The organism is Parachryseolinea silvisoli, assembly GCF_021190955.1.
In the GTDB taxonomy this organism is placed as follows: domain Bacteria; phylum Bacteroidota; class Bacteroidia; order Cytophagales; family Cyclobacteriaceae; genus Ohtaekwangia; species Ohtaekwangia silvisoli.
The window spans coordinates 57,672-173,014 of record NZ_JAIOAO010000002.1; the positions used below are offsets into that span (position 1 = coordinate 57,672).

96 protein-coding genes and 2 tRNA genes (2 of these 98 cut by a window edge) are annotated in these 115,343 nt (G+C 52.0%); 35 read left to right on the forward strand and 63 right to left on the reverse strand.

What is annotated here, in order from left to right; genetic code table 11:
• Nucleotides 1-216: the 5' end (the start) of a PKD domain-containing protein gene (locus K7P01_RS10000; protein ID WP_267292482.1), read on the reverse strand. The gene continues 666 nt to the left of window position 1, outside the view; only the first 216 of its 882 coding nucleotides appear in the window; the start codon lies at nt 214-216; the stop codon falls past the left edge of the window.
• Between the two features lie 175 nt (nt 217-391).
• Between K7P01_RS10000 and K7P01_RS10005 the strand changes: the two genes are divergently transcribed.
• Complete coding sequence (locus K7P01_RS10005; RefSeq protein WP_267292484.1) at nt 392-1,912, forward strand: DUF4832 domain-containing protein; 1,521 nt, start codon at nt 392-394, stop codon at nt 1,910-1,912.
• A 177-nt stretch (nt 1,913-2,089) separates the two neighbouring features.
• Here the strand turns inward: K7P01_RS10005 and K7P01_RS10010 are convergent, their stop codons facing one another.
• From K7P01_RS10010 to K7P01_RS10030, 5 genes are all read right to left on the reverse strand, one after another.
• On the reverse strand, nt 2,090-3,343 hold the full coding sequence (locus tag K7P01_RS10010; RefSeq protein WP_267292486.1) for a DEAD/DEAH box helicase: 1,254 nt from the start codon (nt 3,341-3,343) through the stop codon (nt 2,090-2,092).
• Nucleotides 3,344-3,447: 104 nt separating this feature from the next.
• Nucleotides 3,448-4,164 (reverse strand): LytR/AlgR family response regulator transcription factor, encoded by a 717-nt coding sequence (locus K7P01_RS10015; protein ID WP_317987612.1) that lies wholly within the window; start codon nt 4,162-4,164, stop codon nt 3,448-3,450.
• Nucleotides 4,139-5,323 (reverse strand): sensor histidine kinase, encoded by a 1,185-nt coding sequence (locus tag K7P01_RS10020; protein ID WP_267292488.1) that lies wholly within the window; start codon nt 5,321-5,323, stop codon nt 4,139-4,141. The genes K7P01_RS10015 and K7P01_RS10020 overlap by 26 nt, the downstream gene beginning before the upstream one ends.
• 92 nt (nt 5,324-5,415) lie before the next feature.
• Nucleotides 5,416-6,462 (reverse strand): Kelch repeat-containing protein, encoded by a 1,047-nt coding sequence (locus K7P01_RS10025; protein ID WP_267292490.1) that lies wholly within the window; start codon nt 6,460-6,462, stop codon nt 5,416-5,418.
• A gap of 4 nt (nt 6,463-6,466) precedes the next feature.
• Nucleotides 6,467-7,738 (reverse strand): DUF4270 domain-containing protein, encoded by a 1,272-nt coding sequence (locus K7P01_RS10030; protein WP_267292492.1) that lies wholly within the window; start codon nt 7,736-7,738, stop codon nt 6,467-6,469.
• A 255-nt stretch (nt 7,739-7,993) separates the two neighbouring features.
• Between K7P01_RS10030 and K7P01_RS10035 the strand changes: the two genes are divergently transcribed.
• Nucleotides 7,994-9,247, forward strand: coding sequence for a hypothetical protein (locus K7P01_RS10035; RefSeq protein WP_267292494.1), 1,254 nt, complete (start codon nt 7,994-7,996; stop codon nt 9,245-9,247).
• A 92-nt stretch (nt 9,248-9,339) separates the two neighbouring features.
• Here K7P01_RS10035 and K7P01_RS10040 read toward each other — a convergent pair whose 3' ends face one another.
• From K7P01_RS10040 to K7P01_RS10110, 15 genes are all read right to left on the reverse strand, one after another.
• Nucleotides 9,340-10,158: a CheR family methyltransferase gene (locus K7P01_RS10040; protein ID WP_267292496.1), complete on the reverse strand. Its 819-nt coding sequence runs from the start codon at nt 10,156-10,158 to the stop codon at nt 9,340-9,342.
• 11 nt (nt 10,159-10,169) lie between these two features.
• On the reverse strand, nt 10,170-11,939 hold the full coding sequence (locus tag K7P01_RS10045) for a PAS domain S-box protein (protein ID WP_267292498.1): 1,770 nt from the start codon (nt 11,937-11,939) through the stop codon (nt 10,170-10,172).
• Between the two features lie 32 nt (nt 11,940-11,971).
• On the reverse strand, nt 11,972-12,571 hold the full coding sequence (locus tag K7P01_RS10050; RefSeq protein WP_267292500.1) for a hypothetical protein: 600 nt from the start codon (nt 12,569-12,571) through the stop codon (nt 11,972-11,974).
• A gap of 10 nt (nt 12,572-12,581) precedes the next feature.
• Nucleotides 12,582-14,327, reverse strand: coding sequence for a chemotaxis protein CheA (locus tag K7P01_RS10055; protein WP_267292502.1), 1,746 nt, complete (start codon nt 14,325-14,327; stop codon nt 12,582-12,584).
• Between the two features lie 14 nt (nt 14,328-14,341).
• Complete coding sequence (cheB, locus tag K7P01_RS10060) at nt 14,342-15,379, reverse strand: chemotaxis-specific protein-glutamate methyltransferase CheB (RefSeq protein WP_267292504.1); 1,038 nt, start codon at nt 15,377-15,379, stop codon at nt 14,342-14,344.
• A 20-nt stretch (nt 15,380-15,399) separates the two neighbouring features.
• Nucleotides 15,400-15,756, reverse strand: coding sequence for a response regulator (locus K7P01_RS10065; protein WP_267292506.1), 357 nt, complete (start codon nt 15,754-15,756; stop codon nt 15,400-15,402).
• A gap of 41 nt (nt 15,757-15,797) precedes the next feature.
• Nucleotides 15,798-16,271 (reverse strand): chemotaxis protein CheD, encoded by a 474-nt coding sequence (locus K7P01_RS10070; protein ID WP_267292508.1) that lies wholly within the window; start codon nt 16,269-16,271, stop codon nt 15,798-15,800.
• Entirely contained in the window at nt 16,268-16,786 is a 519-nt protein-coding gene (locus K7P01_RS10075) for a chemotaxis protein CheW (RefSeq protein ID WP_267292510.1), read from the reverse strand. The genes K7P01_RS10070 and K7P01_RS10075 overlap by 4 nt, the downstream gene beginning before the upstream one ends.
• A gap of 26 nt (nt 16,787-16,812) precedes the next feature.
• Nucleotides 16,813-19,014: a methyl-accepting chemotaxis protein gene (locus tag K7P01_RS10080; RefSeq protein ID WP_267292512.1), complete on the reverse strand. Its 2,202-nt coding sequence runs from the start codon at nt 19,012-19,014 to the stop codon at nt 16,813-16,815.
• Nucleotides 19,015-19,100: 86 nt separating this feature from the next.
• Nucleotides 19,101-20,360, reverse strand: coding sequence for a glutamyl-tRNA reductase (locus tag K7P01_RS10085; RefSeq protein ID WP_267292514.1), 1,260 nt, complete (start codon nt 20,358-20,360; stop codon nt 19,101-19,103).
• Nucleotides 20,361-20,618: 258 nt separating this feature from the next.
• Nucleotides 20,619-21,449: a sensor histidine kinase gene (locus K7P01_RS10090; protein WP_267292516.1), complete on the reverse strand. Its 831-nt coding sequence runs from the start codon at nt 21,447-21,449 to the stop codon at nt 20,619-20,621.
• A 153-nt stretch (nt 21,450-21,602) separates the two neighbouring features.
• A complete protein-coding gene (locus K7P01_RS10095) occupies nt 21,603-22,250 on the reverse strand; it encodes a response regulator (RefSeq protein ID WP_267292518.1) in 648 nt (215 codons plus the stop codon).
• A complete protein-coding gene (locus tag K7P01_RS10100; RefSeq protein ID WP_267292520.1) occupies nt 22,237-23,673 on the reverse strand; it encodes a response regulator in 1,437 nt (478 codons plus the stop codon). The genes K7P01_RS10095 and K7P01_RS10100 overlap by 14 nt, the downstream gene beginning before the upstream one ends.
• Before the next feature lie 5 nt (nt 23,674-23,678).
• Entirely contained in the window at nt 23,679-27,044 is a 3,366-nt protein-coding gene (locus K7P01_RS10105) for a PAS domain S-box protein (protein WP_267292522.1), read from the reverse strand.
• Between the two features lie 110 nt (nt 27,045-27,154).
• Nucleotides 27,155-30,157 (reverse strand): chemotaxis protein CheB, encoded by a 3,003-nt coding sequence (locus tag K7P01_RS10110; RefSeq protein ID WP_267292524.1) that lies wholly within the window; start codon nt 30,155-30,157, stop codon nt 27,155-27,157.
• 338 nt (nt 30,158-30,495) lie between these two features.
• Between K7P01_RS10110 and K7P01_RS10115 the strand changes: the two genes are divergently transcribed.
• Nucleotides 30,496-31,863, forward strand: coding sequence for a hypothetical protein (locus tag K7P01_RS10115; RefSeq protein ID WP_267292526.1), 1,368 nt, complete (start codon nt 30,496-30,498; stop codon nt 31,861-31,863).
• 1,982 nt (nt 31,864-33,845) lie between these two features.
• Here K7P01_RS10115 and K7P01_RS10120 read toward each other — a convergent pair.
• The 9 genes from K7P01_RS10120 to K7P01_RS10160 all read right to left on the reverse strand — a co-directional run bounded on the left by K7P01_RS10120 (nt 33,846) and on the right by K7P01_RS10160 (nt 47,297).
• A complete protein-coding gene (locus tag K7P01_RS10120; protein ID WP_267292528.1) occupies nt 33,846-34,598 on the reverse strand; it encodes a type 1 glutamine amidotransferase domain-containing protein in 753 nt (250 codons plus the stop codon).
• A gap of 110 nt (nt 34,599-34,708) precedes the next feature.
• Nucleotides 34,709-35,272, reverse strand: coding sequence for a Crp/Fnr family transcriptional regulator (locus tag K7P01_RS10125; protein WP_267292530.1), 564 nt, complete (start codon nt 35,270-35,272; stop codon nt 34,709-34,711).
• Nucleotides 35,273-35,278: 6 nt separating this feature from the next.
• The gene (locus K7P01_RS10130; protein WP_267292532.1) at nt 35,279-36,457 is read right to left on the reverse strand and encodes a hypothetical protein; all 1,179 of its coding nucleotides are present in this window, start codon (nt 36,455-36,457) and stop codon (nt 35,279-35,281) included.
• A 96-nt stretch (nt 36,458-36,553) separates the two neighbouring features.
• On the reverse strand, nt 36,554-37,921 hold the full coding sequence (locus tag K7P01_RS10135; protein WP_267292534.1) for an alpha-amylase family glycosyl hydrolase: 1,368 nt from the start codon (nt 37,919-37,921) through the stop codon (nt 36,554-36,556).
• A 27-nt stretch (nt 37,922-37,948) separates the two neighbouring features.
• Nucleotides 37,949-39,601: a SusF/SusE family outer membrane protein gene (locus K7P01_RS10140; protein ID WP_267292536.1), complete on the reverse strand. Its 1,653-nt coding sequence runs from the start codon at nt 39,599-39,601 to the stop codon at nt 37,949-37,951.
• Nucleotides 39,602-39,611: 10 nt separating this feature from the next.
• A complete protein-coding gene (locus tag K7P01_RS10145; protein ID WP_267292538.1) occupies nt 39,612-41,216 on the reverse strand; it encodes a RagB/SusD family nutrient uptake outer membrane protein in 1,605 nt (534 codons plus the stop codon).
• Nucleotides 41,217-41,234: 18 nt separating this feature from the next.
• Complete coding sequence (locus K7P01_RS10150; protein ID WP_267292540.1) at nt 41,235-44,186, reverse strand: SusC/RagA family TonB-linked outer membrane protein; 2,952 nt, start codon at nt 44,184-44,186, stop codon at nt 41,235-41,237.
• A 301-nt stretch (nt 44,187-44,487) separates the two neighbouring features.
• Nucleotides 44,488-46,083 carry a DUF6377 domain-containing protein gene (locus tag K7P01_RS10155; protein WP_267292542.1) on the reverse strand — a complete coding sequence of 532 codons (1,596 nt, stop codon included), beginning with the start codon at nt 46,081-46,083 and terminating at the stop codon, nt 44,488-44,490.
• A 461-nt stretch (nt 46,084-46,544) separates the two neighbouring features.
• On the reverse strand, nt 46,545-47,297 hold the full coding sequence (locus K7P01_RS10160; protein WP_267292544.1) for a DUF899 domain-containing protein: 753 nt from the start codon (nt 47,295-47,297) through the stop codon (nt 46,545-46,547).
• A 151-nt stretch (nt 47,298-47,448) separates the two neighbouring features.
• Between K7P01_RS10160 and K7P01_RS10165 the strand changes: the two genes are divergently transcribed.
• Entirely contained in the window at nt 47,449-48,438 is a 990-nt protein-coding gene (locus K7P01_RS10165) for a GlxA family transcriptional regulator (RefSeq protein ID WP_267292546.1), read from the forward strand.
• A 9-nt stretch (nt 48,439-48,447) separates the two neighbouring features.
• Here the strand turns inward: K7P01_RS10165 and K7P01_RS10170 are convergent, their stop codons facing one another.
• Together K7P01_RS10170 and K7P01_RS10175 are read right to left on the reverse strand one after the other, a co-directional pair.
• Nucleotides 48,448-50,550, reverse strand: a complete 2,103-nt coding sequence (locus tag K7P01_RS10170) for a PAS domain-containing sensor histidine kinase (RefSeq protein ID WP_267292548.1) — start codon at nt 50,548-50,550, stop codon at nt 48,448-48,450.
• A gap of 84 nt (nt 50,551-50,634) precedes the next feature.
• Nucleotides 50,635-51,039, reverse strand: coding sequence for a response regulator (locus K7P01_RS10175; RefSeq protein WP_267292575.1), 405 nt, complete (start codon nt 51,037-51,039; stop codon nt 50,635-50,637).
• Between the two features lie 134 nt (nt 51,040-51,173).
• Here K7P01_RS10175 and K7P01_RS10180 point away from each other — a divergent pair, with 134 nt between their 5' ends.
• On the forward strand, nt 51,174-51,641 hold the full coding sequence (locus K7P01_RS10180) for a hypothetical protein (protein ID WP_267292577.1): 468 nt from the start codon (nt 51,174-51,176) through the stop codon (nt 51,639-51,641).
• An 8-nt stretch (nt 51,642-51,649) separates the two neighbouring features.
• Here K7P01_RS10180 and K7P01_RS10185 read toward each other — a convergent pair whose 3' ends face one another.
• The 9 genes from K7P01_RS10185 to K7P01_RS10225 all read right to left on the reverse strand — a co-directional run bounded on the left by K7P01_RS10185 (nt 51,650) and on the right by K7P01_RS10225 (nt 60,031).
• A complete protein-coding gene (locus K7P01_RS10185; RefSeq protein WP_267292579.1) occupies nt 51,650-53,107 on the reverse strand; it encodes a serine hydrolase domain-containing protein in 1,458 nt (485 codons plus the stop codon).
• A 96-nt stretch (nt 53,108-53,203) separates the two neighbouring features.
• Nucleotides 53,204-55,960 carry a WG repeat-containing protein gene (locus K7P01_RS10190; RefSeq protein WP_267292581.1) on the reverse strand — a complete coding sequence of 919 codons (2,757 nt, stop codon included), beginning with the start codon at nt 55,958-55,960 and terminating at the stop codon, nt 53,204-53,206.
• 155 nt (nt 55,961-56,115) lie between these two features.
• On the reverse strand, nt 56,116-56,811 hold the full coding sequence (locus K7P01_RS10195; protein ID WP_267292583.1) for a hypothetical protein: 696 nt from the start codon (nt 56,809-56,811) through the stop codon (nt 56,116-56,118).
• Nucleotides 56,808-57,902, reverse strand: a complete 1,095-nt coding sequence (locus K7P01_RS10200; RefSeq protein ID WP_267292585.1) for an ATP-grasp domain-containing protein — start codon at nt 57,900-57,902, stop codon at nt 56,808-56,810. The genes K7P01_RS10195 and K7P01_RS10200 overlap by 4 nt, the downstream gene beginning before the upstream one ends.
• Nucleotides 57,890-58,396 carry a DinB family protein gene (locus tag K7P01_RS10205; RefSeq protein WP_267292587.1) on the reverse strand — a complete coding sequence of 169 codons (507 nt, stop codon included), beginning with the start codon at nt 58,394-58,396 and terminating at the stop codon, nt 57,890-57,892. The genes K7P01_RS10200 and K7P01_RS10205 overlap by 13 nt, the downstream gene beginning before the upstream one ends.
• Nucleotides 58,389-58,802, reverse strand: coding sequence for a DoxX family protein (locus K7P01_RS10210; protein WP_267292589.1), 414 nt, complete (start codon nt 58,800-58,802; stop codon nt 58,389-58,391). The genes K7P01_RS10205 and K7P01_RS10210 overlap by 8 nt, the downstream gene beginning before the upstream one ends.
• A 33-nt stretch (nt 58,803-58,835) precedes the next feature.
• Nucleotides 58,836-59,279, reverse strand: coding sequence for a YHS domain-containing (seleno)protein (locus tag K7P01_RS10215; RefSeq protein WP_267292591.1), 444 nt, complete (start codon nt 59,277-59,279; stop codon nt 58,836-58,838).
• Between the two features lie 33 nt (nt 59,280-59,312).
• Nucleotides 59,313-59,783, reverse strand: coding sequence for a YHS domain-containing (seleno)protein (locus K7P01_RS10220; protein ID WP_267292593.1), 471 nt, complete (start codon nt 59,781-59,783; stop codon nt 59,313-59,315).
• A gap of 175 nt (nt 59,784-59,958) precedes the next feature.
• Nucleotides 59,959-60,031, reverse strand: a tRNA-Lys gene (locus tag K7P01_RS10225).
• Nucleotides 60,032-60,224: 193 nt separating this feature from the next.
• On the opposite strand from K7P01_RS10225, the gene K7P01_RS10230 reads away from it, so the two are divergent.
• Nucleotides 60,225-60,518: a hypothetical protein gene (locus K7P01_RS10230; protein ID WP_267292595.1), complete on the forward strand. Its 294-nt coding sequence runs from the start codon at nt 60,225-60,227 to the stop codon at nt 60,516-60,518.
• An 82-nt stretch (nt 60,519-60,600) separates the two neighbouring features.
• The gene (locus K7P01_RS10235; protein ID WP_267292597.1) at nt 60,601-62,859 is read left to right on the forward strand and encodes a TonB-dependent receptor; all 2,259 of its coding nucleotides are present in this window, start codon (nt 60,601-60,603) and stop codon (nt 62,857-62,859) included.
• A gap of 5 nt (nt 62,860-62,864) precedes the next feature.
• On the opposite strand, the gene K7P01_RS10240 is transcribed toward K7P01_RS10235, so the two are convergent.
• The gene (locus tag K7P01_RS10240; protein ID WP_267292599.1) at nt 62,865-64,025 is read right to left on the reverse strand and encodes a hypothetical protein; all 1,161 of its coding nucleotides are present in this window, start codon (nt 64,023-64,025) and stop codon (nt 62,865-62,867) included.
• Between the two features lie 99 nt (nt 64,026-64,124).
• Nucleotides 64,125-64,199: transfer RNA gene (locus tag K7P01_RS10245), tRNA-Val, on the reverse strand.
• Between the two features lie 200 nt (nt 64,200-64,399).
• On the opposite strand from K7P01_RS10245, the gene K7P01_RS10250 reads away from it, so the two are divergent.
• Entirely contained in the window at nt 64,400-66,181 is a 1,782-nt protein-coding gene (locus K7P01_RS10250) for a BamA/TamA family outer membrane protein (RefSeq protein ID WP_267292601.1), read from the forward strand.
• Nucleotides 66,182-66,247: 66 nt separating this feature from the next.
• Here K7P01_RS10250 and K7P01_RS10255 read toward each other — a convergent pair whose 3' ends face one another.
• The 4 genes from K7P01_RS10255 to K7P01_RS10270 all read right to left on the reverse strand — a co-directional run bounded on the left by K7P01_RS10255 (nt 66,248) and on the right by K7P01_RS10270 (nt 71,350).
• Entirely contained in the window at nt 66,248-68,650 is a 2,403-nt protein-coding gene (locus K7P01_RS10255) for an ABC transporter permease (RefSeq protein ID WP_267292603.1), read from the reverse strand.
• 154 nt (nt 68,651-68,804) lie between these two features.
• Nucleotides 68,805-69,587, reverse strand: coding sequence for a hypothetical protein (locus tag K7P01_RS10260; protein WP_267292606.1), 783 nt, complete (start codon nt 69,585-69,587; stop codon nt 68,805-68,807).
• A 7-nt stretch (nt 69,588-69,594) separates the two neighbouring features.
• The gene (locus K7P01_RS10265; RefSeq protein ID WP_267292608.1) at nt 69,595-70,455 is read right to left on the reverse strand and encodes a hypothetical protein; all 861 of its coding nucleotides are present in this window, start codon (nt 70,453-70,455) and stop codon (nt 69,595-69,597) included.
• A 73-nt stretch (nt 70,456-70,528) separates the two neighbouring features.
• Nucleotides 70,529-71,350 carry a hypothetical protein gene (locus K7P01_RS10270; protein ID WP_267292610.1) on the reverse strand — a complete coding sequence of 274 codons (822 nt, stop codon included), beginning with the start codon at nt 71,348-71,350 and terminating at the stop codon, nt 70,529-70,531.
• 264 nt (nt 71,351-71,614) lie between these two features.
• On the opposite strand from K7P01_RS10270, the gene K7P01_RS10275 reads away from it, so the two are divergent.
• The 5 genes from K7P01_RS10275 (at nt 71,615) to K7P01_RS10295 (ending at nt 74,537) form a co-directional block, all read left to right on the forward strand.
• Nucleotides 71,615-72,235, forward strand: coding sequence for a hypothetical protein (locus K7P01_RS10275; protein ID WP_267292612.1), 621 nt, complete (start codon nt 71,615-71,617; stop codon nt 72,233-72,235).
• Between the two features lie 3 nt (nt 72,236-72,238).
• Nucleotides 72,239-72,883 carry a hypothetical protein gene (locus K7P01_RS10280; protein WP_267292614.1) on the forward strand — a complete coding sequence of 215 codons (645 nt, stop codon included), beginning with the start codon at nt 72,239-72,241 and terminating at the stop codon, nt 72,881-72,883.
• Nucleotides 72,850-73,644 (forward strand): sensor histidine kinase, encoded by a 795-nt coding sequence (locus tag K7P01_RS10285; protein ID WP_267292616.1) that lies wholly within the window; start codon nt 72,850-72,852, stop codon nt 73,642-73,644. Before K7P01_RS10280 ends, K7P01_RS10285 begins: the two co-directional genes overlap by 34 nt.
• Before the next feature lies 1 nt (nt 73,645).
• On the forward strand, nt 73,646-74,260 hold the full coding sequence (locus K7P01_RS10290) for a response regulator transcription factor (RefSeq protein WP_267292619.1): 615 nt from the start codon (nt 73,646-73,648) through the stop codon (nt 74,258-74,260).
• Nucleotides 74,261-74,357: 97 nt separating this feature from the next.
• Nucleotides 74,358-74,537 carry a FeoB-associated Cys-rich membrane protein gene (locus K7P01_RS10295; RefSeq protein ID WP_267292621.1) on the forward strand — a complete coding sequence of 60 codons (180 nt, stop codon included), beginning with the start codon at nt 74,358-74,360 and terminating at the stop codon, nt 74,535-74,537.
• A 2-nt stretch (nt 74,538-74,539) separates the two neighbouring features.
• Here the strand turns inward: K7P01_RS10295 and K7P01_RS10300 are convergent, their stop codons facing one another.
• Nucleotides 74,540-75,562, reverse strand: coding sequence for an SPASM domain-containing protein (locus K7P01_RS10300; RefSeq protein WP_267295315.1), 1,023 nt, complete (start codon nt 75,560-75,562; stop codon nt 74,540-74,542).
• A gap of 88 nt (nt 75,563-75,650) precedes the next feature.
• Here K7P01_RS10300 and K7P01_RS10305 point away from each other — a divergent pair, with 88 nt between their 5' ends.
• Entirely contained in the window at nt 75,651-76,820 is a 1,170-nt protein-coding gene (locus tag K7P01_RS10305; RefSeq protein WP_267292623.1) for a DUF4105 domain-containing protein, read from the forward strand.
• Between the two features lie 83 nt (nt 76,821-76,903).
• Here K7P01_RS10305 and lpdA read toward each other — a convergent pair whose 3' ends face one another.
• From lpdA to K7P01_RS10320, 3 genes are read right to left on the reverse strand one after another with little or no spacing between them, the layout of a single operon-like run.
• A complete protein-coding gene (gene lpdA, locus K7P01_RS10310; protein ID WP_267292625.1) occupies nt 76,904-78,304 on the reverse strand; it encodes a dihydrolipoyl dehydrogenase in 1,401 nt (466 codons plus the stop codon).
• Nucleotides 78,305-78,348: 44 nt separating this feature from the next.
• Nucleotides 78,349-79,893, reverse strand: coding sequence for a 2-oxoglutarate dehydrogenase complex dihydrolipoyllysine-residue succinyltransferase (odhB, locus tag K7P01_RS10315; RefSeq protein WP_267292626.1), 1,545 nt, complete (start codon nt 79,891-79,893; stop codon nt 78,349-78,351).
• A 26-nt stretch (nt 79,894-79,919) separates the two neighbouring features.
• On the reverse strand, nt 79,920-82,676 hold the full coding sequence (locus K7P01_RS10320) for a 2-oxoglutarate dehydrogenase E1 component (protein WP_267292627.1): 2,757 nt from the start codon (nt 82,674-82,676) through the stop codon (nt 79,920-79,922).
• A 451-nt stretch (nt 82,677-83,127) separates the two neighbouring features.
• Between K7P01_RS10320 and K7P01_RS10325 the strand changes: the two genes are divergently transcribed.
• From K7P01_RS10325 to accD, 7 genes are all read left to right on the forward strand, one after another.
• Nucleotides 83,128-83,670, forward strand: a complete 543-nt coding sequence (locus tag K7P01_RS10325; RefSeq protein WP_267292628.1) for a 30S ribosomal protein S16 — start codon at nt 83,128-83,130, stop codon at nt 83,668-83,670.
• Nucleotides 83,671-83,736: 66 nt separating this feature from the next.
• Nucleotides 83,737-84,252, forward strand: a complete 516-nt coding sequence (gene rimM, locus K7P01_RS10330) for a ribosome maturation factor RimM (protein ID WP_267292629.1) — start codon at nt 83,737-83,739, stop codon at nt 84,250-84,252.
• A 1-nt stretch (nt 84,253) separates the two neighbouring features.
• Nucleotides 84,254-84,928 (forward strand): tRNA (guanosine(37)-N1)-methyltransferase TrmD, encoded by a 675-nt coding sequence (gene trmD, locus K7P01_RS10335; RefSeq protein WP_267292630.1) that lies wholly within the window; start codon nt 84,254-84,256, stop codon nt 84,926-84,928.
• Nucleotides 84,929-84,964: 36 nt separating this feature from the next.
• A complete protein-coding gene (locus tag K7P01_RS10340; protein ID WP_267292631.1) occupies nt 84,965-85,417 on the forward strand; it encodes a GNAT family N-acetyltransferase in 453 nt (150 codons plus the stop codon).
• 97 nt (nt 85,418-85,514) lie between these two features.
• Nucleotides 85,515-85,865: a 50S ribosomal protein L19 gene (gene rplS / locus K7P01_RS10345; RefSeq protein ID WP_267292632.1), complete on the forward strand. Its 351-nt coding sequence runs from the start codon at nt 85,515-85,517 to the stop codon at nt 85,863-85,865.
• Between the two features lie 203 nt (nt 85,866-86,068).
• The gene (locus K7P01_RS10350; protein WP_254085062.1) at nt 86,069-87,139 is read left to right on the forward strand and encodes a class I fructose-bisphosphate aldolase; all 1,071 of its coding nucleotides are present in this window, start codon (nt 86,069-86,071) and stop codon (nt 87,137-87,139) included.
• 66 nt (nt 87,140-87,205) lie between these two features.
• Entirely contained in the window at nt 87,206-88,045 is an 840-nt protein-coding gene (gene accD / locus K7P01_RS10355) for an acetyl-CoA carboxylase, carboxyltransferase subunit beta (RefSeq protein WP_267292633.1), read from the forward strand.
• 72 nt (nt 88,046-88,117) lie between these two features.
• Here the strand turns inward: accD and K7P01_RS10360 are convergent, their stop codons facing one another.
• Nucleotides 88,118-89,587 (reverse strand): flavin monoamine oxidase family protein, encoded by a 1,470-nt coding sequence (locus K7P01_RS10360; protein ID WP_267292634.1) that lies wholly within the window; start codon nt 89,585-89,587, stop codon nt 88,118-88,120.
• Nucleotides 89,588-89,656: 69 nt separating this feature from the next.
• On the opposite strand from K7P01_RS10360, the gene K7P01_RS10365 reads away from it, so the two are divergent.
• Together K7P01_RS10365 and K7P01_RS10370 are read left to right on the forward strand one after the other, a co-directional pair.
• The gene (locus tag K7P01_RS10365; protein WP_267292635.1) at nt 89,657-90,205 is read left to right on the forward strand and encodes an ATP-binding protein; all 549 of its coding nucleotides are present in this window, start codon (nt 89,657-89,659) and stop codon (nt 90,203-90,205) included.
• Nucleotides 90,206-90,215: 10 nt separating this feature from the next.
• A complete protein-coding gene (locus K7P01_RS10370; protein WP_267292636.1) occupies nt 90,216-90,617 on the forward strand; it encodes a DUF2721 domain-containing protein in 402 nt (133 codons plus the stop codon).
• 3 nt (nt 90,618-90,620) lie between these two features.
• Here the strand turns inward: K7P01_RS10370 and K7P01_RS10375 are convergent, their stop codons facing one another.
• Nucleotides 90,621-92,585 carry an OmpA family protein gene (locus tag K7P01_RS10375; RefSeq protein ID WP_267292637.1) on the reverse strand — a complete coding sequence of 655 codons (1,965 nt, stop codon included), beginning with the start codon at nt 92,583-92,585 and terminating at the stop codon, nt 90,621-90,623.
• Between the two features lie 152 nt (nt 92,586-92,737).
• Nucleotides 92,738-94,630 carry an acetate--CoA ligase gene (gene acs, locus K7P01_RS10380; protein WP_267292638.1) on the reverse strand — a complete coding sequence of 631 codons (1,893 nt, stop codon included), beginning with the start codon at nt 94,628-94,630 and terminating at the stop codon, nt 92,738-92,740.
• A gap of 228 nt (nt 94,631-94,858) precedes the next feature.
• Between acs and K7P01_RS10385 the strand changes: the two genes are divergently transcribed.
• A complete protein-coding gene (locus tag K7P01_RS10385) occupies nt 94,859-95,665 on the forward strand; it encodes a methyltransferase domain-containing protein (RefSeq protein WP_267292639.1) in 807 nt (268 codons plus the stop codon).
• Between the two features lie 16 nt (nt 95,666-95,681).
• Here K7P01_RS10385 and K7P01_RS10390 read toward each other — a convergent pair whose 3' ends face one another.
• Both K7P01_RS10390 and K7P01_RS10395 read right to left on the reverse strand, forming a co-directional pair.
• On the reverse strand, nt 95,682-96,455 hold the full coding sequence (locus K7P01_RS10390) for a ZIP family metal transporter (RefSeq protein ID WP_267292640.1): 774 nt from the start codon (nt 96,453-96,455) through the stop codon (nt 95,682-95,684).
• An 18-nt stretch (nt 96,456-96,473) separates the two neighbouring features.
• Nucleotides 96,474-97,472, reverse strand: a complete 999-nt coding sequence (locus K7P01_RS10395; protein ID WP_267292642.1) for an FAD:protein FMN transferase — start codon at nt 97,470-97,472, stop codon at nt 96,474-96,476.
• A 119-nt stretch (nt 97,473-97,591) separates the two neighbouring features.
• Between K7P01_RS10395 and ruvB the strand changes: the two genes are divergently transcribed.
• The 3 genes from ruvB to K7P01_RS10410 all read left to right on the forward strand — a co-directional run bounded on the left by ruvB (nt 97,592) and on the right by K7P01_RS10410 (nt 100,861).
• On the forward strand, nt 97,592-98,632 hold the full coding sequence (gene ruvB / locus K7P01_RS10400; RefSeq protein WP_267292644.1) for a Holliday junction branch migration DNA helicase RuvB: 1,041 nt from the start codon (nt 97,592-97,594) through the stop codon (nt 98,630-98,632).
• Between the two features lie 52 nt (nt 98,633-98,684).
• The gene (locus K7P01_RS10405; RefSeq protein WP_267292645.1) at nt 98,685-100,265 is read left to right on the forward strand and encodes an FMN-binding glutamate synthase family protein; all 1,581 of its coding nucleotides are present in this window, start codon (nt 98,685-98,687) and stop codon (nt 100,263-100,265) included.
• An 89-nt stretch (nt 100,266-100,354) separates the two neighbouring features.
• Complete coding sequence (locus K7P01_RS10410) at nt 100,355-100,861, forward strand: hypothetical protein (protein WP_267292647.1); 507 nt, start codon at nt 100,355-100,357, stop codon at nt 100,859-100,861.
• On the opposite strand, the gene purN is transcribed toward K7P01_RS10410, so the two are convergent.
• Nucleotides 100,858-101,451, reverse strand: a complete 594-nt coding sequence (gene purN, locus K7P01_RS10415) for a phosphoribosylglycinamide formyltransferase (protein ID WP_267292649.1) — start codon at nt 101,449-101,451, stop codon at nt 100,858-100,860. The two genes, K7P01_RS10410 and purN, sit on opposite strands and share 4 nt — an antisense overlap.
• A 72-nt stretch (nt 101,452-101,523) precedes the next feature.
• Between purN and K7P01_RS10420 the strand changes: the two genes are divergently transcribed.
• Complete coding sequence (locus K7P01_RS10420; protein ID WP_267292651.1) at nt 101,524-101,943, forward strand: hypothetical protein; 420 nt, start codon at nt 101,524-101,526, stop codon at nt 101,941-101,943.
• On the opposite strand, the gene K7P01_RS10425 is transcribed toward K7P01_RS10420, so the two are convergent.
• Complete coding sequence (locus tag K7P01_RS10425; RefSeq protein ID WP_267292653.1) at nt 101,937-102,305, reverse strand: hypothetical protein; 369 nt, start codon at nt 102,303-102,305, stop codon at nt 101,937-101,939. The genes K7P01_RS10420 and K7P01_RS10425 overlap by 7 nt on opposite strands.
• A 148-nt stretch (nt 102,306-102,453) precedes the next feature.
• Here K7P01_RS10425 and K7P01_RS10430 point away from each other — a divergent pair, with 148 nt between their 5' ends.
• The 4 genes from K7P01_RS10430 (at nt 102,454) to hemH (ending at nt 107,108) form a co-directional block, all read left to right on the forward strand.
• Nucleotides 102,454-102,867: a hypothetical protein gene (locus K7P01_RS10430; RefSeq protein WP_267292655.1), complete on the forward strand. Its 414-nt coding sequence runs from the start codon at nt 102,454-102,456 to the stop codon at nt 102,865-102,867.
• A gap of 156 nt (nt 102,868-103,023) precedes the next feature.
• Nucleotides 103,024-104,856 carry a PAS domain-containing sensor histidine kinase gene (locus K7P01_RS10435; RefSeq protein WP_267292657.1) on the forward strand — a complete coding sequence of 611 codons (1,833 nt, stop codon included), beginning with the start codon at nt 103,024-103,026 and terminating at the stop codon, nt 104,854-104,856.
• On the forward strand, nt 104,853-106,019 hold the full coding sequence (locus tag K7P01_RS10440; RefSeq protein ID WP_267292659.1) for a hypothetical protein: 1,167 nt from the start codon (nt 104,853-104,855) through the stop codon (nt 106,017-106,019). Before K7P01_RS10435 ends, K7P01_RS10440 begins: the two co-directional genes overlap by 4 nt.
• Before the next feature lie 78 nt (nt 106,020-106,097).
• Nucleotides 106,098-107,108, forward strand: a complete 1,011-nt coding sequence (hemH, locus tag K7P01_RS10445) for a ferrochelatase (protein WP_267292661.1) — start codon at nt 106,098-106,100, stop codon at nt 107,106-107,108.
• Between the two features lie 80 nt (nt 107,109-107,188).
• On the opposite strand, the gene K7P01_RS10450 is transcribed toward hemH, so the two are convergent.
• The gene (locus tag K7P01_RS10450; protein ID WP_267292663.1) at nt 107,189-109,657 is read right to left on the reverse strand and encodes a ribonucleoside-diphosphate reductase subunit alpha; all 2,469 of its coding nucleotides are present in this window, start codon (nt 109,655-109,657) and stop codon (nt 107,189-107,191) included.
• 86 nt (nt 109,658-109,743) lie between these two features.
• On the reverse strand, nt 109,744-110,736 hold the full coding sequence (locus tag K7P01_RS10455; protein ID WP_267292665.1) for a ribonucleotide-diphosphate reductase subunit beta: 993 nt from the start codon (nt 110,734-110,736) through the stop codon (nt 109,744-109,746).
• 480 nt (nt 110,737-111,216) lie between these two features.
• On the opposite strand from K7P01_RS10455, the gene rplU reads away from it, so the two are divergent.
• Nucleotides 111,217-111,525, forward strand: a complete 309-nt coding sequence (rplU, locus tag K7P01_RS10460) for a 50S ribosomal protein L21 (protein WP_254087790.1) — start codon at nt 111,217-111,219, stop codon at nt 111,523-111,525.
• A 19-nt stretch (nt 111,526-111,544) separates the two neighbouring features.
• Complete coding sequence (rpmA, locus tag K7P01_RS10465; RefSeq protein ID WP_254087791.1) at nt 111,545-111,811, forward strand: 50S ribosomal protein L27; 267 nt, start codon at nt 111,545-111,547, stop codon at nt 111,809-111,811.
• Between the two features lie 82 nt (nt 111,812-111,893).
• On the opposite strand, the gene K7P01_RS10470 is transcribed toward rpmA, so the two are convergent.
• Nucleotides 111,894-112,472, reverse strand: a complete 579-nt coding sequence (locus K7P01_RS10470) for a NifU family protein (protein ID WP_267292669.1) — start codon at nt 112,470-112,472, stop codon at nt 111,894-111,896.
• A gap of 140 nt (nt 112,473-112,612) precedes the next feature.
• On the opposite strand from K7P01_RS10470, the gene K7P01_RS10475 reads away from it, so the two are divergent.
• Entirely contained in the window at nt 112,613-114,166 is a 1,554-nt protein-coding gene (locus tag K7P01_RS10475) for a dicarboxylate/amino acid:cation symporter (protein WP_267292671.1), read from the forward strand.
• 81 nt (nt 114,167-114,247) lie between these two features.
• Here the strand turns inward: K7P01_RS10475 and K7P01_RS10480 are convergent, their stop codons facing one another.
• Nucleotides 114,248-114,460, reverse strand: a complete 213-nt coding sequence (locus K7P01_RS10480) for a hypothetical protein (RefSeq protein ID WP_267292673.1) — start codon at nt 114,458-114,460, stop codon at nt 114,248-114,250.
• Nucleotides 114,461-114,573: 113 nt separating this feature from the next.
• On the reverse strand, nt 114,574-115,343 hold the 3' portion of the coding sequence (aroC, locus tag K7P01_RS10485; RefSeq protein ID WP_267292675.1) for a chorismate synthase. It continues 307 nt past the right edge of the window; the window shows 770 of its 1,077 coding nt (coding positions 308-1,077); the start codon falls outside the window, past its right edge; it ends in the stop codon at nt 114,574-114,576.

Here is a 115,343-nt window from a genome sequence, read left to right on the forward strand (position 1 = left end):
GGTAGAAGTTTCGCCGTCGCCAAAATCCCAATGGTAAGCAGTAGCACCTTTTGATAAATTGATAAAGGTGACCGTGCGCTCGTCCGACTCATAGATAAAGTCCGACTTCGGGGCGCCTTCTTCGTCATCGCCGCACGCTCCCGCTGCCAGCACCAGGCCGGCCAGCGATAAAGCCTTGCTCCACACGGCAAAAGACTGAACAAATCGCAGTTTCATAGGTTTATTAGGGTTAGGATGGTCAATATTTACAAAAGGTTTTCTTTGTTGTTATAAAATTATTAAAACAATCAAATAAAAGAAATAATATTGTTTTTAATTTCGTTTTACGCTCAGTAAAAAAGGAAAAGAAAGATTAAACCAAATTATCCACTCCTAACCCAAAAACACTGTTATGAAAATAGACCTGCTCTTTCTGGGCCTCCTGCTAGCCGCAGCGTGCTCTTCGGATGATAAAGGCTCCCAGGGCCAGGACGAGGACGACGAGCCCACCACCGTCACCTACGTCACTAGCCAGGACGACTTCCCCAACCCCGAGCGTGGTTTCTATCACTACTCCGAAACCCGCGCCAGCGACTATACGCCCCTGGACGCCGATGAGCTCGCCACGTATCGCACAGCGCAGTCGGCCGATGGCGCCAGCTACTCGGTTGTCAGCACACTTGTATTTCGTTATTTCATTCTCGACACGTATAATGCCACGCCTTTAGGAGAATCGTTCCTCACCCAGGTAGGTGCTGACTTCGCCGCGGCCCGCGAGGCAGGCGTCAAACTGATCCCACGCTTTACCTATACCGTCACGGCCACGGCCGGCGACTGTCCCGAGTCCTTTATCTGTCCGCCGTACGGCGACGCAGCCAAAGCCACGGTCCTCGGTCACATTGGTCAGCTTAAACCCTTGTTACAAGAAAATGCCGATGCCATCGCCTGCGTACAGCTCGGCTTCTTCGGCACCTGGGGCGAAAACTATTATAGTGACTACTTCGGCGACGCCTCCGGCAACGACCAGGGCAAACTGCTCGACCAAAACTGGACCGACCGCATCGAAGTACTGCAAGCGATGCTCGACGCCACACCAAAAAACATCATGGTACAAGTGCGCTATCCGCAGTTCAAACAACGCCATAACTACGGCATCAACGCCCTTACCAACGTAGCACCGCTAACCGAAACCGAGGCGTTCAGCGAAACCGACAAAGCCCGCATCGGCTATCACAACGACTGCTTCCTGGCCAGCGACACCGACTTCGGCACGTTTGAGGACTATGGCAATTCCAGCTCACCGCGCACCAGTGCCACGTCGGTACTGCGCAAGTATTTTGCCGACGACAGCAAATATGTCGTCGTAGGCGGCGAGACGTGCAGTGACGGCTACAGCCCGCAAAACGACTGCGCCCCTGCCGGCAAAGCCGAAAAAGAAATGAGCGATCTGCATTATAGCTATCTTAATATGGACTACAACAACGACGTCAATAACGACTGGGTTACCGGCGGTTGCATGGAAAACATCAAGAAGCGATTGGGCTACCGGTTCACCCTCACGAGCGGTACATATTCCACCACCATCAGGGAAGACGACGAGATCGCCATCAAGCTCGTCCTGGAGAACAATGGTTTCACCTCTCCCTTCAAAGCCCGCCCCGTACAACTTATTTTAAAGAACACCACTACGGGTGAGGTTGTTGTCCGCACACTGGCTACCGACGTTCGTCGCTGGTTCCCCGGAACGAATACAATTGAAGAGAGCTTAGAAGGTGGTTTGGGCGCCGGGGCGTGGGCTTTGTATCTAAACCTGCCCGACGCCGGCACTGCCATCAATAAAAGGCCGGAGTATAGCATACGACTGGCGAATAACGGAACGTGGGATGGTGCAACGGGGTATAATTCGTTGAATCACACCATTACCGTGGAATAAAAATGAAATAGCCTGAAGCGGCGTAACAAATCGGACACGCGCATGCCTCGAATTGTTGCGCCCCTTCGGGGCTTGTGTATCATCTATATTGTTTATTTCCCAGGCCTGCGCTGTCGCTTCAGCCTGCGCTTTTGTATCCTGCCCTTTCAGGGCTAGCTGACGCCAAAAATTATACTACTATTTCTTCTTTTTTTTCCGCTTCTTCCCGGCGTACTCGGTGGGCTTGTTGTGATCCGCAATAAGCTTCCGCCAGTTCGTATCTGCGGGCATCTCTTCGGACGCCTCTACAATCCCCTGATAATCCGCTTTGTTGATCGCCAGCTCTTCGATGGGCTTGCCCAGATATTCCTGTATCTCTTCCAACACCGGCTTTTCCTCCGTACTGCAAAATGATATCGCCTTCCCTTTCTGCACGCCCCGCCCCGTACGGCCTACGCGGTGTACATAATTCTCCGGCTCGTCCGGCAAATCGTAATTAATGACGTAGTCAACATTCGGTATATCGATACCCCGCGCGTTCACATCGGTTGTGATCAGTATTCTTACCTGGCCTTTCTTAAACTCATCCATGACCGTAAGACGATCACCCTGTTCCTTTCCCCCGTGCATGGTTAATGTAGCGATATTCACCCGCTGCATCGCGGCCGCTACACGCTCAGCCCGCACTTTGGTACGGACAAACACCAGCATCTTGCTGCCTTCATGCTGGCGGACAAAACGTTCGAGAAAGAAGCGCTTGTCATCCATCTCGATAAAAGCGACCCCGTGGCTCACATTCTTTGAAACCGGGTCTTCCGGCGATATCTGTATCCGAATAGGATTACGTACAATCGAGTAGGCCGTTTCTTTAATCCTGGCATCTATCGTGGCCGAGAAAAACAACGTCTGGTGCCGGTGACCAATATGCTTTTGCACATCGCGTATATCTTTCAGGAAGCCCAGGTCTAACATATGATCTGCCTCGTCGAGGATCAGGGTCTTCAGCGTGGCCAGATCGATCTTTTGCTGGTTGATCAGGTCGAACATACGACCCGGTGTCGCGATCAGCACATCCACACCTTTTTCAAGCTGCCGTACCTGCTCCTCCTGCTCTACTCCGCCGAATATACCGACAATGTTAACATCCAGGTTTTTACCGATGTCATGGAACACCTCGGCGATCTGTACCGCCAGCTCGCGCGTGGGCACCATGACAAGACACTTTACCTGGTGCCTGCCAACACGGTAGTGCTTATTTTCCACCAATAGATGCAGCACGGGAATAACAAAGGCCGCCGTCTTACCGGTACCCGTCTGGGCAATGGCCAGCACATCGTCTCCATTTAAAATAGGCGGTATCGCCTTGAACTGAATGTCCGTCGGGCGTTTAAACCCAAGTTCAGCCAGCCGGCTCTTAATGGCGTCAGAGATGCGGTACTGCTCAAACTTCATTCCGCAAAGATAAAGTATTTAGCGTAGCCAGTAGTTTAAAAAAACGGGTTTGCCGACGTGTTAAACACCGGGTGTTAGCGTGGGAACGTATGGCATAGCTGCATTTAAGCCAAATTCTTCGGATCAATAAACCGATACAGGTTCTCCCGATAATGTTCACTAATCGGAATTTGCTCCTTTAATAAAGCAATTCTCCCCTTCCGAATTGACGTGATCTTACTGACCGACACAATAAAAGACTTATGCACACGCACAAACTGATCTCCCGGCAAGATCTCCTCCAACGACTTCATGCTCATCCGCGTAATCACGGGCCGTGTCGCCGACATCATGTAGATCTTCACATAATCCTTTAACCCTTCAATGTACGCCACCTCCGCAAAGTCAATGCGCACCAGGTTATACTCCGAGTTCACAAACATATATGCAGCCGAAGCTACCGGTGGCGCAGGCGTGCGACTCACCATGAACTTATCGTGTGCTTTGTTGACGGCTTTTAAGAAACGCTCGAATGAAACCGGCTTCAACAAATAGTCGATTACATCCAACGAGTAACCTTCCAACGCATACTGCTCGTACGCGGTGATGAAGATCACCAGCGGCGGCGTTTTGGAGAGCCCCTGTAAAAATTGTATACCCGTCAGACCCGGCATCTGAATGTCGAGAAACAACAGGTCTACCGGCTGCGACTGTAAAAACTCATTGGCTTCGAGTGCGTTGGAGCACTTTTTCAAAAGCTTCAGGAATGGGATCTTTTTGATGTTGTCCTCCAGCAGGTCCAACGCCAGGGGCTCATCATCGATTGCCAGGCAGGTCATCATGGTGGCTGATGGTTAGTTCTGTAATAAACCAGTTTTCCTTTGTCGCGTAAATATTCAGGGTGTAATGATCTTTGTACAAAAGATCCAACCGGCGCTTTACATTCTGCAGGCCGATGCCCGAGCTGGCATCCTTGATCTCCGAAGGCGATGTATTAAATTTGTTCCGCACGGCAAAGTGTATGTTGTCGCCGTTGGCCTTGAGCATAATGATAATGACAGGGTTGGCCATCAATCCCACGCCGTGCTTAAATGCATTCTCTACAAAGGGCACCAGCAGCATCGGTTCGATCATCACATCGCGTTGTACGATGTCCACGTGGAAATGCATCTCGACCGATGCGCCAAACCGCAGCTTCTGTAGTTCTATATAATTGTTGAGATACTCCGCCTCTTGCTCCAGCGTCACCTTTTTATCAGTGTGGTACAAGCTGTACCGCATCAGTTGCGACAGCTGAATGATCGCGTCTTCGACCCGATCTGACTTCTTCCGCGCCAGCGATGCCAGGCTGTTCAGCACGTTAAACATGAAGTGTGGACTCACCTGTGAGCGCAGGAACGAAAGCTCCGACTTCAGTTTCTCGTTCTCCTGCTCTTTGCGGCCGGTTTCAAAATCCGATCGGTCCTGCATAATGCGCAAGGCGAGGCTAAGGCCAAACACCATCAGGAAATTGGGCATCCCCATAAACACCGGTGGCCCAAACCGGCGCACAAAAATACCCTCCGGCATGAGGTTGAGCCGAATCATATATCCCACGGCGATATAGATTGAAAATGCCAGTAGCACGCACAGCATATACGCCGGCCATCCACGCCGTGTCAGCACCCTGGGCACCAGCACAAACATGTTGGTATAGAAGAAAATGGCCAGCAGGACGTTCGTCGTGATGGCTTCCACCTGGAACCACATCGGGTCGACGGCGATCGTTTGCGTATGGAAGGGACCCGTCGGGATATTACCGGGCGTGGTTATGTGCAACTCAGGAGCACCTTCACCGATAGGTGTCGCCGGCATGGCAGGGACGCTGTCGAACGCGTGATCGGTCATGCCCCGATCGTGTGCGCGGCGTATGAGCATGCGATACGGCAACATGAACAGCAGTGCCCATCCAAAGACGTGCAACGCCACCACGAGGATCTTGTTGATGAGCTTTTTGTTCACGAAGTTCTAAATATCGGTCTTTTTTAAGGCACTTCAAACAGCAACGGCCCCCGCCCGAAAGCAGAGGCCATCACTGTTGTTCCCCCTCTACACTAATACTCTTCGTCGTACTCCTTCTGCGGGAAGAATTCCCACACGTCGTCGAAGCGGCTGGAGCCGTTCAGGCCTGTGCCGACAAACAGGCGACCATCGAGTACGTAGCCAACCGCCAGGCTGCGCGCAGAACCTTCCAGCGAGGTCAGGTTGTCCCAGTTGAGGGTGGTAGCATCGAATTCATACACCGCCTTGTCCGTCGCCCCGCTCGATGCCACGCCGCCAACCAGGTAAGCTTTATTGCCCAGCGTCAACGCCACGGCATCGTACCGTGACATGGCACTTTGAAATTCATCATAGTCCGACTCGTCCGTGTCCGGTGTCCGCTTCGTCCACGTCGGTGTGCCACCGTCGGTGCCAGGGGCAAACTCCCAGAAGCCCGTGCTGAAGATGCCATTGTCACGTCCCGTGCCGATATATGCTTTATTGTTTAAGACAAAGGCCAATCCCGACTCCATCTTTTCACCCGGGTAGCTCACCACCTCTTTCCATTCACCTTCCTCCGGTGTCGCACCGGGTGTAAACTCCCAGAAATCGCTAAAGGTATTGTCGCCGTCGGACCCTGTTCCTACATATCCTTTCGAACCAATGGCGAACGACACCGCATTGTAGCGCAACCCGCCGCCAAAGTTTGCCAGCTGCGTCCACTGATCGGTCGCGGGATCGTATTGCCAGAAATCATCCCATCCATCTTCCGCATCGTCACGGTTATAGCCCAGGCCTACGTACCCAATGCCATTGATACTAAAGGACACGCTCCGCTCGCGCAGCGCGCCGGGAAACTGGGCGACAACTTCCCAATAGCCTTTGGTAACATCGAATTTATAGACATCCGACAAATAATCTTTACCATCATATCCCAGGCCGACATAGGCCGTTGTGCCAATCGTGAACGTAAAGGCGCCCGAACGTTTTACGCCCTTAAAAGGTGTAGACTTAATCCAGTCGCCAAAGGTCGTATCGTCGTCGTCAGAGGAAGAGCAAGCCGCCATGACCATGATGCCCGCGAGCACAAAGAGCCGGGCGATCCGTTGCAGGTGTTTCATCAGTTTAGTTATTTAAAGTAGCGTAATAAATTCGCACGCGGGTGTCGTAATCTCCACTGGCCGCCGCTGCGTATAAGCGATTGGCCGACACCGAAAAATTATCGGTCAGGGTAAACAGCAGCGCATTGTTGTTAAGCTCCACCGTTTCCATTTGTTGTTTCACAAAGCTGGTGACGTCCAGCACATAACGATTGTCGCGACCCAGGTCCAGGTCTTCGACCAGGACAGCGCCGGTATTAAACTGTCCAATAACAATGTTGTCCCGATCTACCGGATATACCTGCAGTTGCGATGGCAGAGCTGTATAATCACCGCCCGAACGGCGCACCGTATATATTTCGAGTGTAGCCTGCACGACATAGAAGTTCTCTATCTGTTTCAGCTCGCGCAGATAGGGTATCTCTACCCGCAGCGCCAGCCCGCCACCCGCCTGGATAAACGAGACATCATCGGTCTCCACGGAGCTTACCTTGCTGTACGTATCGGTAAGACCCGCCAGCGCGCTGGTGCCACGGTCTTTCGTAACTTTCACCGAGTGCACGCCACTGGCGGCAAAGTTGACATAGCGTTGCTTGACGGGCGTTACACTGCGGTCATTATAGTATAAACGCAATTCAGGGGTCGTGTTAAAACCAATAAGCGATGCAGACAGGGTGGAGTCCGGCAACAGCGCCAGTCCGCGAAAATACTTGAGAAAGTCCTCCGGCGAGCTCACGTCTACATCTTCCGCTTTGGCCATGGCAAAAATCTCCTGCCCCAACGCATCGGGCATACGAATTTCCAGCGAGTCGCTGCTATGCGGGCGAGGCTTGAATGTGATGCTGCCGAGCGGCTCCTCTTCAATTGTAAAACTGTCGTTATTATACAGGTAGCCGTCGTCGTTCACCGCAATCTCCTCCGTTACGCGGTGCACGTGTAACGTCATTTCCTGGGTGGTATCATAGTAGCTGTAACCGTCGTAGTGCAGGGAGAGTGCCAGGTAGTCCAACGTTACATCATCGTCTTTCAACGTTACCGCGCCGCTGGGCATGACTTGAAAATACGCCGCCGACGTCAGACGCCCCAGGCGTTCGTCGTCGTGACTGCCGATCAGCAGGCGGGCCGCGCCATCCGTGGCAAGTTTATCATAACACACGGTCGCAAGCTTAACAGACGAGGTATCCGAATAGGAATAATCCAACACGCCTTCGTTAAAAAAGCTTGTGCCCGTTTCCGTGGAGTCGACGCCGCAGGATGCTGCGACAATCAATAATATGCTAAATATCAGGTTCCGCATGGTCCAGTCTCCCAATTCCTGAGACAAAAGAACGGTGTCCCGGTGGTTTGATGAAAAGGAGTAGATAAGGTGGACGAATGTGTCTACCAGGGTTAGGGATTCAGGGATGTGCCGAATAATGTGTCATGACAAACGCTTCAGGCGGAATATATACGTGCGACGAAAAAATCCGGACAATGTCTGCTCTCGTAGTTTAATTCTCCAGGGTGGTCGCAATTTTTTGTGTGGTGGTGGGCAGCACCCGTAGTTTGTCTCATGATGGAACCTGAGAAGAAGACAAAATCCCTCCTGCTCATCGCCTTGCTGCTCACGGCCGGCACCTGGACGGCACAAGCCCAACAGGTATACAGCTCGCCATACTCTGTCTATGGATTGGGCATGATCAATCGCCGCACGGCCACGCTCAACCGCAGTATCGGCGGCACGGGCATCGGCGTTCAGGACGATTACAGCCTGAATCCTGCAAACCCCGCGTCCTACGCCTCCATCGTATCACCCGTCAGCCACATATACGAAATGGGCCTCTATATAGAGTCAAATCGCTATCAAACAAAAAACCTGACCGAGTCGAAAGGCACCGGCAGCATCACCAACCTGAACTACTGGTTCAAGTTTTCCAAGTGGTGGGCGGCGACGGCGGGCTTAACGCCCTATAGCAATGTAGGATATAAGATTTCAACCAACCGGCAGCTGGGGGCCGCCATCAACGTAGACTATACGTATGAAGGCTCCGGCAACATCAACCAATTATACCTGGGCAATGGCTTCAACATCACGCCCAACCTGTCGGCTGGATTTCACCTGGCCTACCTCTTCGGCAACATCACCAAAACCGAAACGATCGCTCCCAACGGCGAGTCCAGCGCGCTGACTTATTCCAACCAGGTCGTCGCCCGCAAGCTGGACCTCGACTTTGGCCTGCAGTATAAAATAAACTTTAAGAAACGCTCGCTCATTATCGGGGTGGTGGCCGACGACGGCATGACCCTGCACGGCAAACAGGAAGGGGCGCTGTACGATGCTGCCGCCGACACGCTCGACAGCGGCAAAGGCGACCGCCTCACCTATACCCTACCCGCCAGCATCGGTGGGGGCCTCTCCCTACGCTCCAAACGATCCACCCTCGCCACCGACCTCATCTTCGAAAATTGGAGCCAGGCCAAATACGACCAACAAGACCTCGTCTTCCAGGACACCTGGCGCTTCTCCGCCGGCTATATTTATCACGGCAACCCGAACGCCGAGAGCTACCTCGGCCTCGCCTCCCTGCGCGCGGGTTTCTATGTACAGGACTATGCGTTAAAGCTCTCCGGCAGAACGCTGCCGGCGTGGGGCATGTCCGGCGGTATATCGCTGCCCGTATTTGATGGCCGCTCCGCCGTAAATCTCACGTACAACTATGATAAATTCGGTACCACCGACCGCAGCCTGGTATTACAACGATCACAAAAGTTTATGATCGACCTGGTGATTCGCGATATGTGGGGGATAAAGAGAAAATTTGACTAACCGGCAGGCAGGAGCCTGGTAAAACGGCGTAGCTACCGCGAGCGGAGCCCATCCAGTGCTACGCCCGCTTTTACCACGCAAACAACCGTGCGCTACTTCTTCACAAAAATCTTCGCCGCCGGATCAATCAGATCAAACCGATCCTCGTCCACCATCTGTATCGGCGCATCGTAAAAACCAACAATAAAAAGCCCGCCCGGGTTGAGTGAATCATAAAACTTCGCCAGCAACTTCGCCTTCGCAACGTTGTCGAAATAGATCATCACGTTGCGACAGAGAATGATGTCGTGCGTCTTCGCCATCGGGTCCGTAATAAGGTTGTGGTAATTAAAGGACACGTGATTGATCAAACCATGATCCATCGTCACCTCTTTTTCCGCTTTCTGGTAGTATCGCTCGAAATCACCATACGGATTATACAACTTATAGTTGTTCTCGTTCTCCACCATGCGGATCTTGTGGTACGTACCGGACTTCGCCGTCTCGATAGCATCCTGGTTAATATCCGTAGCGAGGGCGGTCGCCGTCCGTGCTATCTCCTTCAGCAAAATTCCCATGCTGTATACTTCCTCTCCGGTAGAACAGCCGGCATGCCAGATGGAGATGGTATCACGGTTACCATACCGGTTCTGCAGCTGGCTGCGCATACTGCGCCACAGTACAGGGTCGCGGAACATAGAGGTCATGCCCACGCTCACGCCGTTCATAAATGTATAAATAAACGTGGGATCGCGCAGAAACCTGATCCACAGCTCGTGTACCGATGTGAGGTTGTGTAGGCTCAGAATGCGTATAATTCGCCGGCGTAACGACTTAGGCTCGTAACAGGTAAAATCAATACCGTACCGGATCAAGATACTCTGGGTGATCGATTTTACTTCTTCGTCGGTAATATCAACGGCGTCCGTCATATTTCGTTTTACTAACCAGCGGCCATTACCGGCACTTTTTCCTGTACTTCTTTTACTAAGATCATGATCAATCGGGCGATCGTGCCGTCGGAGTTCTGTGCCACTGTTACCGACACCTCAAACGTCATTGTCTGTCCCTCGCGCACCATCGGCAACAGGATCGAGGAGAAATCCTTACCGACGATCTCCGCCTTGATGTGGTCAAACATCGGGACGTAGTGCGGCGCCAGGAAGTCGTGCAGCGTTTTAGTCTTCAGGTTCATGCGCGTTACACCAAAGAGCTTCATGAACTTGTCGTTTGCCGTCTTACACTGAAAGGCTTCGTTAAACTCGACCACCGGCAACGTGGACTTGAGTGCGTTGACCATCACGCCCATGTCGTTGATCTTTTCCTTTTCTTGCGTGGTGAACTGCGCAAACATCATGATTTTATCGGGGCGGCCATTGCCTGTTACGATCGGGTTAAATGTACCCGACAGCCACAGCTCTTTGCTGTCTTTGTCGCGCAGGCGAAACTCGCCGCTAAAGAACTTACCCTCGCGCAGGTTGTCCCACATCATTCGCACGGCGGGATCGTCTTTCATAATCTTGTTGTATTGCTGGCCGGCCAGGTCGGACGTGCGATAGCCTGTTACTTTCAGGAAGATGTCGTTCGCCGACACAAAATTACCCAGCAGGTCAAACTCCGCCGAAGCAATGGTATTGTTGATCGCCGACAGGTAACTGTCCAGCTCGGCCTGCTTCCGATTCATCTGCTCCTGGATGGCGGCCATTTCCTCGATGTTCTGCTGCATCTCTTCTTCGCGCTGTTGTAGCTCGTGTGTCAACGTCTTAGACGCGTCCAGTAGCTTTTGCGTATGGCGAAAGGTTTTAATAGACGAGATCTCCGACGCAATGTTTTCCGACACCTTCTTCAGGAACTCGATCTGGTGCGGCGCTAAAACATGGAAAAGTGCCAGCTCGATGGCACCATAGAATTTTTCGTTCAGCATGAGCGGCACAACCACCAGGTTACGCGGCGTGGCGGCACCCAGCCCCGAAGTGATCTGGGTGTAGTTGGCCGGAACATCTTTCAGGAGTAAAAACTCCTTCTCGTACATCACCTGGCCCAATATACCCTGGCCCTCGCGGATCTTTTTGTCCAGGTACTTGCGTTTGTCGTATGCATAACACGCGGCCATTTCGAGGTAGCGTCCGTCGTCATCGTCGTATTCAATAAACATCGCCGCCTGGTTGGCGTCAATGTATCGCGTCAGGTTGCTGATAATCTGGTAGGCATATTCGTCAATCTCGGCTTTATTGCGCAGAATCTCGCTAAACATGGCCAACCCTTGTGTGATCCAGTTGCGTTTATTCTCCTCCTCGCGCAGGTTGTGCATGTCACTCCTGATCCGCAGCAGGGCTTCGCCGATCGTGTCATTGCGCAGCACTTCGTCGATCGTATCCAGTGATTCGGGCTGGCCCAGTTTGGAAATGTATTGAGCCGACAGGGCAAATTTCTTCTTGATGGCCTCCTGGTCGCGTTCCAGGGTATCGATGTTGTCAAACGACCAGGAGGAAATGCGTTGACCTTTTTTATTCAGCGCGTCCGACGACCGGGCTACAAGCTTCGACACATACGACAGCCATGCGCCCATCGTCGACGCCATGACCGCGGTGGCGGCAACGGCCAGGGTCAGCTCGGCGGTGCCTTTACCGGTGAAAGAAAGAAAAGACATCCCGATCAGGGTTGCCATTAATGCCGCAAAAACAATGGCCAGCGAAACGATTCTTTTTTTCATAGCACCGATTATCATATAAACACTTTTTCCTACTAGACACTCAGCTTGTCCACGGGTATAATGTCAAATACCCGCGTGCTGATCTTCCAGATAAATTGAGGGGTTATGTGTTGATGGCCGTCGAAACAAAATGTAGTCCTGGTAAAGATCACGCTCGAAGGGTGTTCGTGATCCACGTCTTTGCTCATGATATCCTGAAGCGCCGACGCCGGCAGAATTTGCAGCGAGGGCACATCGCCATATACTTCCGCCGTCAGCGAATCGGCCAGCTCGCCAATAACCGAGGCGGAAATGATGTTATCGATCTCGAGCAGCAGTGGCTCTTTCAACGAATCGCTTAGCCCCGGTTTGTTTTTACTCACGGCCTGAAACACACCCTCGCACTCTTCCTGGTTAAAGATCAGGTAGCTTTTGCCCGCAAACTCGCCAATGATCTGGGTGATCAGTACATATACATTTCCCTTCTCCTCCGACACAAACATAACGTCATCGTCGTGACGCACCAGTACAAATTGCGTATTGGTCATGGTGATCGGCACCTCGATGAACTGCGAGAACGACTGCGCGGCACGCTCGAACCCTTTATTCATGACATGTAAAATATAGTTTTCGCGGCTTTTCGTGGCGTTCATAAAACGATCGTTAATTTAAAGTTATACCTTTTGTTGACCTCCCCTGGACGTAAAGGCCAAAAATAAATTGTAAAATGAACGGTACGTTGAGCACCAGGCAAACGTTACCGCTGCCCAGGATCGTCACCCCGCCAATAAACTTCACCCGGTCCACCGGCTTCATCAGCGGCTTTTCGACAATCTCCTTCTGTTGCAGCAATTTGTCCACTACAAAACCCACGGTGCGGTTGTTAAATGTAACCACGACAATTTCAAGTTTCGCCTCGGGATGGATCTCGTCGAATGTTTTTTGGAGCAAATTTGTGCCGATGTGTTTTTCCAGATCCTGGTCAAATACGTCTTTCAAAAAGACTACCGCGATGTTCTTGCCCAGGTGGTTAGCAATCAACCCGCCACCGGCCTTGTGAATATTTGTCTTATACAGGCTGATCACCGCCTCGGTAAACGACAACGGTATAGCATATACATCCTGCTGCATCTCAAATAGCAGACACGACTTCACGGCCATCGACGACGGCAGTGTCAACCGCACCGTTGTACCCAGCCCCGGTTTGGAGTCCACCCTGATCATGGCGCCGATCGAGTCGAGTGTTTTTTTCACCACGTCCATACCCACCCCGCGGCCCGAAATAGCCGTCACCTGGTCGGCCGTCGAGAAGCCCGGCTCAAAGATCAACAGTCCGAGCTCGTCCACCGGCATACGGTCTGCTTCATCCTGCGTGATCAGGCCTTTGGACAAGGCCTTGCGTTTGATCTTCTCATAATCCAATCCCTTGCCATCGTCGGTAATTTCAATCACCACGGAATCCGTCTCACCCGTCGCGCGCAGCGTAATAACACCGGCCGCCGGCTTGCCCAGGCGCTGACGCTCTTCAGCACTTTCCACGCCGTGGCCAATCGAGTTGCGAATCAAATGAATGAGGGAGTCACTCATTACCTGTAATACGTTACGATCTATTTCCGTATCCGTGCCCTCCAGCTTCAACGTTACATTTTTATTCTCTACCACGGCGGCATCCCGCACCACGCGATGAAATTTATTGAATAGAAACCCAACCTGCACCATGCGTACATCCATGACGGAGTATTGCAAGTCAGCACTGATGCGGCTTAGCCGCGCATATTCGTTTGTGCCGCGTGTGTGGTTTCCCGCCTGCGCCAGGATCCGGTCTTTTTCAATGATCAGCTCCCCCACCAGGTTCAGCAGGTTGTCCAGCTTGCGAACCGGCACCTGCACCAGGTCGGAAAACGCTATCCTGGTTTCCTCCGTCTCCTCTGCCTCCCGCCCGTCTACCGCCAGCGTTGCTTCCGTAGCCGCCATCACTTCCGGTGCCGCCTCGCCAACAGCCGCCCGGCCTTCCTCCGACCTGGCGATGCCTTTGGTGCGGATGATGACCTCCAGTTTGGTCTTGATACCTTTATACTTCACATCGGCATTGTCACGCACGGCGTTGATGAGCGCTCCCAGCACGTCTACCCCCTTAAAAACCGGCTCGAATACCGGGCGGTCCATCACGATGTTGCCGTCGCGTACCTCGCCAAAGAGGTCTTCCAGCACGTGCGCCAGCTCGGCAATGCCCGTAAAGCCCATGCCCGCGGCGTTGCCCTTCAGCGTATGGGTAATGCGGAACAACGCGTGCAGCGTATTCTTTTCCGACGGATGTTTTTCCAGCTGCGTCAGCAACCGGTTTATTTCTTCAAAGTTTTCCAGCGACTCCGCCAGGAAGATCTCTTTGTACTCCTGATCTTTTTTCATGCTTCGTTCCGGGGTTATAAGCAACTGACAATAAAGCCGGGGATCTCGCGCAGCGGCATCGTCTGCCGCACGGCGCCAAACTCGAGAGCCGCCTTCGGCATGCCGTATACCACACACGAGTCCTCATCCTGGGCGATGGTAAACCCACCGCTTAATTTCATCCGCAATAACCCCTCCGCACCATCCCTGCCCATGCCGGTCAGAATGACGCCGATGCTCCTGGCACCGTATACCTCTGCCACCGAGGCAAATAAACAGTTAATAGAAGGATTGTTGAAGTCTGTAAACTTTCGTTGTACCGTTGCGAATGCCACGCGGTTTTCAGCCGGGAAACGGGTCAACCCGGTGTTATGATCGCCGTTGACTATATAGATCCTGCCACCCAGCAACGTATCTCCCGCACGCGCCACGGTGACCGGCAAATGCTTGTGGCTGTCGAGGCGCTCGGCAAACGACTCCAGGAAACGTGCCGGCATGTGCTGCCCGATCACCACCGGTATCTGCAGGTTGGCCGGCAGGTTAAAAATGATACTCTCCACCGCACTGGGCCCTCCCGTAGAAGCGCCAATGGCAATGATGGAGTAGTTTAGTGTACCGTCAAAGGTATGCGCTCCCGTGTTGGTCTTGCGAATCGTCTTTGATTTCAGTACGCTGATGTCGGCGCGCGCGGCTTCTTTGATCAGCCCGCGCAACGGGTAGTCGCGAATGCTGTTGGCATCGAGATCAACCGGCTTGTCTATAAAATCAAAAGCCCCCCATTGCAGGGCGTCAAAGATTCGTACGTTGGTCTTATCGAGCGAGCTGAGCAAAATAATCGGCACCGGGCGTTGGTCCATCACAGACCGTACCAGGTAGGTGCCGTCGTATTCGGGCATGACCATATCGGTCACGACCACGTCAGGCTTTAGACTGACAGCCAACGCGCTGCCTTCGCGGCCGTTCGCAGCAGTGCCTACCAGCTCGAGCTCAGCATCCGCGGTAATAATGTCGCCGATCACTTTGCGCATGAACGGTGAGTCGTCAATCAGCAACGTCCTGATCTTGTTTGCCATGAGGGTTGGTTGGCGTACAATCAGGCTTTGGAAATCGCATCGATCAATTGCTCCGATGTAAAAGGCTTAATGATATAGGCTTTCGCTCCCAGCCGCAACCCTTCGTTCACAACCGACTCCTGTCCCACGGCGCTGATCATCACCACTTTCGACTTCAGGCCTTCCTCCTGGTATACTTTCAGTATGTCGATCCCAATCATATCCGGCAGAATGTTGTCCAGCGTGATAAAGTCAGGCTGCAGCTCAAACGCCAGGTCAATGGCTTCCTCGCCGTTGGCCGCCTGGCCTATCACTTTGTAACCGCCCACTTCCAGGGCATCCTTGATCAGCGTACGCATGTACAACGAGTCGTCTACAATTAAAACATTTTTTGACATGACAGTAGGTTTAAGGTTATGGTATACTGGGTCTTGGTTTTTTAAATGATTCGCCTCCCGGGGCGCCCGGGGTTTATAATGTTCAGGTCTCCGGTATAGGTATGAAAGTTTACGGTACGGCTTTCAAAGCCGCCCACATCACTCGCGGCAATATACACGCCACGACGGGTGAGGTGATTTCGCGTCGACTCGGCGTTCAGCGCACCGACGTTATACATTGTCTGAATTACGTTGGCCCCGCCTGTAATCTTCGCACGGATGGATTTCAGGCTGCTGCCTTTGCACGCAAACTGCTTCAATAAATGGTCGATGGCCCCGGCAACATTGTAAAATTTCCCCGCGCACGCGTGCGACGAGGTCGTATCTTCGGGCAACATAATGTGCGCGCCGCCGGAAAGACCGAGCGTACGGTCCTGCATAAACAAACCAATGCACGACCCCAGTCCGAAACAGGTAAAGGTCGCTGCGCTGTCAACCGCCTGGGCATCCCCTATATTCAGTATTACCCGTTTCATGCCGCCGTATTTTTCCGAAGGGCGGCCATGACATCCTGGCCGATTACCTTAAAGATGTCAATCAGGATGATGAGGCGGCCCTGTACCTTGACGATGCCCCGCACATAGTTCGACTCGCTCGTAACATCGGTAATGATATTCATCGACTCGTCGAAATCTGCCGCGGAAATCGTCAGGGTATTCGGTACCTCACGCACCAATACACCCATTTTAAAATCTTCGCTCTCGACCACCAGCGTATAGTGATTGCCGGTATGCTGGTCGGCCGGACGTTTAATATTGAACTTCTCCTCCAGGTCCAGGATGGCAATGATGTTCCCGCGGATGTTGGCCACTCCTTTGATATACGGCAACGTCTGCGGCATCCGGGTAATAGTCGGCGTAATCACCACCTCCTTGATCTGGTCAATGCTTAGCGCATACTCTTCATTGCCTTGCTTAAAGACGATGATTTGAAACGAGCCTGCCTTCCGGCCATCGGCCACCGTTTTATTTTGCTCTGTCGCGGCTTCCATAAGGTATATGTTGGTTTGGGATGGGCTTAGCTGGCTTTGCGAAGCTTAAACTTATTGACACCGGTCTGCAACTCGGCGGCTACCCCCGACAGCTTATTGTTACCCTCTGTAATCTCACCCATGGCGATATTCATCTGCTGCGACGAGCTCGCCGCCTGCTGTGTACCCGCCGCGGTCTCTTCCGCCACGACCACAATCTGCTCCATGTTTTTCACCACGACATCGATAGACGCCTTCTGACCCGAGGTAGCTTCCTGAATCTCTTTCGAGAACGTAAAGGTCTGCTGGCTCGAATCGACAATCTCCTGAAAAATGCTCTCCGCCTCGTTGGTGGCTTTGTTACCCTCTTTCACGCTGCCTTGCATCGTGTCGATGGCCTTGCCGGCAGCCTGGGTATCTTTCTGTACGTCGCTGATAATCTTCTCGATTTCCACCGCCGACCTGCGCGAGCCTTCCGCCAGCTTGCGGATCTCTTCCGCTACCACGGCAAAACCACGTCCGGCGTCACCCGCGCGCGCGGCTTCAATGGCAGCGTTCAGTGCTAACAGGTTGGTCTGGCTGGCAATGTCGGTGATCACGTTCAGCGTGCGGCCGATCTCTTCGGCACGCAGCGTCAGGATATCGATCGACTTCGACGTCTGCTCTGCCGATTCTTTTATACCGGTCATGTTGCTGACCAGCGTCTTCATAATCTTCAAACCATTCTCGCTGCTCTTCTGGCCTTTCTCCGCCGCCTTGTTGATGCTGTTGGCGCGCTTCTCCATTTCGGAAGAAGTCACCATGACCCGATCGACCAGTTTCGACGACTCGTCTGTGCGTTGCGCCTGGTCTTGTGCGCCTTTGGCCATCTGCGAAATGGCGGTAGCCACTTCGTTGGTGTTGCGCTTCATGCCTTCCGTGCGTTGCAGCATATTCATCGACGAGCTCGCCACCACGTCGGCGTTGCGGCCGATGTTGTACAGCAGCTCGTTCAGGTTGTCAATCGCTTTGTTCAGCGACTGGCCCATGTCCCTCACATCGCCGTGGGCAGCCATGGTAAACTTGTTGGTCAGGTCGCCGTTGGCCATCTGCATGATGATCTGGTTGAACTCCAGCATCGGCTCGGCAATAGATTGCAACAAGGTATTGATGGAATCCGTCAGCTGGCGCCAGGTGCCCGCGGCGTCTTTTATGTTGAGCCGTGCCTGCAGGTTTCCCTCCTGGCCGGCCGCTTTCACGACGTCATTTACTTTCGAGACAATCTCCCGCAGCGTGTCGCGCAACGCCAGGTTGTCTTCAATCAGGCGGCCCACGTCACCCGAGGCCTGAATGTCCAGGCGCGCATCGAAATCGCCTTTGCGCAGGTGACCGGCAAAGTCGCTCACGGCCTTCAGCGCGACCGTAAACTCGGTCATGTCCGTCGCAAACTTCACTACCTTGTACGGTTTGCCTTCGGCATTCAGAATGGGGTTGTACGACGCCTGGATATATACCGGTCGCCCCGACTTGGAGACGCGCATGAAGTTGTCTACCAAAAACTCACCACGGTTCAGACGCGCCCAAAAGTCGGTATACTCACGGCTGTTGGCGTATGTGCTTTCCACAAAGATGCGATGGTGCTTGCCTTTTATTTCTTGCAGCGTATACCCTACTACGCGTAAAAAGTTGTCGTTCGCATGGCGGATGGTGCCGTCCAGGTCGAATTCAATGACGGCGTTCGAGCGGTTTACCGCGTCGAGCTGGCCTTGCGTATCAATGCTTTGAAGCTTTTGCTGTGTAATGTCAACAGCATACTTCACGATCTTCTGCGCGACGCCGTTGCGGTCAACGATCGGATTGTACGAAGCTTGCAGCCATACCTCGCGGTCGTGACGGCCGCGGCGACGGAACTCGCCCGAGATATACTCCCCGCGGTTCAACCGCGCCCAGAAGTCGTGGTATGTACTGCTGCGTGCAAACTCGGGATCGACAAAAATGCTGTGGTGTTTGCCCTGGATATCTTCGAGGGTATACCCCACGGCGTTCAGGAAATTCGGATTGGCAAACAGGATCGTACCGTCTACGGCAAATTCGATCACGGCTTGTGACCGGCCGATGGCTTCCACCTGAGATTTGATCTCCAGGTTGGTTTGTTCCAATTCGGCAATACGATTCTGGAGCACCTCCCGCTCCGCGGGGGATGCATCGTGGTTGGCACCGGCCATCGCCGCGCCATTTCCGTTCTCTTGGTGGTAGTAGTCCCTGGACATGTCTATGGTTTTGGTTTGGTTTTGGTAATTTCGGTATCTCTATTTGTCAGAGGCGGTGTTTGTACTATATCGTTGCGGGCTATTGGCTAATTAACGGATAGGTAAAACCGCAGACTTTCAAAGCTCCTGACATTGCGTACCACCTCGGCCGGGCTGGCGGCCTGTGTGTCACCCGTGACGGTATAAAGCCGCAGTTTTTGAAGCTGCTCGTCTTCCAGGCGATGTACAAAGCGGTATGTTAGCTTGCGCAAGCGTACGGTGTCGCGGTTACCCGGCTTGTTCATGCGCGAAAGAAAACCTTTCAGGCTGTTGTCTTTCGTGCTCAGGCGACTCACCCAATATGGCGCGAGGATGGGAGTGGTATAAAACTGGGCAAAGAGCGAAACAAACTCTTTTGCCTCCGCATGTACAATCTTGCGGGCCTCGTCATAACTGTTGCGGCACTGTGCGGCGGCGGGTAGTTGGCCGTAAAAGTTGTCGCGGTCAAAGAACTCGATCGAGTCGTATTGTGCCATCGCACGGTCGAAGTTCGGGGGCGCGCCGAAGTCCAGCACAAAGCGCTTCTGCAACGACGGTTGTTGCGGCTTGGCAGCGGTGGGAAATATACCCACCAGGCGATCGGTGGCGCCGACGATGATGTCGGCCTGCATAAAGTAATGCGCTACATTGCGAATGTGGCCTGCCTGCATGTGCATCCGCGCGGCCAGCATACCGGCCCGTTGTGCGTCGTGACTTACGATCGTCACGTACTTACAGCCTTCGTCATGCAAACGATCCACCACGAGGCGGGCCATCTTACCGGTGCCGATCACCAGCACCTTCTTTTCCATCAGCCCGCCCATACGCTGGCGCAGCATATCCAATCCCAGGTCAACCAGCGACACACAGTGCTGGTCAATGCCGGTCTGCGTCCGCACCTTGCGACCGATCTCCACGGCCTCGCGCAGCAGGCTGTCCAGCAACAAGCCAATGCTGCCGGTGTTCAAGCCAACCTGGTGCGCATGCTTCACTTGCGTGAGAATGTGGCGATCGCCCTTCACCTGCGAGCATAGGCCGCTGGCCGTCGCAAACAAGTGGCCAACAGCGGCCTCGGTATTTTTATAAAACTGTACGTAGTGGAAAAGGATCGGATCGCGGAAAAAGAAGTTTATCAGCGGCGTTATATTCTGACCTACCCCATAAATCACAAAGCGGCTGGACGTGGACACGATGCACACCTCATCAAGATCTTTCTTCAACTGTTGGATATACTGTTTCACACTCGCATCGTCTGTACCGAGCTTTTCACGAACGTGCAACGGTGCATTTTCGTGACTGATCTCGGCGCCGAAAATATGTTTCGCCATGGGGGGTCTTTTAGTATTACAAAAGTATTTTAAACGGTCTCCAGGCCCCATCAGCGGAACTTAGTATTTTGATTTACACTGTTCTACGTGAAAAAGTCCGTAGAAGTACGTACGGCTTTTGAAAGGCAAAACACGCTTCCACATGTAAGAAAAAATGGAAAAAAAGCGGTGTTTGATGGGCTTGGGAACAACCCGGGGCCCGGGGGGTATAGTAGGTACATTTCAGTCCTTAAAACCTGCTAAAAATCGATGCAGGGTTTATCGACCAAGTTGCATTTTTCGGCTGATCAGCCGGCCTTTGGGATCGTTCGGGAGCACTACGCGGAACAGGCTGCCAAACCCAATCTCCGACTCGACTTGCACGTGGCCTTGCAACTTGTCCACGGCTTCTTTTACGATGTACAAACCCAGTCCGGCGCCGCGTGAGCGCTCGGAGGCTTTGAAGAACATGTTGAAGATATTGTGGTGGTGCGCAGCCGCAATGCCGATGCCGTTGTCGAGTATATCCATGCGTACATGCTGCCCTTCGCCAACCATCGTGATGCGTATAAGTGAATGCGTCTTTATCGGATCGTAGAAATATATAGCGTTCGCGATGATGTTCTCCAGAATGATCTCCAACCGGTCGTAATCGGCAAAGAAAGGAAACGCGTCGTCGGCCTGTACATCGAAGCGTATGGACCGAAACGCGGGTTCTGCCTTGTGCCGGTCGATGATGTCCCACACCAGCTTCGTAAAGTCGATCTTCTTGCTGTCGAGTCGTTGATAGGAGGTGCGCGTAAAGCCCACCAGGTCGCGTACGATTTTCTCCAGGCGCGCCGTGCTGTCGTCGATCTTCTCGATATAGCTCAGCAACACCGGCTCGTGCGTCTCCATGCGCATCAGGTTCGTCAGGCCCATAATGGATGTCAGCGGCGACCGTAGGTCATGCGACGCGCTGTATAAGAACTTCTCCATGCGACGGTTCACTTTGGCAAGCTCATCGTCCCGATCCCGCAACAGTTGTTCCAACCGGCTACGGCATTCGTCTCCGTTCTCTGTGTTTTCCGTCTCAAGGGCGGCCGGCATCGGTTTGTCCTGGTTGTCCATCGCCTCGTTTCTATCGTTTAACCAAAGGTCAGCTATGCATCCGCCCTATTCAATACCGGAAAGTTTGGAGATTGGATACGTAGAAGTACGTAACACTATACTGCGCAATATTCCGTTGGAAAACGTGTCGACTTGGCGCTTCCTCCTCGCGCGTTAGATCAGCTCCAGCTGCTGTACTTTTTTGACCAGCTCAATGGCATTTTTGACACCCACCTTCTTCATGAGGTTTGCGCGGTGGGTCTCCACGGTACGGGGACTGATAAAAAGTTTGTCGGCCATCTGCTGGCTCGTCAGTCCTTCGGCAATCAACCGGATGATTTCAACCTCGCGAGGCGTGAGGCGTATCAGCTCTTCGCGCTGTTTCTTTTTTGTCACCGCATGCGAGTATTTCTTGAATATCACATCCTGTGCCTGACGACTAAAATAGTTTTTCCCTTGCAGCACCGACTTGATGGCGTACTCCAGCTCGGAGCCGCTTTCGTTTTTTACCACATAACCCTTTACGCCGATCTCTAAGCAGCGGCTCACATACTCCTCGTCGTCGTACATGGAAAGGATGATGATGCTGGCCAGCGGATTTTTGTTGAGCACTTCGCGGGCCACCTCCATACCGTTCAAATCGGGCATGGAGATGTCGAGGATCAGCAGGTCTGGCGCCAGTGTTTCAAACTGCTCGATGGCTTGCCGCCCGTTGGAGGCTTCGCCGATGACCGTATATTCTTTATTTTGTCTGATCAGGTTTTTGACGCCGTCGCGCACCATCGCGTGGTCGTCGGCAATGAGGATCTTATATCTGTGCATGCGCTAAAACGTTGTTCATGGCCGGTGCTTCCGCAATGATTAAAGTGCCCCGGTCCGTATCCGATTCAATGGTTAATTGTCCACCCATAATTTCCGCACGCTCGCGCATGTTGACCAGCCCGTGCTGGCTCGGCTTCTTCGGCGTAGCCGGTATACCCCGACCGTCATCTTCGACTGTCAGGCGTATCCTGCCTTCATCTTCGTGCAGCTGCACGCTGATAAACGAAGGCCGTGCATGCTTTACCGCATTGTTGATCGCCTCCTGTGCGATGCGATATAAATTGATCTTCTGCGCCTGGTTCAGGTCGATACGACTGCCCGACGACTCGAACGCCACCGTAATGGTCGACGAATCTTCAATCTGGTTACAGAGCGAATTGAGGCACGTGGCCAGATCAAAATCACGCAGCTTAGACGGCAGCAGGTTCTCGGAAATGCGCACAGACTCGTGAATGGCTTCATCGATCATCTTATACAGCAGCGCAGCATTTTCGTTGCCCTTTACTTCGGCGTTCACTTTCATCTTGATGGCATTCAACATCTGCCCCAGACCATCGTGCATGTCCTTGGCAATGCGGCTGCGTTCCTTCTCCTGCCCTTCCAGCAACGCCGCCATGCGGCCCTTCTCGAAATCTTTTAAGAGACGCTCGTGCTCGATGCGCTGCGAAATGTCTTTGAAGATGATGACCAATCCGGTAAACCGTCCTTTGCTGTCGATCACGGGGCTCATGCTGCCCTCGCCAATCGGCCGGTCGGTACCTTGCCGTGTGCGTAACACCAGGTTCTCGGGCATGGTGTTCACACGCCCATTGCCCAACATGCACTGAATCGGATTAACGTGCAGCTCGCCGGTCTCCGGGTTTTGTAAGTTCAATACATCGTATAATAATTTACCTTGTGCTTCCGCCAGCGGCCATCCCGAGATCGCCTCGGCGCTCGGATTCAGGTAGCTGATCGCATAGCTCTCGTCAATGACCACCACCGCGTCGCTAATAGACCGTACTGTCGAGAAATAACGCTCTTCACTCCGTTTTAGCCGCAACTCGATGTTGTGTTTATACAACGCCATCTCGATCACAGTAAAAATCTCGCGGTCTTCAAAAGGTTTAGTAAGATACCCGTATGGCTCTGTCACCTTCGCGCGCTGAATCGTTTTTTTGTCCGTCAGTGCTGTAATGTAGATCACCGGCACGTTGTATTTTAGTTTGATGATGCGGGCTGTCTCGATGCCATCGAGGTCGCCGCTTAGCATGATGTCCATCAACACCAGGTCCGGTCGCTGTGTCTCCATAAATTCCAACGCTCCCTCGCCCGACGCCTGTGTACCGAGCACAATGTATCCTTCGCTTTCCAACGTAGCCTGCAAATGGTAGGCAACGATGAACGAATCTTCTACGATCAGTATCCGCTCTTTTAGCAACATGATGGCTATACTACTCTTTGGTTGAATCGTATTAGGAATATAGTTCCTTTTTCGCGAATAATCTCCATTGCGCCACCTAATTGTTTGGCAAAAATCTGAATCAGCTGCATGCCAAAGGAACCCGCATGCCCCGGTACGATACTCTCGGCAAGTGTGATGCCATCGTCTCGTACCTGAAGAATAAATGTATTTACGTCCCTTTCCAGTAACACTAAAATCGTGCCCTCATCCCTATCTTTAAATGCGTGCTTCATAGCGTTTGTTACAAGCTCATTGACGATCAGCCCACAGTAAAGAGCTGTATCGAGATCAAACACGGTTTTGGGGATTTCTGCTTTGATGGTCAACTGCATGCTCTGGTTATCGTGAGCTGCCTGCAGGTCGTAAAGCATCTTGCCAAGATAGTCCGAGATCTCCACCTTGTCAAGATTATTGGTCTGAAGAAGTCGCTCGTGGATGAGTGCAATGGAGTGGATTTTCTTACGTGTGTTTTCCAGAAAATCGCTCACATCGGATTTCCCCAAAGCAAGTATCTTGATGTAAATGATAGAGGAAATCAATTGTAGATTATTTTTCACGCGGTGGTGAATCTCCTTGATCAGCACTTCCTTCTCCAACACCGAGGCGATCAGCTTCTTCTCGGTGATCAATTTCTGTGTAATATCGGTTGCAATCGCCACAAACGACCGCCCTTCCAACAGTTGAATGACCGTATCCACATCATAATACACACCGTTCTTGCGACTGTGTTTGATCTGCAGCTGAACCCGGTCCGTCTCACTACGCCGCAGCGGGCCCAGCAGCGCTTGCAGTGCAAATTCATCGGGATAATAGAACAAATCCGAGAATTTCATACGTGTGAGCTCCTCTATAGAGTACCCCACGTTCTTCAGCGCCGCGGTATTAGCGAACTCAAAACGAAGCGTATCGATGTTGAACAGGTATATTTCGTTGTAGCTCTCGCGTACAATTTTGTCCAATCGCGCCTGCTCCGCCTCCAGTTTTTTCCGGCTGGAAATGTCGTGACCAATGGACTGTATTTCATACACTTCTCCCTGCTCGTTCCGCAACGGCACATCCAACCACTCCTGCCATTGATGTGTGCCGTCACTTAAAATGACATCATGCTGTAGCGGCATGGGCCTGGCTGTACCCGCCACCAACCCTTCTAAAAATTCGCGGCGATCACCACGCATCCGTTCGGGTATAAAATTAAAAATGCTCTGCCCGATCAGGCGTGTGTCATCATTCGTAAACGTCCGCTCAAACGCGCGGTTCACAAACGTGATCCGCCAGTCAGGGGTAAAACGGCAGATCATTTCCTGCTGGTCGTTGACGATCGAACGGTATCGAGCCTCCGACTTCGCCAGCGAATCGGCCGTGTCGCGCAGGCGTTTTTCGCTTTCGTGGATCATAAACTCCGCGTACTTGCGATCCTGGTCCGCGCGCAACGCTTCTATAATATAGCCGATGACGATCACCAGCGGCTGCAGTTCCTGCCGGAAAGCATTGCCATACCCACCCGCTTTGTTGGCCAGCCCGATCACCCCTACCTGAATACCACTACGGAGTATGGGGATACCGATAAACGACCGCAACGGCGGGTAGCCTGGCCGGGGGTCTTTGGAGGGCTTGTTCGTGATCACCGTCTCGCCCAGGCGGATCACCCGATCCAACGGAGAGCCCAGGCTAAAAAACTCTATGCCCGCGCCGGCATCTTCATGACGTTGGCGCGGGATCTCCCCGTCCTGCATATCAATCAGCGCGAACGTACGCACATAGGGTTGCCCATCGCGCGCCAATACTTCGCCGATGAAGCCAATCTCACTCTCGGTCAGCGCCAGAATATTCTGGAGCGCCGTGTCAAAAAAGATGGTCGGCTTGATATCGCGTATAAATTGCAGCTGCGCCAGGTTGATGATCTCCAGCACCTGGTTCTGATTCTTGAGCGCCCGCCGCTTCTGGTAAAGCTCGACCTCGTTGCGTTTCCGCTCGGTGATAGACAAGGCCACACCCGCCAGCGCATATACCTCCCCATGCTCGTCGCGCAGCGGAAATTTGATGGCCAGGTATGTCTCGCTCCTGCCTTCGGTCACCACCTCCTGCTCGAACTCCTCCAACCGCCCAGTGCTCAGCACCGTCTGGTCCGACGACGTAAACACCTCGGCTTGTGAGGGCTCGAACAAATCATAGTCGGTATAGAGCCCGCCCTTTGGCAGTGGCACCTTGATAAATTTATCTTCAAAGAGCTTGTTGTAAAACATATAACGCCCCTGCAGGTCTTTCATAAAGACGATCAGCGGCGCATGGTCGGTAATCTTGCGCAGCAGCTCCTCGCTCTTCAGCATTTCGTGCACGGCCGTCTTCAAACTCGTAATGTCCGACTGAATGACCATAAATCCGCGCGGCTCCTCGTCCCCGCCTACCAGCGGAATCACCTCGACATCGACCCAATATTTCGTGCCACCCCTGGTATAATTAATGAGCTCGGTGCGAAACGTACGCCCCTGCCGCAGCATGTTCTCCATATAGGCCACCGTCTCGGGATTGGTCTCCGGCCCGTGGAGAAAGCTCGGGACACGCCCCACTACATCTTCCAGCGTATAACCCGAGATGCGCTCGAAGCCCTGGTTCGCCCAGGTGATCTGCCCCCGCGCATCGATCATCAGAATGCTGTTGCTCGTACGATTGGCAATCATGCTCAGCGTCTGCAATTCCAGGTTGCGCTGCTTGCGTCGCGTCACATCGCGAAACACGCCGATCGCGATGCCGTCGGGCAGGAAGGTTCCCATCGCCTCGATGTCTTTGATGTTGCCCGCCGCGGTGATCATCCGAAACTCAACCTGCACCCGGCTCACCGGCTGCGCCGCATCGTACAGGCCTTCTTTGATCTTGTCGTAGATCACCGACCGGTCCGGCTCCGTCACATACTTATCAATAAAGGCGGCCAGCGTCATGCGCAACGGCGCCGCTGGACTTTCTTCCAGCAATTCCAGCAGCTCGGCGCTCAACGTCAGCTCCCCGGTGCCCAGCGTCAGCTCGGCAATCGCCGTCTTCGAAAAGCGCATGACCTCTTCCAGGCGGATCGCCGCGCTGTTGCTTTGGCCCACATGGCCCGGCACCGCGGGATGCGCCGCCATCAGCCAGCAGTTTTTATCTTCATACAGCACGGCGGCGGTATGCACTTCGTAGGGAGGCTCTTGCCCGCGCAGAATATCATGCAGGCAAATGCCGAGGGACTGCTGCCGGCTATATCCAAAAGCAGCCACCGCCGCCTGGTTCACATCGAGGATGCGTGCGGTATGGGGTTCACAGATCCACGCGGGAAGAGGGTGAACGTGAAAAAGATCGGTAGGCTTGTTTTCCACCATTAGAATAGAAAAATAACGATTCTTGGCAACGGTTTCGTACGTGTAAATACGTAGGTAGGGATGCGTATCGCAAAACGATTATGAGGTGGTCAACTTGCGCAAATCCCTGTTCACATCTTACCTGGTTCAACAGGAATAAAGATGTTAAAGGTCGCTCCCTCGTTCAACTGACTGGTCACAAAGATGTGACCATTGTGAATTTCAACAACCTTTTCAACAATTGAAAGACCGACTCCCGTGCCTTCGTACCGATCCTTTCCGTGAAGTCGTTGAAACAGCTCAAATATCTTTTCTTTGTATTCAGGTTCGAAGCCGATGCCGTTGTCTCTTACACTGATATGGCAATATTCTTTACCCGGTGCCATACCTGCATTGTTTGTTTTATCGGTTATCATATTTACGCATTCGATAGTGACATGTGCAGGCACTTCAGGTTTAGAAAATTTAAGTGCGTTACCAATCAGGTTGAACATCATTTGTTGAAACTGAAATGGAATAATGTAGACAGAACAATGTGCGTTAACCTCAATTATTGCATTCTTTCCCTGAATGGTCTCACTCAGCTCTAATTTTACTTCTTCTATTATTTGGCCAAGATTTACGTTTTCAAATTTCCGCTCCCCCTTACTTATACGAGAGAAAGTAAGAAGATTTTGAATGAGCGCTTGCATACGGTGGGCAGCATTTTGTACCCTAACAAAATAGTCCTTCCCCCTATCGGATAGATTCTGATTTTCCGTTTCCAGCAAAAACCTGGCAAATATTTGTATTTTCCGTAAGGGCTCTTGCAGGTCATGGCTTGCGACGTAGGTAAACGAATTCAACTCCTTGTTCATTGATTGAAGCTCTTCATTTTTTCTTTCAAGCAATTCATTTGCTACGCTAAGCTCCCGGGTCCGTTCCTGCACTTTTTCTTCCATCAGGTTATTCAGGCTTACCATTTCCTGGTTAACTATTAGTAGCTCTTCATTGGAGCTTTGCAATTCTTCCTTGCTGGTCTCCAATTCTTCATTTAAACTTTGTAATTCCTCGCTGCTGCTTGATAATTCTTCATTGTCGCTTTGGAGCTCTTCGTTAGTAGCTTCCTGGTCATCGGTAATAGCGCGCATATCTTCATGGGTCTGCGCCAGCTCCTGCTCTAAATGATGTATCCGAATATCGCGGGCATCTAATTTTTCTTTGTTTGATAATGTTTGACCTTTGCCATTTGATCTGGTCTTCCCCACTGGAGCACGCTTTTCGGTAACAGGTTGGCTCTCTTGAAATATGACGAGATAATAAGGTTCTATTGTATTGGAAAGGGGAATCGCTTCTATTGAGATGTAGGTTACAGTCCCATTCCGTTCAAAAGGAATAGCGTTTTTTGAAGCCTGTCCATTTTGCTTCTTCACTTTATGGAGAAGGCTCCGAAGCTCAAAACCCAGACCCTGTCTGGCCATCTTAATAATGTTATGACTGGGTTTTCCAGGCAACTGTTCCAGGTATGCGCTTGTATTGCCCCGGAAGTCGACGATCTCCAATGCCTCGTTTACAATTACACCGCTTGGGTTGTACTTGCTCAACAAAACATCGTCAGCCTTTCGCTGAAAATCGTTATCCATTGTTTCAATTTTAACGCTATTACGATGGGTACCTGTACCTCGTTCGTCTTTTAAGTCGGCTCCGTGCTTATATTTTACGGGCACATTGTTGCGAGAATATAGCTTTTCATTTTTTTCAATCAACGTATAAAGCTCCTTTACACTGTTTGTGGTTTCTGTTCGACCTAAAAATAGAAACCCCTTCACATTCAATGCATAATGAAATGTAGTCAATGCTTTCTTTTGCAAATAAGGCTGCATGTAAATGAGTACGTTGCGGCAACTGATAAAATCCATTTTTCTGAAAGCGGGATCTTTCACAAAATTATGCTGCGCAAATACACACATTTTGCGTAACTGCTTGTTCACAACATAGCCATCTTTTGTGGGTGTAAAGAATTTTTTAAGCCGTGAGGCACTCACTCCAGCCAATTCACCTTTTTTATATAAACCATCACGTGCTTTTGTAATGGCAGGCTCGCTAATGTCGGTGGCAAAGATTTGCACGTCCCTTGGATTGGTTCCCAGACATTCAGCAAAGCACATCGCGATAGAGTACGCTTCTTCACCCGTGCTACAGGCAGTTACCCACACACGGATTGGCTCTTCCGCCGGCTTATCTTCTATAATTAGCGGAAACAAAAATGAACGCAAAAGATCAAAGCTTTTAGTGTCCCTGAAAAAACTTGTGACGGGAATGAGCAGATCCTGGTACAACAGATCTTGCTCGGCTTTGCTTTCTCGCAAAACATCCAAATACGTACCGGGCGAATCGGTTTTATTAAAGGCCATCCTGCGAAGTATTCTTCTGCGGATAGTGGTTTGTTTGTAGTAGGAGAAGTCTGTGCCCTTTCGAATCTGAAGCTGCAAAAGAACCTGTTTAAACACGTCTTCATCTTGCATAGGAATGGTTTCACCATTCATACTCTTCATGCTTTTGTTTGTCTCTAAAATCTTCTGTGGCATCTGACCGGGTGGGAGTATAAAATCAACGATTCCTGATTGCTCCGCACTGATGGGCATGGCTGCATACGCAGCAGATTCTTTATCCTGGGCAAAGGTAAGTCCGCCCCGGGCTTTAATGGCTTTCAGGCCTTCTGTTCCATCGGATCCTGTACCGGATAACACCACACCTATCGCATGACCTTGATGCACTTCGGCCAGCGAGGTAAAAAAAAGATCTATAGGCAAATTTCTTTCCTTTTTGTTCTTTTTGGGACGGGGGCTCAACTCTAAAACGCCATCATTGGCGATAAGCATTTTGTTGCTCGGTATAATATAGATGTGGTTGGGCTCGACTTTGATCTCGTCCGAAATTTCCAGAACGGGTATTGGTGTTACCTTTTGAAGTATGTCTGTAAGGCGGCTTTCATGATTGGGATCAAGGTGTTGCACGAGTACAAAAGCAAGCCCCGAATCCTCGGGTATTGCCTTTAGTAATTTTGTAAACGCATCAAGTCCACCTGCCGATGCTCCCACACCAACGACAGGAAAGAGATTAGATGAAAGTGTTTTTCCATCATTCGTTTTCATCTTATTAGGTGCTTATAATCCGGTTTCATCCTCTCACTATTTAAATCCAAAAAAACTGGTAACTAATTAACACGAATAGCAAGCTTCGATCGCAAGAATAAATACTTACGTGAGCGATTCTTTTATGCAAATCATTGCAGGGTTGCCGTGTGATGCCGGAACGGAATAATGATTGGAGCTCACATTCCAGAAGAATAAACCAGAAGTAGGTAATGTAACGATTAATAGGCATTAAACCTATGTTTATTTTACCCTTGTCATGGATTCAGTACTTTACCATGCGAAAGCGATAAACGACATATTCAAAAACCACTATATTTGTTACTGTACACCAACTTATGAAGACTTTATACCCCACCGTTGTAAAATTGCTGGCGATCTACCTGATCCTCTTCATACACACAACGCCCCTCTCCGCGCAAACCACCACACCGCTCGACAGCACCTACCTCGCCCACCTGGCGACCTTTTCCAAAAACGCCCATACCCTGGCGAGTGAAATCTGGCCCGGCATGAAGATCGGCCCCTTCTGCATCTTCCGGGTAAACGGCCCCGCCTATATCATGAACCACCCGGCGCCGCCCAAAGAAGCCCGCCTGCTACACGACAGCATCTCTATATTTAAGCAATCCGACTACGCCCTGGCCGGCACCACCCAAACCCCGATCAACAACCACCTCACCGCCCACAACAACTACGGCCAACCCATGTACGTCAGCGTAAACCAGTTTTACGCGGAACTGTTCCACGAGCTGCACCATGTATACCAACGTACCGCGATCAAACAGCTCAAGTTCGAAAACCTTGCCGATTTACTCACCTATCCGGAAGACCCTCACAACGACGCCCTAAGGCAATACGAAAACGAAGCGCTGCTGGAAATGCTTCTCGGACCAGCCGAGAAATTCACAGAGAACCTCAACCGGTTTTATTCATGCCGTTTACTGCGCAAGACCATCATTGGCGAAAAATACAGCAACTATGAAAAGAGTGTCGAGTCAGCGGAAGGCCCTGCGACGTACTGTGAGTATGCCTATATGAAGAAATACGCCACCACGGCGACAGAACAAGAGTTCATTCACAAGCGGTTTTATTACTCGCTGACAGAACCTACCTACGGCCGCGAGGGTTTACGCAACAAGCACCTTCTAAGCGGCATGGCCCAATGTATTATCCTAACCCGGCGATTCAAGAACTGGCAGACCGAGTATTACAACTCCGGCCTGCCGCTGAATGATTTCTTCTTCTCGAAGTTACCGGCGAAACAAGTGAAGCTACCCACACTTGCCTCTTACGAAGCCAAGGCCCAATACTTTACCACCCAGGAGAAAGAGAAACACGCCCAAAACCTGGAAGCCTTCAACAATCAACCCGGACGGAAGATTACATTGATCTTTAACACACAGCCCGAATTCCGCGGCTTTGATCCGATGCACGCAGAGGCAGTGAATGACAGCCTGATCATTCACTCGACATTGTTAAAGCTGGGCAAAGGCACCAACAGTTTTACAGCGATCAATCAGGGTACGCTTGCGCGGATTAACAAGCAGGTATGGTCTGTGAAGCAATTGACGTTCTTTGTCCCGGAAACCGCAGTCAAATTTGAGAACGGCATACTTACCTATACAGACAAGGCGCTATCTGTCCAATGGAAATACACAAAACTCGATAAAAATGGTAACGAGTATATCGTTACCAGCGAATAGTCTTCCGCCGTTAAATTTCAGGAATAATAGGCGTCTTCCCGTCTGAAAATTCCAATGGCTTTTCACTTTGAATACTACAGCAAAGCATCTACCAAGCCAGATATTTGCCGAACTCTCTCCAGAACTTCTTCTGGAGATGGTACGTTCTTTCCTTCAAATACTACCTCTGCTTGAAACACCATTGACCGTTGATTGAACCACGTCTTCATTTCTCCAGGCTCTATAAACTGTGCATCACCCGTCTCTTTCTAAAAAAAATGTTCGCAGTTCTGATAAACCTCATCAGGAACTTCCGTCTTGGTGAGCGGAAAATTAAACGTCTGTTCGAAAGAAGCCAAAACCGATCGCCTAGGTGATCCCGTTGTATAGTTTCATTTGCTATCAAATATTCCGGTTACTCGCAAGAACTTTCAAAAGTTATTTATCATTCTAGTTACTCGCCGCGGTTGAAAACAAGATCCTTCCCGCCGGCGTTTTCTTCTGTCAATGACTCGCGAGGGCAATTTTCAAATTTCTCTGTTACTTCCATGAGCAAGACCTGAAAAGTCCGGTATCATTGCGCTGAAACTCCAGAATATTGAATAGATATCCAATAGTTCATTAAGATTTAACCAATAGATATCGAATACCTATATAGCTATTGAATATCCTTTTATAAAATCTTCTTCCTTAAAATTTAATCTATCCAGTATATTGACAAGTATCGGCCATTTCGTAGATTCGACCTGGACACCGTTAAAATTTAGGCCGTTGTCTAAAACCCTCTCGTTACCCTAAAATTAATTGACTATGCCTTTTCTTGAGGGACCATTCGCGTTTACCGGCAAGCTGGACATGTTGAGCGCGTATCGCATGCGTGGCATCGACAAGATCGTTGTTCGGCGAAAAGGCGGCCCAAGCCGCGAAAAAATTAAAAGTGATCCCAGCTTCAAAAATACGCGCCACACCATGTCAGAGTTTGGCGGGTGCTCGCGGTTGGGCAGCTATGTGCGGCTGGCGATGCACCACATCAAGCAATTGTCAGACTATAATTTTGGCAGCGATATCAATAGCATCATGCGCCAGGTACAACTGCGCGACGGCACCGGCGAATGGGGCCGCCGTAGAATTATACTGTCCGACCACGCGCGTATACTCGAAGGCTTTCTGACAACCAAGAAGGCCCCCAGCTTCGACTCGATCGTGCGCACACCCGTATACTATACGATGGACCGGGCCAATCGTTCGGCACGCGTGGAAATCCCGGAGCTGCTCCGTGATATTAACTACTTTCCGCAGAATAACCACGCGATGTTTCGCCTGACGATTACGCTGGGGATTGTGCCCGACCTGAATTATGATATAGCAGCGAAAGAATATCTGCCGGCGACGTGGTATGATCCGTCGTGCTATGCGAAGCGTGTTTCGACGGATTGGAACCCGTCGTTGAAAGGAATGCGAAGCACTACGCTGGAGCTGGCCATGGAAACACTTCCGCCGGAGGATGGCTGGACGTTGATGCTGGCGATTGGAATTCAATATGGGGCGTTTCGGGAGAATGGGAAGGTTGAGGAAGTGAAGCGGTTTGGAGCGGCGAAGATTTTGGCGTTGCGTGGGAAGGATGAGGCGTCTGGGGGCAGGGTTGATGATGATGGGATTGGGGAGGATGAAGAGCTTTTGAATGAAGTGGTGACGGAGGATGCGCCTGTGGTGCAGTTCGAATGGGAGTCGGGAGGGTATCGGGGGCCGGAGGTGCGGTATGTGTATGCGATGAAGGAGATGGTAGCAGAAAAACGACAGGGTGCTGTTTATAGTTATGCTATTCCAGTGGCAGTACAGGAAGATCCAGACCATACGTTGGGTACGCCCTATATTAAGGCTTATAGGCACTATACTCAACAACAATACCACTACGCCAGTCTGAAGACTGGCGATAGTGGTGGTCACAAGTCTCCGCCCCGGGGCGGGGCTAAGACTTGCGCCAGATGCACCTGGTGTGTACGCTATCTACTTAGCTCGGCCAGGATGGCTTCGCCGACGGCTTTGGCGGATTGGGGGTTTTGGCCGGTGATGACGCGGGTGTCGACAACTACATGCGATTGCCAGATGCCGGACTTTTCGAAGCGGGCGCCGCGCTCGATCAGTTTAGTCTCTAACGCGAAGGGTACTACTTTTTCTAATTTGACAGCAGCTTCTTCTTCGTTGGTGAAGGCGTTGATCTTTTTGCCATCTACCAGGTATTTACCGTTGGGAAGCTTAATGTTTACCAGGCCGGCGGGGCCGTGACATACGGCGGCCACAATGCCGTTACTGGTATATATTTGGGCGGCGAGAGTGGATAGCGCCGTGTTGTCGGCCAGGTCCCACATGGCGCCGTGACCACCGGCGTAGAAGATGGCGGCGTAATCGCCGGCTTTTACTTCGGAGGGCTTGAGGGTGTGCTCTACTTTGTGGCGGTATTCTTTGTTTTCCCAGAAACGTTTGTTGGTGGAGTCGCCGAGGTTAAAGCCGTCGACGGGGGCTTTACCGCCCTGCGGGCTCACGAAGTCGATTTCGTAGCCGGCTTCGTGGAGCACTTCCCACGGGTGGGCTACTTCGCTGAGGTAGTAGCCGGTAGGCTCACCGGTGCTTCCTTTTTTGTCGTGGCTCGTGACCACGAATAGAATTTTCTTTTTCATGTTTGTCTTTTGTTTTGTCTTTTGTGCTGTTGCCGGGATGATCAGGGCCATCGCCAGCAGGGTCAGTAAAATTCTCATGATCCGTTTTGTTTGCGTTTAACGATACAAAAATGCCGGCTTTCGAGGGGCCGGCACAGGAAGTAGGTCACATGTTTTGTGTGATGTAGATCACACCTTGGAAAGAGGCGTCAGGAGGAAAAGCGGCTGAGCGTCTCGCGGGAAACACCCAGGTACGATGCCAGGACTGTTTTGGGCACACGCTGGATCAGCGTAGGATATTGCTGTAATAATTGATCGTAGCGCTCGCGGGCGTTGTTGTTCAGCAGCGACAGGACGCGTTGCTGCAAGGCAATGTAGCCGAAGTTGGATTTGCGCCGGAAGAAGTGCTCCACCTTGTGCAGGTCGGCGCAGAGTTTCTCGCGGTTGGGTAAGGACAGGCAGAGCAGCTCCACGTTTTCCAGGCAGTCGATGTTGAGGGTGGCGGCGGTTTCGTTAAAGTAAGCCTGGTAGTCGGAGATCCACCAGTCTTCCATGGCAAATTGAATAATGTGCTCTTTGCCGTCCTGGTCGGTGTGGTAGGCGCGTAGGAGCCCGCTGATGATGTAGTGGTCATTGCGAACCAGGTCGCCCTTCTGGATGACGAACTGATGTCTTTTGTATGTGCGCGTGGTGAAGTGAGAAAGTATATAGTCGAACTCGTCGTCGGTCAACGGGGTGATTTTTTCGATGTGACTTCTGAGCGGATGGGACATAAACCATCAATGTTCCAGGCGTTTTAACGATCCGGTTACTTTACACTCGTCGAAAGTAACGGGGAGACTGGCTTTGCCGGCGGGATCGCTCCAGGAGCCTGAGAGGTATACTATGTCAGACTGGTTGTAGTGCAGGTTATAGGCGCCCTTTTTGTACTCACGATCGATTTTTAGATCGAATTTTCCCGTAGGGCGTTTGTTTACGGTTTCGGTCAGTGTAATGGTCTGAGGGGTATAGCGGCCCGTGAGGGTTAGTGGCTGGAGCTTGTCGTCGTAGTAATAGTAGCCTGTGACTTTGTCGGAGCTTTTGTCCAGGTTGATGGCCATGGTGAAGGCATGCTGGCTGTCTACCTTTCCAAAAACGAACAGGTTGGTAGGCTGCTCGCCCTTTATTTTTTGGTTATACAAACACTTATCGATGCCGTACCGGGCGGTGTATGCATCGTCCAACAGCGCCTTCTTTCCCGTCGGACTGAGGTATTGTTTGAGCGAGTCCACGGGCATTGATCGCATGATGTCCGGAGCACAGGCTTTTGCCACGTGCGGGAAACAGTCGCTGGTAAGCGAGAAGTATAACCAGCCGTTCTTGATTTCGTACCAGTCGATATCGTAGTAGCTGCAGTATGGATCGATGTCGCCGGCGCATTCCGAGGCCTTCTGAAAAGCCCCTTTGGCACTCGTCAGCCAGTAGCGGTTTAAGAAATCGGTGTAGCCCGTCAGTGTGAACAAGGCTTCGAAGGGAATGTCTTCGTTCTGAAGGTAGTCGCCGGTGTTCAGGTCAAACAGCATTTCTTCTTCTACATTGTTTGGATAAGCACCGTAGTATTCGCCGGCAAATGCAATGAAGAGCCGGCTCTCTTTTATTTCGGATATGAAGCTCACACCGTACCACCGGAACTCGGTAAGCTCCCGCTGGTTAAAGCTGTTGATCATAAACTTTTCCAGCAGGAAAGAGTTGATCTTTTCTACCACCTTGCTGTAACGGCCCGACGTGTCGCGCACCCGGGGGAGTTGCGAGACGACGCTGTTGTCGATGGTTTCTGTCAGGGTGACCGTGTCGACAACAATCGCGTGTTGGGATTGTGCGCAAAAAGTTGCGAGTAAGAGCGTTAGAAAAAACAGGTTGCGCATGGCGATTTGGGGGCTGCGGTTGGTAAAGATACAAAAACGGCGGAGATGCAGCATAAAACAGTGTGCGTGTGAGCGCGGGAGCGAAATAGGGCAATCTGCCTTTTCTTCGCTCCCGCGCTCTCACGCACACCGTCTCCCGGGGTTATGGCTTTACTTCTTCAGGACCAGGTACTGGTACGGTGCCAGGGACGCCGTGGTACCGAGAGTAACGGGGGTGTTAGTCAATGAGTTGGTCCAGGTGGTGTTTTGGACGGTGGCGTCGAGGGTGTAGGGGATGGTGGTGTTGCGGGTGTTGACCAGGACCAGGTACTCGTGGCTGCCGTTTTTGCGTTTGAAGGCGGCAATGTCGTTGTGGGGGTAGGTGGTCAGCGTGCCGGTGGTGAAGGCCGCCGATGAATTATATACCGCAAACAGCTTTTCATATTGTTGCTGCATGGACAGGTTGGCGGACCAGTCGATGGGCGTACGTGTGAAGAAGGGCAGGTTGGCGTCCTGGCCAACTTCCTGGCTACTGTATAGTAGGGGCACGGCGCTGGTGAAGATCGTGATGACCGATGCCGAAAGAGCGCCGCCGGCACCGTTGAAGAGGCCCATGGGGGTTTCTTCGTAGGCGGACACGTCGTGGTTGGTGGTGTAGCGCAGTTTGTGCGCGCCGGCGGGGATGCTGTTGTATTCGGCCTGGTGTGTGGTGAAAATGGACGTGGCGGCTTTGCCGTCGCGGTATACCTGTTTGATGTTGGTGTAGAAGTCCCACGCGTAATTCATCTGGAACCCGGCCGTGAAGTTTTCGGCTTTGCCACCTTCGGCCAGGAGAATGAGCTTGCGGTCTTTGATGGCTTTAAGCTCGTCAAGGGCCTGTTTCCAGAAGTCCGTTGGGACGAAGTCTACCGCGTCGCAACGGAGACCGTCGACGTTGGCTTCGAGCACCCAATATTTCATGGCGGCAATCATGGCTTTGCGCATGTCGGCGTTGTCGTAGTTCAGCTCGGCTACGTCGTTCCAGTTGGTGCCGGGCGGGATGATCACTTCGCCGGCGGCATTTTGCGTGTACCACGATTTGTTTTGCATCCACGGGTTGTCCCACGCGGTGTGGTTGGCGACCCAGTCGAGAATTACCGCCATGTTGCGGTCGTGTGCTTTTTGTACCAGCTCGCGCAGTTTGTCGAGGTTGCCAAATTCGGTGTTTACTTCCAGGTAGTTCCTGACGGAATACGGTGAGCCCAGGCCCCCGGCAGAACGTACCTGCCCCACCGGGAAGATCGGCATCAGCCAGAGGGTATTGATGCCCATGGCTTTGATCTTGTCAAGCCGGTCGATCACGCCCTGGAAGTTACCGGCCTGACTAAACGCCCGCAGGTTCACTTCGTAGAGCACGACATTCTGCGGGTCGGGCACGCCGGCAAAGGGTACACCGTATTGTTTCGGGTTGTCGTTGTCCGGTTCGGGTTGCGGGGCGCTGTCTTCGCTGCCGCAGGCCAGCAACATGCAGGCCATGAAGCAGATTTTCTTCATCATCATCAAAGTCATGGTCAATTCTAAAAGGGCTTATGGATTTTTAATTACAGTATAGGTATAGCGATACGGCGCCGTGGACCGCGTAAAGTCTACGCGCACGGTATAGCTACCCGGCTCGGAAATGCTGATGGCGGCATCGGTTGAGGTCAGCGTGCCTTGCAGCTGGTCGCTGGCGGGGCCATAGTTGATGTCCCACCCATTGTTGGCGCGGAACTTCAAGGCACCGTTTACCAGGTTGACGGTCTTGCTCCAGGTTTTGCTGGTGGCATCGTACGCCATCGGCGTGGAGCTGTCCCAGCTGCCCGGCGTGGCAGTGCCGATCAGGCCCCAGCTATCGATCTTGTCCAGCCGGTACGTTAGCGCCTCGATGTTTACCTGCACGCGGTAGTAGCCTGCCAGGGGTACGTCTATACCTGCCGCGGCACCGTCGACGCTCAGTGCATTCTCGCCGGCGCTGCCGTAATTCATGTGACCCCAGTCGGGTGCCGAGGTGAACTTGATCCACGTTGGACCGGCGATGCTTACGTAGCCTTCAAAGATTTTGTCGTTGGTGCCGGGCAATGCGTAGATCGTGAGCGCGTCGGGTTGTGACGGGTCGCCGCCGGAAGCCTGGTAGCCACCGGGGATCCACAGGGTGGCGGGTGTGCCCACGTCGGCGTTTCGGATTACCTGGTAAGTATAGTGGTAAGGGGCCGCACCACGGTTGAAGTCGAGTACGATGGTATAGTTGGCGGGCGAATGGATATTGATGGCGGCATCGGTTTGCACGAGGGCGCCGGTGAGCGCGTCGCTGCTGGCGGGGCCGTAGTTGAGGTCCCATGCGTTGTTGGCGCGGAACTTCAGGGCGCCGCTGTTCAGGTCGGTGGTAACGCGCCATGTGCGGGTAGCCTCATCGTAGGTCATCTCGGTGGAGCTGTTCCAGCCACCGGCTGTGGCAGTGCCGATCAGGCCCCAATCTGTTTTAGTCAGTTGATAGGTGAGGTCGTTGATGTCTGTATTGACCTTGTAATACCCCTCTTCGGCTACTGTAATGGTTTGTGCATTTTCACCCGTGGCCAGCGTACCGGCCGATGCGCCCTGACTATAGGTTGTTTTAGGACAGGTCGGGCTTTCGGCAAAGCGAAAAGACTGGTTGCTCTGCAGGTATACATAACCTTCGTATTGATCGTCATCGGTGGCATAGATCGCCGGTGCACTTTCACCACCGGCCAGCCACAAGGCAAGGGGTTGTTCACTCCACGGTGTAATGGTGAACGTACGCACGTCGGATGTCTGCGGGAATTTGCCGTTGAGTGCCGATGTGATGCGCAGCTGGACGGTGGCCTCGCGGTGTGGGGCGAGCTTCAGGTCGCTGACAAGCTTTGCATTGAGCTCGGACAGTGTCAGAGCAAATGTATTACGTGAGGTCGAGCCCAGCGCGACAGGTTGTGTAAAGTCGCGGCAGGCGGCGTCGACCTCCAGGGTATAGGTCACTTCGGTCGTGACACCGTATGCTGCTTTTTCCCAACGGATGTCGAGCTGGTCGTCCAGGTTTTCGGCATTGATCGGCTGACTCAGCTCGGTTTCGTTGGTGGTAATTACGGCCGGAGTAGCATCGGCTGTCAGTTGCACGCGGGTCTCGTCCTTTTCACAGGCTGTCAATAAAAACAAGAGGCTATATAGAAGTATCGATAGTCGTTTCATGGCGTCGGCTTTAGTATTCAGGATTTTGGTCCAGGTTGGTGTTGATGGCACGGTCCACCAGCGGTATGGGGAAGAGGTTGAAGTGCTGGGGTGTGGCCGCGCCGGCCTTGACGTTGCCCTTCCAGTCCCACAGGTAGTCGTCGCCGGTGAAGACGCCGAAGCGGATCAGGTCGGTACGGCGTTGCGCTTCCCAGTGTAATTCGCGGCCGCGCTCGTCGAGTATGAACGGCAATGTCAGGTCGCCGTCGGCGATGTTGCCACTGTCGTCGCCATAGGCGCGGTGGCGCAGCAGGTTGATATACTGTACAGCGGTGGCACGGTCGCCGCCGGTGCCATCGCGCAGCACGGCTTCCGCATACATGAGGTATACATCGGCCAGGCGGAACAACGGGAAGTCGGTATCGACAAAGGTATCGTTCTTGCCACGTACGCCGGTGGACGTTACGTTGCGGAACTTGCGGCTGAGGTAGCCTTCGCGGAAGTTGGTGACGTTGGTGATGTCGAGCGTCTGGCCGTCGGTAAAGAACAAAGCACGACGATCGGTCTCGCCCGAAGGGTCGGCAAACTTGTGCACGAAGGTGTTGGTAAAACGGCTGCCTGCCCAGCCACCGGACGCGGCAATGCCGATGTCGTTGACAAGATCCAGATTACCGCCCGACGCGGCGTGTATGATAAACGTTACGCCTCCGTAATTGCGGCCGTTATCGCCGTCTTCGGCAATGGGAAAGATGATCTCCTCGCGAAGCCGGTCGTTGTCGGCCAGGAACAGTGCGCTGTAATCATCGACCAGCGAGAAGGCTCCCGAGCGGATGATCTCCTGGCAATACTTGATCGCCTGCGTGTAGTGGTCGGTACCGGCGTTATCCAGGTAGGCGCCGGCGTTGAGGTGCAACCTCGCCAGCAGCATCCACGCCGCAGCGCGGTCGGCACGGGCATATTCATTTGTTCCCGGCGCCGCCAGTTCCGGCAGGATGGCGGTGAGCTCCTGATCGATGTAGGCGAAGAGATCGGCCCGTTTGATTTGCCGTGGCAGGTAAGCGCCCGGCGCATCGTCCTCGGTTACAAAGGGCACGTTGCCCCAGAGGTCAAGGGCAAAGTAGTAGTAGAGCGCCCGCAGGAATTTAGCTTCGGCGATGTACTGTTTTACATCTTCGCGCAGGCCGGCTTCCAGCCCATCCACACGCGACGATGCCGCGCGGATATACTCGTTGCAATACGCAATGTTGATAAAGACACGCTGGTAAAGCAATTGCACGTAGAAGTTTTGCTCGGACCAGTTGTGTGCATGGTATTCGATCAGCGATGCATCGCCCCAGGCAGAAACACATTCATCGGTGGTGATTTCCTGAGCGCTCCAATACATGCGCATGAACGACGTGGTGCCTTCGTCGGGTGCCGACAGCTCGGGCTGCCCGTACTCACCACGCTGGCCCGTGAGGGTCATGGCGCCGTACAGTTTGGCGAGGAATTCTTTGTAGGACGCCGGATTTTTAAAGACCAGTGTGGCGGTCGACACGCGGGTGTTCAGGGGCTCGGTGTCCAGGTCGCCCACACAGGAGGCCAGCAGGACGGTGGTAAGCAGGGCTGCATAAGCCCGGAATATAGAGTGTTTCATAAGCGTGTGGTCTGGTGGTTAGAACTGGCAATTCAGGTTCAGGAAATAGGACCGGGTACGGGGAAAGAAGTTGTTATCCAATCCACCCGACACTTCGGGATCGAGGCCCGAGTAGTTGGTGATGACGAATGCGTTCTGCACCCCTACCCCGACGCGTATTTTGAGTCGTTCGCGGTACAGTTTCTCCCAGGTATAACCGAGGTTGATGTTGTCCATGCGAAAGAAGGAGGCGTTCTCGATGTAGAAGTCTGAGAAACGAGTTCTGAGACCTGTCGTAAACCGGGTCTTGTCCGCCTGGGTGCTGACGTTGGCCAGGAATTCCTGCGAATTAAACAGCGACTGGTATGTACTGTTAGCGGCGACGTTGTTATAGACATAGTTGCCCAGATTGGCGCGGCCCATGAAGGAGAAGTCCCAGTGTTTAATATTGAGCCGTGAGTTGATGCCCATGTACACAATGGGGTCGGGTTGTTTATAGCTGTACAGGTCGCTGGAGTTGACTGCGCCGTCACCGTTGCGGTCCACATAGACGTCTTCCACGGGATGGCCTTGCGCATCATATACTTGCTGGTATACATAGTAGGCCGAACGCGGATGGCTGACGCGGTGCGCCTGGATGGTACCCGAGGTAGTGGCGCCTACGCCACCCGTCGGCACAAAGTAGTCTGGGTCGTTGTTCAGCGTCAGCCTGGTTACTTCGTTTTTGTTATAGGTTATGTTGTAGCCCACGGTCCACTGCACGTCGTCGTTCGAGATGACGTCGGCATTTATGTTCAGCTCTACGCCGCGGTTTACGATGCTGCCGACGTTGCTGATGACACTGCCTGTAAAGTTCGTGCCCGCTGCCGGGGCGATGTAGGAGATCAGGTCGGTGGATTCCTTGCGGTATACATCCAACGAGCCGGTGATCTTGTTCTGCCACAGGCCGTAGTCAAAACCGGCGTTCCAGGTGGTCGCCGTCTCCCACTTGATCAACTGGTTATAACCGTCGGGGCGCAACGTATTGTAATACGTTGTGCCAAAGGGATAACGCGCGGCGTTGTCGCTGCGGGTATAGGTGGCAATGTACGGATAGTCGTTACCGACAATGTCTTGTTGACCGGTGACACCATATCCCAGGCGCAGTTTCAGGTCAGACACGGTTTGGCTGTTTTTCAGAAAGTTCTCCTGGTTGATCTTCCAGCCCAGGGCTATGGAAGGAAACAATCCCCAACGCACATCCTTGTCGAAGCGTGACGTTGCGTCGTTACGCAGGGTGGCGGTGACCATATACTTATCGTGAAAGGTATAGTTCGCACGGCCGAAGAAGGACAGCAGGTAATACTCCGTTTCGTAGACGTTGACACGGGTGGCGCCTTCTCCGGCGCGGGTCATCGTGGAATCGGCGCCTTCGCTATAGAAGTGTGCCCATGAATATCCCCCCATGACGTAGAGCTTGCCCGCGAGCGACGGCAGCTCTTTGCTGTAGTCTACATAAAAGTCTAGCAGTTGGTTTTTGGCGGTGGCTTCGTAGGGGTTCAGGCGGCCCTGGGCAACAGCGGGAAGGTATATCCATTGCGTGCTGTCGGCTACGTTGTTATGACCGGAGGTCTGTTGATAGTCGTAGCCCAGGTTGAGCGTGGCGCGCAGGCCTTTTACAAAGGGGATGCTGTATTCAAACTTGGCGCTGCCGATGCTGCGCTTGACGATCGATGTATTGTCTGTCAGGGCAAGGCGTGCCACGGGGTTGCCCGGCGCCAGGTCGATGCTGGCACCGTTGCGTGTCCAGGTGGTATACCCGCGCCAGCCGGGACTGTAAACCGGTTTCGTGGGATCGTAGGCAATGGCATCGCCGATGGCGCCCTGGTCGGCAAAGTTGTTGGTATTGTACATGCCCTTTACGTTGACGGCAATCTTGAGCGCGCCGTCAAGCAGGCTGGGATCGAGCGCAAGGGAGGCGGTGGTGCGCTCGAAGTTGTAGGTCTTTAATATACCATCGGTGTTGTTATACCCTACTGATACGCGATACGGCACTTTATAGGCGGTGCCCGATACCGTCAGGTTGTGGTCCTGCCCGACGGCGGCATCTTTATAGATCTCGTCCTGCCAGTTGGTGTTGGCGTCGCCAAGCAGGGAAAGCGCCAGCGGGTTGGAAGCGTAGTGCTCGCGCACCCGCGAACGAAATTCGTCGGCACTATATACGTCTACCTTGCGCGGCGCGGTGGCGATAGTAGCCGTGGCGTTATACGACACCGAAAATGCGCGGCCACCACGCTTGGTGGTAATGAGGATGACACCGTTGGAGGCCCGCAAGCCGTAGATGGCGGTGGCGGAGGCATCTTTCAGCACGGTGAACGTTTCAATATCGTTCGGGTTGATGGTGGACAGGATGTTGGGCGAGCCCCCCAGGTTGTTGTTGGTGATCGGCACACCGTCGATGACAATGAGCGGGTCGTTGCTGGCGCTGAGGGATGAGCCGCCGCGGATGCGGATGGTCGAGGTGTTACCCGGCGCACCGCTGTTGGAGGTGATGGCCACGCCGGCCACTTTACCCATGAGCAGCTCTTGCGGCGAGTTGACAACACCTTTGTTAAAGGCGCGCGCATCGACTACCGCCAGCGACCCCGTGGCGTCGGCTTTCTTGACGGTGCCGTAGCCTACCACGACCACTTCATTGAGGGTCGCTACGTCGGGGTCGAGGGTGATGGTGAGGTTGGTTTGGCCGGCGACGGCTACTTCGCTCGTGGCGTACCCCACGAACGTGATGACGAGCGTGGCTTCGTCGTGTACGGTGATACTGAACTTTCCCTGGGCATCGGTGACCGTGCCGTTGACGGTGCCTTTTTCCAATACGTTTGCTCCGGGTATGGTGGCGCCGTCGTCGGAAGCCGATACAATACCCGTGACGGTGCGGGTCTGCGCCCAGGCGTGGGAGGCCAGCAGGCAGAGCAACAGAAGCACGTTGCCTGTGAGCCGATAGATTCTGTTCATACGGTTTGGGTTAGATTGTTGTTTAGCGTTGCGCAAGCGTCGATCGAAGGGGTACGTTTCAAACGTTTGCGCGATAGAACAAAGAACGCGGCCCCGGGCGGGTCGCTTCAACTCTTCGTATCAAAATCTAGAAAAAAGATGCGCCGTTGGACGGGCAAATTATTGTTACACAACCGTTTGCAATAAGTTGATGCGGGAAAAAATCTTAATGTTTTAAAGGAATCCGGCGGGAATCAGTGTGAGTGTGAGAGCGAAGAAAAACAGTGTGAGTGTGTTCGCTACCGCTCACACTCACACTGTTTTATAGGGCCCTGATCGCCATGATCTGCTTGTCGAACTCCTCGTTGGGTAGGATGGACTTGTTGCGGAGGCGGGTTTTGTAGGTGTAGATTGTCGTGACGGAGTAATCGAGGATACGAGCGATCTTATCATGGTCGTGGATGCCCATGCGGATAAGTGCGAAGATTCGCAATTCGGTATTGAGTAACTGTCCCTCCTTTAATACGATGCGGTCTTCTCCTTTAAAGAGCGCGTTGAAGGCGGAAACGAAGTCGGGGAAAAGTTTCAGGAAGACTTTATCAAAATTGTGGTAGAGGTCTTCGCGCTCTTTTTTTACGTTGATGCTTTCGATCGTAAAACGCATGTCTTCCAGCTTTTTGGTCATGAGCTTTAGCTCCAGCGCTTTTTTTAGCGCATCCAGGCGCGTGATGTACTCGGCTGTGGTGGTGAAGTAATACCATACGTACTCTTCTTTGATCTTGTTGGCGTCGCGCAGCTGGTGGTTCGTTTCGGTCAGGACGTGGTTGGCATCGGAAATGGTCTTTTCCGCGGCCCGCAGTTTTTGAAATTGTTTATAGATGATGATGGCAAAGCCGATCGTGACGACCGACAGCAGGGTGATGATGGTGGAATAAAACATCAATATGCGGCGCCGGGATTCTACCAGGCTGAGTTGCTTGCCTTCGATGATGGGGAATACCGCGGCTACCTGCACCTTGCGGTGGCGCGCGCCATAGTAGTTGGCGTCTTCCATGGCAATCTTGACATATTTATAGGCGCCGTGTACATCGCCTTCTTTGTACAGCATATCTGCCAGGTTGAGCGTGGCGAGTGTTTCTTTTGTCGACGCACGAATGTCGGCAATGGCGGCGCGGATCAACATCTCTTTGGCCCTGACGGGCTCATTGCTATAGAAATAAATAAAGCTGAGCGTGCTGGCGGCCACGGCAAAGTCGGCGTCGGCGAGATTGTGTTGTGTTATAAGCGCTTCAAAGGCCTGGCGGGCTTCGGGCATTTCACGCAGGTGCAAATGTTTGAGTCCTTTCATGAGCCCATACAACGGCCGGTCCGGGCGTACAAGCGCCATGGCCGAGTCGATGTAGGCATTGCCTTGCCGCGTGTACCGCGCGCTGTAGAAGTTGTCGCGGTTGAAATCCGACAGGTCGTAGCTGGTGCGGGCGCGGAGAAAATAGTATGCGGCGCGCAGGCTGTCCGTGAGGCCGGATGGGTGCAACGTACGCAAGGTGTCAAGGGCTTCGTTGAACAGCCCGGAGGAAACTAATATAAAGCCCAGGTTAATTCGCGCGGCGGCGATCTTGTTCGGGTCGCGCAGGTAACGCGCCAGGTGTTGCAGCTTGCGGGCGTAGATGAATGCCGAGTCGTAGATGAAGGATTTATACTCTTCGTAGATGGCATGGTACACGGTGTACTGTCGCACAGAGTCTACTTTGCCGAGCTGCCGTTTATGACCTTCGATGCGGGCGAGCTTTTCCTTTAAAAAGACGTCGCGCTTTTCGATGGTGTTGTTAAGCTGTTGCAACAGGCTATCAATATCGGGCGCAGCGTTGGCACAGCCCAGGGACACAACGATACATAAGCCTGTCAGGAAAAACCGCATAAAGATTGGATAGAGTCTGGATCCACTGCGGTCCACCAACCGGTAAAACGAAGCAGTTTAGACAAGGTAGCAAGCTTTGCGCAAAGGGACAAGCGGCGAAGCCGGGTGCCTACCGGCCTAATTCACTCTTGTGGAGGTATGCGGTGCGTGGTGCAAAGGGTGATTTCTGTCGTGGGTGCTTTTGGCGTTGGATGATGGGTGATGTAGAAGAGGCCGTTAACGGTGGCGATATAGGTAAGGATGCAGACGGGGCATTTGGGAATCAGTAGAACGAATGGGAATAGTATGGCCAATGCTGTGCGACGTGCACTTTGTTTTGAGGGATTTGATTGGCGGCAGCAGTTCATGTGGAATCTTTGGACTTTACATGCTATACGCTGCCAGAAACAGCGTGAGTGTGGAGTGCGAGAGCGGATACAGGTATTCTGTTTTTTCCTCGCTCTCACACTGACACGCTGTTTCTAGTGGCAGCAGCTGTTTTGTACAGGCATGGCTTCGTATTTGTCGTGGTGGCGGACCCAGTCGGTGAGGTCTTTGTTCGGGCCGTTTTCGTTGCGGCCCAGGGGAGTCATGTCTAAGTAGGCGTAGGCACCGACGAGGGATTCGTCGCCACGGCCGTAGGACGAGTAGGTGTGGTATACGGTGCCTTGCTCGTCTTTATAGAACACGCTGGTGCCGGGGAGCTCTTCGCTTTCGAACGGTACCATTTTGTAGTTATAGTATACTTTGTCGTTTGTTCCGTGCTTGGGGAATGAGACGTGGAAGTCGAAGTTGAAGTCGTTTTCGTATGACGACACCCACTTGAATTTCCAGCCCATGCGTTTTTTGAAGGCTTCTATCTCGGGCAACGTGGCGCGTGACACCGACACGAAGCTGACGTCGTGGTGCATGAGGTGTTGGTTGGCGCTGTCGACATGGTCGGCTTTGAACGAACAGCCTACGCAGCCTTCCGGCCAGCCCGGCCCAAACATGAAGTGCTGAATGATCAGCTGGCTGCGGCCATCGAATAGCTGGCTAAGGGTTTCTTTACCGTGGGGACCCTGGAAGGTATATTCCTTATCGACTTTTACCCAGGGCAGGGCGCGGCGCTGGCGGGCGAGCTCGTCCTGGAGGCGCATCAGCTCTTTTTCTTTTTCGAGGTATTTCCGCCGGGCAGCAAGCCACTGCTCCTGGGATACGATCCGGGGCTCCGGCTCTGATTGGTGTATGTGCATGGCTTTTTTGTTTTCGTTACTTCAAATTTCGGCTTGAATCGAAGAAAATGGGGTGCGTATAAATGCCGAATTCACGGGGTTTTTGTGCCACGCGAAATCGTTTATCTTTGTTAGTGAAGTACCCGAATAACCCCCTACCACCCAAAACGCCATGAAGAAGATATCCTTGTTGGTTTACGAAGATGCTATTTTATCGTGTGTCACCGGGACGCTAGACATGCTTGTGCGCACCAATCGCATGCTAGAGTCTATGGGCAAGCCGCCGGCCTTTGAAGTGTCGCTGGTTTGCGAGAAGAAGGAAAACAATCCGCTGCTCATCACCGCGCCTGGTGTGCGCTGCAAAACGTTGAAAGAGGTCACGCATACAGACCTGATCATTGCCCCTGCTTTTAACGGCTTGCCCGATCCCATCCTGCAAAAGAACATAGCGCTGGTTCACTGGATCCAGGTCATGCACAACCGCGGTGTGGAAGTGGCCAGTCTCTGCTTCGGCAGCTATTTCCTCGCGGAGTCGGGCGTACTTGCCGGTAAATCGTGCACGTCGCACTGGATGGCGCTGGACGATATGCGCGAGCGCTACCCGGATGTGAAAATGCTTTCCGACATGGTGATCACCGACCAGGAAGGTATTTATACCAGCGGCGGCGCCTTCTCATCCCTCAACCTCGTGCTGTATATCATTGAAAAGTTTTGCGGCCGCGAAGTGGGCATTATGGTGAGCAAGATGTTCTCCATCGACATGGACCGCACCAGCCAGTCGCACTTCGCCGTGTTCCAGGGACAACGCAAACACGACGACGAAGATATACGCCGTGCGCAGATGTTCATCGAAGAGAACTACCACCGACAGATCTCGGTGGAAGAGATTGCCGAGCAATCGAACATGAGCAAGCGCAATTTTATACGCCGCTTTAAAAAGGCCACCCAGAATACACCGCTCGAGTACTTGCAGCGCGTGAAAATCGAGTCGGCCAAAAAAGCACTGGAGCGCAGCTCCCAGGACATCAGTTCGCTGATGTATGACGTTGGGTATAACGACGTGAAGACGTTCCGCATGATCTTTAAACGTATTACCGGCCTCACGCCGCAGGAGTATCAACGCAAATACAACCGGGCCGCTGTGCTGGCCCAGGCGGTATAATGTTGACTCTTATTCCGGGGACTGCGGATTGTTGTTCCGGTCGGGCAGCAGCAAGTGAAAGGTGGTTCCCTTGCCTACGTGCGACTCGACGTAGATCACGCCGCCGTGGTTGTTAACAATGCGGCGACAGAGTGCCAGGCCGATGCCCGAGCCAGGGTATATTTCGCGGCCATGCAGACGCTTGAAGACTTCAAAGATCTGTTCGGCGTATTTGTCCTCCAGGCCAATGCCATTGTCGGCTACGGTAATGTGGTAATAGTTGGCAAACAGCAGCGGGCTGGTGATGTAGGGTTGCAGCGACTGGTGATTGACGCGCTCACTGCGGATGTCGATTGTTGGGGTCGTACCGCTGCTGGTAAATTTTAATGCGTTGCTGATGAGGTTGTAGAACAGTTGGTTCATCTGCAGGTTTACCGCCTCGATGACGGGCAACGCCGCTACCCGTATGGCAGCTTGCTTTTCGGTAATGGTTAGCTCGAAGTCGGTTATAATGTCGGCTACAATTTTGTTCAAGTCTACGGGCACCATGCGCGACTCGGACTTGAGCAGGCGTGAAAAGTCGAGCAGCCCCTGAATGAGCAGCGACATACGCTCGGACGACTGCTCGATCTTCGCTACTACACGGTGACTCTCGGCAGAGAGGCCGGCATGTGTATTCAGCATGCTACTAAACATCCGGATCTTGCGCAGCGGCTCTTGCAGGTCGTGACTGGCAACATAGGCATATTGCTCCAGCTCGGTGTTGGAATGTACCAGGCTGCGGTTGGCTTCCTCCAATTCTTCGTTGGTAGAGGCCAGCTCTTCGTTGGTTGCTTGCAGCTCTTCGTTGCTGACGGCGAGCTCTTCCGTGCGTTGTTGTATTTGTTGCTGGAGGTCTGATTGTAATGCACGCAGCTCGGCTTCCGTACGCTCCTGGAGTTTTTTTGCCTGTGTCTGTTCGGTTACGTCGGTGGCTACATCGAGTATGGCATATACCTGTCCCGCGGTATCGAACAGGGGCTGGTAGGTAAAGTTAAAATAGAACGTGCGCAACATGCCGTCGACGACCAGGTTTGCTTGCGCTTCTTTGGAGTGATGCGCGACGCCGGTGGTATATACCTCGTCGAGCAGTTGTAAGAACGGTTGCCCTTCCAGCTCGGGCAACGCATCGCGCAGCCGTTTACCGACGATGGATTTCCCTTTACCCCAGAGGCGGATCATAGCATCATTGGAAAGATCGATGACCAGGTCACGGCCCACCAGGATGGCCATGGCCACCGGCGCGCCTTCGATCAATCCGCGAAAGCGGGCTTCGCTGATACGCAGCTCGTTGGACGCGGTCGCCAGCGCGTGTATGTCCATGCAGTAGCCTGCATGTCCTGCATACTCGGCGTCGTGATAATACGGGTTGCCTACTGCGCGGCACCAGACTACGTCGCCCTTGGCGTTGCGTAACCGGAAGAGTACATCGTACTGCGTTCGTGCGTCCACGGCTTTCTGAAAGGCCCTTATACTAGCGTCCCGGTCGTCAGGCAACAGCGCAGTCAGCCACCCATCGCCCAGCAACTCATTATAGGAGAGGCCGGTCCACTCTGTCAGGATCTTGTTTACATAGGTCAGCTTTCCCGCGGCGTCGGAAAGCCAGAGGCCGGTGGGCGCGCTGTTGGTTACATTGCGAAAGAGCTCTTCGTATTGCTGAGTGATGTGCGCGGTGACTTCGTGGTCTTGTATAAAGTGGGTAATATCTTGCACAGTTCCTTGCAAGTATTGTGGGGTGCCATCGGTGTCAAAGTATACTTTTACTCTGGATTGAATCCAGCGGATTTGTTCGTCGGGCAGCGGCACGCGGTAGCGCATTTCGTAACGCCCTTTGGGCATGGGGCGCAGCATGCGTTGGAGGGTCTCGTCGATGGCGTCGGCATCGTCGACATGAAGCAACGATAAAAAACGATCGTAGGGAATGGTGTCGCCATCATAGGCAAACAACACCTGGCAACGGGCATCCCATGAAAGCACACTGCGCGACAGGTCGAGCTCCCAGGTACCAATACCGGCCAAGGTAAGGGCTGCTTGCAAACGTTCTTGTCCGGTATGATCCAACGATGTATTACCGGCACGTATATCCTTCTCCATACTGACGGAGGCGGTATTTAAAAGCATGCCATGGCCCGGAATATGGTTCGTTAGCCCGGTGGATGCAAAGCTTTGCCGGCCGAATTACAGGTGTGTGGGTTGGTTGTGTGTATGGAAGAAATCACGGAGCACGGCGATGAGGTCGGGAATGTTGGGTTGCTTCCGGATAAAGGCTGTGACATGTGCGTCGCCCGCGCGGGCTTTATGGTCGGGGGGAATGGAAGTGGAATATATGGCGATGGGGATGTGGGCCAGGTGGGGAATTTTACGAATCTCCTGCAAGCACTCCCAGCCATTGAGTTGGGGCATGTTAATATCAATAAAGATATAGTCGGGTATAAAATTCTCGCGCTTAAGCTTTTTGACGGCGGTACGGCTGTCGTTGCCGTAAATAAGCTGTACTCCATTATTGAGCTCGGTCAACGCCATTTCGAAAATGTCCTGCTCATCGATGTCGTCGTCGATGAGGTAGCATATTTTATAGTCCATTACGCCCTTGGATCCATTACACCATGAAGCCGAAAGGTAGGGAATCGTCCACAGTCATTCAAGTGTTACCCCAAACCTAGCGGGCGGCGGGCAGACTTGGGGTTGGTGCGCTTTTTTACTGTCTCATTTTACTTATGAGCTACGATTTGATGGTATTCACAAAGGAGTCCGCGCCGAAGAGCCGGGCACAGTTCATGCAATGGTACGAAGAGCAGACTACGTGGGTGGAAAACCACGGCAACGTAGGATTGGCCCACGTATCACGTCCCCTTCGGGGTTGGCTATCCGAAATGGTAAAGGTTTTTCCGGCGGCGAACGGTCCGTTTGCGTACGCCATGTACAACAACCTGGCGGATTATAATATTGGTAAGGACATCATCTACGTCTCGTTTTCGGAAGCGGCCGCCAAAACCGCTTACACCACAGCCCTGGCACTGGCCGGTAAATACGAAGTCGGCTTTTTTGATGTCAGCACGGAGAATGCTGCCATTCTTTTTCCGGAAAACGGACGCCTGCTGGCACTCGGTGCCCGTAAGAAAGAGCCTGCGCCCCGCAAAGGCTGGCTGGGCGTCGGTTGGCTGAGTCCTGCCAGGACCCGCTAAGATTCTCTTTATTCTTTTATAAACTTCAGATTGGCGGCGCGTGGCGCGGATAATATAAATCCGTCCACGCGCCCCAGGCTGTTACGCTGAAAGTCGATCGTAATGTTTTCTTGCCCGTAGTATGGGAAAGAGATGCGCTCGTATTTTTTCCACAATACCACTTTCATTTTCGGATTGGTGCCCACCACAAACCACAGTGCCCCGCCTTCTATAAAGAACGAATAGGTGGCCTGTTGCTCGCGACTATAATATGTACCGGTAAACTCGCGCAGGGCTTCGCCCCCCACGACTGCCGAAGACGGTGTCATGCCGCCGCTGGCCTCATCGACTGCGTTGGCCGGCGCGGTTGTTGTCGGGCGTTCGCCAAATATATAGATGTCGGCTATGTCTTGTGTCAGTTTTTCCGGATCGATCGCATCGGTGTTGGTGAGGCAGATGATGGTGGTGCGTTTGGTGGGGAACCGAAGCATGTCGGCGCCGTAACCCAGAAACGTGCCGGGATGGGTATGGACGGGCAGCCCCCGGTAGTGACTGCGGATGATGCCTTTACCATAGGGCACCGCCGTACCATCGGTAAGCGCCCCGCGTTGCAGCAAGGCACGGCCCAGGCCTGCGGACAATGTGTCGTAGAAGATATGGTCCCACACGACCAGGTCGCTGAGCATGGTATAGAGTCCGCGGTCGCCCACGGTTTGCTTCCGGTCTCTGTACGGCAGGTAGCGCGCGCCGGGTTTTTTATAGCCTAGCGCCAGGGGCTTGTTGCGCAGCACGCGGGGCTCCTCGTCGAAGCCGCTGCCGGGCATGCCCAACGGGCCGAACACATGGCGGGCGGAATAGAGTGACAGCGTACTGCCCGTGACGCGCTCAAGTATTTCGGCCAGTAAGACATAATTCGAATGACTGTATACACACCGTTGGCCAGGTTCAAAGTCGAGTACCTCCTGGCGCAGGATGGTCTTCAGCACTTCCTTGTTGGTGAATGTTTCTTCCAGATTCTTGCCACTGATCCACATGAGCACGAGGTAGTCGCGAATGCCGGAAGTATGATATAACAAATGATTGATGGTAATGTTCTTTCCGTAGGCCGGGAATTCCGGGATATATTTCTGCAGACGGTCGTCGAGCGAGATTCTTTTCTGCTGTGCCAGGTGCACGATGGCCGCGGCGGTAAATTGCTTGCTGAGCGCAGGGGCTTTGTAGATACGCGTGGGGCCATTGGGTGCTTGCCTTTCCAGGTCGGCCATGCCGTAGCCTTTTTGAAATACCAGCTTGCCGTTTTGAATGATGCCCACCACGGCGCCCGGGCGATTGGTACCCATATGGTCCTTCAGCAACAGGTCGATGTGGGCTGCGAGAGAGTCTTGCGTTTGCACACACGCGGCGGCGCGTCCCCGGATTGTAGACGAAAGGGCGACAACAGTGGCGATGGCGAGGCGTAATGTGAGTATGGGGCTGTTGCGAGGCATGCGAAGGTTAAAAGCTTTTAGTAATATACTAAAAAAGCTTTTAAAAAGTATGCCCATCCCGCGTGGCGGGATGGGCATACTTTGTCTGGAGCCATCTTATTTTTTAATCGGACTCACCACTTTACCAGTGAGGTCTACATAACCCACTTCGTCAAGATCCTCGCTTGAACGCGCCACGGCTAAACCTTCTGAGAACGATTCGAGGGCAGCGAATTTCAAGGGGATACGAACGGCGCCTTTTTTGTCGATCATACCCCACAGTCCACCGTAGGCATTGGGCTCACCGGTCATTTCGTCGTAGTAGATTTCGCCGCCTTTGTTGCAACGAATGAGCTCCTGCCCAGTATAAGACTCGATCCAGCTATACTCGAAGCCGGTGATCATTACACCTTCATCATTGACGATCGCCCACTTGTCATTTTGGATGGCATAGAACATTCCACCCCGTTGGACTTTAACTTCGTTCAGGAGTGCACTCGAGATTAAAATTTTGCCGTGGCTGTTCATCACGGTGGATGTGCCCGCGGCATCGCCATGGGTGATGGCGCACAGGCCGTCGATAAACCCTTCGTAGCTGTAGGTTATCGATGGATTGGCCTCCACGCGTGTAGCGCCTTTGCGATCGATGACTAATTCAGGTGCGGCTTCTTCACGTTGTACAATGGCTACGTCGCCCTGGAAGTCGCGCACGGCCGCGTAGGCCGGCTCGATCACGTTGGTATTTGCCTTATCTATAAAACCCCAACGGCCATTGCTCATGACCGCCGCGAGGCCGCCCGCGAAGTTGCGTAAGCCTTCGTACTCGGCGGGGATGACCAACGTACCGGCCTCGTCTACCGCGCCCCATTTGTCACCGGACTGTACGACGACGAGCCCTTCGGTGAATGGCGTTTCGGCTGCCGGATCTTTATATACCACCCCGTCGTATTCGGGCTTCACCAGCCATTTGCCCGCGGTGCTCAATACGCCTGCCTTGTCGTTTTGTTGGGCGGTCGTGAAATGAGTGGTGTACCAGGTGGGTATAAACCCGGCTTCCATTTCTTCCAGGCTAATCGAGAAAGGACCTTCGTTTACCGCCTCACCGGCGGCATTGAGCAAGCTGTACTGGCCTTCTTGTCCGGCCAGGAAGTTATCGCCAAAGGGAATGAGGCGATCGTATTTTGTTTCGATCACCACGGCGCCGGCTTCGTTTATTAACCCCCACTTGCCACCTTCGCACGTATAGTATACCATTTCTTCACATTCGCCTTCACAGAGCGAGTAGTTCGCCGTGCCGCCGATGTTTACCAGTGCAGTACCTTTGTGATAGGGCATGATAAGCTCATAGGTAGCCGGCACGAGGTTCGTTCCTTTCCTATCAATCAGGCCCCACTTACCGCCGGTATATACATAGTTTTCTTCATGGAAAGTAGCACCCTGGTTTACGCGCGCGATTTTTCCTTCAAAGTCAGTGGCAAAGTCGTAGTCGTTGGGAACAGCCTTCACACCGTCCTGGTTCAGAAAGCTGAATTTGTTGTCCTCCGTGGAAACATAGGTATACTGACCGCCGTAATAGTATGGGCTTTCGTTGGCTGGCACGGCGTCCAGCTTGCGGCCGCTCTTGTCAATATAGATTAATTCGTTCTTCACTTCCACAATGGCCTTGCCTTTGGCTAAGGGCCAGGCCGTTGTAAACTGCGGCGGTACGACAAATTCTCCGCGCGTGTCGATGTAGCCGGCGGTGGCGCCCAGGTTGCGCAGGCGCAGCAGCGAGCCGATAAGCTCAATACTGCTATACTCGGCGGGCACGATATCTTTTTGTGTGGCCAGGGCGCGGGCGCCCATGCCTTTGCCTGACCGATACAGGACGATTCCCTTTTCAACACTCTGAACGTCGAGGTTGGGCTTCAGTGCCCAATTACCGGTCTTATCGATAACGCCGGTGCCCGCGGCGGTGGAGACGATGGCATATCCTTCTGCCGTGAAGTTGCTGACTGTCTTGAAACGGCCTTTGAATGCCGGCTTGCCGGTTTTATCAATGTATTGGTATGTGTTTTCGGCGACCTGCACAGCCGCCAACCCGTTGCTGAACGGCCGGCAATCGGGTGAAAAGTTTTCGTTTACCGGCACCACTTGTGAGTACACCCAGTTTCCTTTCTCGTCAATGTAGCCGTACTGGTTGCTTTTCCTGGCCGACGCAAATCCTTCGGAGTAAGGCGCCAGCTCGTCAAACGAGGGTTCTACTACCCACTGCTCTTCGAGGTTGACCATGCCCAGTTTACCTGTTTCGGAATCGGAGGCAGGTGCGAGCGGGCCGTCGTTAAAAGCGAAGACCGCTGTGGTTACGCGATCTTGCAGGATCAACTTACCGTCGTGTGCCATGAGATAACGCGGTGTAGCATCATACCCCGGGTCATCTTTTACCGTGGATACGCCGTCCTTAAACGATTCTACACTCGCGAAGGTCTGGTCAAAGACAACACCGGCCGGGTCGACAAACGTCCAGCCCCGGTTCAGGCTGTAGCCGTCGAAGGTGACATCGGCTACCGTGGTATCCGTCACATTCACACGCGCATAGCCGCCTTGAAAATCATCGGCGTAGGAGAAGGAGGGTTTGATGATTACTTCGCCATCGATATCAACATAACCGTATCGACCTTTGTCTTTGATACGGCCGCGGCCTTCGGCGAAGTCCCACGCATAATCGAAAGCAGGTGCCACAACGACCTTGCCACTGGCATCCATGTAACCCCAGCGGGACTTTTCTTTGATGGGGAAGAGCCGGGCGTCGGCATCGGGTGATGATTCGTTACACGCGCTGAGGAATACGGCCAGGCAGCAGAGTGCCAGAAGGGCGTAGAGGTTCTTTTGCATAGAGAATAATGAGAAAAAGTGACACTGAATACGGGCTGGTAGGGATAGGGTGACAACCAGACCTCAAAAATCTCATTTTTTCGCGGATGTCCTGTAGGTTGGGCCGGAAAATCACGGAACCGGCGGAGGTTTATGGTTTACGGCGTGACAACCGGCTATTCGGGCGTTGCGCCGGCCCCACAGGCGGACCCCGAAACCGGCCCGGGGGCGTGCTGCTTTTTCCACCCTAGAACCGATTTATATAACTGTGTCAACGCCACTACGAGCAGGGTGATGCTCATGGTCCAGTTCAGCAGACCCTGGTACCTACCCAATACACCCGTTGCGTAATGGCCGGCCAGACCATATACCACAAAAGCCAGCGCCGTGCCGATACCAATAGAAACAACGAAGGTCGTATAGGAAGAACGATTATCATGCAAGATCGATTTAGCTCTCAGCACGGCTGTCCATCCCATCCAAAAGGGCAGGTGAAGAGGATTGGCAATACTTATCAGTAGCCCGACAATAACAGGATGAGGGCTGATAACCGAAAGATCAACCCCACCCGGTTGCATTGTCTTTACCGAGGCAAGTGTCGTCCATGTTATTATTGCCAGTAACAATAAACACATAAACAGGACGAACGGCTTATAAAATCGCTTTAACCTTTCTATCTTCTCCAGCGCAATAAGCCAAATCCCGACGATAACCATTTCTACGGCTATGGCCGCCATAGCGAAATAGAGCGCACCAATCTGATTGTGATGGGACATATAGTTAACCACGCTCAGGTTCAGCGTACCTGGAGGTAGTGACCCAACAAAACTGATGGATAACGTCCAGAACACCAGCGTGACCCTTTCACTCATACTTTTGCCATTTGTCTTAAATGCCTGTAGTGGCCTTTAATCATTTTGACGCCATCGGTGGTTTTCATTAGAAAAAGTCTCTTTCTCTGCACATTTAACATACTGATCGTGTATAACAGGCGCCAATGCTTATAGATTTCTCTCCAGGCATAAAATATAGAATTCGCGGGATCATACATGTGGGTCGGCTCGCTCCCTGCGCCGTTCAGTTCGATAATGGAGATTTTCTCTCCTTTCAACATTTCCTGCCAGCTATTGAATTTTATATCCAATCGACCATAATAGAAACCCGGGATTTGACGGCACAGGGTATCGATAGTCTGGGTGAGCTCTTCCGTTATCTTATAACGCAGGTCTATGAATTTTGCGCCCCGGCTGTGGTTGCCATAGGGAACTAAAACATAGGATACAGCCTTGGACAGTATTACATCGAGAAGGTCACCGTGCGTATGTTTAAGGGCAGACAGCTGTAGCAAGGAACGATCATTTCGCTTCAGTAACGATAAGATGCTCGATCTGCCATCTCCGGTAACAGTCAGAAACTCTTTGCCTACAATACCGGAGATATGGCCTCTTTCTTCGCCAGGAATACGATAATAGAAGATCCCTACTTCATGCTCATACGGTATATACTCTTGTAAAAGAAAATCCACCTGACTGGTGCGACTGTATGCGGCTAATTCTTGTTCAGATTTTAATAATTTTACCTGGATGCCCTTTTGCCCCATGTCCGGCTTTGCCATTATTGGAAACGTCAATCCTTTGATTTTCAATTCTTCCATAAGACTTGAGACTGGTTCGCCGGGTAAACAGAGTATTGTCCGGGGATAGTATTGCTGCGGAATTAATTTATAAATGTCACTTTTCTTTTCCTGAACAAACCCGGCATTTTGTATACCTGGATTAGCAGCACTGAAGAAGAAAAAGGACCGCGCCTTCATGCTCAGCCAGCACCAGTATATGTATAAAGGGCCATACACCAGGCACGCAGGCCAGTACTCCCAGTTTGTCATCTTAATTTTAACTTTCTTTAGAAACCAGTACAATTTCTGAAAAAGAGTTTCCCGGGTGCCTGTCGTTACTGTGCGCATACGCTCCTGTATTTTAGCGTTGAAATTGCCACTCCAAAATTTTCGGGCAATTCTATCGCTGTCATTACGTTCACACCAATCCTTAAAATTGCCATGTGATGGATGGTATGCTCAAGATTATACACCAGCTCTCGCTGATAATTTGTAGGCACTTCGTAGAAATTATTGTCTTCGCTACTAAAATCGGCCACCAGTTTTAACGATCTGTTTTCCTTTGCAACGGAGGCGGCAATCGCCACTAATTCGCCTATGGCAAATTTGCGTTGTGTCTCTATCGTGTAGTTTCTCGTCCTGGCGTCGTAGTTAACGATGCCGGTTTCATATCCTTTTTCCAGCTCCTGAAAAAACTCAATAATATGCCTGGTGTGCTGGCCAATAGAAGCGTTGGACAATACTGCAACTTTTCTGCAATATTGTTCATCGGTGAGGCTTTCCAGCAGCTCTTTTAATTGGTAAAGCAGCCTGATTGTCGGTTGGACGATCTGATCATTCATGGCGTTTGTACTTCGTTCCGTAAAATAAATAAAAGATCTGCATTCTATGAATAACTGCTAACGTCAGGCAACTGATGAATACCAATACTGCATATATGAATAACTGACCTGAATCATCCTGCACTACTATTCCCAGGCGGGTAAGATGGAAAAACAACGCTCCGCCCATTAAACCCAACCCCAATACCGACCCGTATGCGGTTGTATGCGGAATCAGTATAAGCAACGATGCGACCAATTCCAACACTCCAATTCCAATCCTTCCCCAAGGCTCCATACCCAGTACAGAAAATATATATACAGATTCAGGCGCCGCCGTAAATTTGAAGAACAATGTTTGCAGCATGATTCCAGCTGCTATCAGCCTGAAGATCCAAGCCACAATAATGCTTTGCTTGTTTATCATACGTATTGTCTTATTGCTCTGTGCGCCAGGCTGCTATTCCTGCTGTTTGACAACCGGCCATTGACGGTCTGCTTTCTGGATCAAAGCAGGTTGATCCTTTAGCCAGGATTGTTTTACTTTCATATTGTAATTGAAGTACAGTTTATCATTTACAATAGTCCAGGTGTCTGTTTGCGTGGGCGCCTTGTGTCCTTCGGCGGTACCGTAGGCGCAATAGCCTCCGTATTGCGGTATGTAGTGCGCTGGATTTGCTTTGAAGGTTTCCAGATTTGTTTTTGAAGAAAAGAGCCATTGTACATCTTTGTATTGATACGTCAGGCTATCAAAACCCTTTACAGCTTTAGATTCTTCAAAGAAAGCCACCGCGTCGTAACCGTTGATGGCTTTTCCATCCGGAGCAAATACCTCTTGTTTTTGGGCCGTTGCCCCTATTGCCATGAGCAGCATCAACACTGAAGCGATACATGAATTTTTCATTCTTTATTTTTTAAGGGTGAATAGCTTTTGTTTTTATTTCTGGACAAACTTTGCCCAATGCTGATCCGCGTTAGCTTTGAGATGCGTTTCATCTTCGTTCCAACTTTTGAGTGTATTGTTGAAATACTTGTTGTAGAATAGGTAAAGTTTGCCATTGACGATCTTGAATGTCTCCGGATCTACCTCCACCTTCTCGCCTTTGGCGCCCATGGCGTAAGCACACCAGCCACCATACTGAGGTTCGTATTTTGCAGGATTGACGTTGAAAGCATCCTTATTTTTAATGGTCGCAAAACGATAGGTAATACCTTCGTATGCCAGGCTGATCTCCTTTTTGCCCTCCATGGCTTTGTTGCTGGTAAAGTAGGCGACAGGATCGTATCCGCCGATCGCGAGTCGCGACTTTTCGACATTGAATTGTTTTTTGCGGATCTCAGGGCTCTGAGCCTGGAGACCTGTTACCACGACAAGGAAAATGATGATACTGCTGATTATCTTTTTCATGGATTACAAATGATTTCCGTTTTGGGTGGGATAAAGAAACGGAAGCAATATTTCACAGACGTTGCAGAAGTGTAACAAAATTATCACGACGCCATGTTGAAGCTTTCAGCACGCTGAAAGCACGCCGGAAAGTAAAAAAGGCATCTTCACTTTCGTGTAGATGCCTGATTTTCAGTGACCTCGGAGAGATTCGAACTCTCGACCCGCTGATTAAGAGTCAGCTGCTCTACCAACTGAGCTACGAAGTCATTTTTTTGGAGGCGTAATGTTACATCTTTTTTTCTAAAACTCCGCGGAGAGGACAATACGTACGCTCAGTCCCGGGGGTTTCATTTGTCTTCCAGCCTTCTGAAGATTCTGCCGACGCTAACGCCACGGGAGGCAAAGCCCGGAACCAAGGCGCTTTGGGCCACGTTCTCCTGGTAGCATTCTATTATAATTATGTTTCGAGGTTTTGATATTCGTCCGGAAGAGAGGGTTATTCTGACGGCCCGCATTCGCCAACGTGTGAAAGAGATGCTTCCGGCGGGGTGGCAGATCAGGCAGGTGGTAGAAGTGCCCTGTTCGGATACCGGCTGCCCCCTGCGCATTACCCGCGTTGACGTAACCGACCCGGCGGGCCAGGAGCAGTCGTGGAGTCTGCATGCCCCCCTTAGTTTGGTGACGGCCAAAGAAGTGGCCCAGTTGCTCGAAAAGCACGTTCCCGCGCCTTCTACCCACCCCAAAGGTAAATAAACATGCTATTTTGTTGACGTATTGAGATTTATTGATTAGCCTTGTTAAATTCAAAATTTAGACTAGTCTAAAAATTAATCGTATGAAAATTAAATATACCTTGATGGTATGGCTTATTACCGCATTTTGCGGCAGCCGCCTGATGGGACAATCGATCGGTATTATTCAAGGTACCATTACGACAGGTACCCAGGGTGCGGCGGGGATCCATGTAACAGTACCCGGCAAAGGTCGTGGCACGGTAACGGATGATCAAGGCAATTATACCCTGGCCAATGTGCCGTATGGCACGCATACACTCGTCGTGTCTGCAGTGGGTTTTAAGACCGTACGGCAGCCGGTGGATGTGAATAGCGCCGTGATTACACTGGATGTATTCCTGGAAGAAGACATGAGCACGCTGGACGAGGTGGTGATTACCGGTACCATGAAAGAAGTATCGAAGCTGGAGTCGTCGATTCCGGTGGAAGTTTATACACCTACACTCTTTAAGAAGAACCCTACGCCCAATATTTTCGAGTCGCTCAATATCATTAACGGCGTGCAGCCTCAGTTAAACTGTAATGTTTGCAATACAGGCGACATTCACATCAACGGGTTGGAAGGGCCGTATACCATGGTGCTGATCGACGGCATGCCGATCGTCAGCAGTCTCTCGACGGTTTATGGCCTGGCGGGAATCCCCAACAGTATGGTGCGCCGTATTGAAGTAGTGAAGGGACCGGCTTCGACACTGTATGGTTCGGAAGCTGTGGGTGGCCTGATCAATATCATTACGAAAGATCCGGCTTCTGCTTCGCGCGTACAGCTGGATGTGTTTGGCACCAGCGTGGGCGAGCTTAATGCCGATGCTACTTTTTCCTTTAAGGCAGGTAAGGCCACGTCGCTGGTCGGCATCAACCACTTTCGATATGATGAGCGGCGTGACATAAACGACGACAACTTTACCGACGTAACACTGCAGCAGCGCATTTCGGTGTTTAATAAATGGTCGTTTGCTACGCCTTCGGGCAAAAATTCATCCCTGGCGTGGCGTTTCTTTTACGAAGACCGGTGGGGCGGTGAGCTGCAATATGAGCGCCAGCACCGCGGCACCGATATATACTATGGAGAGTCGATCTACACCACCCGGTGGGAGCTGATTGGCAGTCATGCCTTGCCCGGTCGCGAAGCCTTTACCGTGGACTATTCCTACAACTATCATCACCAGGACTCCTATTACGGCACAGTGAAGTTCCTGGCGGATCAACAAGTAGTCTTCACCCAACTGCGCTGGAACAAAATAACCGGCGTGCACGACCTGCTGGCGGGTATACCCTTGCGGTATACCTACTACGACGACAGCACGCCCGGCACCACCCGCACCGACGGCAGCAACCGATCTATTAACACCGTGCTGCCCGGGATTTTCGTGCAAGATGAAATAAAACTGAGCCGCCAGTTTACCATCCTGGCAGGATTGCGGTATGATCATCATAACGTGCACGGCTCTATTGTTACGCCGCGCCTCAGCTTCAAGCTGTCGCCCGACGATGTTAGCGTGATTCGTCTGACGGGTGGTAGCGGCTACCGCGTGGTGAACTTGTTTACGGAAGACCATGCCGCCCTGACGGGCTCGCGGCAGGTGATCATTCGCCATGCCCTGCAACCCGAGCAGTCGTGGAATGGCAACCTGAACTATACCCGCAATGTCACGTTTGCCAGCGGCTTCCTGACGCTCGATGCTTCGCTGTTTTATACATACTTTTCCAATAAGATCGTGGGCGATTTTCTGACCGATGCCGACGCTATCATCTATGACAACCTCGACGGGCATGCCGTTTCCAAAGGCATTACGCTAAACGCTGATGCCAGCTTTACCAACAGCCTGAAGATCATGCTGGGCGCTACGTTCATGGATGTGTACCAGCAGAACCGTGTGAACGGCCGCGAGGAGCGCCAGCCACAGCTGCATGCGCCGCGCATCTCGGGCACGGGCACCATCAGCTATACCCTGCCCAATGGTTTGTGGAGTGTAGACTTAACGGGTCGCGCGAATGGGCCTATGCATTTACCCGTGCAGCCTAACGACTATCGCCCGGAAATGTCGCCTTTCTATGCTTTGTTAAACCTGCAGGTGACGCGCACGATCGAAACGAAGGGTGCTGCGCGGTGGGAAATATATGGTGGGGTAAAAAACTTGCTGGACTACAAACCGGGCGACCCGTTGATGCGGCCGTTTGATCCGTTTGATAAGAATGTCGCGGTGGATAATCCCAATGGATATACGTTTGATACGGCGTACAACTATGCGCCGATGCAGGGGGCAAAGGGATTTTTAGGGGTGCGTTGGACCTTGTAGTTGTATTATACCATCGGCCTGACCCTCTTTCTAAAATACGAGGCAAACCCTTTACCACTGTATAGGAAAACAACGGGAAGGATGGGCGCTAAAAAGCGTCCATCCCAGTCTTCTGACGTGATCCCCACACCGAATATCTGGATGGCCACGTATGCCAATGCGAATACACTTGCCGGGTTCAGTTTTTCCGACCGTATGCCTTTCACGAACAGAAAATAGGCCGGTAACAGCAGCAGCGTTGCGTAGAGATTATGGGTGACCGACCAGTAGGGGCGCACATGCGCCAGCAAAAAAAACACTTTGGTAAAGAAAAGCTGCATCCAGTATAACGGATGGTGAAGAATAAAGCTCACGATCTTCAGGAGTGGCGGCATGCCAGGGGGTGGCACGTACGGAACAACTGGCGGTGTGATGATCATCGTTTCGTACCCGGGCGTTGATGGCAATAGCCTGATGGCATAGATAACTTCACCCAGTCTATAGTTCTCCATCACCAGGTAAGTCGTCAGCATCCTGTTCACCAGCAAAAGGAAGATCAGCGTCGCAGCAACGCGTATGCTGTTTCGCAGTAATCGTGATTTTAATCGCCCGGGCGCATAGTGAAGAACCACAAAGAGAAGCGCTCCGGGCAATGCAATGCCTGTTGGCTTCATGAAGGCCGTGTACAAAACGACAAGCGCGGTAAGAATATGCCACACGGTGCTTTTCCGGCCACCATACAATTTCGATAAGAGAAAGAGTGAAAAGCATAGGAAGCTCGTGTAGATCGATTCAGCAAGCACGTAAGAATGCCACTGGCCGATATCGATAAAGAAAATGAATGCCACGGCGGTAAATACTGCGGCGAGGTTGTTGTTCCAGACCGTCAACGATGTAAAAAACAGTGCGATGACCGCTAATAAGCCCAGCGTATACTGACCCGCCACAATAATCTCAGCACTTCCTCCAACAAGCTGCACACCGAAGATGTAGAGCGCGTAGCCGATATACCAGAAGTTATGCGGATCGAAATAGAGGGTCTGATGCAGCCCGGTGGCATATTCGATGTACCGTGCAGAGTCGTTCACAACCTTGACACCATACTGACGATACTGAAAAGCGCTGACGGCGAGATAGAGTATCGAGATGAAGATGACCTGGCGTCGGGTGTCGTAAAACCAATGCATTGCCGGCAAAGATAACCAGTCCTTGTTATTTGATTAACAGATCATTAGACACAAAAAAAAGACAGGACAATTCGAAGATTTCAAATTTGTCCTGTCAGGTGGGCAATACTGGGTTCGAACCAGTGACCCCTACCTTGTCGAGGTAGTGCTCTAAACCAGCTGAGCTAATTGCCCGATTACGGGGCGAATCTAAAAATAAAAGCGAAGGTTGCAAACAGTAGCCGTTAGCAATCGTTTTATATTGTAGAAGAAAGTCTACGTTGCGATGCCACTTTTAAAGTTATGGCCCGATTCGTGCAGCAATAAGTGGGATCAACGGCCGTTTATGGTTTTTTGTACTATCTCCCAGTACTCCTCTTCTACATAATGTTTCCATGCTAAGAACGGTATTATTTGTGGCAATGGTCCTGATGTGGACGGGGCTGTCGGCGCAAATTGATTCTGTCAAGAATCGAATCATGAATAACCGGGTTTCTAAGGAGGTAAAAAACCGCATCTGGAGAAAGCAGAAGGATACGACGGTCGTGGCAGTGAAAAGCGAGGCAGCCTTTATGCCCTACAAGGACAAATTTATCCGCCGAATCTACATCCGGCAGATCGGTTTTGAGCGGTCAATTTATGATTCGTCCAGGCGAATTCGTGACCGTATTACGCGCCTGGCCAACACCCTGCACTATGACACACGTGAGAGCGTGATCCGCAATCATTTGTTCTTACGTGAAAAGCGACAGCTAAATCCGTACAAAGTGGCTGACAACGAGCGCTACCTACGCGACCTCGATTTTATTCTCGACTCGAAGATCATTGTGCACCGCGTTCCCGGCCAGCGCGACTCAGTCGACCTGGAAGTGGTTACGCGCGACGTTTTTAGCTTGGGTTTTACCGGATCCGTAAAGGGCCTCGACGAATATGTTGTGGGTGTGTACGATGCGAACGTCGGCGGAATGGGGCAACGCGTGCAAGCCGACCTAGGTTTTGAAGGTGGGCGCAATCCCGCGTTTGCATGGGATGTCATCTACCGCAAGTCCAGTATTATGGGCACGCTCATTAATGCCTATGCAGGCTATACGCGACTTGACAACTCGCGCAGCCTGGGCGAAGAATACGAGCATGCCTTTTTTGTGCGGCTCGACCGGCCACTGGTGTCACCGTACTCGCGGTTTGCCGGTGGGTTCGAAGCAAGTCAGAACTGGTCAAAGAATGTGTATAGAACGTCGGACTCACTCTTTCGCCAGTACCGGTATAATTTCGAAGATGTATGGGTGGGTTATAACCTGGGCGCCAATAGCTTTACCAACCGCCATCGTTACTTTGCGGCGATGCGTTATTTCCGCCAGCATTATTCGAAACAGCCATCGCAGGAATGGGACCGTGTCCGCGGCTTGTATAACGACCAACGTTTTCTGTTGGGCTCGTTTACGTTTTACGATCAGAACTTTTATAAGACCCGTTATGTGTACGGCTTTGGACGAACGGAAGACGTGCCGTACGGGCAAACCATCACGCTTACTTCGGGATGGATGGAGGAGCTCGCTGAAAAGCGCCTGTATTCAGGTTTATCTGTCTTAAAAAGCTTCGTGCACAAGGGGGGCAATTTTTACCAGATTGAAGGCGCCTTCGGCACTTTTTATCGCGCTAAAAAAGCAGAGGATGCGTTCCTCTCCATTAGCGGGCAATATTATAGCAAGTTGTTCGCCACCAAAAGGTTTAAGGTACGTCAGCTGGTAGAGGGGGGGTATGCCCGCGCCTTTAACCCTCGTATACGCGAGATGCTCACCTTGAACGAAGAGCTCAAGGGGTTTTCACCCGACAGTCTCTACGGTGCTCAACGAATCATTCTGCGTACAGAGACAACGTTATACACCTCCTGGATATTTGCCGGCTTTCGTTGTGCGCCCTTTGTGTCGTTAGAGAGTGCGCACCTGCGCGCGCAGGCACCCGTCGTGTTACCGAAGAACTTTTTCTTTGGCGCCACCGGTGGGTTTCGCATCCGAAACGAAAACCTGATTTTCGGCACGATCGAGCTTCGCGCCTTCTACTTTCCCGAAGCCATCGACGGCGTAGACCATCTGAGTTTTCGGATTACGACGAATCTTCGATTGAAGTACAGCGGACGGTTTGTAACACCCCCTTCCCTGGTACGCTACAATAATTAGGATCTATAAAAAACCAAAGGCCAGTCTCCGTGAGGAAACCGGCCCAGGCATTTACACTATTTAGCTTTATTCCGATCGCAGCGAGTTGACCGGGTTGGTCGTCGCTGCACGGACCGATCGATATCCTACTGTTGCGAGCGCGATGAGCAAGGTTATGCCAATCGACATCACGAAGATGTCGGCGCCAATGTCAATTTTATAGGCATATTCGCTTAGGAACTGGTTCATTACCACCCACGCCACGGGTGCGGCGAGTACAAAGCCGATGATGATGAGCCGCACATATTCTTTCGAGAACATCAACACGATGCTTTCCGCAGAAGCGCCCAGCACCTTGCGGATGCCAATCTCTTTTGTCTTCTGGTTGGTCATGAACGTTGCCAGGCCGAAGAGACCGAGGCAACCGATGAAGATGGCCATGGACGTAAAGATGGAAAGCATGACCGACATTTTCTGTTCTTCTTCATAGAACTCGCGAATATCCTGATCCAGGAAAGTATAGGCGAAGATGTGTTCGGGATAGGCGGCCTCCCATTTTGTTTTCATTGTTTCGATGATCTCCTGGCTGCGTGCCATGTCGATCTTTAAGGCCAGTCCGTTATACCCCCGCAGGCTGTTAAACATGACAGCGGCACCCATCGGATCGTGTAGCGACTGCGTGTGAAAGTTTTGAACCACGCCCACCACGGGAAAGGCCTTGCCCCACACTTTGATCTCAGTGCCGATCATGTCCGGCGGATTGTTGAATCCGGCGAGCTTTGCCGTCTTTTCGTTAACGATATATCCGCGGGCTGTGTCGAGGTCTTGCACATTCTGACCGGCCAGGAGATTGAGCTTATACAGCTCGATGTAATTACCGTCGATCTGTTTGATCTCGATTTCCACTTTTTTGTCGACACCGTTGATCCTAAGCGTTGTACCCTGTACGTTGCCCGACGACGGCGGGGCACTGGCCAGACTAGCAATTGTCACCCCCGGCACACGCGCCATCTCGTCGCGCAGCGTGCGCATCTTGCTTGCACCATCACCCTCCCCGGCATTCTCGCGCTCGGGTATCGCCACGTTGATGATGGCATCCTGCACAAAGCCCAGGTCTTTCTTTTGGTAAAAGTCCATTTGCCGGATGATGATAATGGTGCCGATAATAAAGAGCTGCGAGATACAGAATTGGACTACCACGAGCGTGCGACGCAATGCATAGCTGGAGGAGTTCTTATTGCCCACGAGGTTCTTGAGTGCAAAGGCAGGACTATATCCCGACACCACAAAGGCCGGGTAAAGGCCTGAACATACCGACACCACCACGGTTACCGTCAGCAGATAGGCCCACAGCGAAGCAGCTGTTATGTCAAGTTTGAGCGATATATCGAGGAAGGTATTGATATACCCCAACGCAATCTGCGTGATGACCAGGGAGAGGACCACCGCTACAATTGTCACCAACGATGTCTCGCCAAGGAACTGCGCGATTAGCTGCGCACGCGTGCTGCCCAGCGATTTGCGCACCCCAACTTCTTTCGATCGCTTAATCGCCTCGGCGGTAGACAGGTTGATAAAGTTTATACATGCTGTAATGATGAGGATGATACCGATTACCCCCAGGGTGGAAAGGGTTGCACGCGAGATGGTAGAATGCGAATATGTACCGAAGCGTTTGTCGAAGTGCATTTCCGCCATGGGCTGTAAAAAGAACGTCGTCTTATCGGGATCGTCTTTGCCGAGGTATTTCAGCCCGAAGTCTGGCAGGCGTTTGTCAATGGCGGCCGCCTGCTGCTCGTCTTTTAACAATATATAACATTGTTGTTCGCTCCAGGTATTGCCCCAGCCGGGTTCTTCGGTTTGTTTCTCAATCGTACTATAGGAAAGAAACAAGTTGAAGGGAAAGTCGGTTGCCGCGGATGCTTCGTCCACAACAGTGGTGATCTTATAGGTTTGCTTATCAAAGATAATTTCTTCACCAATGACGTCTTCACGTCCGAAATATTTGCGCGCCCAGGAAGCGGCGATAACCGCTTCGTTCGGCTCATCCAGGCCTTTGACCGGATCGCCTTCTACAACGTGACGATCAAACAGGCGAAAGAAACCTGGCTCGGTAAACGTGATGCCCTTTTCTTCCAGATATTTTTTGGATTCACCATGGGCTTGCGGAATGGTGATCATGTCGTCGCCGCGATTGGATATAAACACCACTTCTTCCACTTCCGGAAAATCGGTGCGAAAGGCATCGGGCAATGCCGGCGGCACCCCCTCTCCATAGTCTTTCCCTTCGTTACCTTCGGACTGGCTCACCACCCGATAGATGCGATCGCGACGGGACTGGTCGGCGTCAAAGCTGCCCATGAAGTTTACCATCAGGAACAGGATGAGTCCGCAGGTGATACCCAGCGTGAGCCCTGAGAGGTTGATAATCGAAATGCCCGCATCCCGAAGCAGGTTTCGAAAGGCTGTCTTGAAATAGTTTTTCAGCATGGTACGAAGTTATCCGGCGATGGAATACCAAGATCAATGCCAGCACGGAAAATCCTGTAAAAGGGCTCTCTTAGCTATTCGAGGGGCATGGACTTGTCCGAATGTGTGTTGGACTGTCCGGGACCGGACGGTTCAACAGTACCTTTGGAAGCTGCTAGGGCATTTCTATTTTCTCTTTCTGCGTAGTGATCACCCGCACCAGTTCATCTGTTTCGTTCTTGCTGAGAGACAATCGCGCGGTAAGCAAGTCTAGAATTTCAATTACAGCTTTTTTAGCATCGGCGATCTCCGTGGAGCTTCGTGAGATTGCCCTGCGGTGTTGTTCAATCTCGGCATCAGCAGAATTGTGGCTCGGTTCGTTAATGTTGGCGACAATGCCCTGTATCCTGTTCAATTTATCAAATACGGTTTTCACGTCATTGGTTAGTGCTACCTTGTTCGTTGGGTCGTTCCATTGATCATCATCCTGTAACTTGGAGACGCTTTCATAATAATATTTCATGTCATGCCATGTGGATCGATAGCGGCTGATAATTACTTTCTTTAGGTCGGATGAATTGATGATGGCATTGTGAAGATCAGGATCGGTGAGAGCCTGTAGACTGCCAAGCGGATATAGTAACTCCTTGATGTTGGCGTATATCTTCTTCAGCTCGGTCACCTTACCATTGGATTCTTTAATAGACTTGTTTAAGTTCGTTAGATTGTCGGCGTTGTCTTGCTGCAACTTTTTCAAGGCTTTGTCGACTTCCAGTTGTGTTTTCTCCTTCTGCTTATTTTTGGCTTCTTTGTTTTCTTTCACCTTGTCAATAACGGCATTGGTACCTTCTACGAGTTTGGGAATGAGTGTGGAGGCAATCAGCGTAATGGGGTCCTGCGCCTGAATGCGCGTGGCGAATGTCGCCACCAGCATAAACGTGAAGCATGTGAATTTCATGGGGATATTATTTTTGGGGTTGTACTGTTTCGGGAACTATTAGATTTGATTGCAGGATGTTCTGTACAAAAAGATCAACGCAACATTTGCTGAGCGTGCCCGCATTTGGTTTTGATCTCTGGAAATACTGGTACGAGAATCTTTCTAAAAGATCACGCAATTCTTGAATGCGACTCAAGTCATTCCGCGTGGAGGTAAAATCGACCGGTATCAGGTTATGCACCAAAGAAATTTCATTGCATAGTTTGCCCCTGCAGTCGATCACACCCCTGGATAGGTATTTATCTTCCAGGCGGCTGAGTTGATCGCGTAGCGTTGAAATGCGTATCCAGCTATCTCGTACGCTCAAAAAAGCGATTTTTACAACGCCGTCATCTATAGACACCGCCGCGCGCTTAACCTGGTCTTCCGTACCAGTGGCACCCAGGAATATAATTTGCTCGGTGAGATCATTTAGCAGCCGTTGTAAGTTCAGAATCTTTGCGCTACGAATCGCTTGCTCTTCGCTTGTACGGTTCACAAAAGAAAAAGAGATAGATTGTTCAAGCTCGCCCTTTATCTCAGCTGCTTTCAAAGCAGGATGCAGTGAGTCGAACTTGGTGAGGATCATCTGCTTCACCTGCTCCTTGGCAAGGAGATGCTGTAATGCGGATCCTTGCAATGCCTGCTTCGCTTCGAAACGCTCAAACTCTTCACGCATGGCTTCGTCTACACCGCGGATTTCCGCCATTTCCAGACGTGCGTTGTCATATGCCCGCTCAGATCGCTCGCGTGCCTCGCGCGGAGCACTATCGTATTCCCGCTGCTGGGAGGCGCACCGACGTGCGCTAAGCATGATACAGAAAAACAGCACGATGCGTATTTTCATGTTTCAGGTGTTAGATATTTAGTGTTTGTAGTCGTATGCCGTGGCACCCGGAGAGAATACACCACGGCATCTGCTAGTCTCTATTCTTTTGCGTAGCCGGTTTGCTGGCCAACTCAAAAATGTTGTATCCGAGCCCAATTCCCAGCCACGGCGAGTCACGGTAGATCCAATCGCGACCAACTTTACCCGACGGTATATCGAGACCGCCGGAAATACCCAACTGAAAATTGTCGATAAAAAAGATCACCGACAGCGGAATCGACAGGCAGGCCACGTTGGTGGCTTCAGAAAGTGTCCCTTTCGTATCTTCTGTTGTCATGGGAACGGAGGTGATGGAGACGCCCGTCATTGGCGCGACAAAGACATTACCACCGAGTCTCATGCGATACCCGAAGGACACACCCAGATTCACATTGGACGTGAGATCGAAAAAGCGATCTTTACCGTCACCGAAACGCATTTTGATAGGCGTGGTAATGGCACCGAGGAGAAACCCTGCCCGTGGCAACTCATCGGCAGGCAGCGCCTTGTTGGCCAGGTTTGCCGCCGAAAGCTTGAAATATAGCCGTTGATTTTCGTCTGCTTTGGCTACACCCGACACCATTTGTGTAGTATATACATATTTAAGATTACTGTCCGAGCTTTTATCTCCTCTCCATTCGAGGAATGAGATGACAACCGCGCTGTGATCGCTCATGATCCTTTCGACTTTAAATTTATAGCCGCTCTTGGCAATCATATTATTTGTACCAGGTGCCACCGTGCCATCCAGGACACACGGTGTTATCTCGCTATCTTCAATAAACTGATAGAACAGTTTGAAGTCTTGCGCTGGGGCGTATAGTACACTTCCTGTCAGAAGGGTCGCGATGAGGAGTAGAACTTGTATTTTCATATCTATTAAGATTTAAGCCTGAGGTTATAATAGAGTCTTTTTTGAATTTCTCCGTTGACTACATCAAAGCTAGAGACTATACATGGGGATGATCAATACCTAGCTGGTGGTATTCGAAAAGATAATATGAATACCCAGGGCCACAGTTAAAAAAACAATATCTTGGTAGCAGTGAGAGAATACCTCCTGGTGGGTATTGGAGCTGGTATGGGCTAACCATTAATTTCGATCCCTCTAACAAAAAAACACTAACCCTTATATTTTATGAAACCTACCTTTCTCGTTCCCTTTGCAAGTTTACTACTGATGGTGACGCTGTCTGCCTGTCCAGGCAAAAAAGAGGACAGTGCCCGTACAACAGCGTCTGCAGGAGGCGATTCACTGAAAGCCTTGTTCCAGGTACTGCCGCATCCCGACTCTAACAAGGCGTTGCTAAACCGACTTTGCGCCCTACGCGTGATGGATCCGGATCGGGGCGAGGCAATAGACTCATTACGGGCAGCGCGCAAGATCAGGGCCTATAAAGATTTTATGAGCCAGGCGGCAGAGGAAGCCGGTTATGAATATAGGGCAGAAAACGATGCCTATGGTTTTTCATTCGGCATTAACACGCTAAACGAAATGGTACAGGCCATCAACCGATATAACGTTGCTCATCCCAACGACGCTGTTGCGGGCATCCGTATCTATATGGGACGCGCCGTACATGAAGGCCAGCAGATGAATGATGTCTTGCTGATGCCCGTACTGAAAAGCGGCCACAACTTCTACAATATAGATCCTGATTTTACTAAAGCGAAAATATTTCTTAATGAAAAGATTCACAAAGACATTCCACCGCCCATGTACAACACTTCTGCCCCCTGTCCTAACCGGTGCCAATAGCCTATGCTCGACGATGTGTTAATGTATGGCTCCATTTTCTCGCCGTTGCCCGGTCTGTTGATCGGGCAACGGCACTGGCGGGCGTATGCCACGATCATCCGCACAATACTATTCGTTGTATTGCTATCCTTTCTCAGTGATGTTGTGATGCTGGCGTTACTCATGAACAGCATCCCCAACATGCCTGTCGCGAATATATATGGTCTGACCGAGGGTCTGTTATTCTCCTACTTCTTTTACTTGCGGCTGACGCCGTATCGAAAGTTCATCGTGTCCATCGCCGTGATCTTTGCACTTCTCTACCTGGCCGATGTGATCCTCGTAACACACTTGATGTCGTTCAACGCATATTCCCGTACCCTCGAAGCTGGCATCATGATTTTGTTCTCAACCCTATATTTTTACAGCATCTTCCAGAACGAAACGGATATCTTTATCGATAAAAGCTCGGAGTTTTGGATTGTGGTGGGCATACTCTTCTACTTTTCGGGTGCATTCTTTTCTTTTCTACTGTCAACGGATATTTTATCTTTATCTCCGGATCGATTCTATAGTTCCTGGATCCTGCACAACATTTCAAATATTATTAAGAACATCATTTTTACCGCGGCACTATGGAAGGCAGTACCGAACTCAGGCATGAAGTAATCCTTATCGCCGGATCGTTTGGAATGTTGTTCCTCACCTCGGCCATCACCACGTTCATTTACCTCTACCAACGGAAACTGATCAAACGCAAGCTGGCCTACCAGGAAATCGAGGATCTATTGCGACGTCAGGAACTGCGCTCGGCCTACGCTTTGTTAGACGGGCAGGATATGGAACGGCAGCGCATCGCCGAAGAGCTGCACGACAACCTCGGCAGCCTGCTGGTAACACTTACCATGTACGTCGACACTTCACTTAAAAGTGAAAAAACAGATTTTCAATGGCAGTTTGCAGAATCAATCAGTAAACTCGCCCACCAGGCCAATGAGGAAGTACGAAAGATTTCACATCGACTGGACTCGGCGGCACTTAAGCACTTTGGATTTCGGCAGGCTGTGAAAGATCTTGTCCAGGTTGTTAGTGACAGCGGATCGGTTCGTGTGCACTGCACACTGGAATTGAATGCCGACGTGCAGACAGAAGTCAGTATAAATTTATACCGAATTCTACAGGAGCTCATCAACAACACGCTCAAGCACGCACGGGCCACCGAGATCGATGTGACCATCACCCAGGTAAAAACCGAATACCTAAGTGTGATCTATGAAGACAACGGTGTTGGTATCCAGTCCCCACTTACGCAGGCGAACGGTATCGGCCTGCGTAACATCGCTACACGCGTGGAGAAGATGGGGGGCACACTCCACATCGGCAATAAAGGAAAGAATGGCTTTGCTATGACACTGGAAATCCCCCTATAAAATGAAAATCAAAGTTCTGTTGGCCGACGATCACGCCATCGTACTAGAGGGGCTACGGGCCGTCCTGAGTGCCCATGACGGTATTGAAGTATGCGGCGAAGCCAGTAACGGTGAGCAGGTGCTCCAGTTCCTCGCGAGGCAGCACGCTGACATTATCGTGCTCGACATCAATATGCCTGTTATGAACGGTATCAAGTGCGCGGAGAAAGTCAAGGCCAAGTACCCCGCGGTAAAAATCTTGATCCTCACGATGTATGCACAAAAATCGTTTCTGGAAGAGATCATTCGTATCGGTATTGAAGGCTGTCTGCTGAAAAGTAATACCGGTAAAGAGTTGAGCGACGCAATTATACGTGTAATGGAGGGCAAATCGTACTTCGATTTGATCCAGTCATTTTGTACAGATGAAAACGAAACTACCTCTTTCAAGCTTAGCGACCGAGAAATAGAGATCGTGAAACTTCTGTGCGAGGGACTGACCAGCACGCAGATCGCTGAAAAGCTTTTCATTGCAGACCAAACTGTCAAGACTCACCGCAAAAACATTCTGCGCAAAATAGGGGCGCACAACACGTCGCAATTGGTGCAATTTGCGCTGAACAACCGGATTATTTAATCTTTACCCACGAGGGTTGCGAAGAAAAATGGATACTGGCGAGGAACTGCCCGGCTGACAAGTGTGTTTGAAAGACGAGATTTTGTACTTTTACGCTATGATCCAAACGATTCTGATCCTGGCGATTTTTGCGGGCGCCGTGGCCTATTTGGGCAGAATGGTGTATCGTTCGTTCCGTGCCAAGGCGTCGGGCGCAGGTTGCGCCTCGGGGTGTGGCAAGTGTGGCGCGGTGGATTTTAATAAGATCGAACAGCAGCTGCGGCAAAAGGGCATCTAACGTTACGCCCAGACCTTCGCTCCCTCCGTGCAATTTTTACACATCTCTATTTCGCTGCGCGACCGCATGAGCGTTGCGCGGAAGTCCTGATAGGCAGGTCCCCGCCAGATCTCTTCAAAGCTTTGTTGATTTAGATCGCCCAGCACATGGTGCGCGTCTTTGTCAAAGCAGCACGGCACAATCTTTCCATCCCACGTGATGACACAACTGTGCCACATTTTCCAGCAATGATTGTCGAGGCTGTTCTTGATGCCATAGGTACCGTCGACCTTCTGATAGTAACGTGCGTATTTGTCTTGTGTGGGAATGAGGTCAGATCCGTTTTCGTAGTCGTATATCTGCGCGGTTTTGAGCAACACCTGGTCTACGCCTAATTCTTTTGCCAGTGCATAGACTTCGGGTATCTGATGTTCGTTGGGCTTCACCACCAGGAACTGGAAGATGACGTGTGGTGTCTTTGCTTTTAATTTTTTCTTCCACGCCAATACATTTCGCGCACCCTCTAACACTTTGTCGAGATTGCCACCGACACGATACGATTGATAGGTGTCCTGGGTGGTGCCGTCGATGGAAATAATCAGGCGATCGAGGCCCGACTCCACGGTAAGCCTGGCGCGTTCTTCGGTCAGATAATGTGCATTGGTAGATGTAGCGGTATAGATACCTTTGCGCGAAGCATACTGCACCATGTCCAGAAAGTCGGGATGCAGGTAGGGCTCACCCTGAAAATAAAAGGTGAGGTAGCTGAGCGACGGCGCCAGCTGATCGATGACGTTTTGAAACAAGGCTTTGCCGAGCATTCCGGTGGGCCGCGTAAATGATCGCAGACCGCTGGGGCATTCGGGGCAGCGCAGATTACACGATGTGGTGGGCTCGAAGGAGATACTGATGGGAAGTCCCGCCATGTTGGGAGTGCCCGTGAGGCGCGAGCGCTGGTAGCTGGTGTATATCCGGGCTGCATTCCACGCCCGCGTTGCGGTCGTTTTGGAAGCAAAATTCAGCCGGTCATTCCATCCACCCATCATGCGTGCAAGATAGTCGGTAAAAGGCGCTTTCGGATGGCAGAATGTCATTATCTTTCCCGGCGCGTGCCGCCTTTGCACGCTTCTGTTTATGAAGAAGATCGTATTTCTGTTGTTGGGCTGCATAGCCCTGCAAGGCTACTCCCAACCCCGCCAGTTGTCCGACCGGGCCACTATTTCGGTCATCACCTGCGCCCCCTGGCAAGGCGAGCTGTACTCGGCATTTGGCCATAGTGCTTTTCGCGTATATGACCCCGCACTCGGGCTCGATGACGCCTATAACTACGGCATCTTCGACTTCGACCAACCCAACTTCTACCTGAACTTTGCGCGGGGCTATATGTATTACCAATTGGGTGCCTATTCTTATGAACGTTTTAAGCTTCCCTATATTTACCACAACCGGTATATACACGAGCAGGAGCTGAACCTGACACCCGCACAAAAACAAAAAGTATTCGACTACCTGGAGTGGAACACCTTGCCGGAAAACGAGCACTATCGCTACGACTACTTCTACGACAACTGCGCCACCAAGATGCCGGGTGTGCTGATCAAAGCCCTCGGCGACAGCATAGCTTTCGACGATAAACACATTACGACGCACTATTCCATTCGCGAATTGACGGACCTATACCTCCATCAGCAACCGTGGGGTGATCTGGGCATCGATGTTTGCCTCGGCTCCGAGATAGATCGCGAAGCGCCACCCTTCGACTATATGTTCCTGCCGGAATATGTCGAGCAAGGTCTTGACCATGCTACGATCAAACACGGCAACAGGTGGGCGCCACTGGTGAAGAAGAAAAATATTGTTTTTGCTCCGCGGGATGAAGATCCTGTGAAGGGTCTCCCCCATCCGCTCTATGTGTTCAGTGCGCTGGCGCTGGTTGCGATTATACTCTCGGTGGTGGATCTGAAACGGAAAAAATTATCGACGTGGTGGGATGTGTTACTGTTCGGTGCAGCCGGCCTGATCGGTGTGCTGTTGTTTGTGCTGTGGTTCGCCACGGACCACAAGTCGTCGTATAACTACAATTTATTGTGGGCGCTGCCTTTCCACATTATCGCCGTGATCGCGTTTATACGCCAGCCACGCTGGCTGACAACCTACTTCCTCGTGACAGCCATCCTCCTGGTCGTGACCCTGGTAAGCTGGCCGGTGTTGCCGCAGAAGCTCAACACATCACTTATACCCGTAGTCATTGCGCTGGCGGTACGGGCCTTTACGCAGTACCGTGTTCGCAAGGCAAAAGCATAGGTCAACAACACTCCAACTAAAAAAGCCTCCCGAAGATTCTTCAGGAGGCTTTTTTCTTTATACCCTATCGGGCAGGTACGTCACTACATGTGGATGGCGCGATTTTCTGTCGCGGCGAGGCAGGCCTCTTTCACGGCTTCCATATACGTCGGGTGGGCGTGCGACATGCGCGCTACATCCTCCGCGGAAGCACGGAACTCCATGGCCGTAACACCCGCAGCGATCATATCCGCGGCACGTGCACCAATGATGTGTACGCCGAGAATCTCGTCGGTGGCTTTGTCGGCCAGGATCTTTACCAGACCGTCTGTGTCCATACTCGCCCGTGCACGGCCGAGGGCCTTGTACGGGAAGCTGCCTACTTTGTAGGCACGGCCTTGTTGCTTAAGCTGGTCTTCGGTCTGACCCACGCTGGCCACTTCCGGCCAGGTATATACTACACCCGGAATGAGGTTGTAGTTTACGTGCGGCTTCTGACCTGCCAGCTGCTCGGCTACAAATACACCTTCTTCTTCAGCTTTGTGTGCCAGCATGGCGCCACGTACTACGTCACCGATAGCATAGATATTGTCTATGCTGGTGCGCAGGTGGTTGTCGACGGGGATCTGACCTTTCTCGGTCTGAATACCAATTTTGTCGAGGCCGAGGCCATCGGTATAGGGCCGACGGCCGATGCTTACGAGGCAGTAGTCGCCTTTCAGCTCGACGGCGTTGCCACCATTCTTCGGCTCGGCTTTCACCACCACTTCTTCGCCTTTGTTTTCCACGGCTGTTACCTTGTGGCCCAGGTAGGTTTCAATACCCATCTTCTTGGCTACACGCGCCAGCTCTTTGCCCAGGGTGTTGTCCATGGTGGGAATGAGGCTGTCGAGGAATTCTACCACGGTAACTTTCGCGCCGATGCGCGCATAGACCGAGCCGAGCTCCATACCGATCACACCGCCACCGATCACGATGAGGTGTTTGGGTATTTCTTTCAACTCAAGGGCCTCGGTGCTGGAGATGATCCGCTTCTTGTCGAAGGGAGCGAACGGCAGCGGCGTAGGCTTCGAACCGGTCGCGATGATCACCTTGTCGGTGGTGATGGTGCTTTCCTTGCCATCAGCCGTGGTGATCTTGATGGTGTTTTTGTCAACGAACGACCCGGTGCCGGTGTGCACCTCGATCTTGTTCTTCTTCATCAGGTAGGCGATACCGTCTACGTTGGCCTTCACCACGTCGCCTTTGCGTTTGATCATTTGTCCGAAGTTTACCTTCGGTGCGGGGATGTCGATGCCGTGCTCCGCGAAGTGTTCTTTGGCGTTGCTGAAGTGCTCGGATGAATCGAGCAGTGCCTTGGAGGGTATGCAGCCTACGTTGAGGCAGGTTCCGCCCAGGGTATTGTATTTTTCTATGATGGCTGTCTTAAACCCGAGCTGCGCCGCGCGAATAGCCGCTACGTATCCTCCCGGGCCTGAGCCAATGACCGTGACATTGTATTGCATAAAAGTCTGAATGTCTTTATTAAGTGATTAATGACGATGTTGGCTTATACGCCCAGGATCAACCGGCCCGGATCTTCCAGCAGCTCTTTCACGCGCACCAGGAAGCTAACGGACTCGCGACCGTCGACAATACGGTGATCGTAAGAAAGTGCCAGGTACATGATCGGACGTACAACGATCTCGCCATTCTTTACCACTGCGCGCTCTACAATGTTGTGCATACCCAGGATCGCCGACTGCGGCGGGTTGAGGATCGGCGTCGACAGCATCGAACCAAATACACCGCCGTTGGTGATGGAGAATGTGCCCCCCGTCATCTCTTCGATGGAGAGTTTACCGTCGCGGCCACGGGTGGCCAGGCGGATCACTTCGCTTTCGATCTGGTTAAAGCTCAGTGCTTCGGCATTGCGTATGACCGGCACGACCAGACCACGCGGTGTGGACACGGCAATGGAAACGTCGCAATAGTCGTGGAAAATAACTTCGTCTTTGTCGATCGAAGCATTTACCGCCGGGAATTCTTTCAGGGCTACGCACACAGCCTTTGTAAAGAAAGACATAAAGCCGAGGCCTACGCCATACTTCTCTTTGAACTGATCTTTATACTTCGAGCGTAGCTCCATGATAGGCTTCATGTCCACCTCGTTGAATGTGGTGAGCATAGCGGTCTCGTTCTTCACCGACACGAGGCGCTTCGCAATAGTCTTGCGCAGCGACGTCATTTTTTCGCGGCGCTCGGTGCGGGCACCCGCTACCGCTGGTACGGCCGGCGCGGCAACAGGCTTGCTTTCGGCAGGCTTCGATGCCGGCGCTTGTGCCTGGGCCTTCTGTGCATCTTCTTTGGTTACACGACCACCGACACCGGTGCCCGCTACCTGTCCGGCAGGGATGCCTTTTTCGTCGAGGATCTTGCCGGCTGCCGGTGAAGGATGACCGGCGGCATAGGTCTTATCGCCCGAGGCCTGTGCCGGCGCGGCAGCGGTCTCTTGCTTGGCGGAAACAGCGGCACCGTCGGTAACCTCAATGCGGCAGATCAGGCCGCCGATCGGCAAGGTTGTGCCCGCCTGCGCTACGATGCGCAGGATGCCCGTGGCTTCGGCCGGCAGCTCGAATGTTGCCTTGTCGGATTCCACTTCGGCAATGATATCATCGATTTGTACCGTGTCGCCGTCTTTCTTCAGCCAGGTAGAGATCGTCACTTCCGTGATGGACTCGCCCACGGCCGGTACTTTCATTTCTTTTACACCACCGGTAGCCTTGGGAGCTGACGGAGCAGGTGCCGGCGTGGCGGCCGGTTTAGACGCTGCCGCAGCAGCTTCTTCTTTCTTGGGCGCAGGCGCTGCACCAGCCTGGCCGTTGGCGTCGATCTCGCAGATGACCTCACCGATCGGTACGGTCTCGCCTTGTTGTTTTACGATCTTCAGCACACCGGCGCTTTCGGCGCGCAGCTCAAAGGTTGCCTTGTCGGACTCCAGTTCGGCGATGATCTCGTCGGCCTGTACGGCCTCGCCATCTTTTTTCAGCCAGTTGGCAATCGTTACTTCTGTAATCGACTCGCCTACGGCCGGTACTTTTATCTGTAATGCCATTCCGTTATTTTTTGATGATACGTTTATCAGATTTCAAATGCCTTGTTAACCAGCTTGTCTTGCTCAACCTTGTGTACTTTCACGTAGCCTGTAGCCGGCGACGCGCTGGCTTTGCGGGATACGAACTCGAGGTTGTACTTCGGCATCACGCGTACAATATAAGAAAGCGCGCCCATGTTTGCAGGTTCTTCCTGCGCCCATACCAGCTTGGCATCTTTATATTTCTTCAGAACAGCCTTCAGCTGTTTTTCCGGGAAGGGAGCCAACTGCTCGAGGCGGACAATGGCGGTATCTTTGGTTTTCTTTTTCTGCTGTACCTCCACCAGGTCGTAGTAAATCTTGCCACTGCAGAGAATCACGCGGTTTACTTCTTTCGCGGACGAGATTGTCGGATCATCCAACACCTCTGCAAATGCGCCTTCTGTAAACTCCTTCAGCGGTGAAATCACGGACGGGTGACGCAACAGCGACTTCGGCGAGAACACGACTGCCGGCTTACGAAACGGCCACGCTACCTGACGGCGCAGCAAGTGGAAGAAGTTGGCCGGTGTGGTCGGGTTGGCAACCACCATGTTGTATTCGGCCGACAGTTGCAGGAAGCGCTCGGGACGACAGCTGGAGTGCTCCGGTCCCTGACCTTCGTAACCATGGGGCAGCAGCATAACCATACCGTTCATGCGTTGCCATTTTGACTCGGCGCTCGACAGGAACTGGTCGATTATTACTTGTGCTCCGTTTACGAAGTCACCAAACTGTGCTTCCCATAACACCAGTGCTGTAGGCGACGACATGGCATAACCATATTCAAAGCCGAGTACGCCAAACTCTGACAACAATGAGTTGTAGATGTGGAACTTGGCCTGGCTCTTATCGAGGTTGTTCAGGCCGCAGTAGGGCTCGTTGGTATTGGCATCAAAGAAGTATGCGTGACGGTGCGAGAATGTGCCGCGCTTTACGTCCTGACCCGACATACGCACAGGAGTCTTGTCGAGCAGCAGCGAGCCATAGGCCAGCAGCTCGGCTTCCGCCCAACCCAGCACCTTGTCTTCGAAGAATGCGGTTGTGCGATCTTTCAACAATTTTTCGATTTGCTTCAGCGGTTTGAAGCCTTCGGGAATTTGTGTCAGCGCCTTGCCGACTTTCTCGATCATGCTTTCTTTTATACCGGTGTCGGGCGACTTGTCAAAGTCTTCTGCCTTTGCCCAACGCATTTGCTCCCACTCTTCTTCAATCTTCTGAGGCTTGTAGGGCAGCGGTTTTTGTTTTACTTCGTTCAGGCGGTCTTGCAGCTGGTTGCGGAAGTTCTTGTCCAGCTCATCGGCCAGGGCACCGTCTACGTCAGCGCGATCCACGAGCTTCTTGACATAGATCTCGCGCGGGTTGGGATGCTTGGCAATGATGTTATACAGCTTGGGCTGTGTGAATTTCGGCTCATCACTTTCGTTGTGGCCGTGACGACGGTAGCACAGCATGTCAATGAAGATGTCTTTGCCAAACTTGTTGCGATACTCTACCGCCAGTGTGGCTGCAAAGTTTACCGCCTCGGCGTCGTCGCCATTGACGTGCAGCACGGGGGCATCAACGATCTTGGCGATGTCGGTACAATAAATACTGGTACGGGCATCGTCGTAGTCGGTCGTGAAACCTACCTGGTTGTTGATGACAAAGTGAATGGTACCGCCCGTAGTATAGCCCGGCAGACCGGACATCTGTACGACTTCGTATACGATACCCTGACCGGCCACGGCGGCGTCACCGTGGATGAGGATAGCCAGGCCTTTGGAAAGCTCACCTTTGTATTCGTCGTCGATCTGACCGCGGGTATAGCCCAACACAAGCGGATCTACAGCTTCTAAGTGTGAGGGGTTTGGCGTCAGCTTTACATAGATTTTTTGTCCCGAGGGAGTATTGATGTGGCTGGAGTACCCCAGGTGATATTTTACGTCGCCGTCGCCCATGGTGAGGTTCTCGGGCGTTACATTTCCTTCAAACTCGGTAAAGATCTGCTCGTAGGTCTTGCCCAGGATGTTGCACAATACGTTAAGGCGACCACGGTGGGCCATTCCGATCACGACTTCCTTTACATCCAGCTCGGCCGCTTTATTGATGATGGTGTTCAGCGCAGGGATGGTGTTCTCGCCACCTTCCAGCGAGAAGCGTTTCTGCCCGAGGAATTTTGTGTGGAGGAAGTTTTCGAATACGACCGCTTCGTTGAGCTTGCCGAGGATTCGTTTCTTCTCGTCCTGGCTGGGGTTGTAGGAGTAATACTCCTTTTCGATCTTCTGATACAACCACGCACGGATGTCGTCGTTGCGAATGAAGTTATGTTCGAAGCCGATCGGACCGAGGTATACAGCCTGCAGCTTTTCGATGATCTTACGCAGTGTTGCACGCGGCATACCGATCTCTGACGCTACGTCAAACTCGGCGTCGAGGTCCGCGTCGGTCAGGCCTACGCTTTTGTGATCGAGGTATACTGTGTGGTTTCTCCGCTCGCGCACCGGGTTGGTGTTGGACTTGAGGTGGCCGAAGGAGCGGTATTGGAAGATGAGGTTCCGGACCTGGGTCTCTTTGATCGACATGGAGTCGGAAACCGTGGCGCCCGAGCCAACGGTCGGTACATTCGACCCATTGCCAGCACCACCGTGCTGCTGCGAGAAGTCGAACCCTTCAAAAAATTTCTGCCAGGTGGGATCTACAGAGGCAGGATCGTTTTTGTAGTTCTGGTAGAGCTGGTCAACATAACCAACGTCTGCATTGGAGATATATGAATATTTATCCATGGTATTTGTGAAAAGCCTTTTAGTAAGAGCGAACAAATGTAGAGAACGTGTTTGAGTTTAAAAAACTGAATACTCGCGTAGCCAAATATATGCCCTATGATCCATTAAAACGATTACAAACGGTTTTGAAGATGCCAATCCCGCCCCACGGCGTCTTCGGTTTTGAGACGTCTTAAAACGGGGCATACAGGCACAAATCCGTGATAAAACGCTGTTTACCAGTTTGATTTGGGCCTAAGGCTTCAAAAAACGACATTTACGGGCTAATCAGCACATTTTTCCCAAATATTTGCCCTGCGTAGTCGTTGATTTAGCAGAATCTGCCTTGTTGCAGCATATTGATGATGAGCAATATAGAAAATCGGCGTCGGATATGAATTTATATGAAAAAGGAATATCTTTGCACCCTTTAAAAATTAGGACGAGTTCCATATTTTAAATCTAAACAGTAATGGTTAAAATTAGATTGGCCCGCAGAGGCCGCAAGAAACTGGCGATGTACGATGTAGTCGTAGCCGACGCCAGAGCTCCACGTGATGGACGGTTTATTGAGAAAATCGGGACCTACAATCCCCTGACGAACCCTGCTACAATCGACATCAAAGACGATCGCGCATTTCATTGGGTGATGAACGGCGCCCAGCCGAGCGACACCGTAAAAGCAATGCTGTCGTATCGTGGTATCCTGATGAAGAAACACCTGCAAATTGGTGTGATCAAAGGTGCCCTGACACAAGAGCAAGCCGATGCTAAATTGGCAGCATGGGTAGACGGTAAAGACGCTAAGATCCTGGCTAAACGCGAGACCCTGGCGGAGACGAAACAAGCTGCCGCTAAAGCTCGTAGAGAAGCTGAAACGAAAGTGAAAGAAGCTCGCGCGGAAGCTATCCGTCAGAAAGCGAAAGTAGCTGAAGAAGCTGCCGTTGCTGCTGCCGCACCTGCTCCTGCAGAAAGCGAAGCTGCCCCTGCAGAATCTGCAGAGCCGCAAGCTTAATCGCACAACACCGAATACCAAAAATGCCAATGCTCACCGCATTGGCATTTTTTATTACAACACCCTATGGAGTTCAACGACTATTTTAAGATCGGTTATGTGCTCAAGCCTCATGGCCTGAAGGGCGAAGTGACGATCTCCCTGGACGAGGTTGGCCCGGAGGACCTGGCCGGCATTGGTACCCTGTTCCTGGAAAAGAATAATCGCCTCGAGCCTTATTTTGTCGAATCGCTCTCCGGCGCTGGCAGCAAGGCGTATCTGAAAGTAGAAGACGTCGACACGCCCGAGTCAGCCCAGAGCATCTCCAAACGCAGCATCTATCTGCCCAAAGCCGCCCGTCCTAAATCGAGCCGCGGCCAGTTCTACGACGACGAGGTGATAGACTTTGAAGTCACAGATGCCCAGTTGGGCGCCATCGGCAAGGTTGTGGAGGTAATGAAGGCCGGCGCCAACCGCCTGCTGGTATTGGACTACTACGGCAAGGAGGTGCTGATACCGGTGAACAGCCCGTTTATTAAGAGCATAAACAAGGGTAAAAAACTGATTGCGGTAGAACTTCCAGAAGGCTTTTTGGATATATAATATGCACATCGACATCATTACTACGCTGCCGAAACTTGTCGAGAGCCCATTTTCGGATTCAATCCTGAAACGCGCGCAAACGAAAGGACTTGTGACTGTAAACGTGGTGGACCTACGGGCCTATTCCACGAACAAACACCGTACGACCGACGACTATGCCTTTGGTGGCGGCGCCGGCATGGTGATGACGATCGAACCGATTGACAACTGCATTAACGACCTGAAGTCCAAACGTACCTACGACGAGGTGATCTATATGAGCCCCGACGGCGAGCTGTTTCAACAGTCCATTGCCAACGAGCTTAGCCTGAAGCAAAACCTCATTCTGCTCTGCGGTCATTATAAAGGTGTAGACGAACGCGTACGTGAGCACCTGGTGACCCGCGAGATCAGCATCGGCGACTATGTATTGTCCGGTGGCGAGCTGGCCGCGGCCGTGGTAGCCGACGCCGTCATCCGCCTGCTGCCGGGGGTGCTGTCGGACGAAACTTCGGCCCTGTCGGACTCTTTCCAGGCAGGCCTTGTGGCCCCGCCGGTATATACGCGCCCCGCGGAGTACAAAGGCTGGAAGGTGCCCGATGTATTGCTATCGGGCCACCCGGCGAAAATTGAAGAGTGGCGCCACGACCAGGCCATAGAACGCACCCGTGCCCGCCGGCCCGGACTTTTGGATTAATGTCTTGTTAGTATATTCAGGGCAAATTCTACTGCCATGCATTTTAGGAAAGCCACGCGGGCTGATCTGCCCGCCATTGTCCACCTGCTGGCCCAGGATATACTCGGCCAGAAGCGTGAAGCCTATCAGGACCCGCTTCCCAACAGCTACTACGAAGCCTTCGACCGGATCGACGCCGACCCCAACCAGGAACTGATCGTGGCGGAAAACGCCAACCAGGAGGTGATCGGCACCCTGCAGCTTACGATCCTGCCCAGCCTCAGCTACCAGGGCAGCAGCCGGGCGCTGATCGAAGCGGTGCGGGTGCGCGAGGACCACCGTGGCGGCGGTATCGGCGGAGAGCTTTTGCAGTGGACCATCGGACGGGCTCGCGCGCGTGGCGCGCGCATGCTGCAGCTCACTAGCGACAAGCAGCGGGTTGATGCCGTGCGTTTTTATGAAAAACTGGGTTTTAAGGCCTCCCACGAAGGATTAAAAATGTTCCTGTAACGCGCTGAAAGGGCCTGTTTTACAAAATATTGATCCCGACGCTGATATTTTAGATTCTTTCCCTACATTTGCAGTCCAATTTTCAAACCATCGAGTTATGGCAGATTTAATTAAATTAGTTGAGCAGGAGTTCACAGCAATTCGTGAAACACGTCCCAGCTTCAATCCTGGTGACACCATCAACGTTCACGTGAAAATAAAAGAAGGCAATAAAGAGCGTGTACAGCAGTTCCAGGGCACAGTAATCCAACGCCGTGGCGAAGGTACTGGCGAGACCTTTACTGTTCGGAAAGTATCTAACGGTGTAGGTGTAGAGCGTATCTTCCCGATCGTATCCCCTTCCATCGACAAGATCGAGGTTCTGAAAAGAGGTAAAGTACGTCGCGCTAAGCTGTACTACATGAAAGGCCGTCAAGGCAAAGCTGCTCGTATCAAAGAGAAGCTTTAATCGAAAAAAGGTTCTTTTCTTTTTTGATTTTATACAGAATGAAAGAAGCTGTTCCTGCTGGAATGGCTTCTTCTTTTTTTGTACCTAACACGTTTGCGCAGAGGCAAAAACCACGAAATTTACGCTCGTTAGCATACTATTAATTATTTAATAACTTTGCCCCGCTCAATTAAAAACCCAAACAAACCAGACTCATTACCACTATGGCAAAGAACATCGCAGATCTGCTGGGCAAGGATGCCGACTTCCTGCTCAAGCATCAAAGCAAGACCATCTCGAAGGATCAGCTCCACCTGCCCAGCCCGACTTTTGTTGACGACATCTTCCTGCCATCGAATCGCAACCCCCAGGTTTTAAGAAGCCTGCAGCAACTGTTTAGTACCGGTCGCCTGAAAGACACCGGCTTCCTGTCGATCCTCCCGATTGATCAGGGCATTGAGCACAGCGCCGGGGCGTCGTTTGCCAAAAACCCTGCTTATTTCGACCCTGAAAATATTGTGAAGCTGGCCATCGAAGGCGGCTGCAACGGTGTAGCCACTACGTTTGGCGCCCTGTCACTCGTATCACGCAAGTATGCTCACCGTATTCCTTTCATTGTAAAGATCAACCACAACGAGCTACTGACCTACCCCAACAAGCATGAACAGATCATGTTCGGCAGCGTACGCGACGCCTATAACCTGGGCGCGGTAGCGGTGGGTGCAACGATTTACTTTGGCTCTGACGGTGCCTCGCGCCAGATCATTGAAGTAGCCAAAGCTTTTGAAGAAGCTCATAGCCTGGGTATGGCCACCATTCTGTGGTGCTATATCCGCAATAACGCCTTCAAGCAAGGCGGCGTCGACTATCACGTATCGGCTGACCTTACCGGTCAGGCCAACCACCTGGGCGTAACCATCCAGGCGGACATCATTAAGCAGAAGCTGGCGGAGAACACCGGTGGCTACAAAGCCCTCAATACCGGTGGTAGCAGCTACGGCAAGCTGGATGAGCGAATCTATAGCGAGCTTTCGTCTGAGCACCCTATTGATCTGTGTCGTTACCAGGTAGCAAACTGCTTCATGGGCCGTGCCGGTCTGATCAACTCGGGTGGCGAATCGAAAGGTACCAGCGACCTGGCAGATGCCGTGCGTACAGCCGTGATTAACAAACGCGCGGGCGGTATGGGCCTGATCTCGGGCAGAAAGGCATTCCAACGTCCGCTCAAAGAGGGTGTGGAAATCCTGAATGCCATTCAGGATGTTTACCTTGATAAGTCGATCGACATAGCATAATTGTTTTCCATTACAAGCCGGTGTATCTTCGATACGTCGGCTTTATTTTTTACTAAATAGAATTATATGTCCTGGTTCAAGCGTAGTGATAAAGGTATTCAGACGCCGACGGAGGCGAAGCGGGAAGTGCCTGATGGCCTCTGGTTCAAATCGCCGGCCGGTAAAATCATTCATACCCGTGAATTGAAGAACAACGCCTATGTCGTACCGGATGAAGACTTTCACGTGCGCATTGGTTCGGAAGAGTATTTCGAAATTCTCTTTGACGACGGTCAATTCACCGAGCTCGACCCCAACATGGAGTCGGCTGACCCGCTGAATTTCAAAGACACCAAGCCTTATCCGAAGCGGATTAAAGAATCGCAGGAGAAGTCGCAGCTGAAAGACGCCGTGCGCACGGCGTATGGCAAACTGAACGGCGTCGACATCACCATCGGCTGTATGGACTTCAGCTTTATCGGCGGCTCGATGGGCTCGGTGGTAGGCGAGAAGATCGCGCGTGCCATGGACCACAGCCTGAAGAACAAAAAGCCTTTTCTGATGATCTCCCGCTCGGGTGGCGCGCGTATGATGGAGGCCGGTATATCGCTGATGCAGATGGCCAAAACATCGGCCAAGATCTCGCTGCTGGATAAAGCCGGAATACCCTATATCTCGTTGCTGACCGACCCGACCACAGGTGGCGTAACAGCATCATACGCTATGCTGGGCGACTTCAATATTGCTGAGCCCGGCTCCCTGATCGGCTTTGCCGGTCCCCGCGTAATCCGCGAGACCATAGGCAAAGACCTGCCCAAAGGCTTCCAAAGCGCCGAGTTCGTTCTCGAGCACGGTTTCCTCGACTTCATCGTCGACCGCCGCAACCTCAAGAGCCGATTGGGTACCCTGCTTAAAATGCTGCAATAAGCAGCTAACTATATACTACATATTAAAAAAGGGGACGGCTTCGTCCCCTTTTTTATGCGCTGTCGATAAACTTTATACAATCGTCCCGATTAGCGCAAGTGCCGCCACTTGCGCCGACAACAACGCGCCATTTAGCGTTCCGGCATCACCCGTTGTATCCGTCGCTTCTCCGGCAAAGAATAACACACCGTTCACCGGCGCGGCCAGCTCCACACGATCTTGATTTGATCCATCGGCGGTGCTATACGCCATCCCGCCACGAATATACTCCTCCTTTGTCCAGTCCATAATCACGGACAGTATATTGTCCGCGGGATCGCGTCGTATGCTCTCTGTAGCCTGCCCGCCAAACATGCCGTCCAGCTCTTGCAAAAGAACCGGCACCATGCCTTGTCCCAGCGCCGAGAGCTCTGCCGCCCGCGGCCCCTGGATCGTTATGTCCAATGTCTTGACCTGGTCATCACGCCCGATGCCCGCGTTGAAGTATTCGGGAGCCTGCACACCACCATAAATGAAGTTCGTCTGCGTGCCCCAGAAGTTTTTTCGGAACTCTAATCGCACACGCAATGCCGCTTCCATGTCCATGCGGGACAACGCGGCTGTTTTGGTATCGGGCAGCGGTGGATTGAACGTCATCATGCCCGCTTTCAGGACCGATACCGGGGCGGTTATAATCACACGATCAACTTCTGCGGTAAAGGGCTCTGCCGCGCTTGCCGCCGTACGTTGCCCTGTTAATATTACTTTGTCACCACTGTATTGTATACCGGTCACGGCGCTGTTCAGCTCCACCAGGCTCAGCACATTACTGAACCGCGACAAGACCACATCCTGCATCGGGTTTGCCCGCAGCATGGTGCGTTGGGTGTTGCGTGTCAATAGCGTTGCGGCTTCTGCCACCCCCTTCAAGCCGAGCTTATCATTTACCGTACCGTGGCGGTTGCCGATCCAACCATTGAGAATAGCATGTACGCGCGGATTAATACCGGCGCTGGTGATTGCGCTTTGTACCGTCACTGTTTCCGTGCGCGTCTTCAGCGATTCAAAAAATTCACGGGCTGCCACCACGTCGGCATCGTCAGTTACTTCTGTTGCCTGGCGCGGTATACCATCCAGTACGTATACATCTGCCCCCAGCGATGAAAAATCGATCACGGGCACTTTCAACTGGCTGATGATACGCGCCAGCTCACCATCGGTACCTTCGATGAAGCTAGCACCCAATTCAAACGGGAACTTACTGATGGGTGGGTCGATCGTACTAAACTGAAGCGATGCCGTCGGCTGATCAAACTGCCGCAGGGTGCGCACTCTGCCGCCGAGTACAGACGACGCTTCGAATATGCGCACCTTCACGCCTTTGCTACGCAAGATGTCGGCGGCATGTAGCCCGGCCGCCCCGGCGCCGATGATGCCCACGACACCGTCGTATTGAATCTCGGGCTGAGGATCTTTATCGCTGCAGCCCGCGAGCCATGTGGGGAGCACCAGCCCTGCCGATACCCCCAGGCCTATCTGTTGCAATGCTTGCCTTCTCTTCACCGTGTCATGGATTTTGCGAAAATGATCAGAGACTCTGATTTTACGGGAAATATAACCGATTTTCGTTTTATGAATGCTTTCGAGATACCGCCCGTTGCCAAAGTGGCCGTCATCGGCCCTGAGTGCACAGGAAAATCGGCCCTGTCAGCTTACCTCGCCGACTATTTTAAAACCGCATGGGTACCTGAATATGCGCGTCAGTATATTGGTAACCTGACACGCCCTTATACCGAAGATGACCTCCTCCCCATTGCCCATGGCCAACTGCGCATAGAAGACGAATGGGCACGCGACGCAAACGGCGTACTGATCTGCGACACCAACCTGTACGTGATCAAAATCTGGAGCGAGTTTAAGTACGGGCACTGCCACGACGAGATCTTGCGCAACATCGCCTCCCGCCATTACGACTTATACTTGCTCACCTATGTAGACCTGCCGTGGGAAGAAGACCCACAACGCGAACACCCCCAGCAGCGCGAAGCGCTGTACTCGCTCTACCTGCGTGAAATGCAGCAACAATCTGTACCGTTCGTAGAAATCCGAGGCGAACGAGACCAACGCCAGCAGCTGGCGCGCGAAGCCGTCGAGAAAATGCTCGCCACCCGCAAACCCTAATGACCTGACGATGCAGAATATTTCCATCAACACGCCTGCCCTCTTGTTCCCCGCCATTACCCTATTGATGCTGGCCTACACCAACCGCTTTCTCGCATTGGCCACACTGATCCGGAACTTGCACGCCAAATACAAACAAGTACAGGAAGAACGTGACGTGATCAGAGCGCAAATACGCAACCTGAAAAAACGTCTGGTACTCATCAAACAAATGCAGGCCGCGGGTATCACCAGCTTTTTTTTCTGCGTGCTGAGCATGCTGTCCTTCTTTCTGCAATACGAAGTATGGGCTATTACCATCTTCGGCCTGAGCCTTATCTTCCTGTTACTGTCGCTGGCGTTATCGCTGAACGAGGTTTATATCAGCACGAAGGCGCTGGAGATTGAGCTAAAAAATATGGAGGAGGAATAGACGTTATTTCTCCGTAATCATGAATTCTACGCGACGGTTGCGGGCTCTTCCCTCCGGCGTCTTATTTGAATCAAGGGGCCGGGCAGTACCATAGCCCTTTGCCGTCACCCTGTTCTTCGGCACTTCTTTTTCTACCAGGTAGTTCATCACGGCCTTTGCCTGGTTCAGTGTCGACACCTTTGTACCGGGGTCGGTATACGCACCGATCTCGATCTTCATACGTGGGTTCTTCAGCAAAAATGCCGCGAGGCGGTCCAGCTCGCGATATGACGAAGGATGTACGGTGATAATCTTGCCGGCATTAAACGTAATGTTATTCAACGGAATAGATTGGCCGCGTTGCAGGGGTGCAATTACCAGGTCGCGCAAGATCGAGACATCGGCCGTCTCGCGCGTAACGTCAATCGATTCATACAGCGGATAGTATCCCTCGGCCTCCGCGCTCAACACGTAGCGCTCTTTGACCGGGAAGCGTAGCTCATATTCGCGCGAAAGCGAATCGACACTCGCCGTAACCGACGACACACCTTCAACCACCACCTGCACCGGCACATCTGCGCCTACCGGCTTGGCTGTGCGCAGGTCTAAAATCTTACCGCTTACGATCGCCATCTTCTCGGCGTCGGCTTGCAGGTCAAGCGTTATTTCTTCGTAACCATCAATGCCCTTGAGGTCTACCAGGTCGGGCAGCGACTCAAAACCACGGGCGCTCACTTGTACATAATATACTGTGCCGTGTGGCAAGTGCATGGAATACGTTCCTTTGGCGACGTCTACCGTAGCATAGTCAACCTCGTCACCGTCCACCATAATCTTTGCTTTGGCGGAAGCAGGAATTGTGCGTTCAGTATTCTTCACCATCAACTTTCCTTTCAACAAAGCAAAGTCAACCGGCTCTTCTTCCAGATCGAGTTGGATGTGTTTAAACTGGCGGCCCACCGCATCAACGGGGTATGCTTTTGCACCATATTGAAAGAGCTTAGCCGAAAGCTCGTAGCGGGCGCCCAGCGGCAACTCTACACGAAAGGTAGCGGAGTCTGCATTTACCGACGACACCGCAGCCTCTTTGCCATCGATCAAAATGGTGATGGCCTTCTTCGTCAGCGGCCGCTTGCTTTTGGCATTGATTACTTTACCCGTCACGAGTACATACGGACGATCTTCATACAATTTTACTTCGAAGATGTCGGCTTGCTTATCCGCCACAGCGGTCGAAGCAAAGTATCCCCACGAGCCGTTGGCGTTGGTCTTTAGATCATCTTCGTTGCCCGGAGTATTAATCGTGTCGTTCAACGCTACCGGGGCGGACCAGGCACTCCAATCGGCGCTCACGCGTTCTGCTTTAAAGAAATCGGATTGTTTTCCTTTGATCGTGCGCGAGAAGTACAGCGTTTTGTTATCTGACAACATAAAAGGGCTATATACCTTTCCTTCTATGCCTTTTACGGCTTGTGCCTTTTGCCAATGTCCTTCGGCGTTGCGGTCGATGCGATACAGCGCACCACCGCGGCTAAAGAGTATGTATTTTCCGTCCGCCGACAGCGTTGCTTCCCGGGATGCTTTTACGCTGATTTTCTGCGGTGCCGTCCAGGCGCTTCCTTGCCGTGTAGCCAGGGAGAGACCTTCGTCGTTGTAGAGTAATAAGCTCAAACCGTCGGCAGAAATACCCAGTGGGTAGGTGCGCTGCCCGATGTTCAGGGAAGTCGAGCGGGTAGCCTCTTGCCATGAACCGTCAGCAAGGCGTGTAGAGATCCAGATGTCTGCCGTTTTTTTTGCCCCCAGCCCATTCTGGGGATGGTTCTTACGCGTAAAGAACAGCGTGCTCCGGTCTGCCGAAATCACGGGGTTTACCTCGTCATAAGAAGAATTAACCCCGGCACCGAGCTTTTTAGGAATAAAATCGGATTGGGCTGACACCCATGTGACAGACGCGATGAACGCAGCTGCGGAAAGGATTATTGACTTCATGATAATTTCCAGTGGTTTACTGATCCGGGATGAGCGGGGCTAAAATTAGAAGGTGTCGCGCACATGGCCCCGCGGATGTAATAAATTCTGCAAAAAAAGAAGACCGGTGCGTCCGGTCTTCTTCAGGGAAGTTAAAAACCCAAATTCGTATGTTATAACGCGCCTGCTTTGATCTCTTCCACCACTGCAGGATCAAGTAACGTCGATGTATCGCCCAGGTTAGAGACGTCGCCCTCGGCCACTTTGCGTAAGATTCTGCGCATGATCTTACCCGAACGTGTTTTTGGCAACCCGCTGACAAATTGGATCTTATCAGGCTTTGCAATAGGACCGATAATGCGCGACACGGTGTCACGTATCTCTCCGCGCAGCTTTTCTTCATCCTTCGGCTTTTCATAGCAGATGACAAAGGCGTACACGGCCTGGCCTTTGATGTCGTGCGGGAAGCCCACTACAGCGGTTTCTGTTACCAGTGGGTGCTCGTCCACGGCGCTCTCGATCTCCGCTGTGCCCAGGTTGTGGCCCGACACGATGATGATGTCGTCCACCCGGCCCGTAATGCGGTAATAACCGTCTTCGTCACGCTTACAACCGTCGCCTGTAAAATACTTACCGGGAAATGTCGAGAAGTACGTATCCTTAAACCGCTGGTGGTCACCATAGATGGTGCGCGCCATACCCGGCCACGGGAATTTGATCGTCAGACGTCCTTCCACCCCGTTGCCATTTACTTCAAGACCGCCTTCGTTCATCACGGCCGGCTGCACGCCGGGTAATGGCAGCGTGGCAAACGCCGGCTTGAGCGGTGTAACGCGGGCGATAGGCGCAATCATAAAGCCCCCGGTCTCCGTCTGCCACCACGTGTCGACAATGGCGCACTTACCTTTACCGATATTTTTATCGTACCAGTGCCAGGCCTCTTCATTGATGGGTTCGCCCACGCTGCCCAGTACACGCAGCGACGAGAGATCATATTTCTCAATGAATTCGATCGGTGCTTGCTGTAACGAGCGAATGGCCGTCGGCGCTGTATAAAAGATATTTACCTTGTGGCGTTCAATCGCCTGCCAGAACCGTCCCGGATTGGGCCAGGAAGGAATTCCTTCAAACATGACTGTCGTTGCACCCGCCGACAGCGGCCCATATAAGATATAGGAGTGACCTGTCACCCAGCCGATGTCGGCTGTACACCAGTATACTTGCCCTTCCTGGTATTGAAAAGTCGTGCGGAACGTATAGTTCGTATATACCATGTAGCCGCCACAGGTATGGACCATACCCTTGGGCTTACCGGTCGAGCCGGAAGTATATAAAATAAAGAGCAGGTCTTCGGCATCCATCTCCTCGGCCGGGCAGTCGGCCGATACCTTGGCGATCTCTTCATGCCACCACACGTCGCGCCCCGGTGTAAGGGGCGTGCCCGACTTGATATATTCTTTTACGATCACCTTCGATACAGAAGGGCAGCTTTGTACGGCCTCGTCTACAATCTTCTTAAGGTTGATGGTTTTGTCACCGCGGTATGCGCCGTCAGATGTAACAACTACACTGGAGCCGGCGTCGTTAATACGGTCGGCAATGGCTTTGGCCGAGAAGCCTGCAAACACCACCGAGTGCACTGCACCAATGCGGGCACACGCCAATACGGCATAGGCCAGCTCGGGTATCATGGGCAGGTAGATGCAAACGCGGTCGCCTTTCCTGACGCCCTGTGCCTTGAGCATATTCGCCGTTTTACATACCTCTTCGAATAACTGTTGATACGTTATGTGCCGGGCGTCGTCGTCGGGATTGTTAGGTTCCCAGATAATGGCGGTGCGGTTGGCATGGTTGGCCAGGTGCCGGTCAAGACAGTTCTCGGTAATGTTCAGCTTGCCGCCGATAAACCACTTAACACTCGGTTTGTGAAAATCCCACTCCAGCACTTTGTCCCACTTCTTCCGCCATGTAAGGCCATTCGCCACATCGCTCCAGAAGTTTTCAGGGTGTTCTATACTTTTTTGATAATGATGCTGATAGTCTTCAAAGGTTCTAATGACGTTCATGGTTGTTTTTTGCCTGGGTAGATTAGGGTTTTACTTTCGTGCTGCACTTCCTAACGGTCGTAATCGTTTTAAAGCCCTACACAGCGATAAAATTCTACTCTTTTTCGGGAAATTCAAATAATATTCTGCGTGTGTTTGAACACAACGATAACCTACTATCAAAATAGGTCGTGTGCGGCCGGTGTGCGAGGAAACCTTGCGGGCAAATCTTGCGTCTTAGTTAAAAAGATGAGTGCTCCTTTTGATCATATCGCCGCACCGTACGACGCCGCTTTCCCGCAAGGCGCTGTCGGGCAATTGCAGCGTAAACACATTTGGGCATACCTGCAGCAAGTCATACACCGGCTGCCGGGCCTCGACATTCTGGAGCTGCACCAGGGCAGCGATGAAGACGCTTTGCTGTTTGGCTCCCATGGCTTCACGCTGGTGGCAACGGATGTAACCGAAGAAGTGGCGCGTGTCACAGAACCACCGTCGCGCCAATACTCCATGCCCTCGAAGATCAGCTCGCAGTGCCTCGATCCGTACCACCCCGAAGACATGCTGTTTGACAAACACTACCACCTTATCTTCTCGCACACCGGTGGGCTAAACGCTATGGACCCGGCATCGCTACAACGGCTGTTGCACCAGGCCGCCACCCTGCTGGCTCCCGGCGGGCGACTCGTTGCCGTCGTCATGCCCAAGTGGTGTTTGTGGGAAATGTTTTACTTCCTGGTCACCGGTCGCTTCCGGCGGATCTTCCGGCCATGGTCTGCGCGGCAGTCGGACGGTATCTCCCCTGTCTTACGCGAGTTTTTTTATACTCCCCGCCAACTGAAACAACTCGCACGGCATGAGTTTGAGGTCGTGGCGATAAAGTCCGTCGGGTTTGCACTGCCTCCGGTATGCTTAGAGAATGTTTTTAGTCCGCGCAAGAAACTGCTGAAATTCCTGAACCGGTGGGAAGAACGCCTCAGAAGATTTTCCTTCTTAGCCGGCATGGGCGACCGCTATATCATCGACCTGCGTAAACGTGCACCCCGTCAGCGCTAGCGTTATACGCATCACCCTACATCAGTCCATACTCTACCAGCACGGCGACCAGCGAGCCGGCCATGGCCACTGTAAGCTTCTTGGCATTGAACCGATGCGCCGGACTGCTCTCAAACACAATGGTTGTAGAGATATGCAGGAAGTTACCACACACCACGGCGTATAGAAAGATCATCCCCTCGCCCGTCAGAATTTCATACTCCGCCAACAACGTGCTAATCAAAAGCCCGAACGGCGCCGCCAACGAAAACCCTGCCAGATACGGTATCGCCCGCTTGCGCGAGCCGAACTGGTGCGCCAGTACCGTCATTAATGCAAAAGCCGCTGGTGCGCGGTGCAACGCAATGCCTAGTAGAATGGCGTGCACGTCGTACGGCACACCCATGGTCGCGGGTTGCGCCAGCATGCCTCCTTCCAGTAGGGCGTGAATACAAAGCGCCGTTAACAATACAATCGCCGACACCGACTGATGGGTATGCGTATGGTGTGAATGCCCCTGCTGTCCGGGCGCAATATGCCCGTGCATGTGACCGTGCTCGATACCCGCCGTGAAATACTCCAACATTTGTTGTAAAAAGAAACCTGCCAGCACAAAGAGGCCGATATACTCCATTCCCACCGGCTGGTGATATAATTCAGGCAGAATGTGAATGATCGTGATGGCAAACAGATACGCCCCGGCGAATACCAACAAGAGTTTAAAGCTTGTGCTCTTGCCGCCCGGCACCAGGAAAATGGCCAGGCCCGACAGCAGCGGTGTAAAAAACAAGACGAGTAATTTTAAGACCATATATAACGATGTGTGGTTTCAGGGTTGGAATGTTACTGCCCGGCGTATGCCCGGCGTGACATAGGTAGCCACCGTGCCATCGGCCGCGGTATAAAATAAGATCGCATCCAGGCCGGGCAATGTCTTCAACGCCTCGATCGTCTTCTCGTGCCCCATTACCATAAAGGCCGTATCCCACGCATCGGCCGTCGTGCAGTCAGATGCAAAGACCGATACGGCCAGCAACGGCAGGTCTGCCGGGTAGCCCGACTTTGGGTCGATGGTATGCGAATATTTCTTTCCGTTTATCTCCCGATAATTAAAGTAATTGCCCGCCGTCGTAAAGGACCGATTTTTCAGGGCTACATACACCTTGAAGAATTGATCGTCGCGCGTCGAGTTCGGATCAAGTATGCCGATCTGCCATGCCTTGCGCTTATTTATATTTTTGCCCTGCGCCATACCTTCGCCGCCCAGCTCCACCAACAGATCGCGCACACCCTTTGCCCGCAGGAAGGCCGTGATTACGTCGGCGCCATAGCCCTGCCCAATGCCGCCAAAGTCAAGTTGCACCCGCGGGTCGGTCTTCAACAGACTATCTGTCGTCAACTGAATTTTCTCTACGCCAACAAACGCACGGATCGAATCCACCATGACCTGGTCTGGCACCCGCGACCTGGCCGGCCCAAAGCCCCACGCATTGACCAGCGGCATGACGGTTGGATCAAACGCCCCACCTGAATGTCGTGCTGTTACCAACGACTGCTGCAAGACCGCCAGCAGGTGTGGGTCTTGTAATGCAATGCCCCGCGCGCTCTTGTTAAACTGCGACACGGCCGAGGCGGGATCATACGTATTGATACCCTGGTTCACCGCCCGCAGCAGCGAATCGATGGGCTCCTGGAAGTTCCGCTGCTGTTTGTCAAAGTAGGTAATATGATAGGTGGTGCCCATCGTGCGGCCCTCTACCCGCAAAGGTTCTTGTGCGGGGCCGGCACCCCACAACAGGGTAATGTGTGTTACAAACGCGAGGATCATGTAGAGTGGCGGACAAGTTACGTAAAATACAATATATGCAACGTTGTTGTATATGAGAACATCGGTTTGTTGCGGCTGGAGAGCGTAGAATTGCTACCTTCGTGAACACAAACGGTACTATGCGCGAAGATTACCTGAAAAGCGACGGAGGCGGATTGAATGGAACGGAGAAGGAGTTTGAAAAGGCTTTGCGCCCCCTGTCCTTTGAAGATTTTACCGGCCAGCACAAGGTTGTTGAAAACATAAAGGTCTTTGTACAGGCCGCCAAACAACGCGGAGAGCCCCTGGACCACGTCTTGCTGCATGGCCCTCCGGGCCTGGGCAAGACTACCCTTTCCAATATCATCGCCAACGAGCTGCAGGCCAATATCAAAATCACGTCCGGCCCCGTGCTCGACAAGCCGAGTGACCTGGCCGGTCTGCTGACCAACCTCGATACCAACGACGTACTGTTCATTGACGAGATCCACCGGCTCAACCCCGTGGTAGAAGAATACCTTTACTCGGCCATGGAAGATTTCCGGATCGACATCATGCTCGACTCGGGCCCCAATGCGCGCTCGGTACAAATCGGACTGAGCCCCTTCACACTGATCGGAGCTACAACACGCGCCGGCTTGCTCACCTCACCGTTGCGTGCGCGCTTCGGTATCAATGCCCGCCTGGAGTACTATGATTCAACGCTGCTAACGCGCATCGTCAACCGCTCGGCACAAATCCTAAAGACCCCCATCGAAGCCGACGCTGCTTTTGAGATCGCCCGCCGCAGCCGGGGCACCCCGCGTATTGCCAATACGTTGCTGCGCCGTACCCGTGACTTTGCCCAGATCAAAGGCAACGGGACAATTGATAAAAGCATCGCCCAGATCGCCCTCCTGGCACTGGATGTAGACGAGAACGGACTGGACGAAATGGACAACCGGATTCTCCTGACCATCATCGAAAAATTTAAAGGTGGCCCCGTCGGGCTTACGACCATTGCCACCGCGGTGGGCGAAGAAGCCGAGACCATTGAAGAAGTATACGAACCCTTTCTTATTCAAGAGGGCTACCTCAAGCGTACTTCGCGCGGTCGCGAAACCACCGAATTGGCATACCGCCACCTCAAGCTGCCGCCCCCCGCCAGCAAAGGCCCCGGACTTTTCGACAGTATAACCTAACCGCTGGCCGTCCTGCACTTTTTATTATATTTGATTTATCCTGAGTTTCTATATGAGAAAGATCTTCATCTATAGCAGCATCGCAGTTACTGCGCTCCTCCTCCTCTGGGCTTATTTTTGGATTGACGCGCTCTTCGGCTTCCTGCTCGTGGGCCCGCTTATCGTCATGGGCGTACAAGACATTGTACAAAAGAAACAATCTATTAAACGCAACTTCCCCTTGCTGGGACGGCTGCGCTATGTCTTCGAAGACATGCGACCGAAAATCCAGCAATATTTTGTAGAGTCAGATACCGACGGTGCCCCCATCAACCGCAACGACCGCTCAGTGATCTACCAGCGGGCCAAGCGTCAGGTAGACACTACTCCGTTCGGCACACAAATGAACGTCTATGCCGAGGGTTATGAGTGGATGAGCCACTCCATTGTACCGCTCGATTTTCACAGCATGGAGCATAGTCCCCGTGTGCTGATCGGCAACCGCGACTGTAAACAACCCTACGCCGCCAGCGTACTGAATATATCGGCCATGAGCTTCGGCTCCCTGAGTGCCAATGCCGTCGAGGCATTAAACTCCGGCGCCAAGCTCGGCGGCTTTGCACACAACACCGGCGAAGGCGGTCTTAGTCCTTATCATCTCAAGAACGGTGGCGATCTGATCTGGCAAATCGGCACCGGCTACTTTAGTGCCCGTGACGAGGCCGGCAACTTCTCGCCGGAGGCATTCCGCAAGAATGCCGCTAATCCCGAAGTAAAGATGATTGAGCTAAAGCTCTCGCAAGGGGCCAAGCCCGGCCACGGTGGCATCTTGCCCGGTAAAAAGAATACACCTGAAGTCGCCGCCATCCGCATGGTAAAGGCAGGCACTACGGTGTTCTCACCACCCTATCATAGCGCTTTTAAAACACCTCGTGAGCTGGTGCTGTTTATCCAACAACTGCGCGAGCTATCGGGCGGCAAGCCTGTGGGCTTTAAATTGTGCATCGGTCGCAAGAGCGAGTTCATTTCCATTTGCAAGGCCATGGTCGCGTTAGACATTTATCCCGACTTCATCACGGTAGACGGTGGCGAAGGGGGTACCGGCGCGGCACCACCGGAGTTCTCCAACTTCGTAGGCATGCCGTTGCTCGACGGCCTGGCTTTTGTCGACAACATGCTGAAAGGCTTTAACATCCGCCAGCACATTCGCATTGGCGCCTCCGGAAAAATTCTGACAGGCTTCCAGATCATCCGCGCCATAGCCCTGGGGGCAGACTACTGCAACAGCGCCCGCGCCATGATGATGGCGGTGGGGTGTATCCAGGCATTGGAGTGTCATAAAAATACGTGTCCTACCGGCGTGGCGACCCAAGATCCCGAACTGATGAAAGGACTTGACATTGACGACAAGCGCATCCGGGTGGCTAACTTCCATAAGTATACTGTTGAAAGCTTTGTGGAGCTGCTGGGCGCAGCTGGCCTCGACACTCCGGCCAAACTGAACCGCCACCAGATCAGCCGCCGTGTATTCACCAACAAGGTGCGCACCCTCGAGCAGATATACCCCTCCGTCAAGGTTGGCTCGATGCTGGAACCGGTCGTGCCGAAGCGCTATCAAAAGTCTTTCGCCTCCGCCAGCGCCGATAAATTTTAAACGACCTGGTTTTTTGAAGTAAAATATGCCGGATGCCTATAGAAGGCTCGACTGTTTTATTACCTTTGGGAATTAACCGCCAGTACACCGTGCATCGAAAGTTTTTTCCGCGAGATAAGAATTATGTACTCGAACAAGTACAGGTCTCCCTGGAAAATAACCTCCTGCAGTACATGGTGGACTACGTCAAGGTAGCCTATCTGTTGCGATTCAACCCCCTGGGTATTGTCGACGATACTACGTTGCGCATCCAGGACCATCCCACAAACAATTACGACCACCTGCACGAGTTCTATCTGATCCTGGCGGGCGTATACCGGTTCAAATACTACAGCGACAACCAGTTGGAGTTTATCTTCGACGGCCGCGACCCACGCGAAAAATACGAAGCAGAGTGGCCCGAAACATTCCGCCAATGGACCAAAGAGTTTTGTCGCCACGAGCAGTTCCTGCGGGCCATTCTTGAGCTGACCGTATTCTATCCGGAAGACTACACGCCTCAAATGGCAGGCCTGCGCCTAAGCTCCTTCATCACCAAGTTCTTCGAGGTGAAGATCGACTCTCAAAAAGGCATCCTCCGCATCCGGGTGGCTTAGCCGTTCCCGCCTCTTTCTCCCAACACCCAGCGCTCGATCTGCCGTGGGTAATGTTCATACTCTAATGCGTGCACCTTTACCGCAATAGCTTCGGCCGTATCGTCGGATGTTACCCCACAGCGTGCCTGGAACAGCACGGTGCCCTCGTCGTAATGTTCGTTCACTTCGTGAATGGTAATGCCTGTCTCCGCTTCGCCCGCTTGCTTCACGGCCGTGTGTACGTTCATGCCATACATGCCCTTGCCTCCATATGCCGGAAGAAGCGCCGGGTGAATGTTGATGATCCGGTCGGGGTACGCCTGTATCAGGTTACCGGGTATCAACCATAGAAAGCCTGCCAGCACCACGTGGGTCACGCCCCGCTCCTGCAGCCACTGAACCACCTCGGGTGTATTGCGAAACTGCTGGCGGTCAAATACTTTCGCCTCAATACCCGCCCGCCGGGCGCGTTCCAAGGCAAAGGCCGTTGGGTTGTTGCTCAACAACAGCACGACTTCGATCGTGGGGTGATGCTCGAAATAGGAAAAGAGATTTGCTGCATTGGTGCCGCTGCCTGACGCCAGGATAGCGATGCGGTATTTTTTTGCCATACGGACTGCAAAAGAAACAAAGACTTACATCTTTTAAAACATTGTTACCTTGCAGCTCAATCCCTACCCTCCATGGAACCGCAAACCTTTGGCACCAGCGTGAAACGCACCACGAAAAAAATCTTCCGGATCGTCCTGATCGCCGCCCTTGTGGTGGGCGTCGCGGTCTTCTCTTTTTATTATTGGGGAACGTATGAAGAAGGCGTTATGGCCGGCAAAATCCTGCGCGTGAGCGAAAAAGGGGTCATGTTTAAAACCTACGAAGGTAAAATCAACCTGGAAACGTTCGGGGCTCTGCGCGGCGCCAGTCCCATAGCAGAATCATTTGATTTTTCGGTGGAAAAAGGCGACCAGGAGCTCATTAAGCAATTGCAGGAAGTAGCCCTGAGTGGCGAACGTGTAAACTTGTACTACATCAAACGTTATGCACGTTTTTCCTGGCGGGGTGACACACCCTATTTTGCGGTACGCGTAGAACGACTACGTCAATAAAGCCTTACTTCTTTCGCCTCGAGCTCCTGGATGAGCTGCGATCTCTCTTCCATCAGCTTGATGATCTTATGGAGGTAGTCAATTTCTTTGCGGGAAAGGGCCAATTGGTCCTCAAAATCAGCCGAAGTGGCGGCAGGTGGAGCAGCCTGGGCGGCGGCATGCGGATCCACATAATATTGAAAAAAATTATGTTCCAATACTTGGGATATTTTCAGCAAAAGCCCCGTATCTAAGTGACGCTTACGGAAAATACGATAGACATTCTGGCGGACGGTTCCCAGGGAATCCGCAAAATCCGTCAGTTTCATTTGCTTACTGTCAAAGACTTCTTTGACTTTTTGCCCGATTTCGACAGGTACCATAACGTAATAAGTAACCTTTTACAAATATATGTAAAAAATTAGTTTACACTCCGACGAAGTTATGGGGTGATTGTCACCAATAATTTTACAACGTCATAAATTGTCGCTAAACTTGTACGCCCGAAACCCGGCAAAGCCCTTCTACTGTATGTCAAGTCCGTATTACCAGGATGAGTACGCAATCATTGAACTGGATGCCTCCATTCCCTGCATTCAGGTCACGCTAAACGGCATTCCACGCTTCAGCGAACACTATCAGCTTGTCCAAATAAAGCGGCTGGAGCTAATGCACCGTGAAAGAGCTAATTTTCCCAATCTTCAGATGCTGACCGACAGCCGCACAGCGGGCCCGGTACTGGACGAAGACGTACGCTATTTTAAAGACTATGTCTTGCCCTCTATGGCAGAGGCCGGCATACGCTACCTGGCCATCGTCATGCCCTCTAATAAATTTACCCAGCTCACGATCCGCGAAATGACCGAGGGCTCCGAGAAAGTATATGTACGGTATTTTGATGTGCTGGAAGAAGCCAAGCAATGGCTGAAAGAAATGAGCGCATAACACCACAAAACACCGTTGTTTTGTGTCAAACGTACATTATTTGGAGAAACGCTATATCCACATTGTTTTTATAGGGCATAGCATTATCTTGCGGAGTTAATAACCCTCGAACTCCCCCGTAAACCTTTATGTCAATGCGTTTGCCCTCCTAAACCTATGCAGGACCTCATCAGGAACCTACCCGCTGTTATTTATGAATATGCAGTGTATCCGGATGGAATAAGCCGGTTTACGTTCATGAGTGAATCTGCAGAGCCCATTTTAGGAGTATCTCCCAAAAAGGTAATGGAAGATGCATCCGTACTGGAAGCTATAATACACGAAGACGATCGTCCCGGTCTTACTGCCTCTGTTGAACAGAGTTTACAGGAGGGACGCGACTGGCACTGGGAAGGACGTGTACACGTACGCGGCGACATCCTTTGGATTGAAGCCCGCGCCAACCATGCTATAGAACCCGACGGCACCATTATTCGCCGCGGTGTAATACAAGATATCACCGGACGCAAAGCCTCCGCACGTGAAACCGAGCTGCGCTATCTCAACCTGGTTGAGCGACTGCCCATCGGCGTAGTCATTCACAAACAAGGCAAGCTCATCTTCGCCAACGTACAGGCGCACCAAATACTCGGCGCTAGAAAATCGCAAGGGCTGCTCGGCACCGATGTATTAAACTTTGTACACCCCGAGTATCATCCGCGCATTATGCGCCGCATGCGCGAAGTAGCCGAAGGTATGCCTTCGCCCATGGTCGAGCAACAATATGTACGCATGGATGGCCGCGTGATTGACGTCGAAACAATGGCGTCACCTTTTACCTTCCAGGGCGAGCCCTGTGTACAAGTCATTTTCCGCGATATTACTGAGCGCAAACAGACCGAAGAGCGTATCAAGAAAAATGAAACGCTGCTGGCACAGCTGTTCCAGAATGTACCTATGGCCGTGGTGCTATTGACGGAGACCGGTAAAGTAGAGCAGGTCAACAAAGGCTTCGAAGAAATGTTTGGCTTTACCCTCGACGAGCTGAGGGGAAAAAGCATAAACGACTTCATCGTGCCCGAAGAGCTGGTGCACGAAGGTGTTGACCTGAACAACCTTATTACCAGCAGCCGCATTGTGAGCATCGAAACCATTCGCAAGCACCGCAGCGGCAAGTTGGTAAATGTGATACTCTACGGCATGCCTGTGATGATGGAGAACCAAACCATCGGCATCTACGGCGTATACGTTGACTTTACCGATCGCAAGAAAGTAGAAGAAGAGCTCAAGATCAGAAATACCGAGCTTGACAATTTTGTCTATAAAGTATCGCACGACCTGCGCGCGCCGTTGTCGTCCATCCTGGGTCTTGTAAACCTGGCCCGCCTGCCCGGCAATACCGACAACCCAATGGACTACATTGACATCATCGGCGAAAAGGTGGAGCACCTCGACCATTTTATCGGCGATGTACTCAGCCACTCCAAAAACCTGAAGATGGACATCACCACCAGTCAGGTAGATTTTGAACAGATCATCGAGCGTACGTTCAAAGACCTGAACTACCTGCAAGGTGCAAAAGACATGGAGCGCAGCGTCAAGATTTCGGGTATTGCTTTTTACAGCGACCCATGGCGTATTTCCGAGATCTTCCGCAACCTTATTTCCAACGCCATCAAATACCGGCAGCTGAACATCGAGCGGCCCGAGATCCGTATAAAAATACTGATCGACCAGCGCCGCGCCGAGATTAACTTCTCCGACAACGGCATCGGTATTGACGACGTCAGCCTGGCGAAGATCTTTGAAATGTTTTACCGCGCCACCGAGCAATCGGATGGCTCGGGTATTGGATTATATATTGTAAAGAACGCGGTCGATAAACTGGGTGGACAGATCAACGTTTCCAGCCAGGTGAACCAGGGCACACGGTTCAGCATTATCCTGCCCAACCGCATCAGTAATATTGTCCTGGTGAATACGCCCCAGGCAGTGGACGATCAATCATGAAAATCGTAGAAGTAATAACAGCGGCACACGCGCGCGAATTTATTGAGTTTGCAGTAAGGCTTTACAAAGATCACCCGGTTTGGATACGTCCCCTCGACGCCGATATAGACAATGTCTTTGATCCCGAAAAGAACAAAACCTTTCGTCATGGCGCATGTATACGCTGGCTGCTGCAAGACGACGCCGGCCAAACCATCGGCCGCGTAGCCGCCTTCGTTAACGAAAAGATCGTACACAAAGGCAACGACCAGCCTACGGGGGGCATGGGCTTCTTTGAATGTATTGAAGATCGTGCCGCCGCGTTCGCACTACTCGACCAATGCAAGACCTGGTTACAGGCCAAAGGCATGGAGGCGATGGACGGGCCCATCAACTTTGGCAGCCGCGACCGCTGGTGGGGGTTGCTCATCGAGGGGTTTGACCACGAGCCCAACTACCAGTGTAACTATAACTTTCCATACTACCAGCATTTCTTCGAAGCCTACGGCTTTCAGGTATACTTCTACCAGCTGACCTTCGCACGCGGAGTGCAAGGCCCGCTATCGCCCCGGCTGGACGAAAAAGCTGCGCTCTGCCGGCGCGACCCGAACTACGACTTCCGCTACCTGAAAAAGCAAGAGCTGGGCAAGTTGGCCGAGTATCTGCTCACCGTATATAACAAGGCGTGGGCCAACCGTTCGGAAAACCCCGAGCTCACCATGGCACAAGCCAAGCTGCTTGTGCAGCAGATGAAACCCATTCTCGACCCCAAGCTGCTGTACTTCGGCTTCTACAAAGGCGAACCCGTGTCATTCTTTCTGTCGCTGCCCGAGATCAACCAGATTTTTAAATACGTCGACGGCAAAATGAACTGGCTGGGCAAGCTCAAGTTTGTGTGGCATACACTTTTGAAAACAAACAAGAAGGCCTTTGGCATCCTGTTCGGCGTAGTGCCCGAGCACCAGGGCAAAGGTGTGGACGGGGCCATGATTACTTACGCCCGGGACGTGTTGCAGCCCGACGGACGCTATACGCAGTACGAAATGAACTGGATCGGCGACTTTAACCCTAAAATGATCCTGGTCGTAGAGCAAGTGGGCGGCGAGGTGTCTAAGCGCCACGCCACGTACCGTAAGCTTTTTGACGAGACCAAACCCTTCCGGCGGGCACCAATCCTTAAATGACCAGCCCGGGCGTTTCGCCGTTAAACTTCTTTTCATGGATGCTTGTTTATCGCTAAACTTGCAGCCCGAAGAAAACACATGAAAAGCAAAACCGGAGTCCTCCTGATCAATCTGGGTACACCCGACAGCCCCTCGGTAAGCGATGTCCGTTCCTACCTGTCGCAGTTTTTGAACGATCCCCGGGTCATAGACATCCCGTGGCTGCTGCGCAAAATCCTGGTAAACCTCATCATCGTGCCCTTCCGGGCTCCGAAATCGGCTAAGATCTACCAGAAGCTATGGACTGCCAATGGCTCTCCACTGCTGTACTACAGCGAGCGTGTCAAGACCCTGCTCGACGACTCGCTCGGCGACGACTACGAAGTGCACCTGGCGATGCGGTATAAAAATCCGTCGATTCCCGCCGTACTGGAAACGATGCGCAAAAAGCATTACGAAAAGATCATTGTGCTGCCCATGTTCCCGCAGTACGCTTCGGCCTCCACTGGCTCTGCCCTGGAAGAGGTGATGCGCGTGCTGCGCACCTGGTGGGTGATTCCTGAAGTGAAATTCATCAGCCAGTACTACGACCACCCGCTCTTTATTGAAGCCTTTGCCGAGCGGGGCCGCAAATACAACATCGCCGACTACGACCACGTGCTGTTCTCCTACCACGGCCTGCCCGAGCGCCAGGTCGATAAAGTGTATGACGAAGGCGCCTGTAAAGACCACGACTGCGAACATTCCATTACCGAAGACAACCAGTACTGTTACAAAGCGACCTGCTATGCCACCACGCGTCTGCTAGCCGCTAAGCTGAACATACCCGCGGAGAAATACACAGTCTGCTTCCAGTCACGCCTGGACAAAAAATGGCTTATGCCCTTCTCGGACGAAGTAGTGCGCCAATGCGGCGACAAAGGCATGAAAAAAATCCTGGCCTTCTCCCCGGCCTTCACCGCAGACTGCCTCGAAACCATCATCGAGATCGGCGATGAGTACCAGGAGATCTTCCACGAACACGGCGGAGAGAAAGTACAGCTGGTGGAAAGTTTGAATGATAGCGCGCTATGGATTGACTGCTTACGCGATCTGGTGAAAGGACATTAATAAAGCATAACGCCAATAGCCTATAGAAACAAAAAAGCCCGACCAATTTGGCCGGGCTTCTTCTTTATAGGCTTTTGCTATTAGCTACCGCAAGCCTCGCACGCATCGGGATTATCGAGCGAGCAAGCCATGTCAGAAAGCTTTTGATCATAGGCGGACATTGTGTTACCGTAGGCCAGCGTTTGTTGCTGTACATCGGCTATCACCGGCTCGGCAACAGCCACAGGCGCTTCAACACCTTCATTTACCGGGGCCGTCACGGTTGCCACTTCTGCAGCAGCAACTTTGTCCAGCGTGAACTTGATTGCGTCAGCGGCAGCAGTAGTACGCAGGTAGTACATGCCGGTCTTCAAACCTTTCTTCCAGGCGTGGAAGTGCATCGACGTCAACTTGCCGAAGTTGGGGTTCGTCAAGTGAATGTTGAGGCTCTGCGACTGGCAGATATAAGCACCACGGTCTGCAGACATATCGATAATCGACTTCTGGGAGATCTCCCATACAGTCCGGTAGATATCTTTAATATTCTGCGGAATCTCGGGAATGTTTTGGATCGAACCATTGGCAGCGATCAGTTTCTGACGCATGGTTTCGCTCCACAGGCCGAGGCTCATCAGGTCTTTCATCAGGTGTTTGTTCGCGATGATGAATTCGCCTGACAGGGTACGACGGGTATAGATGTTCGAAGTATACGGTTCGAAACACTCGTTGTTACCGAGGATCTGCGACGTAGACGCTGTCGGCATCGGTGCCACCAGCAGCGAGTTGCGCACACCGTGCTGCTTCACTTCGCGTTTCAGGTTTTCCCAATCCCAGCGACCGCTTTTCGGCGTCACACCCCACATATCGAATTGGAAGATACCTTTCGATACGGGTGAACCTTTGAAGGTTTCGTATGGGCCGTGGACCTTGGATTCCTCCATAGAAGCTTCCATGGCGGCAAAGTAGATGGTCTCGAAAATATCTTCGTTCAGGCGGCGAGCCTCTTCTGAGTCGAACGGCATGCGCAGCAGGATGAACACGTCGGCAAGACCTTGTACACCCAGACCGATCGGACGGTGACGCATGTTTGAGTTGCGTGCCTCCGGTACCGGGTAGTAGTTGATGTCGATTACCTTGTTCAGGTTGCGCGTTGCTACCTTGGTGATTTCGTATAGCTTCTGGTGATCGAAACGACCTTCCTCTGTTACAAACTTCGGCAGGGCAAGCGATGCCAGGTTACATACCGCTACTTCGTCCGGCGCTGTGTACTCGATGATCTCGGTACACAGGTTGCTCGACTTGATCGTACCCAGGTTTTTCTGGTTCGACTTACGGTTGGCGGCGTCTTTATATAGAATGTATGGCGTACCCGTCTCGATCTGTGACTCCAGCACTTCGAACCACAGGTCTTGTGCTTTCACCTGACGACGGTAGCGTCCTTCTTTTTCATATTTCTCATACAGGCGCTCGAAGTCCTCGCCCCATACCTCGGCCAGGCCAGGTGCTTCGTTCGGGCAGAACAACGACCACATTTCGTTGTTTTCCACACGCTTCATGAACAGATCGGAGATCCACAGGGCGTAGAACAGATCGCGCGCACGCATCTCTTCTTTACCATGGTTTTTCTTCATGTCCAGGAAGTCGAAAATGTCGGCGTGCCACGGCTCCAGGTAAATGGCGAAGCTTCCCTTACGCTTTCCACCACCTTGGTCAACATAACGTGCTGTCATGTCGAAGTTACGCAGCATCGGCACGATGCCGTTCGAGTTTCCACCCGTTCCTTTGATGTAAGAACCCTTCGCGCGAATGTTGTGGATGCTCAACCCGATTCCACCAGCGGATTGAGAGATCTTCGCACATTGCTTCAGGGTGTCATATATACCGTCGATGCTGTCGTCCTGCATGGTCAGCAGGAAACATGAAGACAGCTGCGGCTTCGGCGTACCGGCGTTGAACAACGTCGGCGTCGCGTGCGTAAACCATTTTTCAGACAGCAGGTTGTAGGTCTCAATGGCCGCGGCGATATCGTCGCCATGGATGCCTACCGCTACACGCATCAACAAGTGCTGCGGGCGTTCTACGATCTTACCGTCGACCTTCATCAGGTACGAACGCTCCAGGGTCTTGAACCCGAAATAGTCGTAAGCGAAGTCGCGGTCATAGATGATCGCAGCGTCCAGCTCGGCAGCATGCTCTTTAATCACACGATATGTTTCTTTCGAAACAAGCGGTGCATTTTGGCCCGTTTTCGGGTCAATGTACGTGTACAGTCGTTTCATCGTGCTGGAGAACGACTTGCTCGTGACCTTGTGCAGGTTTGACACGGCAATACGGGCTGCCAGCTTGGCAAAATCCGGATGTTTGGTGGTCAACGTCGCCGCGATCTCAGCAGCAAGGTTGTCCAGTTCCTGGGTAGAAACGCCGTCATACAGGCCATTGATCACCTTCATGGCCACTTCAACAGGATTGATGAACTTCGGATCTAATCCGTAGCAGAGTTTTTCGATGCGAGCGGTGATTTTGTCAAATTTTACCGACTCTCTGTGTCCATCGCGTTTTACTACAAGCATCGTGGAAAAAGGGGGAGTTAAGGGTTGTTGTGGAAAAAGTTAAAAAAGTGTCTTAAGGTAATTAAAAATCTTGTCTTAATTCTTAATTAAAAATCTTCGTTTAGCGAAAATTTCGGAGCGGAATGATCCTTTTCACTGCTCTTCAATACACCAGCCTTCTGGTATTCTGCTACACGTTTTTCAAAGAAGTTGGTTTTGCCTCTCAGCGAAATCATATCCATAAAATCGAACGGATTCGTCGCATTGTAGATTTTCTTACAACCCAGCTCATCCAGCAAACGATCGGCAACAAACTCGATGTATTGGCACATCTGGACGGCGTTCATACCGATCAGGTTCACCGGCAATGCATCCGTCACAAATTCTTTCTCAATCGCCACAGCGTCACGGATAATGTCCGTAACCGTTTGCTCTGGCAATTTGCTTACAACGTGTTGCGTATACAGGTGGCAAGCGAAGTCGCAGTGTAAACCTTCGTCGCGCGAAATTAATTCATTGGAAAAAGTCAGGCCAGGCATCAGACCACGTTTTTTGAGCCAGAAAATGGAGCAAAAAGACCCCGAGAAGAAAATGCCTTCTACGGCAGCAAACGCTATCAGACGTTCCTGGAAGTTACCCTGATCAATCCAGCGTAGCGCCCAGTCAGCTTTCTTCTTCACACAGTCCATTGTATCAATGGCGTTGAACAACTTGTCCTTCTCGCGGGCGTCTTTTACATAGGTATCGATCAGCAGGGAATAGGTCTCTGAGTGTATGTTTTCAATGGCGATCTGGAAGCCGTAGAAAAACTTGGCTTCTGTGTATTGTACCTCCGACACAAAGTGCTCGGCCAGGTTCTCATTTACAATGCCATCGCTGGCCGCAAAAAACGCCAATACATGGCTGATGAAATGACGTTCGCCGTCATTCATAGCCTCCCAGTCGCGCAGATCCTGGCTGAGGTCAATTTCCTCGGCCGTCCAAAAGCTAGCCTCTGCCTGTTTATAGAACTTCCAGATGTCATGATGACGAATAGGAAACAGTACAAAACGGTCCTTGTTTTCCTTTAAAATAGGCTCATCATGCTCTTTCTGGCTCATAATAAATAGGGTTTATGGGTCTACCAAAATATCAAAAAAGGCGAGCATCCGTCGGAACGAACACCCCCGTATCAAAACCTGTAAAATGCTTGTTTGCTTAGAAGTCCGGCGGCTGCCAGACCTTGATCAGCTTCAAGTGTACAAATGAAATAGAACCATTCTAAAAATCAAAACGCGGTTTTTAAGCTGAATTCAACAAATGTGGATAACTTGTTGATGCATTGTGGACAGATAAGTTCCTGTAAAATAACCGTTTAGTAACTGGATTTTTCAGGTAGATTTAAGGTATATATCAGTCCAAAAAAAAACACTTTTTTTTTCGGTCCCGAATGGGGTAAAATGTGGGTAAAAGCCACGATAAACGGCGGAAAAAATGTGGATAGATATTCTATCTCGCAGGCCGTCAGGAAGTATTCTGGCGCCGGGTGTTAAAATTCTCAATTTTTTCTCTACCTTTGCAATCCAATTTTAAAATAGCATATGTACGCGATTGTAGACATTGCAGGTAAACAGTTCAAAGTGGCTAAAGATCAATACATCTATGCCCCCAAAATGGACGGAGAGGCCGGAGCTTCTGTAAGCTTTGACCGGGTTCTTCTCGTTGATAATGGTGGTGATATTTCTATTGGCGCCCCTACTGTAGCAGGAATTACCGTATCCGGTAAGATTCTGGAACACGTGAAAGGCAATAAAGTTATTGTCTTTAAAAAGAAACGCAGAAAAGGCTATGTCGTGAAGAACGGCCATCGCCAACAGTACACCAAAGTACAAATCGAAAGCATTGGTTAACCCTTAACGATCTCTATCCATGGCACATAAGAAAGGCGAAGGTAAAGTAAAGAACGGCCGCGAATCAGAAAGCAAACGCCTTGGCGTTAAAATCTTCGGAGGTCAGAAAGTTATTGCCGGTAACATTATCGTGCGTCAGCGCGGTACAAAACACCACCCGGGCAAAAACGTAGGTATTGGCAAAGACCACACCCTGTTCGCATTGACGAACGGCGTAGTAGTCTTCAAAAAGGGCAGAGCTGAAAAGTCTTTCGTTTCAGTTGAGCCTGTTGTTGCTCAAGCATAAGACATTGCGCTTTTAATTTTATAAGCAAAAAGGCTCCCAAAAGGAGCCTTTTTCTTTTATACCTATTTCTTTAAATCCCGGCTTACGCCAGGGCTTCCACCGATTTGATCTCGCCCGGCATCATGCGCGTAAAGAGATTTTCAATACCCGCCTTCAGCGTCACCATCGACGAAGGACAACCGCTGCAAGAACCTTGTAGCTTCACCTTCACCACCCCTTCATTAAAAGAGTGGTAGGTAATTGCGCCACCATCTTGCTCCACCGCCGGACGAATGTATTCTTCCAGAATCGTTTTGATCTTACGGATTGTGTCGGTCTCCTCTTCTGCCGGAGCGTCGTCACCTTCCTTAATGTCGATAATATACTTACCCTCTTCCAGGTATTTTTTAATGTGATCCTTGATCGTGTTCTGGATCTCCAACCATTCTACGTCACCTTGTTTCGTAATGGTAATGAAGTTGCTGGCAAAGAACACCCGGCCTACAAACGGATACGAGAACAGCTCTACTGCAAGCGGCGAAATAGACGCGCTGGCTACATCCGGAAAATCGAAGCTCATCGTTTCCGGTACCAGCATTTCGTTCACCACAAACTTGAGCGAATTCGGGTTAGGGTTTGATTCCAGGTAGATGTGTATGTTTTTGGGCGCAGCCTGTAGCATGTTTCTAGTGTTTATACGATGGGAACAAATTTAACGAATTTAAGTTCGCGCCCAGCAAATCCTTTCGCCGCCGTGCCCCCAACTTTTCCTATATTGCCGGTTCAAAAACAAACGGTTGTTCACCTAAACCATTCGTAATCTTGACACAGAAGGGGATTTTACGACTCGCAGTTAGCACTGTAAGCATCGCTGCCGCACTACGCATAGCTCATTTTTTAACCTCCGGCATTCCAGATTATGCGCTTCTTGTTACCAGCTGGCTGGCCCTGGAAGTTGTCCTCCTGGCCGCCATCGACCGGGTAACGTCGTTCAAAACCAACGCCCTACTCGTTTTTGTGCTTTTTACACTTTCGCTGGCACTGCACCTGGTCCATTCCTACGCCACGCCGATACCCGACCTTGTTCTGGCAGGTTCACGCTGGGTAACGCTGGGCGCCATCGGGTCCCTGGCCTTTAAGAAAAACTCGATCACCGGTTGGATCATCGCCAGCATGTTCATTGGCTGTGAAGTAGGCTATATATTCCCGACCATTGCGACCAACCTCGATGTACTCAGCAGCATTTTCCTCCGCCTGATCAAAACCATCATCGCACCGCTTATCTTCTCTACCCTGGTAGTCGGCATTGCCGCACACTCCAACCTCAGGCAGGTAGGGCGCATGGGGTGGAAAGCCATCCTATATTTTGAGGTCGTCACCACCATTGCCCTTTTCATCGGCCTGGCCGCCATCAACTTGACCCGTGCGGGCGAGGGTGCCGAGATGAAACCCCAGCAGGCACAGATCGAGCGCGCGGAAAAGCTCAAGGCCCAGGAAAAATCCAAAGACCAACACCACGTTATACTCGATATCTTTCCTGAAAACATTGCGAAGGCTGTCGCCGAAAACTATGTGTTACAGGTCGTCGTCTTCAGCGTACTCTTCGGCATTGGCCTGGCCAAAGTCACCGACGACGCGAAGAAAAAACCGATGCTGAATTTTGCCGAGAGCCTATCGGAAATCATGTTTAAGTTCACCGATATGGTCATGTACGTAGCACCTTTCGCCGTGGGTGGTGCACTGGCCTACTCCGTCGCGACCTTCGGCTTTGGCATGCTCAAGAATTTGTTCATGCTCGTCGGCACACTATACATGGCATTGATTGCCTTCATAGTACTGGTGTTAGTACCGATTGGTGTGATCATCAAATTGCCCTTCCGGAAATTTATTCGTGCCATTTCCGAGCCGGTATCGATCGCCTTCGCCACCTCCACCAGCGAAGCCGCCTTACCCAGCGCCATGGAAAACCTGGGCAAGTTTGGTGTACCCCGTAAAATTATATCGTTCGTATTGCCCACGGGCTACAGCTTTAACCTCGACGGCAGCACACTATATTTATCGTTGGCATCTGTATTCATAGCACAGGCCACCGGCGTCGACCTTACGTTTGGACAACAAATATACATGGTGTTTATTCTGATGCTGACAAGCAAAGGCGTAGCTGGCGTACGCGGCGCTTCATTCCTCATTCTAGTCTCCACACTGGATACCATGGGTCTGGACTCTCAGAAAGCCACCGCTATTCTCGCAGTCGATGCTATTATGGATATGGGGCGAACAACCGTGAACGTCATCGGCAACTGCCTGGCAACAGTCGTTGTCGCCAAATGGGAAGGTGAATATTCCGCCACCGCAGGCGATGGCACATTTGATTAAATAACAACAGCCCAAACACAGCGTGAGTATGAGAGCGAAGCATTACGGTTTCTTCGCTCTCACTCTCACACTCACACTGTCTCATGCTGTCCGGCGACTCGCTACAAAGGCGATAATGCCGGCTGCCAGCAAAATGCCGCCCGTGATCGGCGACCAATAGATCGGAGTCTTTTCTTCTTTGTTGATTTCTATCGGGCCGAGATCGGCCACTTCTTTTTTCGTGATCAACGTGAAGCCGGTAAAGACTGTCATGATGCCGCCAATAACAATCAGGATGATGGCAAATGTTTTCATGGTAATTGTAAGTTTATTCACACACGCCCATGAAAAAGACATGCCCTCCTATATTCGAGGGCACATCCATCCGTATTGCGACGGAAATACATTATTGCTGAAAAAAGTCTACACTATATATTCCGCGTCGCGTTGTTCCGCAACAGGAAGTCGACCAGAACCAGGGCCGCCATGGCCTCTACAATCGGCACGGCGCGGGGCACTACACAGGGGTCGTGCCGGCCTTTGCCACTGACGGTGGCTTCGTGACCATGCTTGTCGACCGATGCCTGGTCTTGCATGATCGTAGCCACCGGCTTGAAGGCCACGTTAAAGTAAATATCCTCGCCGTTTGAAATACCGCCTTGTATACCACCCGAGTGGTTCGTACGGGTTCTCACCCGGCCTCCCTCGGTATAAAATTCATCGTTGTGCGCCGAGCCGCGCAGGCGTATTCCTTCAAAGCCGCTGCCATATTCAAAGCCCTTCACGGCATTGATACTCAACATGGCTTTACCCAGTTCGGCGTGTAACTTGTCGAATACCGGCTCGCCCAGGCCTACCGGTGTATTCTGAATAACACACGTCACCAACCCGCCAATGGTATCGCGATCCAGACGTACCTGGTCTATCAAGGCGATCATTTGCCCGGCTACGGCGGCGTCCGGGCACCGTACGATGTTATCTTCGGTTTTACTAAGGTCCAGTTGTGTATAGTGCGGGGCTTTAATGTCGCCCACCTGGGACACGTAGGCTTGAATGGTTACGCCCAGGCGTTGCAGCAACAGCTTGGCGACTGCACCCGCAGCCACACGCGCCGCTGTCTCACGGGCTGAGCTGCGTCCACCGCCGCGATAATCGCGTATGCCGTACTTTGCTTCGTAGGTATAATCGGCATGCGACG

What these genes read in the sequence shown, in the direction of transcription:
- K7P01_RS10240 (WP_267292599.1), bottom strand. Translation starts at nt 64,025, where the DNA reads ATGCATTGGTTTTACGACACCCGACGCCAGGTCATCTTCATCTCGATA.
- K7P01_RS10455 (WP_267292665.1), bottom strand. Translation starts at nt 110,736, where the DNA reads ATGAGCCAGAAAGAGCATGATGAGCCTATTTTAAAGGAAAACAAGGAC.
- K7P01_RS10125 (WP_267292530.1), bottom strand. Translation starts at nt 35,272, where the DNA reads ATGTCCCATCCGCTCAGAAGTCACATCGAAAAAATCACCCCGTTGACC.
- K7P01_RS10435 (WP_267292657.1), top strand. Translation starts at nt 103,024, where the DNA reads ATGCAGGACCTCATCAGGAACCTACCCGCTGTTATTTATGAATATGCA.
- K7P01_RS10260 (WP_267292606.1), bottom strand. Translation starts at nt 69,587, where the DNA reads ATGAAATTCACATGCTTCACGTTTATGCTGGTGGCGACATTCGCCACG.
- K7P01_RS10150 (WP_267292540.1), bottom strand. Translation starts at nt 44,186, where the DNA reads ATGAACAGAATCTATCGGCTCACAGGCAACGTGCTTCTGTTGCTCTGC.
- K7P01_RS10135 (WP_267292534.1), bottom strand. Translation starts at nt 37,921, where the DNA reads ATGATGATGAAGAAAATCTGCTTCATGGCCTGCATGTTGCTGGCCTGC.
- K7P01_RS10110 (WP_267292524.1), bottom strand. Translation starts at nt 30,157, where the DNA reads ATGAAAACGAATGATGGAAAAACACTTTCATCTAATCTCTTTCCTGTC.
- rplS (WP_267292632.1), top strand. Translation starts at nt 85,515, where the DNA reads ATGGCAGATTTAATTAAATTAGTTGAGCAGGAGTTCACAGCAATTCGT.
- hemH (WP_267292661.1), top strand. Translation starts at nt 106,098, where the DNA reads ATGAAAAGCAAAACCGGAGTCCTCCTGATCAATCTGGGTACACCCGAC.
- K7P01_RS10230 (WP_267292595.1), top strand. Translation starts at nt 60,225, where the DNA reads ATGTTTCGAGGTTTTGATATTCGTCCGGAAGAGAGGGTTATTCTGACG.
- K7P01_RS10190 (WP_267292581.1), bottom strand. Translation starts at nt 55,960, where the DNA reads ATGCAAAAGAACCTCTACGCCCTTCTGGCACTCTGCTGCCTGGCCGTA.
- trmD (WP_267292630.1), top strand. Translation starts at nt 84,254, where the DNA reads ATGCACATCGACATCATTACTACGCTGCCGAAACTTGTCGAGAGCCCA.
- K7P01_RS10365 (WP_267292635.1), top strand. Translation starts at nt 89,657, where the DNA reads ATGAATGCTTTCGAGATACCGCCCGTTGCCAAAGTGGCCGTCATCGGC.
- K7P01_RS10010 (WP_267292486.1), bottom strand. Translation starts at nt 3,343, where the DNA reads ATGAAGTTTGAGCAGTACCGCATCTCTGACGCCATTAAGAGCCGGCTG.
- K7P01_RS10130 (WP_267292532.1), bottom strand. Translation starts at nt 36,457, where the DNA reads ATGCTGCATCTCCGCCGTTTTTGTATCTTTACCAACCGCAGCCCCCAA.
- K7P01_RS10215 (WP_267292591.1), bottom strand. Translation starts at nt 59,279, where the DNA reads ATGAAAAATTCATGTATCGCTTCAGTGTTGATGCTGCTCATGGCAATA.
- K7P01_RS10100 (WP_267292520.1), bottom strand. Translation starts at nt 23,673, where the DNA reads ATGTTGCTAAAAGAGCGGATACTGATCGTAGAAGATTCGTTCATCGTT.
- K7P01_RS10370 (WP_267292636.1), top strand. Translation starts at nt 90,216, where the DNA reads ATGCAGAATATTTCCATCAACACGCCTGCCCTCTTGTTCCCCGCCATT.
- K7P01_RS10425 (WP_267292653.1), bottom strand. Translation starts at nt 102,305, where the DNA reads ATGGTACCTGTCGAAATCGGGCAAAAAGTCAAAGAAGTCTTTGACAGT.
- K7P01_RS10015 (WP_317987612.1), bottom strand. Translation starts at nt 4,164, where the DNA reads ATGATGACCTGCCTGGCAATCGATGATGAGCCCCTGGCGTTGGACCTG.
- K7P01_RS10040 (WP_267292496.1), bottom strand. Translation starts at nt 10,158, where the DNA reads ATGACGGACGCCGTTGATATTACCGACGAAGAAGTAAAATCGATCACC.
- K7P01_RS10375 (WP_267292637.1), bottom strand. Translation starts at nt 92,585, where the DNA reads ATGAAGTCAATAATCCTTTCCGCAGCTGCGTTCATCGCGTCTGTCACA.
- K7P01_RS10045 (WP_267292498.1), bottom strand. Translation starts at nt 11,939, where the DNA reads ATGAAAAAAAGAATCGTTTCGCTGGCCATTGTTTTTGCGGCATTAATG.
- K7P01_RS10430 (WP_267292655.1), top strand. Translation starts at nt 102,454, where the DNA reads ATGTCAAGTCCGTATTACCAGGATGAGTACGCAATCATTGAACTGGAT.
- K7P01_RS10480 (WP_267292673.1), bottom strand. Translation starts at nt 114,460, where the DNA reads ATGAAAACATTTGCCATCATCCTGATTGTTATTGGCGGCATCATGACA.
- rplU (WP_254087790.1), top strand. Translation starts at nt 111,217, where the DNA reads ATGTACGCGATTGTAGACATTGCAGGTAAACAGTTCAAAGTGGCTAAA.
- K7P01_RS10250 (WP_267292601.1), top strand. Translation starts at nt 64,400, where the DNA reads ATGCTAAGAACGGTATTATTTGTGGCAATGGTCCTGATGTGGACGGGG.
- K7P01_RS10140 (WP_267292536.1), bottom strand. Translation starts at nt 39,601, where the DNA reads ATGAAACGACTATCGATACTTCTATATAGCCTCTTGTTTTTATTGACA.
- K7P01_RS10085 (WP_267292514.1), bottom strand. Translation starts at nt 20,360, where the DNA reads ATGGCGAAACATATTTTCGGCGCCGAGATCAGTCACGAAAATGCACCG.
- K7P01_RS10300 (WP_267295315.1), bottom strand. Translation starts at nt 75,562, where the DNA reads ATGATGGGTGGATGGAATGACCGGCTGAATTTTGCTTCCAAAACGACC.
- purN (WP_267292649.1), bottom strand. Translation starts at nt 101,451, where the DNA reads ATGGCAAAAAAATACCGCATCGCTATCCTGGCGTCAGGCAGCGGCACC.
- K7P01_RS10155 (WP_267292542.1), bottom strand. Translation starts at nt 46,083, where the DNA reads ATGCGGTTTTTCCTGACAGGCTTATGTATCGTTGTGTCCCTGGGCTGT.
- K7P01_RS10220 (WP_267292593.1), bottom strand. Translation starts at nt 59,783, where the DNA reads ATGAAAAAGATAATCAGCAGTATCATCATTTTCCTTGTCGTGGTAACA.
- K7P01_RS10070 (WP_267292508.1), bottom strand. Translation starts at nt 16,271, where the DNA reads ATGAAACGGGTAATACTGAATATAGGGGATGCCCAGGCGGTTGACAGC.
- ruvB (WP_267292644.1), top strand. Translation starts at nt 97,592, where the DNA reads ATGCGCGAAGATTACCTGAAAAGCGACGGAGGCGGATTGAATGGAACG.
- K7P01_RS10285 (WP_267292616.1), top strand. Translation starts at nt 72,850, where the DNA reads ATGGAAGGCAGTACCGAACTCAGGCATGAAGTAATCCTTATCGCCGGA.
- K7P01_RS10235 (WP_267292597.1), top strand. Translation starts at nt 60,601, where the DNA reads ATGAAAATTAAATATACCTTGATGGTATGGCTTATTACCGCATTTTGC.
- K7P01_RS10030 (WP_267292492.1), bottom strand. Translation starts at nt 7,738, where the DNA reads ATGCGGAACCTGATATTTAGCATATTATTGATTGTCGCAGCATCCTGC.
- rimM (WP_267292629.1), top strand. Translation starts at nt 83,737, where the DNA reads ATGGAGTTCAACGACTATTTTAAGATCGGTTATGTGCTCAAGCCTCAT.
- K7P01_RS10210 (WP_267292589.1), bottom strand. Translation starts at nt 58,802, where the DNA reads ATGATAAACAAGCAAAGCATTATTGTGGCTTGGATCTTCAGGCTGATA.
- K7P01_RS10145 (WP_267292538.1), bottom strand. Translation starts at nt 41,216, where the DNA reads ATGAAACACTCTATATTCCGGGCTTATGCAGCCCTGCTTACCACCGTC.
- K7P01_RS10035 (WP_267292494.1), top strand. Translation starts at nt 7,994, where the DNA reads ATGATGGAACCTGAGAAGAAGACAAAATCCCTCCTGCTCATCGCCTTG.
- K7P01_RS10440 (WP_267292659.1), top strand. Translation starts at nt 104,853, where the DNA reads ATGAAAATCGTAGAAGTAATAACAGCGGCACACGCGCGCGAATTTATT.
- K7P01_RS10450 (WP_267292663.1), bottom strand. Translation starts at nt 109,657, where the DNA reads ATGCTTGTAGTAAAACGCGATGGACACAGAGAGTCGGTAAAATTTGAC.
- K7P01_RS10055 (WP_267292502.1), bottom strand. Translation starts at nt 14,327, where the DNA reads ATGAAAAAAGATCAGGAGTACAAAGAGATCTTCCTGGCGGAGTCGCTG.
- K7P01_RS10195 (WP_267292583.1), bottom strand. Translation starts at nt 56,811, where the DNA reads ATGAGTGAAAGGGTCACGCTGGTGTTCTGGACGTTATCCATCAGTTTT.
- K7P01_RS10385 (WP_267292639.1), top strand. Translation starts at nt 94,859, where the DNA reads ATGAGTGCTCCTTTTGATCATATCGCCGCACCGTACGACGCCGCTTTC.
- K7P01_RS10280 (WP_267292614.1), top strand. Translation starts at nt 72,239, where the DNA reads ATGCTCGACGATGTGTTAATGTATGGCTCCATTTTCTCGCCGTTGCCC.
- K7P01_RS10200 (WP_267292585.1), bottom strand. Translation starts at nt 57,902, where the DNA reads ATGCGCACAGTAACGACAGGCACCCGGGAAACTCTTTTTCAGAAATTG.
- K7P01_RS10350 (WP_254085062.1), top strand. Translation starts at nt 86,069, where the DNA reads ATGGCAAAGAACATCGCAGATCTGCTGGGCAAGGATGCCGACTTCCTG.
- K7P01_RS10295 (WP_267292621.1), top strand. Translation starts at nt 74,358, where the DNA reads ATGATCCAAACGATTCTGATCCTGGCGATTTTTGCGGGCGCCGTGGCC.
- lpdA (WP_267292625.1), bottom strand. Translation starts at nt 78,304, where the DNA reads ATGCAATACAATGTCACGGTCATTGGCTCAGGCCCGGGAGGATACGTA.
- K7P01_RS10095 (WP_267292518.1), bottom strand. Translation starts at nt 22,250, where the DNA reads ATGCACAGATATAAGATCCTCATTGCCGACGACCACGCGATGGTGCGC.
- K7P01_RS10065 (WP_267292506.1), bottom strand. Translation starts at nt 15,756, where the DNA reads ATGTCAAAAAATGTTTTAATTGTAGACGACTCGTTGTACATGCGTACG.
- K7P01_RS10325 (WP_267292628.1), top strand. Translation starts at nt 83,128, where the DNA reads ATGGTTAAAATTAGATTGGCCCGCAGAGGCCGCAAGAAACTGGCGATG.
- K7P01_RS10170 (WP_267292548.1), bottom strand. Translation starts at nt 50,550, where the DNA reads ATGGAGAAGGATATACGTGCCGGTAATACATCGTTGGATCATACCGGA.
- K7P01_RS10185 (WP_267292579.1), bottom strand. Translation starts at nt 53,107, where the DNA reads ATGCCTCGCAACAGCCCCATACTCACATTACGCCTCGCCATCGCCACT.
- K7P01_RS10115 (WP_267292526.1), top strand. Translation starts at nt 30,496, where the DNA reads ATGAAGACTTTATACCCCACCGTTGTAAAATTGCTGGCGATCTACCTG.
- K7P01_RS10305 (WP_267292623.1), top strand. Translation starts at nt 75,651, where the DNA reads ATGAAGAAGATCGTATTTCTGTTGTTGGGCTGCATAGCCCTGCAAGGC.
- K7P01_RS10265 (WP_267292608.1), bottom strand. Translation starts at nt 70,455, where the DNA reads ATGAAAATACGCATCGTGCTGTTTTTCTGTATCATGCTTAGCGCACGT.
- K7P01_RS10290 (WP_267292619.1), top strand. Translation starts at nt 73,646, where the DNA reads ATGAAAATCAAAGTTCTGTTGGCCGACGATCACGCCATCGTACTAGAG.
- K7P01_RS10420 (WP_267292651.1), top strand. Translation starts at nt 101,524, where the DNA reads ATGGAACCGCAAACCTTTGGCACCAGCGTGAAACGCACCACGAAAAAA.
- K7P01_RS10050 (WP_267292500.1), bottom strand. Translation starts at nt 12,571, where the DNA reads ATGAACGCCACGAAAAGCCGCGAAAACTATATTTTACATGTCATGAAT.
- K7P01_RS10205 (WP_267292587.1), bottom strand. Translation starts at nt 58,396, where the DNA reads ATGAATGATCAGATCGTCCAACCGACAATCAGGCTGCTTTACCAATTA.
- K7P01_RS10080 (WP_267292512.1), bottom strand. Translation starts at nt 19,014, where the DNA reads ATGTCCAGGGACTACTACCACCAAGAGAACGGAAATGGCGCGGCGATG.
- K7P01_RS10180 (WP_267292577.1), top strand. Translation starts at nt 51,174, where the DNA reads ATGAGCTACGATTTGATGGTATTCACAAAGGAGTCCGCGCCGAAGAGC.
- K7P01_RS10275 (WP_267292612.1), top strand. Translation starts at nt 71,615, where the DNA reads ATGAAACCTACCTTTCTCGTTCCCTTTGCAAGTTTACTACTGATGGTG.
- K7P01_RS10320 (WP_267292627.1), bottom strand. Translation starts at nt 82,676, where the DNA reads ATGGATAAATATTCATATATCTCCAATGCAGACGTTGGTTATGTTGAC.
- K7P01_RS10390 (WP_267292640.1), bottom strand. Translation starts at nt 96,455, where the DNA reads ATGGTCTTAAAATTACTCGTCTTGTTTTTTACACCGCTGCTGTCGGGC.
- acs (WP_267292638.1), bottom strand. Translation starts at nt 94,630, where the DNA reads ATGAACGTCATTAGAACCTTTGAAGACTATCAGCATCATTATCAAAAA.
- K7P01_RS10470 (WP_267292669.1), bottom strand. Translation starts at nt 112,472, where the DNA reads ATGCTACAGGCTGCGCCCAAAAACATACACATCTACCTGGAATCAAAC.
- accD (WP_267292633.1), top strand. Translation starts at nt 87,206, where the DNA reads ATGTCCTGGTTCAAGCGTAGTGATAAAGGTATTCAGACGCCGACGGAG.
- K7P01_RS10075 (WP_267292510.1), bottom strand. Translation starts at nt 16,786, where the DNA reads ATGGAAGCCGCGACAGAGCAAAATAAAACGGTGGCCGATGGCCGGAAG.
- K7P01_RS10255 (WP_267292603.1), bottom strand. Translation starts at nt 68,650, where the DNA reads ATGCTGAAAAACTATTTCAAGACAGCCTTTCGAAACCTGCTTCGGGAT.
- cheB (WP_267292504.1), bottom strand. Translation starts at nt 15,379, where the DNA reads ATGGCAAACAAGATCAGGACGTTGCTGATTGACGACTCACCGTTCATG.
- K7P01_RS10340 (WP_267292631.1), top strand. Translation starts at nt 84,965, where the DNA reads ATGCATTTTAGGAAAGCCACGCGGGCTGATCTGCCCGCCATTGTCCAC.
- K7P01_RS10395 (WP_267292642.1), bottom strand. Translation starts at nt 97,472, where the DNA reads ATGATCCTCGCGTTTGTAACACACATTACCCTGTTGTGGGGTGCCGGC.
- K7P01_RS10160 (WP_267292544.1), bottom strand. Translation starts at nt 47,297, where the DNA reads ATGCACATACACCAATCAGAGCCGGAGCCCCGGATCGTATCCCAGGAG.
- K7P01_RS10270 (WP_267292610.1), bottom strand. Translation starts at nt 71,350, where the DNA reads ATGAAAATACAAGTTCTACTCCTCATCGCGACCCTTCTGACAGGAAGT.
- K7P01_RS10405 (WP_267292645.1), top strand. Translation starts at nt 98,685, where the DNA reads ATGAGAAAGATCTTCATCTATAGCAGCATCGCAGTTACTGCGCTCCTC.
- K7P01_RS10025 (WP_267292490.1), bottom strand. Translation starts at nt 6,462, where the DNA reads ATGAAACACCTGCAACGGATCGCCCGGCTCTTTGTGCTCGCGGGCATC.
- rpmA (WP_254087791.1), top strand. Translation starts at nt 111,545, where the DNA reads ATGGCACATAAGAAAGGCGAAGGTAAAGTAAAGAACGGCCGCGAATCA.
- odhB (WP_267292626.1), bottom strand. Translation starts at nt 79,893, where the DNA reads ATGGCATTACAGATAAAAGTACCGGCCGTAGGCGAGTCGATTACAGAA.
- K7P01_RS10105 (WP_267292522.1), bottom strand. Translation starts at nt 27,044, where the DNA reads ATGGTGGAAAACAAGCCTACCGATCTTTTTCACGTTCACCCTCTTCCC.
- K7P01_RS10090 (WP_267292516.1), bottom strand. Translation starts at nt 21,449, where the DNA reads ATGGACAACCAGGACAAACCGATGCCGGCCGCCCTTGAGACGGAAAAC.
- K7P01_RS10175 (WP_267292575.1), bottom strand. Translation starts at nt 51,039, where the DNA reads ATGGACTATAAAATATGCTACCTCATCGACGACGACATCGATGAGCAG.
- K7P01_RS10120 (WP_267292528.1), bottom strand. Translation starts at nt 34,598, where the DNA reads ATGAGAATTTTACTGACCCTGCTGGCGATGGCCCTGATCATCCCGGCA.
- K7P01_RS10005 (WP_267292484.1), top strand. Translation starts at nt 392, where the DNA reads ATGAAAATAGACCTGCTCTTTCTGGGCCTCCTGCTAGCCGCAGCGTGC.
- K7P01_RS10165 (WP_267292546.1), top strand. Translation starts at nt 47,449, where the DNA reads ATGAAGAAGATATCCTTGTTGGTTTACGAAGATGCTATTTTATCGTGT.